The sequence below is a fragment of the Fictibacillus nanhaiensis genome (assembly GCF_023715445.1).
GTDB classification, from domain to species: domain Bacteria; phylum Bacillota; class Bacilli; order Bacillales; family Fictibacillaceae; genus Fictibacillus; species Fictibacillus nanhaiensis_D.
In genome coordinates this window covers 1,381,324-1,496,666 of the sequence record NZ_JAMBOD010000001.1, presented here as the reverse complement: position 1 = coordinate 1,496,666, position 115,343 = coordinate 1,381,324, and the positions used below count along the sequence as shown (strand labels likewise).

The 115,343-nt window shown below is 38.4% G+C and carries 120 protein-coding genes and 5 pseudogenes (2 of these 125 only partly in view); 100 read left to right on the top strand and 25 right to left on the bottom strand.

Annotated elements, in window-relative coordinates:
* From M3196_RS07735 to M3196_RS07705, 7 genes and pseudogenes are all read left to right on the top strand, one after another.
* Positions 1 to 459, top strand: the 3' portion of a protein-coding gene (locus M3196_RS07735) for a PDZ domain-containing protein (protein WP_251321638.1). 741 nt of this gene lie to the left of the window's left edge; the window shows 459 of its 1,200 coding nt (coding positions 742–1,200); its start codon lies beyond the left edge, outside the window; it ends in the stop codon at positions 457 to 459.
* A 250-nt stretch (positions 460 to 709) separates the two neighbouring features.
* Positions 710 to 1,375 (top strand): HAD family hydrolase, encoded by a 666-nt coding sequence (locus tag M3196_RS07730; protein WP_251321637.1) that lies wholly within the window; start codon positions 710 to 712, stop codon positions 1,373 to 1,375.
* Positions 1,376 to 1,818: 443 nt separating this feature from the next.
* Positions 1,819 to 2,169 (top strand): annotated as a pseudogene (locus tag M3196_RS07725) (aminoglycoside phosphotransferase); the annotation flags it as partial.
* Positions 2,170 to 2,696: 527 nt separating this feature from the next.
* A complete protein-coding gene (locus M3196_RS07720) occupies positions 2,697 to 3,158 on the top strand; it encodes a YciI family protein (protein WP_251321636.1) in 462 nt (153 codons plus the stop codon).
* Positions 3,127 to 4,392: an RNA polymerase sigma factor gene (locus M3196_RS07715; RefSeq protein WP_251321635.1), complete on the top strand. Its 1,266-nt coding sequence runs from the start codon at positions 3,127 to 3,129 to the stop codon at positions 4,390 to 4,392. Before M3196_RS07720 ends, M3196_RS07715 begins: the two co-directional genes overlap by 32 nt.
* A 29-nt stretch (positions 4,393 to 4,421) precedes the next feature.
* Positions 4,422 to 4,733, top strand: a pseudogene (locus M3196_RS07710) (histidine phosphatase family protein); the annotation flags it as partial.
* A gap of 372 nt (positions 4,734 to 5,105) precedes the next feature.
* A complete protein-coding gene (locus tag M3196_RS07705) occupies positions 5,106 to 6,308 on the top strand; it encodes an IS110 family transposase (protein WP_251321603.1) in 1,203 nt (400 codons plus the stop codon).
* A gap of 221 nt (positions 6,309 to 6,529) precedes the next feature.
* Here M3196_RS07705 and M3196_RS07700 read toward each other — a convergent pair whose 3' ends face one another.
* Complete coding sequence (locus M3196_RS07700) at positions 6,530 to 7,105, bottom strand: hypothetical protein (protein WP_251321634.1); 576 nt, start codon at positions 7,103 to 7,105, stop codon at positions 6,530 to 6,532.
* Positions 7,106 to 7,577: 472 nt separating this feature from the next.
* Here M3196_RS07700 and M3196_RS07695 point away from each other — a divergent pair, with 472 nt between their 5' ends.
* The 6 genes from M3196_RS07695 (at position 7,578) to map (ending at position 13,429) form a co-directional block, all read left to right on the top strand.
* Positions 7,578 to 7,988 carry a YciI family protein gene (locus M3196_RS07695; protein WP_251321633.1) on the top strand — a complete coding sequence of 137 codons (411 nt, stop codon included), beginning with the start codon at positions 7,578 to 7,580 and terminating at the stop codon, positions 7,986 to 7,988.
* 198 nt (positions 7,989 to 8,186) lie between these two features.
* Positions 8,187 to 10,364 (top strand): type IA DNA topoisomerase, encoded by a 2,178-nt coding sequence (topB, locus tag M3196_RS07690; RefSeq protein WP_251321632.1) that lies wholly within the window; start codon positions 8,187 to 8,189, stop codon positions 10,362 to 10,364.
* Between the two features lie 191 nt (positions 10,365 to 10,555).
* Complete coding sequence (locus tag M3196_RS07685) at positions 10,556 to 10,918, top strand: VOC family protein (RefSeq protein ID WP_425310980.1); 363 nt, start codon at positions 10,556 to 10,558, stop codon at positions 10,916 to 10,918.
* A gap of 217 nt (positions 10,919 to 11,135) precedes the next feature.
* Positions 11,136 to 11,702 carry a GNAT family N-acetyltransferase gene (locus M3196_RS07680; protein WP_251321631.1) on the top strand — a complete coding sequence of 189 codons (567 nt, stop codon included), beginning with the start codon at positions 11,136 to 11,138 and terminating at the stop codon, positions 11,700 to 11,702.
* A gap of 249 nt (positions 11,703 to 11,951) precedes the next feature.
* Positions 11,952 to 12,236 (top strand): hypothetical protein, encoded by a 285-nt coding sequence (locus M3196_RS07675; protein WP_251321630.1) that lies wholly within the window; start codon positions 11,952 to 11,954, stop codon positions 12,234 to 12,236.
* A 452-nt stretch (positions 12,237 to 12,688) separates the two neighbouring features.
* Entirely contained in the window at positions 12,689 to 13,429 is a 741-nt protein-coding gene (gene map, locus M3196_RS07670; protein WP_251321629.1) for a type I methionyl aminopeptidase, read from the top strand.
* 399 nt (positions 13,430 to 13,828) lie between these two features.
* On the opposite strand, the gene M3196_RS07665 is transcribed toward map, so the two are convergent.
* Positions 13,829 to 14,020: a hypothetical protein gene (locus M3196_RS07665; RefSeq protein WP_066287560.1), complete on the bottom strand. Its 192-nt coding sequence runs from the start codon at positions 14,018 to 14,020 to the stop codon at positions 13,829 to 13,831.
* 263 nt (positions 14,021 to 14,283) lie between these two features.
* Between M3196_RS07665 and M3196_RS07660 the strand changes: the two genes are divergently transcribed.
* From M3196_RS07660 to M3196_RS07640, 5 genes are all read left to right on the top strand, one after another.
* Positions 14,284 to 14,745 (top strand): CarD family transcriptional regulator, encoded by a 462-nt coding sequence (locus M3196_RS07660; protein ID WP_251321628.1) that lies wholly within the window; start codon positions 14,284 to 14,286, stop codon positions 14,743 to 14,745.
* A 672-nt stretch (positions 14,746 to 15,417) separates the two neighbouring features.
* The gene (locus M3196_RS07655) at positions 15,418 to 15,882 is read left to right on the top strand and encodes a hypothetical protein (protein ID WP_251321627.1); all 465 of its coding nucleotides are present in this window, start codon (positions 15,418 to 15,420) and stop codon (positions 15,880 to 15,882) included.
* Between the two features lie 521 nt (positions 15,883 to 16,403).
* A complete protein-coding gene (locus tag M3196_RS07650; RefSeq protein WP_251321626.1) occupies positions 16,404 to 17,579 on the top strand; it encodes a polysaccharide deacetylase family protein in 1,176 nt (391 codons plus the stop codon).
* Positions 17,580 to 17,693: 114 nt separating this feature from the next.
* Complete coding sequence (locus M3196_RS07645; protein WP_251321625.1) at positions 17,694 to 18,209, top strand: DinB family protein; 516 nt, start codon at positions 17,694 to 17,696, stop codon at positions 18,207 to 18,209.
* Between the two features lie 235 nt (positions 18,210 to 18,444).
* A complete protein-coding gene (locus M3196_RS07640) occupies positions 18,445 to 19,731 on the top strand; it encodes an IS110 family transposase (RefSeq protein WP_251321624.1) in 1,287 nt (428 codons plus the stop codon).
* Between the two features lie 807 nt (positions 19,732 to 20,538).
* Here M3196_RS07640 and bla read toward each other — a convergent pair.
* The 3 genes from bla to M3196_RS07625 all read right to left on the bottom strand — a co-directional run bounded on the left by bla (position 20,539) and on the right by M3196_RS07625 (position 23,336).
* Complete coding sequence (gene bla, locus M3196_RS07635) at positions 20,539 to 21,462, bottom strand: class A beta-lactamase (RefSeq protein ID WP_251321623.1); 924 nt, start codon at positions 21,460 to 21,462, stop codon at positions 20,539 to 20,541.
* A gap of 359 nt (positions 21,463 to 21,821) precedes the next feature.
* On the bottom strand, positions 21,822 to 22,262 hold the full coding sequence (locus tag M3196_RS07630; protein WP_251321622.1) for a hypothetical protein: 441 nt from the start codon (positions 22,260 to 22,262) through the stop codon (positions 21,822 to 21,824).
* A gap of 495 nt (positions 22,263 to 22,757) precedes the next feature.
* The gene (locus tag M3196_RS07625; RefSeq protein ID WP_251321621.1) at positions 22,758 to 23,336 is read right to left on the bottom strand and encodes a DUF421 domain-containing protein; all 579 of its coding nucleotides are present in this window, start codon (positions 23,334 to 23,336) and stop codon (positions 22,758 to 22,760) included.
* Positions 23,337 to 23,896: 560 nt separating this feature from the next.
* On the opposite strand from M3196_RS07625, the gene M3196_RS22100 reads away from it, so the two are divergent.
* The 3 genes from M3196_RS22100 (at position 23,897) to M3196_RS07615 (ending at position 25,328) form a co-directional block, all read left to right on the top strand.
* Complete coding sequence (locus tag M3196_RS22100) at positions 23,897 to 24,424, top strand: CBO0543 family protein (protein WP_338082931.1); 528 nt, start codon at positions 23,897 to 23,899, stop codon at positions 24,422 to 24,424.
* Between the two features lie 171 nt (positions 24,425 to 24,595).
* On the top strand, positions 24,596 to 24,892 hold the full coding sequence (locus M3196_RS07620) for an antibiotic biosynthesis monooxygenase family protein (protein ID WP_251321620.1): 297 nt from the start codon (positions 24,596 to 24,598) through the stop codon (positions 24,890 to 24,892).
* Between the two features lie 142 nt (positions 24,893 to 25,034).
* On the top strand, positions 25,035 to 25,328 hold the full coding sequence (locus M3196_RS07615; protein WP_251321619.1) for a hypothetical protein: 294 nt from the start codon (positions 25,035 to 25,037) through the stop codon (positions 25,326 to 25,328).
* A gap of 135 nt (positions 25,329 to 25,463) precedes the next feature.
* Here M3196_RS07615 and M3196_RS07610 read toward each other — a convergent pair whose 3' ends face one another.
* On the bottom strand, positions 25,464 to 25,970 hold the full coding sequence (locus M3196_RS07610) for a DUF3231 family protein (protein ID WP_251321618.1): 507 nt from the start codon (positions 25,968 to 25,970) through the stop codon (positions 25,464 to 25,466).
* Positions 25,971 to 26,355: 385 nt separating this feature from the next.
* Between M3196_RS07610 and M3196_RS07605 the strand changes: the two genes are divergently transcribed.
* The gene (locus M3196_RS07605; RefSeq protein ID WP_251321617.1) at positions 26,356 to 26,922 is read left to right on the top strand and encodes a DUF4256 domain-containing protein; all 567 of its coding nucleotides are present in this window, start codon (positions 26,356 to 26,358) and stop codon (positions 26,920 to 26,922) included.
* Between the two features lie 439 nt (positions 26,923 to 27,361).
* Here M3196_RS07605 and M3196_RS07600 read toward each other — a convergent pair whose 3' ends face one another.
* A complete protein-coding gene (locus M3196_RS07600) occupies positions 27,362 to 28,354 on the bottom strand; it encodes a DMT family transporter (RefSeq protein ID WP_251321616.1) in 993 nt (330 codons plus the stop codon).
* 106 nt (positions 28,355 to 28,460) lie between these two features.
* Here M3196_RS07600 and M3196_RS07595 point away from each other — a divergent pair, with 106 nt between their 5' ends.
* The 15 genes from M3196_RS07595 (at position 28,461) to M3196_RS07525 (ending at position 39,579) form a co-directional block, all read left to right on the top strand.
* Positions 28,461 to 29,042, top strand: a complete 582-nt coding sequence (locus M3196_RS07595; RefSeq protein ID WP_251321615.1) for a helix-turn-helix domain-containing protein — start codon at positions 28,461 to 28,463, stop codon at positions 29,040 to 29,042.
* 138 nt (positions 29,043 to 29,180) lie between these two features.
* Positions 29,181 to 29,675 (top strand): Lrp/AsnC family transcriptional regulator, encoded by a 495-nt coding sequence (locus M3196_RS07590; protein WP_251321614.1) that lies wholly within the window; start codon positions 29,181 to 29,183, stop codon positions 29,673 to 29,675.
* Positions 29,672 to 30,844: an aminotransferase gene (locus tag M3196_RS07585; protein ID WP_251321613.1), complete on the top strand. Its 1,173-nt coding sequence runs from the start codon at positions 29,672 to 29,674 to the stop codon at positions 30,842 to 30,844. Before M3196_RS07590 ends, M3196_RS07585 begins: the two co-directional genes overlap by 4 nt.
* A 249-nt stretch (positions 30,845 to 31,093) precedes the next feature.
* A complete protein-coding gene (locus M3196_RS07580) occupies positions 31,094 to 31,564 on the top strand; it encodes a DinB family protein (protein WP_251321612.1) in 471 nt (156 codons plus the stop codon).
* Between the two features lie 306 nt (positions 31,565 to 31,870).
* Positions 31,871 to 32,350 carry a DUF2975 domain-containing protein gene (locus M3196_RS07575; RefSeq protein ID WP_251321611.1) on the top strand — a complete coding sequence of 160 codons (480 nt, stop codon included), beginning with the start codon at positions 31,871 to 31,873 and terminating at the stop codon, positions 32,348 to 32,350.
* Positions 32,351 to 32,360: 10 nt separating this feature from the next.
* Positions 32,361 to 32,582 carry a helix-turn-helix domain-containing protein gene (locus M3196_RS07570; RefSeq protein WP_251321610.1) on the top strand — a complete coding sequence of 74 codons (222 nt, stop codon included), beginning with the start codon at positions 32,361 to 32,363 and terminating at the stop codon, positions 32,580 to 32,582.
* A 110-nt stretch (positions 32,583 to 32,692) separates the two neighbouring features.
* A complete protein-coding gene (locus tag M3196_RS07565; protein WP_251321609.1) occupies positions 32,693 to 33,484 on the top strand; it encodes a DUF817 domain-containing protein in 792 nt (263 codons plus the stop codon).
* A gap of 40 nt (positions 33,485 to 33,524) precedes the next feature.
* Positions 33,525 to 33,878 (top strand): dockerin type I domain-containing protein, encoded by a 354-nt coding sequence (locus tag M3196_RS07560; RefSeq protein ID WP_251321608.1) that lies wholly within the window; start codon positions 33,525 to 33,527, stop codon positions 33,876 to 33,878.
* Between the two features lie 196 nt (positions 33,879 to 34,074).
* The gene (gene sstT, locus M3196_RS07555; RefSeq protein ID WP_251321607.1) at positions 34,075 to 35,313 is read left to right on the top strand and encodes a serine/threonine transporter SstT; all 1,239 of its coding nucleotides are present in this window, start codon (positions 34,075 to 34,077) and stop codon (positions 35,311 to 35,313) included.
* A gap of 475 nt (positions 35,314 to 35,788) precedes the next feature.
* The gene (locus tag M3196_RS07550) at positions 35,789 to 36,154 is read left to right on the top strand and encodes a DUF2089 domain-containing protein (protein WP_251321606.1); all 366 of its coding nucleotides are present in this window, start codon (positions 35,789 to 35,791) and stop codon (positions 36,152 to 36,154) included.
* 12 nt (positions 36,155 to 36,166) lie between these two features.
* Positions 36,167 to 36,571: an SHOCT-like domain-containing protein gene (locus M3196_RS07545; RefSeq protein WP_251321605.1), complete on the top strand. Its 405-nt coding sequence runs from the start codon at positions 36,167 to 36,169 to the stop codon at positions 36,569 to 36,571.
* A 12-nt stretch (positions 36,572 to 36,583) separates the two neighbouring features.
* Entirely contained in the window at positions 36,584 to 36,865 is a 282-nt protein-coding gene (locus M3196_RS07540; protein WP_251321604.1) for a hypothetical protein, read from the top strand.
* Positions 36,866 to 37,220: 355 nt separating this feature from the next.
* Entirely contained in the window at positions 37,221 to 38,423 is a 1,203-nt protein-coding gene (locus M3196_RS07535) for an IS110 family transposase (RefSeq protein WP_251321603.1), read from the top strand.
* Between the two features lie 196 nt (positions 38,424 to 38,619).
* Positions 38,620 to 39,003, top strand: a complete 384-nt coding sequence (locus tag M3196_RS07530; RefSeq protein WP_251321602.1) for a hypothetical protein — start codon at positions 38,620 to 38,622, stop codon at positions 39,001 to 39,003.
* A 111-nt stretch (positions 39,004 to 39,114) separates the two neighbouring features.
* Entirely contained in the window at positions 39,115 to 39,579 is a 465-nt protein-coding gene (locus M3196_RS07525; protein WP_251321601.1) for an NUDIX hydrolase, read from the top strand.
* A 259-nt stretch (positions 39,580 to 39,838) separates the two neighbouring features.
* On the opposite strand, the gene M3196_RS07520 is transcribed toward M3196_RS07525, so the two are convergent.
* Positions 39,839 to 40,972 (bottom strand): ElyC/SanA/YdcF family protein, encoded by a 1,134-nt coding sequence (locus tag M3196_RS07520; protein ID WP_251321600.1) that lies wholly within the window; start codon positions 40,970 to 40,972, stop codon positions 39,839 to 39,841.
* Positions 40,973 to 41,254: 282 nt separating this feature from the next.
* On the opposite strand from M3196_RS07520, the gene M3196_RS07515 reads away from it, so the two are divergent.
* Both M3196_RS07515 and wrbA read left to right on the top strand, forming a co-directional pair.
* A complete protein-coding gene (locus tag M3196_RS07515) occupies positions 41,255 to 41,683 on the top strand; it encodes a hypothetical protein (RefSeq protein ID WP_251321599.1) in 429 nt (142 codons plus the stop codon).
* A 425-nt stretch (positions 41,684 to 42,108) separates the two neighbouring features.
* The gene (gene wrbA / locus M3196_RS07510; RefSeq protein WP_251321598.1) at positions 42,109 to 42,720 is read left to right on the top strand and encodes an NAD(P)H:quinone oxidoreductase; all 612 of its coding nucleotides are present in this window, start codon (positions 42,109 to 42,111) and stop codon (positions 42,718 to 42,720) included.
* Between the two features lie 407 nt (positions 42,721 to 43,127).
* On the opposite strand, the gene M3196_RS07505 is transcribed toward wrbA, so the two are convergent.
* Positions 43,128 to 43,814, bottom strand: coding sequence for a DUF1796 family putative cysteine peptidase (locus M3196_RS07505; RefSeq protein WP_251321597.1), 687 nt, complete (start codon positions 43,812 to 43,814; stop codon positions 43,128 to 43,130).
* A 212-nt stretch (positions 43,815 to 44,026) separates the two neighbouring features.
* On the opposite strand from M3196_RS07505, the pseudogene M3196_RS07500 reads away from it, so the two are divergent.
* Positions 44,027 to 44,223 (top strand): annotated as a pseudogene (locus tag M3196_RS07500) (zinc-binding dehydrogenase); the annotation flags it as partial.
* A 165-nt stretch (positions 44,224 to 44,388) separates the two neighbouring features.
* On the opposite strand, the gene M3196_RS21965 reads toward M3196_RS07500, so the two are convergent.
* Both M3196_RS21965 and M3196_RS07495 read right to left on the bottom strand, forming a co-directional pair.
* Positions 44,389 to 44,523: a hypothetical protein gene (locus M3196_RS21965; protein ID WP_276531258.1), complete on the bottom strand. Its 135-nt coding sequence runs from the start codon at positions 44,521 to 44,523 to the stop codon at positions 44,389 to 44,391.
* Positions 44,520 to 45,599: a tetratricopeptide repeat protein gene (locus tag M3196_RS07495; protein ID WP_251321596.1), complete on the bottom strand. Its 1,080-nt coding sequence runs from the start codon at positions 45,597 to 45,599 to the stop codon at positions 44,520 to 44,522. The genes M3196_RS21965 and M3196_RS07495 overlap by 4 nt, the downstream gene beginning before the upstream one ends.
* Positions 45,600 to 46,009: 410 nt before the next feature.
* Here M3196_RS07495 and M3196_RS07490 point away from each other — a divergent pair, with 410 nt between their 5' ends.
* From M3196_RS07490 to M3196_RS07450, 9 genes are all read left to right on the top strand, one after another.
* Positions 46,010 to 46,807 carry a nicotianamine synthase family protein gene (locus M3196_RS07490; RefSeq protein WP_251321595.1) on the top strand — a complete coding sequence of 266 codons (798 nt, stop codon included), beginning with the start codon at positions 46,010 to 46,012 and terminating at the stop codon, positions 46,805 to 46,807.
* Between the two features lie 34 nt (positions 46,808 to 46,841).
* Positions 46,842 to 48,146, top strand: a complete 1,305-nt coding sequence (locus M3196_RS07485; RefSeq protein ID WP_251321594.1) for an opine metallophore biosynthesis dehydrogenase — start codon at positions 46,842 to 46,844, stop codon at positions 48,144 to 48,146.
* Positions 48,143 to 49,015: a DMT family transporter gene (locus M3196_RS07480; RefSeq protein WP_251321593.1), complete on the top strand. Its 873-nt coding sequence runs from the start codon at positions 48,143 to 48,145 to the stop codon at positions 49,013 to 49,015. Before M3196_RS07485 ends, M3196_RS07480 begins: the two co-directional genes overlap by 4 nt.
* 63 nt (positions 49,016 to 49,078) lie before the next feature.
* A complete protein-coding gene (gene nikA, locus M3196_RS07475; RefSeq protein WP_251321592.1) occupies positions 49,079 to 50,620 on the top strand; it encodes a nickel ABC transporter substrate-binding protein in 1,542 nt (513 codons plus the stop codon).
* Positions 50,621 to 51,562, top strand: coding sequence for a nickel ABC transporter permease (gene nikB / locus M3196_RS07470; protein ID WP_251321591.1), 942 nt, complete (start codon positions 50,621 to 50,623; stop codon positions 51,560 to 51,562).
* 62 nt (positions 51,563 to 51,624) lie between these two features.
* Positions 51,625 to 52,416, top strand: coding sequence for a nickel transporter permease (nikC, locus tag M3196_RS07465; protein ID WP_425310988.1), 792 nt, complete (start codon positions 51,625 to 51,627; stop codon positions 52,414 to 52,416).
* 17 nt (positions 52,417 to 52,433) lie between these two features.
* Positions 52,434 to 53,438, top strand: a complete 1,005-nt coding sequence (locus tag M3196_RS07460) for an ABC transporter ATP-binding protein (RefSeq protein ID WP_251321589.1) — start codon at positions 52,434 to 52,436, stop codon at positions 53,436 to 53,438.
* Between the two features lie 17 nt (positions 53,439 to 53,455).
* Positions 53,456 to 54,223: an ABC transporter ATP-binding protein gene (locus M3196_RS07455; RefSeq protein WP_251321588.1), complete on the top strand. Its 768-nt coding sequence runs from the start codon at positions 53,456 to 53,458 to the stop codon at positions 54,221 to 54,223.
* Positions 54,224 to 54,497: 274 nt separating this feature from the next.
* Positions 54,498 to 55,403: an AEC family transporter gene (locus tag M3196_RS07450; protein ID WP_251321587.1), complete on the top strand. Its 906-nt coding sequence runs from the start codon at positions 54,498 to 54,500 to the stop codon at positions 55,401 to 55,403.
* Between the two features lie 278 nt (positions 55,404 to 55,681).
* Here the strand turns inward: M3196_RS07450 and M3196_RS07445 are convergent, their stop codons facing one another.
* Positions 55,682 to 56,029: a DUF4260 domain-containing protein gene (locus M3196_RS07445; RefSeq protein WP_251321586.1), complete on the bottom strand. Its 348-nt coding sequence runs from the start codon at positions 56,027 to 56,029 to the stop codon at positions 55,682 to 55,684.
* Between the two features lie 234 nt (positions 56,030 to 56,263).
* On the opposite strand from M3196_RS07445, the gene M3196_RS07440 reads away from it, so the two are divergent.
* Positions 56,264 to 56,446: an aspartyl-phosphate phosphatase Spo0E family protein gene (locus tag M3196_RS07440; RefSeq protein WP_251321585.1), complete on the top strand. Its 183-nt coding sequence runs from the start codon at positions 56,264 to 56,266 to the stop codon at positions 56,444 to 56,446.
* A 6-nt stretch (positions 56,447 to 56,452) separates the two neighbouring features.
* Here the strand turns inward: M3196_RS07440 and M3196_RS07435 are convergent, their stop codons facing one another.
* Positions 56,453 to 57,352: a LysR family transcriptional regulator gene (locus M3196_RS07435; RefSeq protein WP_251321584.1), complete on the bottom strand. Its 900-nt coding sequence runs from the start codon at positions 57,350 to 57,352 to the stop codon at positions 56,453 to 56,455.
* A 153-nt stretch (positions 57,353 to 57,505) separates the two neighbouring features.
* On the opposite strand from M3196_RS07435, the gene M3196_RS07430 reads away from it, so the two are divergent.
* On the top strand, positions 57,506 to 58,003 hold the full coding sequence (locus M3196_RS07430) for a DUF4362 domain-containing protein (protein ID WP_251321583.1): 498 nt from the start codon (positions 57,506 to 57,508) through the stop codon (positions 58,001 to 58,003).
* A gap of 68 nt (positions 58,004 to 58,071) precedes the next feature.
* Here the strand turns inward: M3196_RS07430 and M3196_RS07425 are convergent, their stop codons facing one another.
* Positions 58,072 to 59,460, bottom strand: a complete 1,389-nt coding sequence (locus M3196_RS07425) for a PLP-dependent aminotransferase family protein (protein WP_251321582.1) — start codon at positions 59,458 to 59,460, stop codon at positions 58,072 to 58,074.
* A 124-nt stretch (positions 59,461 to 59,584) separates the two neighbouring features.
* Here M3196_RS07425 and M3196_RS07420 point away from each other — a divergent pair.
* A pseudogene (locus tag M3196_RS07420) lies at positions 59,585 to 60,504 on the top strand (DMT family transporter).
* 55 nt (positions 60,505 to 60,559) lie between these two features.
* Here the strand turns inward: M3196_RS07420 and M3196_RS22095 are convergent.
* Positions 60,560 to 60,667: pseudogene (locus tag M3196_RS22095) on the bottom strand (Ger(x)C family spore germination C-terminal domain-containing protein); the annotation flags it as partial.
* Positions 60,668 to 61,077: 410 nt separating this feature from the next.
* On the opposite strand from M3196_RS22095, the gene M3196_RS07410 reads away from it, so the two are divergent.
* Both M3196_RS07410 and M3196_RS07405 read left to right on the top strand, forming a co-directional pair.
* Positions 61,078 to 62,475 (top strand): amino acid permease, encoded by a 1,398-nt coding sequence (locus M3196_RS07410; protein ID WP_276531257.1) that lies wholly within the window; start codon positions 61,078 to 61,080, stop codon positions 62,473 to 62,475.
* A gap of 302 nt (positions 62,476 to 62,777) precedes the next feature.
* A complete protein-coding gene (locus M3196_RS07405) occupies positions 62,778 to 63,404 on the top strand; it encodes a methanogen output domain 1-containing protein (protein WP_251321580.1) in 627 nt (208 codons plus the stop codon).
* Between the two features lie 38 nt (positions 63,405 to 63,442).
* Here the strand turns inward: M3196_RS07405 and M3196_RS07400 are convergent, their stop codons facing one another.
* Together M3196_RS07400 and M3196_RS07395 are read right to left on the bottom strand one after the other, a co-directional pair.
* Complete coding sequence (locus M3196_RS07400) at positions 63,443 to 64,297, bottom strand: STAS domain-containing protein (protein ID WP_251321579.1); 855 nt, start codon at positions 64,295 to 64,297, stop codon at positions 63,443 to 63,445.
* Between the two features lie 178 nt (positions 64,298 to 64,475).
* Complete coding sequence (locus M3196_RS07395) at positions 64,476 to 64,676, bottom strand: cold-shock protein (RefSeq protein ID WP_066292711.1); 201 nt, start codon at positions 64,674 to 64,676, stop codon at positions 64,476 to 64,478.
* Between the two features lie 382 nt (positions 64,677 to 65,058).
* On the opposite strand from M3196_RS07395, the gene moaA reads away from it, so the two are divergent.
* The 9 genes from moaA to M3196_RS07350 all read left to right on the top strand — a co-directional run bounded on the left by moaA (position 65,059) and on the right by M3196_RS07350 (position 73,636).
* Complete coding sequence (gene moaA / locus M3196_RS07390; protein WP_251321578.1) at positions 65,059 to 66,075, top strand: GTP 3',8-cyclase MoaA; 1,017 nt, start codon at positions 65,059 to 65,061, stop codon at positions 66,073 to 66,075.
* A 329-nt stretch (positions 66,076 to 66,404) separates the two neighbouring features.
* Positions 66,405 to 67,259 (top strand): VOC family protein, encoded by an 855-nt coding sequence (locus M3196_RS07385; protein WP_251321577.1) that lies wholly within the window; start codon positions 66,405 to 66,407, stop codon positions 67,257 to 67,259.
* Positions 67,260 to 67,338: 79 nt separating this feature from the next.
* A complete protein-coding gene (locus M3196_RS07380) occupies positions 67,339 to 68,013 on the top strand; it encodes a TVP38/TMEM64 family protein (protein WP_251321576.1) in 675 nt (224 codons plus the stop codon).
* 199 nt (positions 68,014 to 68,212) lie between these two features.
* Positions 68,213 to 68,755, top strand: a complete 543-nt coding sequence (locus M3196_RS07375; protein ID WP_251321575.1) for a peroxiredoxin — start codon at positions 68,213 to 68,215, stop codon at positions 68,753 to 68,755.
* 331 nt (positions 68,756 to 69,086) lie between these two features.
* The gene (locus M3196_RS07370) at positions 69,087 to 69,536 is read left to right on the top strand and encodes a TlpA family protein disulfide reductase (protein WP_251321574.1); all 450 of its coding nucleotides are present in this window, start codon (positions 69,087 to 69,089) and stop codon (positions 69,534 to 69,536) included.
* A 6-nt stretch (positions 69,537 to 69,542) separates the two neighbouring features.
* Positions 69,543 to 69,983, top strand: coding sequence for a Dps family protein (locus M3196_RS07365; RefSeq protein ID WP_425310979.1), 441 nt, complete (start codon positions 69,543 to 69,545; stop codon positions 69,981 to 69,983).
* Between the two features lie 131 nt (positions 69,984 to 70,114).
* Positions 70,115 to 71,101, top strand: coding sequence for a TAXI family TRAP transporter solute-binding subunit (locus M3196_RS07360; protein WP_251321572.1), 987 nt, complete (start codon positions 70,115 to 70,117; stop codon positions 71,099 to 71,101).
* A 50-nt stretch (positions 71,102 to 71,151) separates the two neighbouring features.
* Positions 71,152 to 71,658, top strand: coding sequence for a DUF1850 domain-containing protein (locus M3196_RS07355; RefSeq protein WP_251321571.1), 507 nt, complete (start codon positions 71,152 to 71,154; stop codon positions 71,656 to 71,658).
* 52 nt (positions 71,659 to 71,710) lie between these two features.
* Positions 71,711 to 73,636: a TRAP transporter permease gene (locus M3196_RS07350; protein ID WP_251321749.1), complete on the top strand. Its 1,926-nt coding sequence runs from the start codon at positions 71,711 to 71,713 to the stop codon at positions 73,634 to 73,636.
* 496 nt (positions 73,637 to 74,132) lie between these two features.
* Here M3196_RS07350 and M3196_RS07345 read toward each other — a convergent pair whose 3' ends face one another.
* Positions 74,133 to 75,245 carry an NADH:flavin oxidoreductase gene (locus M3196_RS07345; protein ID WP_251321570.1) on the bottom strand — a complete coding sequence of 371 codons (1,113 nt, stop codon included), beginning with the start codon at positions 75,243 to 75,245 and terminating at the stop codon, positions 74,133 to 74,135.
* A gap of 222 nt (positions 75,246 to 75,467) precedes the next feature.
* Between M3196_RS07345 and M3196_RS07340 the strand changes: the two genes are divergently transcribed.
* The 4 genes from M3196_RS07340 to M3196_RS07325 all read left to right on the top strand — a co-directional run bounded on the left by M3196_RS07340 (position 75,468) and on the right by M3196_RS07325 (position 80,027).
* Positions 75,468 to 77,087 (top strand): ABC-F family ATP-binding cassette domain-containing protein, encoded by a 1,620-nt coding sequence (locus tag M3196_RS07340; RefSeq protein WP_251321569.1) that lies wholly within the window; start codon positions 75,468 to 75,470, stop codon positions 77,085 to 77,087.
* A 194-nt stretch (positions 77,088 to 77,281) separates the two neighbouring features.
* On the top strand, positions 77,282 to 77,587 hold the full coding sequence (locus M3196_RS07335) for an MGMT family protein (protein WP_338082930.1): 306 nt from the start codon (positions 77,282 to 77,284) through the stop codon (positions 77,585 to 77,587).
* A gap of 400 nt (positions 77,588 to 77,987) precedes the next feature.
* Complete coding sequence (locus M3196_RS07330) at positions 77,988 to 78,479, top strand: GNAT family N-acetyltransferase (protein WP_251321568.1); 492 nt, start codon at positions 77,988 to 77,990, stop codon at positions 78,477 to 78,479.
* A gap of 171 nt (positions 78,480 to 78,650) precedes the next feature.
* Positions 78,651 to 80,027, top strand: coding sequence for a DUF2254 domain-containing protein (locus M3196_RS07325; protein WP_251321567.1), 1,377 nt, complete (start codon positions 78,651 to 78,653; stop codon positions 80,025 to 80,027).
* Between the two features lie 49 nt (positions 80,028 to 80,076).
* Here M3196_RS07325 and M3196_RS07320 read toward each other — a convergent pair whose 3' ends face one another.
* Together M3196_RS07320 and M3196_RS07315 are read right to left on the bottom strand one after the other, a co-directional pair.
* Positions 80,077 to 80,871 carry a serine/threonine protein kinase gene (locus tag M3196_RS07320; protein ID WP_251321566.1) on the bottom strand — a complete coding sequence of 265 codons (795 nt, stop codon included), beginning with the start codon at positions 80,869 to 80,871 and terminating at the stop codon, positions 80,077 to 80,079.
* A gap of 18 nt (positions 80,872 to 80,889) precedes the next feature.
* Positions 80,890 to 81,084 carry a hypothetical protein gene (locus tag M3196_RS07315; protein ID WP_276531256.1) on the bottom strand — a complete coding sequence of 65 codons (195 nt, stop codon included), beginning with the start codon at positions 81,082 to 81,084 and terminating at the stop codon, positions 80,890 to 80,892.
* A 233-nt stretch (positions 81,085 to 81,317) separates the two neighbouring features.
* Here M3196_RS07315 and M3196_RS07310 point away from each other — a divergent pair, with 233 nt between their 5' ends.
* Positions 81,318 to 81,548 carry a DUF2198 family protein gene (locus M3196_RS07310; RefSeq protein WP_251321564.1) on the top strand — a complete coding sequence of 77 codons (231 nt, stop codon included), beginning with the start codon at positions 81,318 to 81,320 and terminating at the stop codon, positions 81,546 to 81,548.
* Between the two features lie 15 nt (positions 81,549 to 81,563).
* On the opposite strand, the gene M3196_RS07305 is transcribed toward M3196_RS07310, so the two are convergent.
* The gene (locus M3196_RS07305; protein WP_251321563.1) at positions 81,564 to 82,439 is read right to left on the bottom strand and encodes a sulfite exporter TauE/SafE family protein; all 876 of its coding nucleotides are present in this window, start codon (positions 82,437 to 82,439) and stop codon (positions 81,564 to 81,566) included.
* Positions 82,440 to 82,681: 242 nt separating this feature from the next.
* Here M3196_RS07305 and uvrB point away from each other — a divergent pair, with 242 nt between their 5' ends.
* Positions 82,682 to 84,673: an excinuclease ABC subunit UvrB gene (gene uvrB, locus M3196_RS07300; protein ID WP_251321562.1), complete on the top strand. Its 1,992-nt coding sequence runs from the start codon at positions 82,682 to 82,684 to the stop codon at positions 84,671 to 84,673.
* Positions 84,674 to 84,679: 6 nt separating this feature from the next.
* A complete protein-coding gene (gene uvrA, locus M3196_RS07295; protein ID WP_276531255.1) occupies positions 84,680 to 87,553 on the top strand; it encodes an excinuclease ABC subunit UvrA in 2,874 nt (957 codons plus the stop codon).
* Between the two features lie 59 nt (positions 87,554 to 87,612).
* On the opposite strand, the gene M3196_RS07290 is transcribed toward uvrA, so the two are convergent.
* Positions 87,613 to 87,993 carry a hypothetical protein gene (locus M3196_RS07290; RefSeq protein ID WP_251321561.1) on the bottom strand — a complete coding sequence of 127 codons (381 nt, stop codon included), beginning with the start codon at positions 87,991 to 87,993 and terminating at the stop codon, positions 87,613 to 87,615.
* Between the two features lie 137 nt (positions 87,994 to 88,130).
* Positions 88,131 to 88,334, bottom strand: a complete 204-nt coding sequence (locus tag M3196_RS07285) for a hypothetical protein (protein ID WP_251321560.1) — start codon at positions 88,332 to 88,334, stop codon at positions 88,131 to 88,133.
* Positions 88,335 to 88,819: 485 nt separating this feature from the next.
* Here M3196_RS07285 and M3196_RS07280 point away from each other — a divergent pair, with 485 nt between their 5' ends.
* The 17 genes from M3196_RS07280 to M3196_RS07205 all read left to right on the top strand — a co-directional run bounded on the left by M3196_RS07280 (position 88,820) and on the right by M3196_RS07205 (position 100,632).
* Positions 88,820 to 89,122, top strand: a complete 303-nt coding sequence (locus tag M3196_RS07280) for a hypothetical protein (protein WP_251321559.1) — start codon at positions 88,820 to 88,822, stop codon at positions 89,120 to 89,122.
* An 87-nt stretch (positions 89,123 to 89,209) separates the two neighbouring features.
* Positions 89,210 to 90,280 (top strand): DUF4097 family beta strand repeat-containing protein, encoded by a 1,071-nt coding sequence (locus tag M3196_RS07275; RefSeq protein WP_251321558.1) that lies wholly within the window; start codon positions 89,210 to 89,212, stop codon positions 90,278 to 90,280.
* Between the two features lie 15 nt (positions 90,281 to 90,295).
* Positions 90,296 to 90,487 carry a PspC domain-containing protein gene (locus M3196_RS07270; RefSeq protein ID WP_251321557.1) on the top strand — a complete coding sequence of 64 codons (192 nt, stop codon included), beginning with the start codon at positions 90,296 to 90,298 and terminating at the stop codon, positions 90,485 to 90,487.
* Complete coding sequence (locus M3196_RS07265) at positions 90,488 to 90,862, top strand: phage holin family protein (RefSeq protein WP_251321556.1); 375 nt, start codon at positions 90,488 to 90,490, stop codon at positions 90,860 to 90,862.
* Positions 90,863 to 91,223: 361 nt separating this feature from the next.
* On the top strand, positions 91,224 to 91,727 hold the full coding sequence (locus M3196_RS07260; protein ID WP_251321555.1) for a cytoplasmic protein: 504 nt from the start codon (positions 91,224 to 91,226) through the stop codon (positions 91,725 to 91,727).
* 289 nt (positions 91,728 to 92,016) lie between these two features.
* A complete protein-coding gene (locus tag M3196_RS07255) occupies positions 92,017 to 92,520 on the top strand; it encodes a GNAT family N-acetyltransferase (protein ID WP_251321554.1) in 504 nt (167 codons plus the stop codon).
* A gap of 78 nt (positions 92,521 to 92,598) precedes the next feature.
* The gene (gene hprK, locus M3196_RS07250) at positions 92,599 to 93,534 is read left to right on the top strand and encodes an HPr(Ser) kinase/phosphatase (protein ID WP_251321553.1); all 936 of its coding nucleotides are present in this window, start codon (positions 92,599 to 92,601) and stop codon (positions 93,532 to 93,534) included.
* 22 nt (positions 93,535 to 93,556) lie between these two features.
* Positions 93,557 to 94,372, top strand: coding sequence for a prolipoprotein diacylglyceryl transferase (gene lgt, locus M3196_RS07245; RefSeq protein ID WP_251321552.1), 816 nt, complete (start codon positions 93,557 to 93,559; stop codon positions 94,370 to 94,372).
* A 16-nt stretch (positions 94,373 to 94,388) separates the two neighbouring features.
* Positions 94,389 to 95,357 (top strand): nucleoside recognition domain-containing protein, encoded by a 969-nt coding sequence (locus M3196_RS07240; RefSeq protein WP_251321551.1) that lies wholly within the window; start codon positions 94,389 to 94,391, stop codon positions 95,355 to 95,357.
* Positions 95,332 to 95,973, top strand: coding sequence for a pyrophosphatase PpaX (gene ppaX / locus M3196_RS07235; RefSeq protein WP_251321550.1), 642 nt, complete (start codon positions 95,332 to 95,334; stop codon positions 95,971 to 95,973). The genes M3196_RS07240 and ppaX overlap by 26 nt, the downstream gene beginning before the upstream one ends.
* Positions 95,974 to 96,489 carry an acyltransferase gene (locus tag M3196_RS07230; protein WP_251321549.1) on the top strand — a complete coding sequence of 172 codons (516 nt, stop codon included), beginning with the start codon at positions 95,974 to 95,976 and terminating at the stop codon, positions 96,487 to 96,489.
* 87 nt (positions 96,490 to 96,576) lie between these two features.
* The gene (locus M3196_RS07225; RefSeq protein ID WP_251321548.1) at positions 96,577 to 97,167 is read left to right on the top strand and encodes a hypothetical protein; all 591 of its coding nucleotides are present in this window, start codon (positions 96,577 to 96,579) and stop codon (positions 97,165 to 97,167) included.
* Positions 97,168 to 97,715: 548 nt separating this feature from the next.
* Complete coding sequence (gene putP / locus M3196_RS07220) at positions 97,716 to 99,188, top strand: sodium/proline symporter PutP (protein ID WP_251321547.1); 1,473 nt, start codon at positions 97,716 to 97,718, stop codon at positions 99,186 to 99,188.
* A 173-nt stretch (positions 99,189 to 99,361) separates the two neighbouring features.
* On the top strand, positions 99,362 to 99,670 hold the full coding sequence (locus M3196_RS07215; RefSeq protein WP_251321546.1) for a hypothetical protein: 309 nt from the start codon (positions 99,362 to 99,364) through the stop codon (positions 99,668 to 99,670).
* Between the two features lie 70 nt (positions 99,671 to 99,740).
* Entirely contained in the window at positions 99,741 to 99,899 is a 159-nt protein-coding gene (locus tag M3196_RS22210) for a hypothetical protein (protein WP_425310978.1), read from the top strand.
* Between the two features lie 22 nt (positions 99,900 to 99,921).
* Positions 99,922 to 100,065, top strand: a complete 144-nt coding sequence (locus tag M3196_RS22205) for a hypothetical protein (RefSeq protein ID WP_425310977.1) — start codon at positions 99,922 to 99,924, stop codon at positions 100,063 to 100,065.
* Between the two features lie 24 nt (positions 100,066 to 100,089).
* A complete protein-coding gene (locus M3196_RS07205) occupies positions 100,090 to 100,632 on the top strand; it encodes a histidine phosphatase family protein (protein WP_251321545.1) in 543 nt (180 codons plus the stop codon).
* Between the two features lie 257 nt (positions 100,633 to 100,889).
* Here the strand turns inward: M3196_RS07205 and M3196_RS07200 are convergent, their stop codons facing one another.
* Both M3196_RS07200 and cax read right to left on the bottom strand, forming a co-directional pair.
* Positions 100,890 to 101,912: a TlpA disulfide reductase family protein gene (locus tag M3196_RS07200; protein WP_251321544.1), complete on the bottom strand. Its 1,023-nt coding sequence runs from the start codon at positions 101,910 to 101,912 to the stop codon at positions 100,890 to 100,892.
* Positions 101,913 to 102,334: 422 nt separating this feature from the next.
* A complete protein-coding gene (gene cax, locus M3196_RS07195) occupies positions 102,335 to 103,390 on the bottom strand; it encodes a calcium/proton exchanger (RefSeq protein ID WP_251321543.1) in 1,056 nt (351 codons plus the stop codon).
* 209 nt (positions 103,391 to 103,599) lie between these two features.
* On the opposite strand from cax, the gene M3196_RS07190 reads away from it, so the two are divergent.
* The 13 genes from M3196_RS07190 to M3196_RS07130 form a co-directional block, all read left to right on the top strand.
* The gene (locus tag M3196_RS07190; protein ID WP_251321542.1) at positions 103,600 to 104,781 is read left to right on the top strand and encodes an ATP phosphoribosyltransferase regulatory subunit; all 1,182 of its coding nucleotides are present in this window, start codon (positions 103,600 to 103,602) and stop codon (positions 104,779 to 104,781) included.
* Positions 104,781 to 105,425 (top strand): ATP phosphoribosyltransferase, encoded by a 645-nt coding sequence (gene hisG, locus M3196_RS07185; protein WP_251321541.1) that lies wholly within the window; start codon positions 104,781 to 104,783, stop codon positions 105,423 to 105,425. Before M3196_RS07190 ends, hisG begins: the two co-directional genes overlap by 1 nt.
* Positions 105,422 to 106,693 (top strand): histidinol dehydrogenase, encoded by a 1,272-nt coding sequence (gene hisD, locus M3196_RS07180; RefSeq protein WP_251321540.1) that lies wholly within the window; start codon positions 105,422 to 105,424, stop codon positions 106,691 to 106,693. Before hisG ends, hisD begins: the two co-directional genes overlap by 4 nt.
* Positions 106,694 to 107,287 carry an imidazoleglycerol-phosphate dehydratase HisB gene (gene hisB, locus M3196_RS07175; RefSeq protein WP_251321539.1) on the top strand — a complete coding sequence of 198 codons (594 nt, stop codon included), beginning with the start codon at positions 106,694 to 106,696 and terminating at the stop codon, positions 107,285 to 107,287. It abuts the gene before it with no gap.
* On the top strand, positions 107,288 to 107,929 hold the full coding sequence (hisH, locus tag M3196_RS07170; RefSeq protein ID WP_251321538.1) for an imidazole glycerol phosphate synthase subunit HisH: 642 nt from the start codon (positions 107,288 to 107,290) through the stop codon (positions 107,927 to 107,929).
* Positions 107,926 to 108,657, top strand: a complete 732-nt coding sequence (gene hisA, locus M3196_RS07165; RefSeq protein ID WP_251321537.1) for a 1-(5-phosphoribosyl)-5-[(5-phosphoribosylamino)methylideneamino]imidazole-4-carboxamide isomerase — start codon at positions 107,926 to 107,928, stop codon at positions 108,655 to 108,657. Before hisH ends, hisA begins: the two co-directional genes overlap by 4 nt.
* Complete coding sequence (gene hisF, locus M3196_RS07160) at positions 108,658 to 109,416, top strand: imidazole glycerol phosphate synthase subunit HisF (RefSeq protein WP_251321536.1); 759 nt, start codon at positions 108,658 to 108,660, stop codon at positions 109,414 to 109,416. It begins immediately after the preceding gene.
* On the top strand, positions 109,413 to 110,057 hold the full coding sequence (gene hisIE, locus M3196_RS07155; protein WP_251321535.1) for a bifunctional phosphoribosyl-AMP cyclohydrolase/phosphoribosyl-ATP diphosphatase HisIE: 645 nt from the start codon (positions 109,413 to 109,415) through the stop codon (positions 110,055 to 110,057). Before hisF ends, hisIE begins: the two co-directional genes overlap by 4 nt.
* An 848-nt stretch (positions 110,058 to 110,905) precedes the next feature.
* Complete coding sequence (locus M3196_RS07150; RefSeq protein WP_425310987.1) at positions 110,906 to 112,099, top strand: tetratricopeptide repeat protein; 1,194 nt, start codon at positions 110,906 to 110,908, stop codon at positions 112,097 to 112,099.
* 84 nt (positions 112,100 to 112,183) lie between these two features.
* Positions 112,184 to 113,140 carry a thioredoxin-disulfide reductase gene (trxB, locus tag M3196_RS07145; RefSeq protein ID WP_251321533.1) on the top strand — a complete coding sequence of 319 codons (957 nt, stop codon included), beginning with the start codon at positions 112,184 to 112,186 and terminating at the stop codon, positions 113,138 to 113,140.
* Between the two features lie 262 nt (positions 113,141 to 113,402).
* Entirely contained in the window at positions 113,403 to 113,861 is a 459-nt protein-coding gene (locus M3196_RS07140; RefSeq protein ID WP_251321532.1) for an NUDIX hydrolase, read from the top strand.
* 51 nt (positions 113,862 to 113,912) lie between these two features.
* Entirely contained in the window at positions 113,913 to 114,788 is an 876-nt protein-coding gene (gene rapZ, locus M3196_RS07135) for an RNase adapter RapZ (protein ID WP_251321531.1), read from the top strand.
* Positions 114,789 to 115,343: the 5' portion of a gluconeogenesis factor YvcK family protein gene (locus tag M3196_RS07130; protein ID WP_251321530.1), read on the top strand. It continues 396 nt past the right edge of the window; 555 of the gene's 951 nt are visible here — the first part of the coding sequence; it begins with the start codon at positions 114,789 to 114,791; its stop codon lies beyond the right edge, outside the window.

Here is a 115,343-nt window from a genome sequence, read left to right as displayed (position 1 = left end):
AAACAGGTGACGCTTTTAGGCATTCTCGTTTTAGCGATTGCGGTCGGCGGGCATTTTTTCAACCTTCCGCTGCTTATAGCCATTGCGATCGCTGCGGGTCTTGCCGGCCGTGAGCTTATTACACTCGTTACAAGCCAGCGCGATGACACAAGACCTTCTCTCTTTGTTCAGCGTGATAAAGGTGTAATTATACTTGCAGTTGTTCCAGGAACTCCTGCTGCAAAAATGGGCTTAAAGGTCGGGGAAGTGATCGTGAAAGTAAACGGTGTGACGCTGACACATGAAACAAGCCTGTACAGAGCGCTTCAAATCAACGCTGCCTACTGTAAACTCGAGGTTCTAGATCTGAACGGAGAGATTCGCTTTGTTCAAGGATCCTTGTATCAGAATGAACATCATCAGCTTGGAGTATTGTTGGTTCATGATGTAGTTGACAGAAACGTTGCAGTAGGGAACTAGTTGTGGTTTTTCATAATTTACCGGAATCTGGTCAAAATTCTGTGGAATGATTTTCATAATTTAGTGGAATTGCTTTATAAAAAGGGCTCATCAAAAGTGAGTTCTTTTTTTATTACTTTATTTAACAAACGGGCCATTTAATGGAATAAGGATTATTGAACAAACTGGACAGTTTAATAAGAATTTTAAATTATTCTGAATTTTCCGTGTTAAAATGAGGAAGGCATTAGATGCAGAAAGGAAGCTTAATATGGACAAATATAAAATAATTTTATTTGATTTAGATGGAACACTTTCAGACCCCAAAATTGGTATAACTAAATCTGTTCAATATGCGTTACAGAAAATGGACATTGATGAGCCTAATTTCGATAAACTTGAATGTTTTATCGGTCCACCACTTCAAGCTTCATTTGCTGAATATTACGAATTTGATAAGGAAAATACACAAAAGGCGATTGATTATTACCGGGAAAGGTTCAAGGATAAGGGCATGTTTGAGAATGAGTTATATTTATATATTCCTTTACTGTTAAAATCATTAAAAGAACAACAATATACTTTAGTTGTTGCAACTTCTAAGCCTACTGTATTTTCTGAACAAATACTAAAATATTTTAATATTGACCAGTATTTTGAACTTGTTGTTGGAAGTTATCTTGATGGAACAAGAACATCAAAAACTGAAATTATTCAATACATACTTGATAAGTACAATGAGCATAGGCTAGATGATTTTATTATGATTGGTGACAGAAAACACGATATTATTGGTGCAAATAATACTGGTATTGACTCTATTGGAGTAACTTATGGGTATGGTTCATTTAAAGAATTAAGTAATTCTAACCCTACACATATTGTCAATAGTGTTGACGAGATAAAAGATATTTTAATAGCAAGTAAAGTTGAATAAAGGATGACATTTTATTATTCAGCTAAAGGGTGCTTTAATGGAATAAGTATTAATATATATAAATCACCATACGATTTATATACAAAAACGTTAAAAGCACTGCAAATTGAACTGCATCAATTAGTTGTTAAATATATTGGAGCAAGTTCATATTGAATTAGAAATTGCCAAAACCCTGATGAAATTGCAGTAACTAATAATACATAGATAAATATTAAACTCAATCTTAATTTGCTAACCAATGGAATGCCCTCCTGTATGGTGGTCTATTACAATAATCTTTAGATATATATGAGACAAGCAAATAAAATAAGACTTTAACTAAGTATTTTTATTTGGTAGTCATCTTCTTCAACAAACGGGTGCGATTGCTGCATAAGGCGATCGCACCTTTTAACTCAACAAAAGGGTAGTTTTATGGAACAAGACCAGGAGGTGTTTATATGCCTAATCGTTCAAATGAGGAATTGTTAGCTGGTGGTAACGTCTCAAAAGTTGAACGGTCAGGTAATACAGTTAGACGAGAATTAAAGTCAAATAGCAAAAGAATTCATGCACTGTTAAAACATCTTGATAACAAAGGGTACGATTATGCTGCTAAATACCTTGGTATCGATGAAAAAGGAAGAGAGATTTTATCATTTATTGAAGGAGAAGCTGGTAATTATCCTTTAAAACAATATATGTGGTCAGATGATGTCTTACAAGAAATAGCGAAAATGCTGCGTCAATATCATGATTCTGTAAGCGACTTTTCATTTGATGATAGTTGGAAATCCTTAGATAATACCCCACAACATGAGGTATAATTTCCTCCAGATCCGGGCCTCGGCTTTCCCACAGGTGCACCTCCTAATATGCCAACATCAATGAGTGGCCATGCGGTACTACATTCTATGGCTTCTTTATCGCCTATATCTGTCTGATTGTAGCAACGATTATTTTTGCACTACCGTTTGCTGCAGAAGGGGAGTGTGGCTGGAGAACCTATTGCATAGCGACCGGTATCATTTCACCATTACTTATTATTTTGGGAATAGGTATTAATAGTTGGACTGTTTGAACATGCGATGCGCTGGAATTGTTGCCTTCGGATGGGTATCCGGTCTTGCCACCCAATTACTTGCTTATGCTCCCACTCTTCTATTTAGCGAAAAGGATTTTACTTCCAGCCGACGAAAGTATTAAGGAAATCGAAAAAATTTTATAATTGCTGTCGAACCAGGCAAGGTTGGTTCGTCGTATAGATAGAAGCGGAAATACCCGGACTGTTTTTACATCGGTATACGAAGCTTCAAAGTAAAATAGGAGGTAAACACATATGAGATTTATGATGATTGTCAAGGCTACAACTGATTCAGAGGCAGGGGTTATGCCAAGCCAGGAACTTATTGATGCTATGCAAAAGTATAATGAGGAATTGGTAAAAGCCGGTGTGTTACTCGCAGCCGATGGCCTGCAGCCTAGCTCAAACGGGATTCGGATTTCTTATCCAGAACCCGGAGGAAAACCAAAGGTTATGGACGGTCCGTTTACGGAGGCAAAAGAATTGATAGCGGGATATACACTAATTGAAGTTAAATCGAGGGAAGAAGCGATCGAATGGGCTCTACGCATGCCGGATCCCCACCGATATGGACAGGGGGAAATTGAGATCAGACAGGTGTTCGAGGCGGAGGACTTAACTGAAAATCCCGAATCGCTGGCAAAAGACGCAACACTTCGCAAACAAATTGAGGAGCAAAAAAGCCGTGACTTTATCCCAAACACATCGAACCATTGATGCGATATGGAGAATGGAGTCAGCTAAGCTAATTGCAAGTTTAACCCGAATACTACGTGACGTGGGTTTAGCAGAGGATCTTGCACAGGATGCTTTGGTAATTTCACTAGAAAGATGGCCGGAGACCGGTATTCCTGACAACCCGGGTGCCTGGCTGATGACAACGGCCAAACGGCGCGCAATCGATCTTATACGTAGAATGAAGCTGCGTGATCAGAAGTATGTAGAGATCGCCCGTAGTATGGATTTATATACAGAGGATGACATTGATAATATTTTGGATGGGGAGATCGGTGACGATCTCCTTCGTCTGATCTTTATGACCAGTCATCCAGTGTTATCACAGGATGCTAGAGTTGCCCTAACACTTCGCCTGTTATGCGGTCTTACTACAGATGAAATCGCACGTTCTTTCCTCGTTGCCGAATCAACGATTTCCCAGCGGATTGTTCGGGCCAAAAGAACCCTTAGGGCCGAGAAGATTCCTTTTGAGTTACCTACAGGAGAAGAGCGTAAAGAACGTCTGTCTGGAGTACTCGAGGTGATTTACTTGATGTTCAATGAAGGGTATTCAGCAACCTCTGGAGATCACTGGATTCGTCCGCTGCTATGTCAGGAGGCACTAAGACTCGGACGCGTACTGGCCGAGGTCGTACAACATGATCCAGAAGTTCACGGGCTTGTTGCATTAATGGAGATTCAATCTTCGCGACTTAAAACCCGGGTTAGCCCTACAGGTGAACCCGTACTTCTGATGGAGCAAAACCGGGCGCAGTGGGATCGCCTGTTGATCGGTCGGGGCTTAGCAGCACTTGAGCGCAGTCAAAAACTTGGGCCCCCGTTCGGTCCATACTCATTGCAGGCTGCGATTACTGCTTGCCATGCCCAGGCGCCTACCGTAGCTGAAACCGATTGGATCCGAATTGCCGCTCTTTACGAAGCACTGTCCAGGGTAACTCCATCGCCGATCGTGGAATTAAACCGGGCAGTTGCCATATCCATGGCATTTGGACCCTCCTTAGGACTACAGATTGTCGACGAGCTGAGTACCGAAACTTCCCTAAAAGGATACCATTTATTGCCTAGCGTTCGAGGCGATCTTCTTGTCAAGCTGGGACTATTCGATGATGCCCGTAGAGAATTTGAACGTGCGGCGTCGATGACTCGGAATGACCATGAGAAAGAGCTCTTACTTAATCGTGCACTGAAGTTGCGAAAAGGCGATACGTTTTGAGCACATAAAAACCCACCCACCAAATAGGGTTGGTTCCACTGTTGGAGAAGTCATTTTTAGAATCAAATTTCTCTTTAGTGGGAGGGGAATCGAATGCTGATTGTCAAAAAAGAGCTATAAAAGTTTTAAAAGAAATATTAAATGTTTTTAGAGATAAAAAAGTAGTAATAGGTTCTCACGGGGCTGTTATGACCTTGATGATGGGATATTTCGATAGTAATTATGACTTGAATTTTTTACATAACACATCAAAACTTGATATTTATAGAATGGAATTCAATGAACAGGAATTAGTGAGTGTTAAAAGATTATGGAGTGTACAAATTGGTGTTAGACAATAAGAACTACTTTTGTTGTTTAGCAATGAAATTCTTGAAAAAGGTCCGCTTGTTAGCTCTGATATTATTGCTGAACTTTTGAATAAATAATTTCAAATTAATTGAATGTTATTCCACAATCGGGTGCGATCGTATTATAAGGTTAACCAGATTTTACTGGTTGACCTTTTTTATATAGGACCTATTATATCGGTAGCCAGGGTAGGACGTTCGGGTGCGTGGGACAGGATTCCGTGAAGAAAACAGTCCGCCCCCTACTTGTAGAAACATGTTTGAGGCTGGTTGGGACATTGATCTCGTATAACAAGCGAAGCTATGATACTTCAAGGTGGAAAAGGGTTACTGGTGAGTAATTAACTAAGGGAGAGATGAAGAATGAATCCAGTCGTTGGTCTGGATGTTTCAAAAGGGGAAAGTCAAGTTCAAGCATTTTTGGATAAGGGGAGTCCTTACGGGAAAAGTTTTACTATTTCTCATATAAATGAGGAATTAGTTGAATTAATGCATTTTTTAAAAGAGGTAGAGTGTGTGTCAGGAGTTAGGCCATCTGTCATATTAGAGTCCACAGGACATTATCATACTCCAGTGATACAGTTTTTAGAGGAACAAAATTTTATGTATATCTTGATTAATCCATTACTATCACATCAAGCTAAGAAATCTAGTTTAAGAAAGGTAAAAACAGACGAAATCGATGCATATCGGTTATGTGAACTGTATTACAAGGAAGAACTTGAGCCATATAAAAAGAGAGGGATTAACCTTTTAAACCTTCGTCATCTAACAAGACAACATGAAACACTTACAGGTCTCTATGTTCAAGCGAAACTACAGTTTCATGCGATATTAGATCAGGTGTTTCCTGAATATAGAGGAGTATTTGGAGACTTGTATTCGAAAGTGTCTCTAAATACATTGTTAGAGTTTAGTACTTCAGAATCTGTATTACAAACTGGGGAAGATAGCTTAACTGATAAGATTGCAAGTTTGTGTCTGAGTCGTTCAGAGCGTTGGGCAAAAGAGAGGGCTATAAAACTTATTGAAGCAGCACATCGAAATCCGTTTAAAAATACAATGTATCAGAGTCAACTGACTAGTCTTGAAATGTATATTCACATGCTTCTCCAATATCAAGAGCATCTAGCAAAATTAGATCATCAAATAGATGCCCTTGCAGGAGAAATAGAAGAATATAAGATTATCCAATCGATCCCTGGTATCGGAGCAAGAATCGCGGCCACGATTCTTTCAGAAATTGGAGAGATTGAAAGGTTTAATCATCCTAAGAAATTAGTTGCCTTCTCTGGAATTGATCCGAGTGTTCATTCGTCTGGTAAATTTACTGCGACGATTAATCGAATTACCAAAAGAGGCTCTAGTAGGTTACGACACACATTATATATGGCAGTTCTCTGTGGTATAAGAAGTTCCCGTAATAAGAAACTCAAAGTATTTTATGATCGAAAACGAGAGGAAGGAAAACCATTCAAAGTAGCAGTAATCGCTTGTGTTAACAAGCTCTTACATTGGATTTATACCATACTAAAGAGAAAAGAACTTTTCCAAGATATATACTAATTGATAGATTCATGTAAATTATGAAGAACCTTCCAAAAATAGATTGGAGGGTTATTTGGCATGTCTTAGAATTATAACATGGATGTTTTAAAAATTTTTATAGAAAGTATTGACATCCTATTAGCTGGTTTTCTTGAATAAGAAGGATCACCTTTTCTTATTGAGCTAAAGGGCAGTTTACTTAAATAAGAGATATGAAGACAGGTGGTATTCTGAACTTTTTAATGCAATAAAGCATTGATTTCATCAGGAGTGAGTTTTAACTTTTGTCCTGCTGCAATAATAGAAGATGTTATTATTGAAACATCGTTATCGACTGTTTTGTTATAACGTTGAAATTCAAATTGTAAAGACATATCCTTTGGGTTTTCTATGCTTTTTATCGTTGATTCCATTGCTAATCCTCTCACGAGATAAACATCTCTAGCACTAGCTAACGCATTTTCTAAATCCTTTTTCACATCTTTTGGTAAATTGGAAGGTATTTGTAGATCCCATATCAATGAATTTGCTTCACTTGCAGCAGCTCTAGCATAACTCTCTTGATCATATAGATCTTTACTGTTCCCAGCCCCATCTTTAACTAACTGAACTTGACGTTCAAATTCTTTTACTTCGTTCGTTACATCTTTCTCAAGCGAAGTAATACTTTTCACAAATGATTTAAATGATTCTTGACTCGCTAATTGTTCATCTATAACCTTTTCTTTTAACCATAACCCAAACACCACACTAATAATTAACAAAATAGCTGCTGTTATCATGTAGTTTTTAACTTTTTCATTTTTCATCAACATTTTCTATCACCTCGTTTTCAATATATTTTTTTAACTTTAATAATGTAGCAGATATATATACAATTATATTCGAAGTAAACCAATTAAAATTTTATTCAATTAAAGGGTGCATTTCTTTAGGAAGGAGAAGTGCTCTTTTTATTGAATTATTGAACAAACAGGCAGGATTGTGGAAGAAGAATAGTCCAAACTGTACTAAGCGCAACATTGTGTCGTCGATCCGAAATTCAGTATAAATCTTAGCAAAAAGTTTCACATTGAGGCCATCATGATCTTTATAAGCTTTTCTGTCAAATAAAAGCTAATCTATTATGTATCAAATACTACTCTCTTGTCCTATTTTTATATAGATAATTTTGAAAGGTTTTTTAAGATTTTTTATTTATTGTGTCGATTTTGATGTTTTCCGTTCGTTGTTTTTATAAAGAGGTCAATTAGGGGATTTGCCTCTAAAAAGAAGGAGGAAATTTTTATGCTATTTATGCTGATTGTCAAAGCCTCGAAGAATTCGGAGGGCGGAAATCGCCCGAGCTCAGAGCTCAATGAAGCCATGAGGAAGTACAATGAGGAATTAGTTAAGGCAGGCGTGCCGGTTGCGGCTAAAGGACTTCATCCAAGTTCAAATGGAATTCGCATTTCGTATCCTAAACCAGGGGAAAAGCCGGTGGTTACGGATGGCCCATTTACGGAAACGAAAGAATTGATTGCCGGGTTCATTCTGATTGATGTGAAATCGAGGGAAGAAGCCATCGAGTGGGCCATGCGGATGCCGGACCCGATGGGACATGGGGAAGGTCAGATTGAATTGCGTCAAGTATATGAGGCGCCGGAGCTGACCGAAATGTTGGCAAAAGAAGCTGAATTACACGAGAAATCAGAGTAAAAAAGACCATAGTGACAACCTATAGAACCCATCGTACCATTGAAGGAATCTGGACCGTCGAATCAGCCAGAATTATAGCCGGTGTTGCCCGAATTATTCAAGATGTCAGTATTGCAGAGGATTTAGCGCAAGATACGTTGGCCATTGCAATTGAAAAATTCTTTTTAGTAAAAAATTCAAGTACAAAGGTGAAGTCCTATGAGCAAAGTCGTCATTCTAGCAGAAAAACCATCACAAGCTAAGGCTTATTCAGACGCCTTTTCTATAAAAAAGAAAGATAAATCGTTTATTGAGTTAAATCCATGCAGCATATTTCCAAATGGCGCAGTGATAACATGGGGAATTGGTCATTTGGTAGAGCTGAAGCAACCTAAAGAATATAAGTCAGAGTGGGGAACTTGGCGATTATCTTCATTACCGATCTTGCCTGAACGTTATGAATTTAAAGTAGCTTCAGGAAAATATGAACAGTTTAACGCGGTAAAACGGTTATTTAAAGAAGCTGACATTATCATTAACGGTTGTGATGTTGATCGTGAGGGTTCGAACATCTTTTATTCGATTTACCATATGACAGGTGTGAGAGGCAAAATCATTAAACGGCTTTGGATTAACTCTCTAGAAGTGGAAGAGGTTCAAAAAGGGTTTTCTAACCTTCATGATAACGAGAAGGATTTATTGCTTTATTCTGAAGCAAAAACACGTCAAATCTCAGATTGGCTCGTTGGCATGAACGGAAGTCGTTTATATACGTTACTTTTACAGCAAAAGGGGCTTACGGATAGCTTGAGCATTGGCAGGGTGCAGTCGCCAACAACGTACTTGATCTACCAAAGACACCTCGAGATCGAGAATTTTGTTCCAAAACCTTTTTATGAAATTGAAGGAAACTTTACAGCAGCAAACGGAAAGTATAAAGGCAAAGCAAAAATTAAAAGTGAAAAACAAGAAGAAGTTCAACAGCTGTTAAATCAGCACAATATTACTGGAAAAGATACGGGCATCATTAAAGCCGTGTCAAAAAAGGAAATGCGAATCAAATCACCTAAGCTGCACGCTCTCTCCACTTTGCAAGCAACAGCAAATAAACGGTGGAAATACAGTCCGAAGAAGGTTCTTGATACGGTTCAGAAATTGTACGATAAGAAAATTCTATCCTACCCAAGAACAGACACGCAGTACATAACGGAAAATGAGTTTGCCTATCTATCTGCTAATCTTGAAAGCTATCAAGATCTCATTGAGAACCGTTTTACCACAGCTTCTAAATGGCCTAGTAAAAGGTATGTGGATGGATCAAAGGTACAAGAACACTATGCGATTGTTCCGACAAAAAAGGTTCCAACGCGTGCAAAAATTCAAGGGTTATCAACAGAAGAGAGAAACATTTACTTTGAAGTATTAAACACAACCTTAGCTATGTTTCATCATGATTATGTGTACGAAGAAACAAAAGTAACAACGGATGTGAACGGTTTAGACTTTGAGACGGTAGGAAAAAAAGAAATCAGCAAAGGTTGGAAGGAACTGTTTAATCATGGTTCAAAAGACAGCTCAGCTAAGAAAGATGAAGCTTCTCCACAAGCTCTTCCTAAACTTGAAAAAGGGGAAAAAGTGAAGAGTGTCGTCAAAATGAAAGAAGGAATGAAAACCCCTCCGAAACCCTACACGGAAGGTCAACTGATTTCCATGATGAAAACGTGTGGAAAATCGGTTGAAAATGAAGAAGAAATGGAAATATTAAAAGAAGTAGAAGGCTTAGGTACTGAAGCTACAAGAAGTGGAATCATCGAAACCATAAAAAAACACCAATACATCGAAGTTAGAAAGAACATAGTTCATATTACCGAAAAAGGGAAGATTTTATGTCAGTCGATAGAAGGTAACCTGCTTTCCAGCCCTTCTATGACGGCCAAATGGGAAACATATCTAAAGAAAATCGGAAACGGAAACGGTACACCTCATGCCTTTTTAGGAAGTATAACAAAATTCCTATATAAGTTAATTGAAGAAGTACCTGGACAACTGAATGCAGAATCAATCCAACAAAGTATTGATGTGGTTAAGAAAGTGAATCAGAACCCGATCGCTCTATGTCCTCGTTGTAAAAAAGGAAGCATCAGCGTGAATCGTTCATACTATAGCTGCTCAGAATATGCGAATGGTTGCAAACAAACCTTTCCAGGAAAATTACTTAGTAAAAATATTACTGAGAAACAGGTGAAGGATTTGTGCACGAAAGGCAAAACAAATGTCATTAAAGGATTCAAGCCAAAAGCGAAAGAGAAGAGAAAGTTCGATGCTATGCTCATATTAAAGAATGATTTAACGATAGGTTTTGAGTTTCCTAAAAGCAATTTGCTAAGAAATGAATAAAGATAATAATTTGGTCCTTTCGGCTAAGCATACAAATGCACTTAAGCCTTTGTTATTTCATTAAAGGATGCGTTAATCTCAAAAGGATTAACGCTTTTTTTATGGAACTTATTTAAACAAACGAGCAGATTTGTTGAATAAGGATATTTTTATGTTTTAAGCAAATTTGAATTAAAATAGGAGTATGAGATATGAAGATCAATAGAATAGATCATGTGAGTATTAACGTAAACGATCTTTCAAAGGCTAAAGAGTTTTTTCTTGATTTAGGACTTGAAGTGAAAGCCGAATGGGAAATAGAAGGAGAACAGTTGGACAGAATAGTTGGGCTTAAAAATGTTAAAACGACATGTGTAGGGTTGGGGATGCCAGATGGTTCAGCATGGATAGAACTAGTCAAATTTTATACGCCGTCTGATGAAATAGATATTCAGCAACCTTTTGCAAATACTCTGGGTATCCGACATATTTGCTTTGCTGTTGAAGATATTGAAGCTATTATTGCAAAGTTGAAAAAGAAGGGGACGGAAATCTTTAGTGAGATTCAGCAATAATAAGAAAGTTATAAGTTATGCTACGTTCGTGGTCCAGAGGGAATTATTTTAGAGTTGGCGGAGAAAATCAGATAAATATTGAATGGGACTTTAAACGATTTAGAACTCTAACTTTAAAGATTTCTCATAAACTATCGGGTGCATATCTTTAAGAAGGAGAAATACTCTTACTGCTTTTCATTATTAATCTAAAATAATCAAGGAGAGGGATAATCAGATGAACCCTTTGTTATTAGATATTCCTTTACAATTAGAAACTGAAAGGCTAATTCTTCGAGCACCACTTCAAACTGGAGACGGAGAAATTGTGTATGAAGCAATTAGAGATTCCTTTTATGAATTAAAAGCGTGGTTGTCACTTTTCCAAGAAATTCCTACTGTTGAAGAAACAGAGATCATGTTAAGGAATGCTCATATAAATTTTTTAAAAAGGGAAAGTTTTCGTTTTCTTATCTTTGATAAAGGTGGCGGCAAGGACTTAATTGGAACGGCGAGCCTTCATAGGATTGACTGGGACATTCCAAAATGTGAAATGGGATACTGGATTAATACAAAATATAGCGGTAATGGATATATGACGGAAGCAGTAAAGGAGTTAGCTAACTTCGGATTAAATCACCTCGCATTTAAGAGGATTGAAATAAGATGCGAATCAAGAAACTTTAAGAGTCGCTTTATACCGGAAAAACTTAGTTTTATATTGGAAGGTACTTTAAGGAATGAGGATCTATCCGCAGATGGCAGCAAGCTGACTGACACTTGTATTTATTCTAAAATAAATTAACATCGCTTAAATTAAAGGCAGCTAATCCATGCATTTCTTCAAGAAAAGGGTGCATTTCTTCAAGAAGGAGAAATGCACTTTATATTGATATTTAGAACGGAGCTTAAAATAAAGGTAATCTAGTGAGGATTATAAATGGTTAAATTGAATGAGATAGACTTTGCTTATTTTATTGGACAAGTCGTAAAAGATGTTAATACCAAAGAAACTCAACTTTCATTATCTTTTTTGAAAACGGAAGGTTAATGATTGAATGTCCCTGAAGAATTCGGCAAAAATAAAGAAATAGTGTTAGGTGAAACAGATCTTATATCTGATTCGAAAAAATTCTCATTAAATAATGCAAAAAAAATACTATTATCTAAGAGAATAATAAATAAATCATTATATGAAGATCTATTATTTATTATCGAGTTTGAAGATAACCTGAGCTTGGAATTATTTCACGCTAGTTGTTATTTTGAGGGATGGACATTGCAGGGGGAGAATGGATTGGACATCTGGACACTACCTGGAGGTACGGTTTGTTATTAAATTAAAGTCAGCATTCCTATAATGAGTTATTCAGCAATCGGGTGCGATTGCGGAATTACAATGGCTTATTTTTTCTAAGTAATTATGAAATATCGAACAAAATTTTTATCTTTTACTTCTGTATTCTAATGAATTTTGAACTATTGTATGGTTTTATTCCTTTTATAAAAGCGTTCAATTCTAAGAAATTATGAAAAGTCACACTAGTTGTGGTTTTTCATAATTTACCCGGAATCTGGTCAAAATTCTGCGGAATGATTTTCATAATTTAGCGGAGTTGCTTTATAAAAAGGGCTCATCAAAAGTGAGTTCTTTTTTTTATTCTTTATTTAACAAACGGGCCAAATTGTGGAGTAACATTTCTTAAGGACATTGGATATTTCGAGAAAGTAAAGATACAATTAATACTTATATAGTTTATTGATGATGAAAGATAATGAGGTAGGAAAAAAATGATTGTAAAAACAGAAGAAGATTTTAATGGTTTGAAAGAAATTGGCAAAATTATTGCAGCAATTAGAGATGAATTGGTACAAAGAACAATTCCTGGCATAACGACCAAAGAACTTGATGATATAGCCGGAGAACTTTTAGAAAAAGCAGGTGCAGTTTCAGCTCCAAAAGGTGAATATGATTTTCCTGGCTATACTTGCATTAGTCTTAATGAAGAAGTGGCACATGGTATTCCGGGTCATCGGGTTATTCATGAAGGGGACCTAGTAAATATAGATGTATCTGCTTCAAAGAACGGTTATTTCGCAGATACAGGAATCTCATTTGTAGTAGGAAAAGGAGAAGAAGTATTAACGAGAATATGCGACGTTGCTAAAAAGGCATTTGAAGCAGGTCTTAAGAAAGCAAAACCCGGTTCCAAAAAAAGTAGAATCGGAAAAGCAGTATTTGAAACAGCGAAACAGCATGGATTCACTGTTATCAAAAACCTTACAGGACATGGTGTTGGACGTAGAATACACGAAGCACCTGACCATATTTTAAATTATAATGATCCATGGGATAATGAAATATTAAAGGAAGGGATGGTTATCGCATTCGAACCATTTATCTCAACCTTTGAAGAAGAAGTATTCCAAAAAGAAGACGGTTGGACCTATGCTACAGAAAAAAGCTATGTAGCTCAATTAGAACATACGATTATCCTTACTAAAAATGGCCCGATTATTGTCACACTTTAATGATGAATAATTGTTATTCAACAAACTTGTGCGATTGTTGAATATCTAAAGAGCTGTTTACGCAGCTCTTTATTATTGAATTAAGAAGCAAAGCAGGATTGTGGAGATATGGTTATACCTTGCTCCTTTTATCATCTTTAAAATAATCATAATTAATGGTTTTAACTATAAATGTATGGTTTGTTTGAACTCCAACGTTATGGGCAAGAACGAGTATTGAAAGTTCGTTGGTTAAAAGGAAATGGAATAGAATTGTTTGCTCATTGCCAAGATTATATGCATAAAATGCAGAACATTTAGGAAAGGGTTGTATAAAATTAAACGCCTATCGCCCAACGGCTGCAAGTATAAACAAATTGCCGATAGCAACGCACAAACAAAAAAATAAGTGTACTACCCTTATCCTAATTCGGTTTCTTGAAATGAAATAGTTCCTATTTTTTTGCCCGTTTCATTATCAATAAGTAGATGCCCGTATAGTTTGCGAACTAACCAATACATTTCATCAGGATCATAAGCTACTATTACATCTTTTTGTAACTCTCCATTCCCTTCGACAGTTACATTGTATCTTTTTCTCTTAGGATGCATTAAATCAACTCCTAGAAGTGTAATCACAATAGAATACCCGAAATTATACCTTTTTCAAACATAATATGGTAATTATCAATTGACCTTCCCTTTATTGGTAATCCTACACGTTCCCTATTGTTTTGATGTTGTTTTTGATTGAACTGATTTTTAAAGAAAAAGTTATTGACACCAAAAATAAAGAAATGATATTATTAAATATTTGATAAAAAAACGCATATATGGTATCCTGTAGAAGGTTACCATATATGGAGGTGGATTATATGTTTCAAATTGGCGATAACATTGTTTATCCAATGCACGGAGCAGGTATAATTGAAGCCTTAGAAGAAAAAGATTTCCCAGGGGAAAAACAACAGTATTATGTCATAAAAATGTCAATCAGTAATATGCAAGTTATGATTCCAACGCGTAAAATATTGAGTTCAAGTATACGACCAGTTACTGATATACATGCATTAAAACACATCATACACATTTTTCAGCATGGAGAATCAGATAGATTACTACCGTGGAAACAAAGGTATAAAGTAAATACGGACAAACTAAAAACGGGTGAAATACAGGAAGGTGCTGAAGTTGTACGTGATTTAATGCGTATGAAGAAAGAAAAAGCACTTAATACAAGCGAAAAAAAAATGTTGGATAATGCATATGAATTTTTGATTAGTGAACTTGAAGTAATTGAAGGAATCACTGAAAATCAAATAAAAAGTTTCTGTTAAGGTTAATTATAGATAATATATTGCATTCCAAAAAATATCCTGAATTTTACGGGATATTATGATTAAAAGTAAAGCATTTCAAAGACATTCAACTTCTTCAACTTACTTTTAGAACATTAGCCTCTTTTGTTATTCTACAATTTAATCCATTTTTATTATTTAAACCTCTTCTACGAACATTTGAAATTTTACCAAAAAACTCGACAATATTAGTCACTTGATATTTGTAATACTGATTCACACTGGCACGGACAAGGAGCCGTAAGGATGGAAGAGAGGTAGGGCTTTCATTGTTTTAGGTATATCTAAGTGATTATTTTTCTAGAAGGAAAAAACAATCAATCTCACCTCTATCTTTAAGAATTTCTTACATCCACTGTGACAGTGAATAGGAATTGTTTATCTTCTTTTTATAAAAGATACACGAGTTGGTAACATATAAATATATGGTTAACGATAAAAAATGACGCAATTTCTAGAACGATTGTTAATATTGTTCTTCAACGAACGGGTGCTTTTCTTCAAGAAGGAGAAGTCCTCTTTTTTATTGAACTTATTGAACAAACGTAGCAGGATTGTTGAATTAGACAATGTAACTTAAGAAAGATTTTTAACGACTAACTTTACTGAGGAGGAATTTATATAAAAATTAAACATTTCCTTTCTTTTGTAATGTTAGTTGTTTTTATATGTACTTTAATATTTCCAACTAAATCACTTGCAACATCTTGGGCTTATTCATTTGTAGTTTGGGAGGATAATATTTATGTTGTTAGTGACGAATATGTTAGCGAAATAAAAAGTGAAATTGGTCAAGTAACTAAGTATTCAGATATGAAATCATATCCTGGTAACTTCTCAAATACCTTTGAAAAAGGGACTAAGTATTATTCAATAAAAGGCATTAGCCCTAATGAAGCAATAGCAATTGAAGAATCTAATGGTCGATATATAATGGTTTATCGTGATGGAGAATATGAAGTAAGAAGTGTTTTTGATGGATATTTCGACGGGCAACTGGGTGTAATTAAAATTTTTGTCCTCTTAATAATAGGAATAATAGCTGTTATTCTTATTTATAAATTTAAGAAGAACAATAGAAAAAATGGAGATTTATTCCACAAAAGGGTGCTTTAATGGAATAAGGATGTGAAAAAATGATCAGACTGAAATCTGATCATTTTTGATGTTAATTACATATTCAATATAGTGCTATTTCATCACTACCGATATTCTCCTTAAAAAGAGAACCAGTTTAATAAAAGATACTCCCTCATAAAAAAATATTCACATATATGGTATGGAAAAATACAGATTACTAGAATATACAAAAATTATAGGAAGTATTATCTTGAAACTTTAAGCGATTTTTGTTTGTTTATTTCCCATAAATAAAAATGAGAGTTTAATGTAAATATTCATTATAATGGAAAATACAATATGGATAACGCTGCTCATTAGACTGTAACTTGATAAAGGGGGCTACATTTTCATGAAAATTTTATTACGATATAAAGGCAGAAATTGTCCTTTAAAAAAAGCGAAAGGGCTTTAATATGCGTCCATATCACTTATTTCTATTTCTTTTTCTTACTGTTTTGATAACTGCTTGCTTTGGAGATTTAAATCATAAGGTCCACATTAACAAGGAGTCAAAAGTGCATGAACACGAAGAGAATGATAAAGTGATAAAACAAACCTTGAATTTTGCGACTAAAGGAAGGGTCCAAGAAAGTGATTTTAGATTATTGGATTCTATAGATGAGGTTCATAAAAGTTGGGGAAATCCTTCAAAAACAGATCTTTACAAAGAGTATTACTATGACGAGTATTCCAATAGAAATACTGTCTTTGGGTATTCGGCAGATGGAGAAATATTTGATATTCGATCGTACAACAAGGAGTTTAGAACACTAACCACTACTGAAATAATTTCTTCGATAGGAAAACCTTCATATACAAGGAATATAAATGACGAAACAATTTATGGATATAAACTAAAGGATGGCATCGAATTAAAGTTTATAGTTCCTGATTCTACTGGAAAAGTTGATCACATCTCTGTTTATAAGCCAGTGGAAAATGATAAAAAACAAGATCCGCCTATGTTAGAAGAAAAATATATACTAGATATTAAAGGTAATTCTGAAAAGTTGTCGGGAACTGCCTGGGCTAATATGAAAAGATCTCGCGAAGAGATGAAAGCTTTCGCAAAAGATTGTAAGGGAAATATTTTTTTAAATGGTTTGAATCAAAAAATGGTAGCATTAACGTTTGATGATGGACCAGACAAAGAAATAACACCAGGGGTTATTGATATCTTAACTAAGTATCAAGTGAAAGGCAGTTTCTTTTTTATCGGAGAAAAAGTGCAGAAAAACCAGGATGTTGTCAAAAAAGCATATCATGCCGGAAATTTGGTCCTTAGTCATAGCTTCTACCACAATGATCTTAGTAAAGAGGGAAAGACTAAAATAGCAGAGGATCTAAGAATGAGCAATGAGGCAATCGAGGATGTAATTGGTAAAAGCCCTGCATTATTTCGTCCCCCTTATGGAGCAATAAATGAACATGTAATATCTACTGCAAAAGATCAAAATCTAAAGATCGTTTTTTGGTCTATCGATACCCTGGATTGGTCTCAAAAAGAAAGCAATAATATCAGCCACAATGTATTAAAGAATGTTCGTAATGGGGATATCATTCTTTTTCATTCGAATGAAGATAAGATTGAAACTTTAAAAGCTCTGCCCTCTATAATCATGGGTCTACAGAAAAAAGGCTTTCAAATCGTAACACTCGATAAACTTTTAGAAGTGAAGGCGTATAAGTAATAATTAAAAAAGAAGCTAGGTTAGGTTCCATATCCTTATTCAACAATCGGGTGCTTTTATTTAAATTCAATCTGAATGGTATTAGCTATAGAACATAGAATTGGAGGAATTTAAATGGTATTTGACTTAAAGGGTGAATCAAATATGGCACCAATTGTCGGGCTTCTGTATTCAACTGTAAAGGAAAATTTTCAACGATTAAAGTCAATTACTGAAGGCATGTCACAAGAAGAAATAGACTACCATGGTCCAAATGGAGAGTTTAATAGTACAGGACAATTGATAAGACACTTAGCTTATGTTGACCTTAACTGGATTTATAGAATTAAAGGTGAACCTTTACCATATTCTTTGGAAGAGAAATATGGACCAATTTCAGATGAAAATAATCGACTCCCTAGGGTTAAAGGAGTCCCTTTGGGGAATCTATTATCAGAATATGAGGAAGTATATGATTTATTTAGATCCCAATGTTTTGAGTTAACTGATACTGATTTAGATAGAATTGTTGCATATGAGAAGGGAAAGGGAGCTACTGTTCGGTGGGGGATATGGCACATAGCAGACCATAATAGATACCATCAAGCTCATATAAATCAACTGCGGAAATGGTTTAAAGAAAAAAACTAATCCAATATTTATTCTATTAAGGGCACTTTTCCGGAACACGGAAAGTGTCTTTTTTAACGGAATAAAGGATTGAGTTAAATAACAAGTTTTGAAATAATTGTAATTAAGCAAACGGGCAGCATTCCTGTAATGAAGAAAAACGAGGTTTGAGAATTAAAACAACCTCCTGATAAGATAAAGATGTCCTAAAGCTGGCCAGCGAAAGGGACAAATTATCTACCAGGAGGCCTACAAAATGAATTATAACCAAAATAATAAGATTGCTCAAATTACTTCTCAAACACTGATAATTGGTGTAGATATAGCTAAATTCAAGCATGTCGCTCGTGCTCAAGACTTTAGAGGAATGGAGTTTGGTGCACCGTTATATTTTGAGAATACAAAAGATAGTTTCATTGGTTTTTTAGCTTGGATTGAGCAGTTAAAAAGCCAACACAACATGGATAAAGCGATTGTGGGTATGGAGCCGACAGGACACTATTGGCTAAATCTCGCTCATTTTCTTAAAGATGAGAAGATCAAATTTGTAGTTGTGAATCCTATGCATGTTAAGAAAACTAAAGAGTTAGATGATAATTCACCAACGAAGAATGACGTTAAAGATGCTAGAGTGATAGCACAGCTAGTCAAAGATGGGAGATACGCTGAACCCAACGTACCGCAAGGTGTTTACGCAGAACTTCGAGTGGCACGAAAAATTCGTGATCTCTTATCTGTTGATTTACAGGCGGTTCAAGGACAGGTTCATAATTGGTTAGATCGTTACTTCCCAGAGTTTCTTACGGTTTTCAAAGATTGGGAAGGTAAGGCAGCCATACAATTACTAAAGCTCAATTTATTACCACATGAGTTAGTAAATCACAATGAAGAGGAAATACTAGCTCACCTCAGAAAAGCTGTAAAACGTGCGGTTGGACTCAGTAAAATAAGAGAACTTAAGCGAGTCGCCAGTACCTCTATTGGAATTCGTAAAGGTTCTCAAATGGCTAAATTAGAGCTTCGCACTTTACTAGACAAGTATGAACTAATATGTGAAAAGTTCGAAGAACTAGAGGGGAACATAGAGGAACTACTTGAGCGAATCCCAGGCGTTAAACAAATGTTAGCCATCACAGGAATCGGCAAGGACACTGTGGCAGGATTCTTTTCTGAAGTAGGGGATCTAGCTTACTATTCTCATCCCAGACAAATTATCAAGCTAGCTGGATTGAGTTTAAAGGAAAATACATCTGGAAAGCACAAAGGACTAACCAAGATTACGAAGAGAGGCAGGAAAACGCTTAGAGCACTACTCTTCCGAGTAGCCATGCCGTTAGTAGCTAAGAACCCTGCGTTTAAGGCCTTACATGAGTATTTTATAACACGTCGAAATAATCCTTTGAAAAAGATGCAGTCTCTTATTGCTATTTGTAATAAACTCATACGTATTCTTTTCACAATTGGAAAGAAACAATGTGAATTTAGTGAAGAACGCATGTTACAGGATATACCCCATATGGCAGAATTACCGAAGGTAGCTTAGGTTTCTCATAATTTCTTAAGATAACTAACAGTAGGTTAAAGGTAAGTAATATTTGAAGCATGGATTAGTCGGTAAACCAACAATACTACGGGCAAAGACCCTGTCGGGCAGCATAAACTGACATCACCTCATGGAAAGGTTGGACGAAGGAATTTTGGAGCAAAGACTCTGTGAGATATGGGAGGGTTGACCTCCATGAGAGATGTGGAGATCCACTAGTGCGATCATAATATAACTAATATCCACTTTTTAGACGACAGTGGTTTGGTCGACAATGGATTGTTTTTTCTCTCCGGCTCCAAAATTATACTTTATTTAATTTTTATTCCATTGTTCATATATTTCAATCCTTAATCCTTTATGAAATCATGAGAATAACGAAGAAATCGAGAGATATCCCTTTCTACATAGAGGGAGGATTGTGGAATAAGCAAAAGGTAAGGGAGGATATAAACCGGTGGGTTTGTTGAGATATAAATTTAATCAAAATATCGTTTATTTAGTTATGTACTACCTTTTTTAACAATTTTAGGTGATTTAATGAACAACAAAAAGAAATTTTTTAACACCGCGTACTTTTAGTTCTTCTATTACAACGACACACCTTAAAAGAGCATAAAAAAATGCAAGATAAAAGTTATCCTGCAATTTAAATAAGATTAATTTATGTTTTTTACTGCTTCCTTCAGCTTTTATCTACTCCATCTTTTGGAGAACAACCACATATTGTTAGTAATTACAAACTAAGTTCGGCTCGTATATGCACATGGCTGCTTACCGTAACCTTTTTTAGTACAATAATTTTTTCTATTTATTTTTGACTTTGAGGGCCTTAATTACTTCTTTTGTTGCTTCAGCAATAAGCTTGTCGTTATAATCAGCATCTTTTTGATCACGACTCGAAAGTACAGCAAGAACAATAGGGTCTCCTTTTGGTGGCCAAATGATCGCAATGTCATTTCGCGTACCATATGATCCTGCTCCAGTCTTATCAGCCACTTCCCACCCTTTCGGCACTCCAGCACGAATTAACGCATCTCCAGTAGTATTTCTCTTCATCCAACCTATTAAAAGTTCACGTTTTTCAGTTGGGAGTTTATCTCCTAGTGTAAAAGCCTGAAGACTAGTAGCAAGTGCTCTTGGTGTACTTGTATCATGAGTTTCACCTGGATTAACTTCATTTAAATCTGGCTCAAATCGCTCAGGGGTGGTAACATTATCACCAATTTCCTCCAGTGCTTTTTTAAATCCAGTCGGTCCCCCCAGTTGTTTAAGAATAAGGTTTCCAGCAGTATTGTCACTGTATCGAAGAGAAGCATCCGAAAGCTCCTTAAGAGTCATCCCCGAATCAACATGCTTTTCTGTAATCGGACTATAATTGACAAGATCCTCACGTGTATAGGTAATTGTTTTATTAAGGTCTTCTATTGATTTCTGTTGTAAAAGTGCTCCTACAGCTAGAGCCTTATGAGTAGATGTATAAGCAAAACGCTCATCTGGGTGATAGTTTACTGTTTGGTTTGTACCAGTATCCAACGCAAAGACTCCGAGTTTAGCATCAAATTTTTCTTCAAGCTTGGCAAAAACATGATCAGTCCCTTGTTTTCGGGGTTTAGTGAATTTAGCATCAACGTTATTGTTTGATAAACATACAAGCGTTGCACATGAAAGAAATAGTACAGGCACAATTTTTCTAAATGTAGATGAACTAAAAATTTTAGTCAATTTCATTAAAATTCAACCTCTTTCTATTATGTATTCTCTTCCCAATAACAAAGCTATTTTATCAACTATACACAACAATGGACATAAAATGTTAATCATACTTTCATGATAAAAACCTGAATATTAAGAATATTCAGGTTCCGTCATATGATTTGAATTAGTATTGATGGAGAGTTGGAAAGCTCTCCAACATTTCTGAATTTAACATTTAAATTCCACCATAATGAATGGAAAATAGTTAGTGTGAGTTTTGATGTATAGTCGCTTACTTATTCGACAAATTGGTGCATATCTGTAATAAGATATGCATCCTTTTTGTGAATTGGGCCAAATTGTGAAAATCGTTTTATGCAACTGATTGCTTTCTAATAAAACTTGGTTATTAATTTTCGTAATAATAAACCTGATCCTACACCAGGAATGACAAAAAGCATAGGCAACCATACAGGACCAAATAACATACCAAAAAGCTTTAAATTTGATGAATATATTAAACCTACAGTAACAAAATAGGCTCCAAACACAAAAGGAAGAAACGAATATCCTTCTTCTCCTCCCCTGTCATCTTTAAACGCATCCCACATCGCAAAAAAATATAAACAAGGATAAAACATTAACCATTGATAATTCGTATTTATAATGGCTTTTTCAATTTCCCCCTTGAAACTAAATATTATCACTTGATTAAAGTTTGCCTGTACATTAACAAGAAACTCTAAAATTATTAGTACAATACCTTTGATATATTTACCATTTAGAAATTGACCAAAACCCGGAAGAGCTATGCTCCAAAGTAATTTTTCCATTTCATTCACATCAATTGGCTAAGAAGTGTTTAATACCACATAATGCCATTGAATCATTCAAATACGATGTCCAGAGGAGAGATAGCTCTGAAGCAGTTAATTTTGTCTGATGTTCTATTTCCATTAACAATAGCCTCCTGATTAATATCCTTATGTATAAATTTCCCGGAGATAAAAAAATTATAATAATTAAAGGGCGTTTAGTTGAACAAACCAGATAAATACTAAGTCTTTTTTATGTTTTAATAATTTTATTAAAAAGAGACTTGGTTTTCCCATGCCAGCCACTAATTTAACAGGAGAACAAATAAAAAAATTTATGGATACTATTAATCCAAGGTAAAATTGGAATATCGCTGATTATTAAATAGTATTGTTATTCCACTAAAGGGTGCGTTTCTTCAATAAGAGAAGTACGTTTTTTATTGAACTAGATTAGTTCCTGTATGAAAAAATTTGTTTTAACACTTTTTATTAGTTGCTGTAATCAAGACACTATTGTAGATGATCTGGATTTGGTTGCTTATGGCCTTGATTGATCTCATTAAAGATGTTAGATGTTGTTTTCTCTTGAAGTTGAGGCTGATACCCATATGTATTCATGAGTCTTTTGAATTCACCCAATGATAAAGGTTTAGCATCATCGTTTAGTTCGTAACCCAATTGACCGTTTGTTTCTAAAGTTGCTGTTCTTATATCACCAATAGAAGAGACACCTTTTTGTCTAAGGCGCTTTTCTAATTGATCAACAGATAACCTTAATTTATTTAAATTTTTTTCATTTATTTTTCCATTTTCTATAACGGTTAACGATTTACCAGATACAATGTTTTCAATAAAATTAAACTTTATCTGTAAAAACTCAAGTAGTATCAATAATACTATGAATATAGAAGCAGCTATAATCGTTCGAATAACACTGGTTTCAATAATCGGTTGAACAATTATTGTTCCAATTGAAATCATGACTATCGTCGTACCAAGTGTCATTTGTGAAATTGATTTTCTACCCGATATCCGTAACAAGAAAATACCAACAAAAAAAAGCAGGACTGTTTCCCATATAAAATCCATTCTTATAACCACCCTTATGAAAAGTAATATTAGACCTAGATATTAAGTATAGGATTAATTTCCGTTTATTTTTGTTATTTAATGCATAAATAAATGTTTGTTTTAATAATGAAACAAAGCTTTTTCTATCTAAATGAAGATTAGAGCTATATTAGAATGCGATTGCTGCATAAGACAGTACCGTCACTCAAAAATGGGCAGGATAGTGGAATAACAAGAAAAAATTAACTCAAGAAGGAGTTATGCACCTTTTTTGTTGAAACGATAGAATGAACCGACAATGTCTGAACCTTAATAAGCTATATGTTTAAAAAATGCATTTCTTTAATAGGGAGATGGGTTCTTTTTTATTGAATCAAAGGGATGATTGAATATCATATTTAGTGAAACTGACTCTTGTTGGGTACATTAAGGGTACTTATTTCAAGGTACTGGTTTTAAGGTAAGGGTGTTATTAATAAAATAAGTAAAGAGTCACCTATGTTGATAGCCCGCATTGCTACGCAGTCAGCACTTCATATCTTATTAAAATATCTTGTATAGAAGTTCGGAGTGACAACATGCATTTGTTATTTAATTTTTTATTTTTAATTGCTGGAATAATATGGGGTGACTGGAGAAATTGGAGAAAATACCATTCTACGATTTTGTTCTTATGGTTTGGTGATTTATTATATAATGTTCTTTGCTACGACTTCAAAATGTGGGAATATAAGGAAAGTATGTTCGGTCTAAATTTCTTACCGAATCATACTGTCATTTCCTTATTAATCATGTTTGTTGCGTATCCATCAAGTGTCTTAATATATCTTGGGAAATTCCCAAAGAAGAAAATAAAAATTGTGTTTTGGGTTTTATTTTGGGTAACTTTATTTTCACTAGTAGAATTCATTAATTTGCGATATTTAAATTTAATTTCCCATCACCATGGGTGGACAATATGGTGGTCTGTTTTATTCAATTTTATTATTTTTCTTATGTTAAGACTGCATTATAAATATCCAATCGTTGCTTTACTCACCTCTATTCCCATTGTTTGGTTTTTTGTTATTTATTTTAATGTTCCAATAGATAAAAAGGCTTGGTAACAGGTACCGATTATACGGAATGGAATTTACAGACCCTTGTTCCACAAAACGGGTGCATTTCTGTAGCAAGAAATGTGCATTTTTCATGTTAAGGACCAGTTAGTAGAATAAGACTTGCAATTGTGATCCTTCTAATTTATTGTTGTTATACTTTAATTGAGGAGTGGTTACATGATACTGGAAGCTGTTATGCTACAAGTTAAACAAGGGATGGAAGAAGAATATGAAGCAGCCTTTTATAAGGCTTCTAAGATTATTTCATCAATGAAAGGTTACATATCTCACGAACTACAACGATGTATGGAGGTAAAAGGGAAGTATTTACTTTTAGTTAAATGGGAGAGTTTAGAAGATCACACAGTAGGTTTTAGACAATCAATTGAATACCAGGCGTGGAAAGAACAGCTCCATCACTTTTATGATCCTTTCCCGATAGTAGAACATTTTGAATCAGTTAATCTTTCGTAAGGATATCATTATTAGTATCTTCAACGATTGAGTGCTTTAATGAAATAAGGAGAAACGGGCAGTTTAACGAAACAAGGCGAAGCGGAAGGGTGAATGAAAGATTAATAAAAAAACATTTGGTAAGTTAATTGTTTTTACAGTTTTGTTGATTGGCATTCCTTTAATATTTCTTTTTTCGTTTAGAGAATCTGAAGAATTCAAGGGATTTCCTGTTCCCAAATCTGCTGAACTAATAGAAAACAAGAGTAAATTAGAAAAATATAAATGGGAATCAGCTTCAGAGGAAAATGGTCTGCCTTTGAGATATCAGCTAATCATTAAATTATGGGGTTGGGAGAAAAAAGAGCAAGAAGGTGCTTTATCCATTTACGAGAAAGATGGAAAAGAAGTAGGTGTAATATCACTGACAGATTATTTATCTCTTAGCTCTTATTGAACTCAAAGACGGGCGAAGAAAGAATTGTACGATTTCAGTTTAGAAGACTTTGAAAAATTTCCTTATTCCACAATCGAGTGCGTTTCTTAAATAAGGTATATAAAAAAGAGCAAAGAAATCTTTGCTCTTTTTCCGTTACTCACTTGCTTTAACTTGTAAAGGAGGGGGTACTAACCAACCTTTTTCTTTGTTCAACTTCAGCATCTTGGCACCAAATTGTGCTTTCGCTAAATGAAATTGTCCGTACATAACCCCAATGTCCTCACGTATGCTTTGTCCAATCATGGAACTACATGCCACAAGTCCTGCTGCTACGTCTTTTGATACAGAAGCACTGATTTCAGGATCAAGGAATCTTGCACCGGGAGGGATATCTTCTAATTTAGCTACCGGACGCTCAGGTGGAGCAGGTGGTAAACCAATGCCATTTGCCTTTAGTAATTCTTCAATTTGCTTATTCTCATTTTTAAGTCCCTCAATCGCTTCTTCAACCAACTTTTTTAGATCGCTATCGCCTGTGTGATTAACATATACTTGGTATCCAACAATCATTCCGTGGTTTGTTAACAGATGTGTCCAAGCTCCATATATCTCTCCATAGTGCATTGGCTCATCTTTTGGATTCCCACTTAAGATTCCCATAACTACACTCCTTATAGTTTGTTTGAGATTCATTTACTTTCTCCTTTTATAGAAAAACGTAACAAAGATAGTATGGGAGTTATTTTCTTTTTTATACTGATAAATGGTAATATATCTGAACAAAAAAATAACTCTTTCCTCTTACACAAGGTAGACGTAAAAGAGGAAAGAATTATTCCACAAAGGTGCTTTTCTTCAAAGAAGGAGAAGTCTTTTTTTATTGAACTTACTGAACAAACGGAGCAGATTGTGGAGGAATGGATTTTCTGAATCATATAATTTATTGTAAACTGAATTCATACAGCTTTTTAAACGATTTATTATTAAAACAAATTTTATATACACTTAAATCATTATAAGTAAAAACAATAAGGGGGAAACGAATATGACAGAGGGAAATAAGGAGTTATCAGTAGAAAAACGTGAAGAAGTACTCAGAGCATTGAAAGCCCGTTTTGAGAAAAACATGCACCGTCATAAAGATCTTGAATGGGCTAACGTCCAAGCAAGGCTGGATGCTAATACTGAAAAACTGTGGTCGCTCAACGAAATGGAAATAACGGGCGGTGAACCAGATGTTGTTGGTTATGATGAAAAGAAGGACGAATACATTTTTTATGATTGTTCGGCGGAAAGTCCTAAAGGTCGCAGAAGTGTTTGTTACGACCTTGAAGCGCTAGAGTCAAGAAAAAAATATAAACCAGAAAATAACGCTATTGATATGGCTGCTTCCATGGGAATTGAGCTTTTAACGGAAGAACAATACCGGGAGTTGCAGAAACTTGAAAATTTCGATATGAAAACATCGAGCTGGGTGAAAACACCTGCTAATATTAGAAAACACGGCGGTGCCATCTTTTGTGATCGTCGCTACGACACTGTCTTTGTGTACCACAATGGAGCAGAATCCTACTATGCTGCCAGGGGTTTCCGTGGCTCGTTAAGGGTTTAAAGTTTGCACAGACAGCTAAATTTAAATTTGTGAACGGATCAACTAGGGAAAGGATTTAATTTCATTCTTCAACTTTCGGGTGCATTTCTTCAAGATGGAGAAATGCTCTTTTTATTGAAGTAGAAAAAATGTCTGGGTACAACAATAGTTAAAACATATGGAAGTTTTTCGTAGTATGGAGCAGATGAGATTGATTTGGTGATTGAGCGCTACGTCCGAAAAGCCGCATGCTTTAAGAAAAATACTTTAAATTTCTTGCCAACTCCCATGCTTATATTCAAACAATCTGTCCCGTTTATTGAAAATAAAATGAGCTCACCTTTTGGTAAGCTCATTTAATGGAAGGTTTTCAATTTGACTGAATTAAAGCTTACCAATAATTTAGCAATGGGGAAGGAGTTGTTTTTGTACCGAATGCCTTTATTGTTCCAATTAGAAATTATAAGTTATGTTCTTTACTTTTATATGATACTAGTTCCTTTTTTTGTTTTGTATTAAGATGCTTTGTATAGAAACTGTGAACGAGCATGCCTAGAATAATAATAAAAAGTCCAACTATTGCTAAACCATTTGGTAATGGGGTTGAAAGAAGTAATACCTCACCAATAATGGAGAACAATACTTGTGTAGATTGTGTAGCTTCGACTGCAGCTAATTTACCTTGATGCTCTCTAACCCTATCCGTTGCTATAAAAAATAAAGTGGTTGCAATAACCCCTGAACTGATAGCTACAATAAAAGATTGGAGAAGTTGGACCGAAGAAGGTGCACCAACTTTAAAGAAACCGAAAATACTAATGATTATCCAAAATGGAAGACTTGCCAATGTCATTCCAAAAACTCTTTGAAACGTATCTAATCTCCCGCCACAAACCTCCATCATTTTACGGTTTCCTAATGGATAAGCAAATGCAGCTATCGCAATAGGTAAAACACCAAAGACTATCATACTTAATGTTAGACCATTAGCTTGTTGCAGTTGAATAAGCACAACACCTAAAAAAATAATTAGTGAAATTATTAAAGCCTTCATTGGTATTCTCTGTCTAACTTTTATAGGGCCGTTTTTTGATTGAATAGTTTCGAAAAAAAGCGGTCCTAATAAAACACCTGCTACAATGGTAAGTTGCCAGGTCCCTGCAACTAGCCAACCTGGACCATATACAGCTGAATAAGTTAATGGTGCATAAAATAATACAAATCCAACAAAGCTCCAGCATAACCAATAAAATGGCTGTTTTAACATTTCGCTAATTACTTGTTTAAAATTATTCCTTAACCGTACAATTAAGAATAAAAAAGGGAGCATAAAGAGGAATCTCAAAGAAGAACTCCATATCCAACTTCCTCCCTCAAGTTCCATTGAACGATTCAAAATAAATGTGACAGCGAAGAACATAGAGGCTAAGATACCAATAAATATTTCTTTCATATACACACACCTTTCACTCACGTAATAATCGATATAATATAATTTACCTAAAGTTTATTATACTATATCGAACGAGTGGTAAGAAATATAAATAAGGAGTAATTTTATGGATAACACACATAAATGGAATGATGCAGAAAAATTAGCTAAAAAAGTGGGCGAAACTCTCAGAAGAATAAGGCAAGAAAGAGGATTGAGTCTACAAGAACTAGCTAGTATGACAGATGTAAGCAAACTCACATTAGGTAATATCGAAAGAGGAGAAGCGAACCCCTCCCTCAGTGTAATTTGGAAGATAGCGAACGGTTTAACAATTCCTATTTCAGCACTGCTTAATGAAAACCAAGAAGTATTAGTTTCTCGGAAAAACAAAGGAAATAAAGTATTAAGTGCCAATGAAGCTTGTACGTTGGAACCTATATTTGATGCTTCTAATTATGGTTCATTAGAAATACATAGAGCTTTTTTAAAACCTAACAGTGAATATTCACCAGGTGCTCATCAGGCGGGAGTTATTGAATATGTTACCGTAATGAAGGGGGAGTTAAAAATAAAGATACAGGATGACTATTATCATCTTTATGAGTATGACTCGATCAAGTTTAATGGTAGTAGAGAACATGCTTATATCAATCCAACTGGATCTGAAACAGTATTACATTTTGTAATGACCTATTCTAAATCTTAAACTTTTTAGAATTACACTGATAGTATTCAAACTAGCGGGTAGCTAAACATATACAAATTAATTCTAAGATTCTGGGTGGCTTATGTCAGAGGTTTTGTTATAATGGTCACCATATTCTACTAAAAGCGAGTGATTGATTTGGATTCTAAAGAACGCGAACTACTGCATCTAATTGAAAAAAACGGACGTCTTGAAACAGCAACTATCGCAAGGTTAATGGGTATTACAGTCGATGAAACAAAGCAAATCCTCGAAAAGCTCGAAAAAGAAAAAGTTGTTCTCGGCTATTCTGCCATCATCAACTGGACGAAAGGTACCGAAGATGGAGCTGTAACTGCTATGATTGATGTTAAAGTCACACCAAAGCGAGGCGTCGGCTTTGACAAAGTTGCCGAGCGGATCTACCGTTTCCCTGAGGTTAAAGCGGTATATCTTATGTCCGGTGTTTACGATTTATCTGTATCGATCGAAGGAAAAACGATGGCAGAGGTCGGACGTTTTGTATCTGAAAAACTCTCGACAATAGATTCTGTCATCTCGACAACTACTCATTTCATTTTGAAAAAATACAAGCATGATGGCCTTGTTTTTAGTGAAAATAACGAGGATAAACGAATTGTGGTGTCTCCATGAATACAAAGCTAACATCAAAATATTTATCAAATACCGTGCAATCTATTCATCCTTCTGGTATCCGTCGTTTTTTTGATCTGGCTTCCTCTATGGAAAACGTCATTTCCCTCGGAGTCGGTGAGCCGGATTTCGTTACGCCCTGGAACGTGATAGAAGCAAGTTATCACTCGCTGGAGCAGGGCTATACCGCTTATACAGCCAATGCCGGACTGTTCGAGTTGAGGAAAGAGATTTCTCGATATTTGAAGAGGCGATTTGGCGTTACGTACAGTGCGGAAGAAGAAATGGTGGTTACAGTCGGTGCTTCACAGGCTATTGATCTTGCTCTGCGTGCGGTCGTTAACCCCGGAGAGGAAGTCATTGTTGTTGAGCCAAGCTTTGTGTCCTACGCACCAACAGTAACGCTGGCAGGTGGAGTTCCTGTTCCGGTAAATACGTATAGCCGTGATGATTTCAAGCTTCAGCCTGAACAAATTGAAGCTGCAGTGACCGAAAAGACCAAAGTCATTATGTTATGCAGTCCGAATAATCCAACTGGCACAGTGTTGTCAAAGGGGGATTTGGAAAGGATTGCTGAAGTAGTGGAAAAGCATGACCTGCTCGTCATTTCTGATGAAATTTACGCGGAACTTACGTACGATGAACCCTATACAAGTTTTCCTGCTGTGAGAAATATGCGTAACCGAACGATTTTAATTTCTGGATTTTCAAAAGCATTTGCCATGACCGGTTGGAGATTAGGCTTTGCCTGCGGTCCTAAAGATATTTTGCAGGCCATGCTAAAAATTCATCAGTATACCATGATGTGTGCTCCTACTATGGCTCAGCACGCAGCTCTTGAAGCATTGGTTAACGGACAGAAGGATGTAGTGAAAATGAAGGAAAGCTATCGGCAGCGCCGCCGTTTGGTCGTTCATGCTTTAGAAGAGATGGGCTTATCGTGCCACGTCCCGGGCGGTGCTTTTTATGTGTTTCCCTCGATAGAAAAGACCGGACTGTCATCTGAAGAGTTTGCAGAACAGCTCCTTATGAATGAGCAGGTTGCTGTCGTTCCCGGCAGTGTTTTCGGCGAGAGCGGAGAAGGGCATGTCCGCTGTTCCTATGCGACCTCCATTCAAAAGCTCGAAGAAGCTATGCGCCGAATTGACCGGTTTTTGAAGACGTTATAAGGATGTGTTTGACGAAGGTCGCACTTGTTGCACAAGGGCGAAAAAAAGGAAGGAGTTATTCCACAAACAAAAGCATTTCTTAAAGAAGTTGTCTACAACAATTGTGGGGTACAAAAGGGTGCATTTCTCTAAGAAGGAGAAGTGCACTTTTTTGTTGATCTAAAGGGCAGTATATTTGAAATAAAAAATGGCAGGACACGAGGAAAATAGGGAGAATAATTATTTAACTTATTCAAGGAGGAGATGACTATGAAACGAATTGACTTCCTTTTAAACGTACTAGATTCAACATTTAATAAGGAAAGTTGGTATGCACCCTTTAAACATGCAATTGATGGAATCACGGCAGAACAAGCCAGCTGGAGACCAGCTGGAGAGGTAACTAAAACCATTTGGGAGAACGTTAATCATCTGATTTACTACAAAGAAAGACTAGCTGCAAACTTAGATGGACGTGAATGGGTACATAATCTCGATGGTGATGAAACCTTCTATCTCACTGATCAATCTAATGATGATAAGGAATGGAAGAAAGTCGCTGAACGTGCAGAAAACGCTCAACGCAATTTAAGACAGGTATTGAGTACAATTTCCGACGAAAAGCTTGACCAAAATTCACTTGAGGGGAAATTACTGGACATCATGCTACATGATGCTTATCATACCGGTCAAATTATTCAAATCAGAAAAATGCAAGGGTCTTGGCCGTCAAATCGTTGACTGATTAAAGAGATATTTTGTTTTTGGAGCTTCTTAGATATTCCATCAAAGGATGCACCTCCTTACGAAGGAGAACTGCACTTATTTTTTATTGAACAAAAGAAGCAGTTTAATTGAACAAGTTAAAAAGATGTTTAAAGTTATAGAGCATTTCTTTGTAATGAGGAATGCTTTTTTTCTTTGTCAAAAAATCAAAGGAATATTTATATATCGATAAAAATATAATTATAATCAGAAATAATTTATTGTAAAACGATAAAAAGGTGTGTTAAATTCAAATTACAATAAATAATTGAGGTGCTCTTTATGAAACGAGAAACATTCTTTTTAAAGTTCGTCGTTGTTCTTATGGGACTTCCTGTACTTGCTTTGTGTATATTTTTGTTACCTGAGATAGCTGAATTTTTTGCAGAATTAAATCCAAAGTTAGATTTTTTGCAATATCCCTTCTTAATCGGGTTGTATGCAGCGGCGATCCCTTTTTACTTTGCCCTGTATCAAACTTTTAAACTTTTAAGCTATATTGACATGAACGAAGCGTTTTCGGAATTATCTGTAAAGGCTTTAAAGAATATCAAATACTGTGCCATCACCATCAGTGCCTTATATGTGGTATTTATGCCGCTCTTATATCTCATGGCAGAGGTTGACGATGCTCCAGGTATTATACTAATCGGAATGATTATTATTTTTGGCTGCATGGTGGTTGCAGTCTTTGCCGCTGTTCTTCAAAAGCTATTAAAAAATGCGATCGATATAAAATCAGAAAATGATTTAACGGTCTGAGGTGAATAACATGGCAATTATAATAAATATTGATGTGATGATGGCTAAAAGGAAAATGAGCGTAACAGAACTTTCTGAGAGGGTTGGAATAACAATGGCTAACCTTTCTATATTGAAAAATGGAAAGGCAAAGGCCATTAGACTTTCAACTTTAGAGGCAATTTGCAAAGCATTAGAATGTCAACCCGGAGATATTTTAGAATACCGAAGTGATGAAGACACTCAAGATTAATAAAGTAGGAATATTAAATATTAAAAGGAAAAGAAAGATTTCTTTTTCTGTTATTTCATAAAAGGGGAGTTACTCATGAATTTAACCATTCAAAAATGGAGGCACAGATCATGAGAGCACTAGAACAACTTGTTCGTTTTGGTTGGGAGCAGGCCTTATCATGTTTGTTTCCTGTCGTTATTTTTGCCTCTTTGGCTTTTACACAAATCATCCCGCTTCCCTTCCTGCCACGGTATGACTGGCTGCTCATCATCTGCCTTCTGATGCAGTGGTGGATGATGCGTTCTGGGCTTGAAACACGGGATGAACTAAAGGTTATTACAATGTTCCACCTTATTGGACTTGCTCTAGAACTTTTTAAGGTACATATGGGCTCCTGGTCTTATCCAGAGGAAGGGTATTTCAAAATTTTTGGAGTGCCTTTGTATAGCGGATTCATGTACGCAAGTGTAGCGAGTTATCTTTGCCAGGCGTGGAGGAGGTTAAAGGTTGAACTGGTTAAGTGGCCCCCGTTTTTGGTAGTTGTACCTCTCGCAGCAGCCATTTATTTAAATTTTTTCACCCACCATTATTGGATCGATGTTCGTTGGTGGTTATCTGGACTTGTAATTATCGTCTTTTGGCATTCATGGGTCACATTCGTGGTTGATGGGACTCGTTACCGTATGCCACTCGCACTTTCTTTTGTACTCATCGGATTTTTTATATGGATAGCCGAAAATATCGCGACGTTCTTTGGAGCTTGGGAATATCCAAACCAAACCGATGCATGGAGTCTCGTTCATCTAGGAAAGGTGAGTTCATGGCTCTTATTAGTGATTGTTAGCTTTCTTATTGTGGCGACGTTAAAGCAGGTTAAGAGGAAAAATTCCACTTGGATAGATGCTAGTCAATCGTCATAACTAAAGAGTATAGACAAAAGTTCAAGGAAATCTCTATACTGTGTATACGGATACGGCTGTTGCTGGAGATGTCAACGGAGATCATGTAATCGACATTTATGACGCAAAGCTTATTGTAAATAATGCTGGAATTTCAGGAGATAGATTGAAAGAAGATCTTAACAAAGATGGAGTTGTTGACATTATTGACTTTAATTTTGTCGAAAAGAACTTCATATCTATCAATCCATACTTCCCAATATCCAATAAACCAGTTGAAAAAACTAAGAATCTAACATTAGAAGAATTGAAAAAAACTTTAATTGATTACTCCTGTACTAGTGAGTTATTTCAACATAGAAATAGTTTGCGAAACAATTTTCGATACGTTTATATGATTAGGTTGAATATTTAGATAATTATAACTTTTTTTAATATAAAAAATAAAATTGTAATATACTGAAAAACTCTCTATAATACTATTTAATAAAGACAGTTGTCTTTATACGGTGGAATGCAAGGGAATGTATTTGTAATCGACTTAATTCTATCGCAAGGTTATGAGAAATAAGTATTAGCTTTACAAATCTAACAAGCGAGTGGGGACATCTATGAAAAGCATACTGAAAAAGTGGAGTCAGTTGAGCCTAGTTAAACAAATCATTATAGGTCTGATTGTTGGTACTATATTAGCTTTAACGATCCCACAAGCAGCAAAACCTGTTGTCATTTTTGGCTCTTTATTTGTAGGTGCTTTGAAAGCAATTGCACCTGTGTTGGTATTATTCTTGGTTATGTCGGCTATCGCTCAACACAAGAGTGGTCACCAAACGAACATGAAATCCGTTATATTACTTTACCTTTTAGGAACTTTTTTAGCTGGATTAATCGCTGTTATTGCAAGTTTTATCTTTCCTGTAGGTCTAACACTTGTAAAAGGAGCGGAAGGTGTAACGCCTCCTGGTGGTGTTGTCGAGGTTCTAAAAACATTACTGCTTAACGTTGTTGATAACCCGGTTAATGCTATTGTAAATGCCAACTATATCGGTATTTTATCTTGGGCGATACTCCTTGGGTTGGCTTTACGAAATGCCGCTGATACGACAAAAACGATGATCTCTAATTTTTCAGATGCGGTTGCCAAACTGGTTACTTGGGTAATTAAGTTTGCACCATTAGGAATCATGGGTCTCGTATTTGAGTCTATTACTGCAAATGGAATTGATGCCTTACTAGGCTATGGGAAATTACTTGCCCTCCTGATTGGTTGTATGATCTTCGTTGCTTTGGTTGTCAACCCAATCATCGTGTTTGCAGCTATAAGGCAAAACCCTTACCCGCTTGTATTTAAGTGCTTAAAGGAAAGCGGTATGACAGCTTTCTTTACACGCAGCTCAGCTGCAAATATTCCAGTAAATATGAGATTATGTGAAAAGCTAGGTTTGGATAAGGACAGTTATTCAGTATCCATTCCATTAGGTGCAACCATCAATATGGCTGGTGCCGCTGTTACGATTTCTGTTTTGACTCTTGCAGCGGTTCATACACTTGGCATCCAAGTGGACCTCCCTACCGCAATTCTACTTAGCCTCCTTTCAGCTATATGCGCTTGTGGTGCTTCAGGAGTTGCTGGTGGATCCTTATTACTGATTCCTCTGGCATGCAGCTTATTTGGAATTCCAGCTGATGTTGCTATGCAGGTAGTTGGAGTAGGCTTTATCATAGGGGTTTTACAAGATTCTTTTGAAACGGCATTAAACTCATCTACAGACGTACTTTTCACAGCAACAGCTGAATATAAAGAGTGGCGTAAAGAAGGAAAAACAATAAATATCCAAAAAGCAGCATAAAGAAGAAATCCTCTTAATTTGCGATTGAACTGCACCCCAATGATTAGACTCGACTAATCATTGGAGGTGCGTTTTTTATGGAAAACAAGTCTTTACACAAAATGAGCTAATGTTGGGGAGTATTTTTAAACAGCTCATAGTAGATAAGAAAAGATCAAAGGAGATGAATTGGTTTTTCATAACAGAATGAATTAATAAATATGGGATTAAAAACGGGTGCATTTCTGTAATAAGAAATGCGCTCTTTTTTTTATGAAAAGAACCAGATTGTAGAATAGGGAGACTTCGTAAGAAAGCATAATATTCTTCTGAAGTTTATGTTTTTATTCAAATAAATAAAAAACATAAAAATATTAACGAATCTTAAGTGGAAGTTAAGATTATTAATATTGAAATTAAATATTTTTATAAATTTTATTCAATTTTTTAATTTTATTGTATATAATCTAATTAAATAGAAAGAAAGGAATCTAATATGGCCCATCCATTACTTACGAATTGTCCTGTTTGTACACAAACACTCAAGATTACGAAACTGCATTGTTCACATTGCCAAACGACAATCGAGAACGAATTTGAATTATCTAAATTTGCTGCACTTACAAAAGAGCAGCTTCATTTTGTCGAAGTCTTTCTCGTATGTAGAGGAAATATTAAAGAAGTTGAAAAAGAACTTGGGATCTCCTACCCGACTGTTCGAGGCAAGCTGAATGACATTGCATCTTCACTAGGGTATGAACAAAAAAAGAAGAATGAAGTAGACGAGAAAAAAATTGTTATGATGCTTGAACGTGGAGAGATTACGCCGGATGAAGCAATCAAAATGTTAAAAGACGAATAGGAGGAATGTGAAATGAAAAGTGAGATCGAAAAAGTTTTAACAATGGTTAAAGAAGGTAAGGTTGACGCTGAAAAGGGGTCTGAATTAATTCAAGTTTTAAAAGAAAAAGAAGAAGGTACATCTGTCAGACCATCAAATTTTACGTCGAATAGACCTCCTAGTTACATCGACAAAACATTAAAGATTCAGGTTGTATCTGCTGAAAGAGACAACGTAAATGTGAACCTTCCGATTAAACTAGTAAAGGTCGTTTTAGCTGCAGGACACAGTATAGCTTCAAAGATTCCACAATCTGAACAATATGTAAAAGATATTAATATTGATCTAATCTTTGATGCGATCGAAAATGAATTGGACGGTCAGATTGTTGATGTGAAATCAGCAAACGGTGATACCGTTTCAGTAATGATTGAGTAGAGGATACAGATCATGCTACATGTAAATGTAAAAACAAAAGGGGCAAAATTCATGATACCTGTTCCTTATGTCCTTTTAAACATAGGTGTTTCAATCTTAACCTCTAGACTGCTAATCCGACATGCAAACAAATGGTCGAAACCTCATTTAGACAATAAAAACATATCCTTTACTATTCCATCCATTGATAAAACAGAACTCAAACATATTATAAAAGAACTAAAAAAGCATAAAGGTCTAGAGTTAGTTAATGTGAAAGCCCAAGACGGCACAGAAGTAATTGTTAGATTATAAAAAACTTTGGGATTTCGGTGTTTCAGTTGGTCGATAACCCAATTCCAATTGAGAGTGTTAGAGCTTGAAATTAAAAATAATATTTTTCTTCTACATCTATCAGGTGCATTCGTATTATAAGGTTAACCAGATTTTACTGGTTGACCTTTTTTATATAGGACCTATTATATCGGTAGCCAGGGTAGGACGTTCGGGTGCGTGGGACAGGATTCCGTGAAGAAAACAGTCCGCCCCCTACTTGTAGAAACATGTTTGAGGCTGGTTGGGACATTGATCTCGTATAACAAGCGAAGCTATGATACTTCAAGGTGGAAAAGGGTTACTGGTGAGTAATTAACTAAGGGAGAGATGAAGAATGAATCCAGTCGTTGGTCTGGATGTTTCAAAAGGGGAAAGTCAAGTTCAAGCATTTTTGGATAAGGGGAGTCCTTACGGGAAAAGTTTTACTATTTCTCATATAAATGAGGAATTAGTTGAATTAATGCATTTTTTAAAAGAGGTAGAGTGTGTGTCAGGAGTTAGGCCATCTGTCATATTAGAGTCCACAGGACATTATCATACTCCAGTGATACAGTTTTTAGAGGAACAAAATTTTATGTATATCTTGATTAATCCATTACTATCACATCAAGCTAAGAAATCTAGTTTAAGAAAGGTAAAAACAGACGAAATCGATGCATATCGGTTATGTGAACTGTATTACAAGGAAGAACTTGAGCCATATAAAAAGAGAGGGATTAACCTTTTAAACCTTCGTCATCTAACAAGACAACATGAAACACTTACAGGTCTCTATGTTCAAGCGAAACTACAGTTTCATGCGATATTAGATCAGGTGTTTCCTGAATATAGAGGAGTATTTGGAGACTTGTATTCGAAAGTGTCTCTAAATACATTGTTAGAGTTTAGTACTTCAGAATCTGTATTACAAACTGGGGAAGATAGCTTAACTGATAAGATTGCAAGTTTGTGTCTGAGTCGTTCAGAGCGTTGGGCAAAAGAGAGGGCTATAAAACTTATTGAAGCAGCACATCGAAATCCGTTTAAAAATACAATGTATCAGAGTCAACTGACTAGTCTTGAAATGTATATTCACATGCTTCTCCAATATCAAGAGCATCTAGCAAAATTAGATCATCAAATAGATGCCCTTGCAGGAGAAATAGAAGAATATAAGATTATCCAATCGATCCCTGGTATCGGAGCAAGAATCGCGGCCACGATTCTTTCAGAAATTGGAGAGATTGAAAGGTTTAATCATCCTAAGAAATTAGTTGCCTTCTCTGGAATTGATCCGAGTGTTCATTCGTCTGGTAAATTTACTGCGACGATTAATCGAATTACCAAAAGAGGCTCTAGTAGGTTACGACACACATTATATATGGCAGTTCTCTGTGGTATAAGAAGTTCCCGTAATAAGAAACTCAAAGTATTTTATGATCGAAAACGAGAGGAAGGAAAACCATTCAAAGTAGCAGTAATCGCTTGTGTTAACAAGCTCTTACATTGGATTTATACCATACTAAAGAGAAAAGAACTTTTCCAAGATATATACTAATTGATAGATTCATGTAAATTATGAAGAACCTTCCAAAAATAGATTGGAGGGTTATTTGGCATGTCTTAGAATTATAACATGGATGTTTTAAAAATTTTTATAGAAAGTATTGACATCCTATTAGCTGGTTTTCTTCAGGAAGGAGAAGTGCACTTTTTTATGGAAGTAAAATGCAGGATAGGTTAGGGGGGATTTTTTGAACAAGAAATGGCTTGTTAAAATAGGTTTAATTGGTATTGTGTTATTTGGAGTCATAGCTATTTTTATTAACAAACCTAATGAGGATCACTTTGTTCAATGGTTAACTGAAAACTATGATGTGAACTGTAAAGATGTTGATTGTTATGAATTAGTATTAAACACTGATAGTTATGAAACATCAGAAGGTATTACATTTGTGTATGCAGATGGATATTATGACACTTCAACGGGTTTTTTAAATTTGAGTACGCAGACAAAGAGACTATACAGAAATATAGAAGACCCGAATCAGTTTTTTTCAATTGAAGTGAGAGGATTTTTTGGTGATTTCAAAGAGATTGGGTTTCAACAAAATAAAGTTTCTGTTTCAAAAAACTAAAAGAACTAATCAAACTCATACTCCAGAAAAGCGTGCATTTCTTCAAGAAGGAGAAATGCTTTTATTATTGAATGAAAGGGCAGTTTACTTTAAAAAGGAGAAATAACTATTATGGCAAAAACGTCGGGCTGTTTTACTATTGTTATCAATAAAGAAGGTCATATATTGTTAGCCAAGAGAAAAGATTATCCACTCTGGGATTTACCTGGCGGAACATTGGAAAAAGAAGAACCTTTAGAATATTGTGCTATAAGAGAAACGGAAGAGGAAACAGGATATATTATTTCAATCAAGCGAAAAATAGGAGAATATTATCAACCTCAATACGATGATATGCAACATTTATTTTTAGGGGAAATAATAGGCGGTTCGCCAATAAAGGATGGTCCTGAAACAGAAAAGATAGAGTGGTTTAGCCCTAATAAATTACCTTTGCTTATGATCCCAAATAGAAGAAAACAAATTAAAAATTATTTGAAACATAAAGATATTATAGTTAGAGATTCAATAACAGTTTCTCATTTTAGAATCTTTTTATATAAAGGGTTCTTAAGGGTATTAAGTAAAATGCTATGAAGTTTCGCTCTTCGTTTTCTTAAGAGACAAATAAAATTAGGGTATAAAAAAACGTCCAGAGAAAAGTCTGAACTTCACCCTTATTGTTAGAAGATGTCTAACATTGGCGTGAAGTTCAAATCTGGGCGTTTTTTAAGTCATTTACCACTTTTAGTTCTCTTTCCACTGCTAAAAGACACGAGAATTACAATTTTTTCTTCCTTCAACAGAGATACCTTTACTAATCGATAACTCCTTTAAAAGATGTCATTCAATAGAGTTATCTTTGCATATCTGGGTACTGCCAGATTCCTGATGTTCTGAGAAGATCACGGTAGATGACCATTCTTTCGTCTTTCGTGACTTTCTGTGCTTCCTCGATTGAGGAGTAATCCAGATAGACCATATTTGTAAAGTCTCTTTCGGTACGAGTTCCGTTCATTTTATCCAGGAGGTCGCTCGCTTCGTTAAATACGGTCAGCGCTCGTCTCATGTGGCTTGCACTTGTTACGAGGGTAACATCTTTTAATCCTTCTTTTTCAAGCTTATCCATCGAGAAAAGACCGTTCTCTACCGTGTCTGTTGATTTATTCTCAAGGATGATTCTTTCTTTTTCGATACCCTGTGAGATCAACCATTCACTCATCGCATCTGCTTCTGTTACTCCTTGTTTTGGGACTCCGCCTGATACGATAATTTTGGAGTTGGGGTATTCTTTTGCGATTTTAAGACCCGCTTTTAAACGCTCGATCAGTGTTTGCTGCATCTTTCCATCATCCGCTAGAGCATAACCCAAAATAACGATCGCATGATCTTTTTGGGGCAGACTTTCTGGAACTTCAGTGTTTAGTTCAGTGTCCATGATCTCTTCTGTTGATTCAAACCTCTGCATATATTCTTTGGTTCTTGCGGGATCGATTTGCATCAGCTTAGCTAACGATGTCTTGTAGGTTTTTTCGTCTCCGTTAACCTTTGAATAGGTCCCATAGAGCAGGTTTGCATTATAATGGTCCGGTTCTAAGTTCAGTACCTGTTTGTAGGTCTCTAGAGCCTCTGGGATTTTTTTCTGAATGATCTGAGTAGATGCTAGAGAAATCTTTAGATCATTATCGAGTGGATCGATCGTTGTCGCTTCTTTGAACGCGTTTTCGACAACATCGAATTTTCCTTTAAGCGTTATTCCTTTGAATATTTCTTCTTCAGCTTTTTTAACATCGCCTCCATGCCAGTAAAAATGCATGGCAATGTCTTTTAATTGATCGATACGGTTTGATGTAGGTTCATCATTCTTTATAATGCTGACATCTTCAGAAGGTGCAGCTGAAGACCCTGTCGTCACATATGCTGCAGATAATGAAGTGGCTGTCAGTACAGCAGCAAGTCCTAGTCCCATCTTCTTCTTCAATCTATTCATAAGTTATTTCCCCTCGCTTTATGATTTTTGAGCTGTGGTATAAGCACATGTACCAAATTAACAGTGATTTGTTAACCTCTCATTGTTTCTATGTAAAGTTATTATAAAGATATACATATATCATTTTCGGCAGGGACACTAGACTGTTCGGAAAAGGGGAGAGCTTTTCCGTCAGCTGTATGTTATCGTTTCGATACTAAAAATTCTGTATTAAACTTCCATGTTTGTACAAGCATTCTCCTTTTAAATTCATAGAATATAGATAGGAAGGGGGTGGAAAGATTGGCTCGATTTTTAGATTTAAGAACTAGTCAGAATGCTAGTTATTCAAACTCGATCTCTGTTCCTATACTGGCTGCTAATACTCCTCAATTAGTTGGTAGAATCGGATTAGCAACACAGAACGCCGGAACGAATATCCGTGTTTCTATGTCTGGTACGGTATCTCTGCAACTTCCTCTATTGCCTGCTGCCACATCAATTACCATTACAGTAGTAAGAGGTACCTTATCTACTGATCCATTAGTTTATTCTGCAACAGAAAATATGGACTTGAATATTTTAGGACCTCAAGTATTTGCTTTCAATGCATTAGATTTTAATCCACCAGCTGCAACTCAACTCACATACACAATGTTTGTTTCATCCAGTTTAGTAGGCGTAATTCGTGTTGGACCTGAGAGCTTTTCTGGTATTGCTGTAAGTGATTAAGAAGATTTTGAACACAACTATTTTATTATAGTTGTGTTTTTTAATTAGCAAGTAAAGGAAGTAGGAGTTAGATAATCATTCACTAATGAAGAATGACTGCAAAATAGAAAAACAAAATCATGCGAATCCTTTACTTGGAATAAAGCATGATTTTTTTGATTGAATCTTAAATACTTCCTGTCATGCATTTTTTATAAAGAAAAAAGGATAATAAGATAACAGAGACTTACCTAAAGGAGTGGTGTAAAAAAAATATGGGAGCAAATTGGGATGATGTTTATCCCGCTATTTATATCAATGTGAAGATCCAGGCAAAAGTTCTAGATATAGAAATCATAAAAAAATAAAAAAGTTTGAAGGAAATGATTAAAGGTAATAGAAATAAGTAAGTATCTAATAATTTTTATTAATAGGAGGAAACACACATGTCCAACGTAAAACTAGCTGTTATTTATTACAGTATGGGAGGAACCAACTATCAGCTTTCAAAATGGGCTGAAGAAGGCGGTAAAGAAGCTGGAGCTGAAGTTAAAGTACTGAAAGTCCCTGAACTTGCGCCACAATCTGCTATTGAAGGGAATCCTGCCTGGAAAAGTCATGTTGAAGCTACAAAGGATGTACCTGAAGTTAGTTTAGAAGACCTGGAGTGGGCGGATGCTATCATTTTTAGTGTACCAACGCGCTTTGGAAACATGCCTTCTCAAATGAAACAATTCCTAGATACGACGGGTGGTCTTTGGTTTAACGGTAAACTGGTTAACAAAGTAGTCAGCGCAATGACATCTGCTCAAAATTCTCACGGTGGCCAAGAAGCCACGATCTTGTCCCTTTATACGACGATGTATCATTGGGGAGCGATCGTTGCGACTCCAGGCTATACGGATCCGGTTACGTTTGCTGCAGGCGGGAACCCTTATGGCACAAGTGTTACCGTTGATCAAAACGGTCAAATGGTAGAAGATGTACAAGCTGCTGTGAAGCATCAGGCTAAACGTACAGTGACTGTTGCAGAGTGGGTAAAAAAGGGCAATCAATAAAAACATAACGTTTTTTATTGTAAGCGAGCAGTACGAATTATAATGCTTATTTATATAAAACGACTAAAACTAAAAAAAAGAGGCTGGCCCAAAAGGACAAGAAATATGCCCTTTTGCGGTCAGCTTTAATAATTTTGTTAATCTGTACGCTTCTAATGTGTTTTTTACAGATAGAATTTCCTTTTTGAGCGAAAATGAGAGGCCTGCGCATGAAACTCCATGCCGTTTGAGCGAAACGAGGCCTGGTTTGCGTGAAACGAGCAATCGTTTGAGCGAAAACTCGCCTTTATTGAGCGAACGTGTAATAAATAAAAGAACACGTACCGTAAAGACCAGAGGCATACTAAAATACTTTTTAGCCGGTCTCAATTATGTTGTTATTTTGAAAACACTCAAAAGAATTCGAATCAACCCTTTATTGAAATCCCTCTTAATAGATAATCCCAAGTTGTATTATCTGTTATGGGATTAGTGTTATAAGGCACTTGAACAACGCAAACGTTTTTCAATCCCCATTCCATACTGGTTATACCATTTATACCATGCGTTGAAATGATAATCAGTATCTTAAATTCACCCTTTACTACTTCTGACAGAATGATTTCTAATTGAGTAACTTCACTTCTTAACTGAACTGCATCAACATTTAAAGCTGACCATCTCATAAGCAAAATAGATTGACTATTGTTTAACAAGTAATAAAATCTTTCTATTCTTTTATTTAGTTTTTGTTTATAGAGAGGATACATGGTTTGCCATTCCTGATTTGGGATGATTGGGAAATCATGAACGGATATAACGTTAAATTGATTATCTTTTATAAAGTGAGAATGAGATCCAACATTATTTCCTGCTTCATCTAAAACAAATCCGGGTCTATCTTTTTCAATTTTACTCATATTCCCAATCTCCATATAACCTTGAAATTTTGTTTTTATAAGTCTATTAAGATCAGCTAGGGAAGGAGAGACGACCCAATCAAAGGGTAAAGAGGCTCTTCTTAAATTATGCCTTCTAAGATGTAAGGCTGGACCACATTCACTGCCGAGGCTGATAATCGTGTTATATGGTTTTTGAATATCTATTAATTTCATATTAACCCCCCCATATTTCAAAAAAACATTGTTAATATATTAAATTCTAAGTTTTATCAAATGGATTGGACGAATGACAAATTTAATAGATTATATTTTACCTGCTGATTTAGCTGCCATCATAGGCAGCTTTACTAATTTAATTAAGGGGAAATTAATGAAAGAGCAGTTATTAAAGAGTGAACCATTGTTCTATTCATTCGTATGGCAGTATGAATCTAATATTAGGCCAAAATTCACCTGAAACTTCCGAAGCACTAAACGTCCTTTAAGAATTGGTTGAGACGGGGAGGTTAAAAGTGGTCATCGACAGGTACTATGCGTTTGAAGAGATTGTTGAACTCATAGATATGTCGAAAAAGGACATAAGAAGGGAAATGTCGTCATAAAAGTTAACATAATTGAATAAATCCTTAAATAGAAATACTTAATGCACGCGTAAAAAAGAGAATTCCTGTAATGAAGAAAAAATGGGATTGAGAATGGGGGTTAAGAAAAAAGAACGTAAATGCAAATCTACCTCCTCACTTCAGGTGAGGAGGTTTTTTTTACACTACCGTTATATCTGTGGAAATTAGAGATTCTGTGAGATGGTCAGCGTACGGCCATGTTCAGCATGGTTAACAGATCCTCCTGAAAAAGAGCTAACTGCGATGACAGCTGTCAGAGCCAGGGAAGTGATAATGATTCCTGTAAAGATTCTTTTCATTTTAGCGCCTCCTTTTTTTGCAGGTTTTGTTTGGCAAGAATTGCTTTGTGGAAGTAATGATTCGCTTTTTGATGGTTTGCTTTCTGATGGAAATATTGTGCTAACTCTCCTGAGTAGTCTTCAACAAATCCAAAGAGCTCATGTTTCTCAAAAAAATGAATCCCATCTGTCACGATGACCTCTAACTCATTGTCTTCCACACCACTATTTAAAGCTTTCATAATACGAAAGTGATGTTTATATTCTTCATTCGTGCATCCGATTCCTTTTTTAACGAAAAATTCTGCTTGTTCGAGATTGTTTAGTTTATAATGCTCACGTGCAAGAAGGTAAATGGTCTTATAATACGGTTCCTCTTGTTCGTATACTTCTAACAGATAACGGATCGCGAGGTCTGAGATGTTCTGTTCTGCGTATAGGTAGCCCAGGTTGTACTTGATAAGGAGAGAGAGTTTCTGATGATCTACTTTTTTCGCCATATCGAATGCCGTTAAAAAATGTTCTTCGCCTTTTGCGTACTGTCTTAGTGACGTGCAGCAAAGTCCCAATAGGTTCTCACAGTCCGCTGTGATGACTTCATAACCGGGATATTCGTTCAATCCTTTTAGTGCATCGTTGGCATAGTTAAGTGCCGTTAAGGGCTGACGAATATGGTAATACAGGATGGATGCCTTATAGAAGAAATCGGCTCTCACCGTCCCTTCAGAAACATAGTTTAATAGACGATACGCTTGTATGAAGCTTGCTTCAGCTTGTTCATATTCTCCCAGATTGGTAGAGAGGATACCACTAAAAAAATGGAAGTAGAAGCCCCTCAATTCGTCCCCGATCCTATAGACATTTTTAATCTGCTGAAGCTCTACATGAGCTGCTGACATATCTCCCTTTAATATAAGATAGCGGCTTTTATACAACTGGTAATAGGACTCTGTGTCAGAATCCTTTTTTTGTATAATCGTTCTCTTTATTTCATTATGTAATCGATCCGCTTCTTCTATGTTGTTAGTGCGTATACTCTGATGCCAAAGCTCTAAAGATTGGACGATCGGATCTTCCCTAACTGTCTGAACATTCATTTAACTTCTCCTCCCAAATAATTTCTAATTTAAATCTAGCATATATTGGTAGGAATTAACTTGGGAAAATAAGGGTTAAACAATGTGTCTAATCATACATGTTTCACCAAGATTTTCCCAACAACGAAGATACAATCCCTTTATCTTGTAAAAAATATGCTTCTTTTTATTCAGTAATTGGGCGAGACTTTGGAGTAAGAAGTTAAGGTGGATTTCTCCATTAAGGAGAAGTGTCCTCAGTTAAAAGTATTGTAACCTCTTCAATTTTGTCTCAGGACTAAGTGGGAGTTTTTTTTTGCCTAAATGTGATTTTTAATATTTGATAAATTTAATTGACGCATATAGAGAGCAATGTTATTATACAAATCGTAATAATTACGATTTAATAAATTGTTCAAAGGAGGTACTTAGTGAAGGAAAGATTTCAATTGTTGCTGTCTTTGAAAGTGATCGAGTATGAAATCAATGAACTTTCAAAATTTGCCAAAGAATGCGATGAGTGTTTTGACTTGCTGAAAACAAAGCTTGATAGTCTTCATTACTTTATGACGGATGAAAACAACATTAGCCTTTGGCGAGAGTGGGGAGAAGATGAGGACATTGTATCCTTTTCTGAAAGAGTACGAGAAACTTCAGTTCGTGCACTTTGTCAGATGGAGAAGTACCAGAGCGTACGGTCTTGCAATCATCTAATGAACGCTAGTGAGTATATCACCACACTATCTCGTTCCGTCAAACGGGAATTAGAAGAACTGGAAATTAACAGCGATTCCAAAGTATTGTTTATTGGTTCGGGTGCATTTCCTGTCTCGGCTCTCACCATCGCTAGTGAAAAAAATGCCGAAGTGTATTGCGTTGACATTGATCAAGAAGCAGTTGTGATGGGGGAGAGAGTTGCTGAGATCACGGGGCTTGGAACTCTTGTTTCCTTTTCAGGAAAAGAGTTAAGAGATCTTCCTTTTGCGAGAAAAGCCACGCATGTTGTGATAGCTTCTCTTGTCAAAAATAAACTGGATGTGCTTAGGGATCTAAAAGACTTATTGCCAGAGCGAACAAAAGTGATAATTCGGTACGGCAACGGATTAAAATCGATATTTAACTATCCGTTAGAAAAAGATTTTTCAAAGGATTGGGAGTTAAAAAGGATGGATGGGATAGATAGTATTTACGACACCATGATACTACAAAAACAAAAAGTAAATACATAGACTACTAAGATTAATTCAAGAAAGGGGGGAAGCTGTGCAGAATCAAGATAACAGAAAAAATTTTGGAAACACCTTGATCGCAGGGGTTGGACCAGCCGCCATTCAAACTGCTGTTCAGCTTTCAAGAGGATTCAGCAAAAAGATAGGTTTTTATAACCGAACCGGTACCCATGCAGATCTTTTAAGAGAGGAATTAAAACGAAACCAATATAAAGTTTCAATTACTGTTCAGGGTGTCGATAAAGCTTACGATGCTAAGATCGACTGCTTTATTGACAGCAGCGCCCATCTACAAGATGAATGGGATACGCTTATTCTTTCAACGCCTTGTCATAGTTATTCTGATGTAATGGAGTCACTTAATGTTGAAAACTTAGAGCGTATAAAGACAATTATCCTCATTTCACCGAATATTGGTTCTAATGATTTGGTCAAAAGTTGCATAAATAGAAGTAACGTTGAAGTCATAAGTATGTCCACTTATTACGCTGCTACAAAATATTTAAGCTCAGTTACAGTAACAAGAGCGCATACAAAAACCTTTAAAAGACGCATCTATGTAGCTTCCTCAAAAAAAGAAAGCCATATGCTAACCGTTTTACAACGGTTTCTAAACGGTTTAGGAATAAAAGCAGAGAAGGTGGATGATCCTGTCGATGCAGAATGCAGAAATATTACGACATATGTTCATCCTGCGCTCTTTATGAATGCCTTTACTTTAGATGAGATATTCAAGCTTCATACTTCTGGAAAAAAATTTATGTATAAACTATATCCGGAAGGACCGATCACCAAAGAAACGATTAGGGCAATGGTGGCTCTTTGGAAAGAAACGTCAGGCTTAGTAGAGCGTCTGGGAGCAAAGCCCATTAACTTATTGCAGTTCTTGAACGATGATAATTATCCGGTTCCAGAAGTATGCCTTTCACGAGAAGATATTGAAAACTATCAGAATTACGAGGAAACCAAACAGGAGTATTTATTATATATTCGTTATTCAACTATTCTTATCGATCCCTTCTCACAACCAGATGAAAATGGAAGATACTTTGAGTTTTCAGCCGTTCCGTTTAAACATGCAAACAGAGATGAAGAGGGTCGATGGAAAGTTCCAAGGATTCCTTTTGAAGATTATCAAAAGCTAAGAGTTATCTATGGAATAAGCCAAAAGTTAGGAATTGAAATGCCGAAAACGAAGTTGATTATTAATAATTTTGAATTGCAGTGTAAAAAGATAGAGAGCAAGCTAGTGATGAAAGAGTCATTACTCCATCCATGGGAAGATTCTTCAATTTGTGATGTGAATGCCATAATAAAAGCAAGAGGAAATCGATCATGACAAATGGCGTCTGGCTAGCAGTCCTGTCTTCGTTTGTCTTTAGTATTATGAACGCACTTGTAAAAGCGGTGAGTTTAAACATTCCTTATTCAGAAACTGTATTTTTTAGAAGTTTAATAGGTACCATTATCATTTTCATTATCATGAAGCATAAGAAGGTGGATTTTTCAAAAACAGGGATACCTATGCTTGCAGTAAGAGGGATCTTCGGGGCTCTTTATCTGTTGGCCTACTTCTATACGATTTCAAAAATGCCGTTAGCAGATGCGAGTATTCTTGCTCATCTTTCACCATTTTTTGCGGTATTTCTAGCAGGTGTCTGTTTGAAAGAAAAAGTGCCTAGAACCCTTATTTACGTGCTGCCTGCTGTGTTGCTAGGTGCTCTCATGCTTATTAAACCACAGGAGTTTTCTTCTTATTCCATGTACGCTTTTGTAGGGGTCATCTCTGCATTTTTTGCGGCTTGTGCTGCAACATCCATTCGTTTTTTAAGCAAGAGGCACCATGCGTATGAGATCGTGTTCTATTTTTTAGCCACTGCAACGGTAGTGAGTATACCTTTGATGTGGAACGATTTTGTTATTCCGTCACCTTTAGAGATATTTTATCTGATCTGTATTGGAGTCGTTTCTCTTATCGGACAGTTGTTCTTAACAAGCGCCTTTACACATGAAAATGTGGTGGTTGTCGAGATAACGCGCTACATTGGCATTGTGTTTAACGCTTTTTGGGGCTTCTTGTTCTGGATAGAGATCCCTGACGGAAAAACAGTCATTGGCGGTATCCTGATCATCGCCTCATGTATCTTCTTATCTCGGAGAAAGGAATTGGAAGCAAGAGTTAAGGAGCTTAAATTAAAAAAGGCTTAATTTTTTTTCGTTTTTATAAATCGTAATGAATACGATTAATATGATGTAAAGGAAGGTTCAATAATGGATCGTTGTAAGAAATATATAACCGGATTATTGTGTTTTATCCTTATACTGTTGGCTGGCTGTTCGACAACGAAGAGCATAGAAAATAAGGAAGAAGAAAAGAAGGTAACTATGACTTTTAGTTTTAAAGCGGCTAACTTAGATCCCCATACAGGATTTATTCCTATTCGAGCCGGCATTACTGAAACTTTGCTGAAGCTGGATGAAAACTCAAACATTGAAGGATGGCTTGCTGAGAAGTGGGAGACGAAGGATAACACCGAGTGGACATTTAATATTAGAGATGACGTCAGTTTTCAAGATGGGAAAAAGCTTGATGCTGAGTCAGTTAAACAATCCCTTGAGAGAAGTATTGAAGTGAATGAATCTTTGGGCGGCTCATTAAAAATTAAATCTATGGAGGCAGACGATCAGACTCTCACTATTCGAACAACGGAACCTTATCCTGCACTACCCTCTGAACTCGTGAACCCATATACATCAATCGTTAACATCGGAGCAGAAAAGAAAGCGGGGAAAGAAGCATTCAGAAACAACCCGATCGGCACAGGCCCTTTTAAAGTAAAAGCTTTTAAACCGAATCAAGAGGTACAGGTTGTAAAGAACAAAGAGTATTGGGCAGGAAAACCAAAGTTAGATTCGGCTAATATCAAATTTAATGAAGATGCAAACGTTCGAGCTCTTGCCTTGCAATCAAAAGAGGCAGATGTTGTATACAACCTTCCCGCAGAAAGCTTAAAGTCCATCGAGAAAGATAAAGAACTAAAAATAGAATCAGTGCCTGGCCTTCGAGCCCACTTCATCCTATACAACAGTCAAAGTCTGAAAGTGTCAGATGTGAAAGTCAGAGAGGCGCTAGACCTTCTCCTAGACCGAAAAAGTGTAGCAAGCGATATCATGCTTGGACATGGGGTTCCAGCTAACGGTCCTTTCAATAGTAATCTGCCATTTGGAATAAATGATGAAGTTAAAAAAGTAGATGTCGAGAAAGCAAAAAGTCTTTTAAATGAAGCTGGATATAAAGAAAACGCTGACGGTAAGATGGAGAAAGACGGGAAACCGTTAAAACTTGAGCTCATCACGTACAAAGCACGTCCAGAACTACCCTTGATCGCTCAATTACTCCAATCAGATGCAAAAAAGTCTGGAATTGATATTCAGATCAAAACCGTTGAAAACGCAGATACTCATTTAGCTGAAAATAGAGACTGGGATCTCGCAACTTACAGCAACAACACCTCACCTCGAGGGGATGGAAGCTACTTCTTTAACACGGCTTTTACGGAAACGGGAGCATTAAATGTAGGAAAGATCAATATACCAGAACTTAATGAAATGATCGATGAGTTGAACGCGACAAGTAATATAAATGAACGTACAGAATTAACTCAGAAGGCGGCCAGAATTATTAATAAAGAGGTTGCCCACAGTTATGCCGTCTATCCGAACATTATCGTAGGTATGAATAACCGAGTTAAGAACTGGAACCCTACAGCCGAGGAGTACTATATCCTAACTCATACGTTGGATGTAAAATAAGTGCTCTTTATCATTAGAAAACGGTTGTTTCAATTATTTATCGTATTACTGGTTCTATCGATATTTACATTCACTTTAATGAAGTTAGCTCCAGGCGATCCTGTCTTAACCATTTTAAACGCAGATGAAATGTTGGTAACGGAAGAAGATCAAGCTAAGCTCCGGAGTGACCTTGGATTTGATCAACCACTCTATGTTCAGTATGGAAAATGGATGCTGAATCTCGCTCAGTTGGATCTTGGAAAGTCTTATATGACTGGAAAACCAGTATGGGATGAGTTGATGGAGCGCTTACAGATTACAATCGAACTTACGACATTCGCACTGTTTATTATGATATCCATAGCCATCCCGCTTGGAGTTCTAGCTGCCATCAATGCGGGGAGATGGCCCGACCAAGTTAGCAGAATCCTTGCTTTGATCGGGGCTTCCATCCCAAATTTTTGGCTGGGGTTAATCCTGATCTATCTGTTTACTTTTAAACTGCAGATCTTGCCATCTTCAGGAATAGGTTCCTATTCTCACATCATCTTGCCTGCATTTACCTTAGGATTCACGTTTGCCGTCGTTTACGCTAGACTCCTGCGAGCAGGACTTCTGCAGAGCATGTCGGAAGATTTCATCCTCGCCGGAAGAGCCAGAGGATTGAAAGAATGGAGAATACTCTGGATTCATGCGTTTAGAGCAGCCATCCTCCCAGTAATTACGGTTTTTGGTTTAAGCATAGGAAGCTTCTTAGGAGGAGCTGTTGTCGTTGAGATCCTGTTTTCTTGGCCAGGCTTGGGAAGTTTAGCAGTCGAAGCAATCTTTAACCGTGATTATCCGGTTATTCAAGGTTACGTCTTGTTAACCGGTATATTTGTTGTCATCGTGAATCTATTAGTTGATCTATCTTATTATGTCATTGATCCTCGGATTAACAGAAAAGAGGAGGCATTATGAAAATAAATGTTCAGATGCCTAAAGCCATCAAACTAGGAATCAAAATTAAAAATGAGAACCACATGATTATATGTGGTCTCTCATTTCTTACCGTTATTATCTTCATAACACTGTTAGGACCGTTTATCGTACCGAACGATCCGCTATCAGCCAACATGTCAGAAAGACTTGCCTCACCAAGTGTTACCTATCCACTTGGAACCGATCACATGGGAAGATGCATTTTTTCAAGGCTCGTTATTGGGGCACAAGCTACTTTAGGCATTACGGGTCTCGTTGTCGCATCAGTCGTGATGATCGGTATCCCTATAGGTCTTGTGACAGGGTATATCGGAGGACGCATCGATTCTGTCATCATGCGTTTAGTAGATGGACTATTAGCACTACCGGAATTCATATTGGCGATCACGATAGCTGGTTTTTTGGGTCCGAGCTTGATCAATCTAATGATATCTATCGTTTTCGTAAAATGGATCGGGTACACAAGAGTTGTGAGAGGCATCGTTATTTTGGAGCGGAACAAAGATTATGTATCCGCAGCAAAGGTCTCAGGGAGTTCCAACTGGAAGATTATTAGAAGACATTTGCTACCTCAAATCATTTCACCTGTTTTAGTGCTTGCGGCACTAGATATAGGAAAAGTCATTCTGATTATCTCTTCTTTATCTTATCTTGGTCTCGGTGCACAGCCTCCTGCACCCGAATGGGGAGCGATGTTGAATGATGGCCGTCCATATTTTCAGACAGTTCCTGAATTAATGATCTATCCAGGATTGGCAATCTTTTTTGTCGTCTTATCGTTCAATTTAATTGGTGAAGGGCTAAGAGACAAGCTTGATGTGAAACGGCATTAGGAAGAAGGAGGGGAGTTATGGAGGCTACAATTGAGAAACAAATAAAAAATGCAGGTGATCTTGTTCACACAGCAGAGGAGTCATTGCTTGAAATAGAGGACCTTACTATCACGATAGATTCTGTAAAAAAAGACCTAGTAAAACAGATTGATTTATCGATCAAGGCTGGCGAAATGCTGGGCCTTGTTGGAGAAAGCGGCAGTGGTAAAAGTTTAACTGCAACAGCTTTATTGGGTTTATTGCCTTCATCCTTACAGATTACAGGAGGTACGATCAGGCTAGGGAACCACCAGATCACATCGCTATCTGAAAAAGAAATGAGGCAGGTTCGGGGAAAAGAGATTGCCTACGTCTCACAAAACTATCAAAGTTTCTTTACACCTTTTATAAAGATTGGCAAACAGTTTGTCGAGGTTATACAGAGTCATAGCCCAACAAAAAAATCAGAGGCAAAGAAGATAGTACGTTACTGGTTAAACAAAGTGAACTTACCAGCTGACAGGGTTTTTAACAGCTATCCGTTTCAATTGAGCGGAGGTCAGCTACAAAGGGCAGCCATTGCATGTGCCATCTTGTTAAGGCCTAGACTGATAATTGCAGATGAACCAACGACTGCTTTGGATGTCTTGACCGGAGAAAAAATTTTGGATCTACTCAGGGGACTTCAAAAAGAGTTGAACTGTGCGATTCTCCTCATTACGCACGACTTAAAACATGTTATGAACAGATCAGATGAAATCGCTATTATGTACGGTGGACAAATACTTGAGAGGGGTAGAACATGTGATGTTTATCAGAATCCCGCTCACCCCTACACCAGACTGCTTTTTCAATCAAGACTTCAATTAAGCAAAGAAGTAACGAAGGAGCTTCGTACAATCTATGGGGAACCTGGATTGATTGCAGAAAAAGGTTGTCCTTTTGCACGAAGGTGTCCCTATGTATTTGAAGCGTGTAATGAGATCCCTCAAATTAAGACGGTAAGCGACGCTCATTGGGTAGCCTGTCACGCTGCGAATTAAAGGAAGGATTGATCAGCATGTTGGAAATTAACTCGATTACTAAAACATACGACACAAATCCTGTTTTAAAAGACATTACACTTTCCCTGAATCAAGGAGAAAGTCTTGGAATTATCGGGGAGAGCGGCAGCGGAAAAAGTACATTGGCCAGATTGATTTTGGGTCTTGATTCTATCGATGAAGGTGAAATTATCTTTCAGGGGATTAGAGTTCAACATAAAAGAAATTCGTTAAAGAAGGTGAGGAGACATGTTCAAATTGTCTTTCAAGACCCTGCCAGTTCTTTAAATCCCAAACTTCCTGTCTGGAAATCCGTTGTAGAACCTTTAGAAAACTATCCTGATACCATTCCACTGTTTTTAAAAGAAGTTAGGAACAATAAGGAATTAATGGCCGGTATGTTATTCAATAAAGTCGGATTATCACAAGAGTTGTTGGAGAGGTATCCACATCAACTGAGCGGCGGTCAGAAACAGCGGGTTGCAATTGCAAGAGGAATCAGTCTTCAACCCGCTTTACTCATATGCGACGAACCAACATCCAGTTTAGATGTATCTGTTCAAGCACAAGTACTGAACTTGTTAAAAGAACTTAAACGAGATTTAAATATGTCCTATATTTTTATATCCCATGATTTAGCAGCGGTGCAATTTATGTGTGATCAAATTGCTGTCTTGAAGAATGGAACATTGCTTGATATGTTTAGAACGGAAGAGTTATTCTCAGAAATACGTCATGATTACACAAAAAAACTTGTAGGATTAGCTTTGAAAGATATTCTATGAGAAAAAGAAAAAGAGTTTTAGATACCAACACACAGATGTATATCGGTTGCGTTTATGGAGAAAGAAAAAATCTTGTCCAAAATACTTTTCATTCCTGAAGTTTATGGGAAATTACATGAATAGTTTAAAAATAGTTTAAATTCAAGGCTTTCTGTTACAAGCAGAAAGTCTTTTTTGTTTTTTTAATTATACAGTCATAATCACTTTCTCTAGACCAGCACAGCGTTAAACGATATGCTACTATACATAAGTGAATTAGGAAGAAGGTTTATATATGTTAGAACTGCTAAGCATCGTTTTGCCGGTTTTCGCGATCTTTGCGATTGGATTTATAGGACAAAAGGTGATTGGTTTTGAAACACAAACGCTTTCCACAATGGCTCTATATCTCATGTCACCTTTTCTGGTGTTTCGCACGTTTTACGAGACTACTTTTACAAAAACGTATGGATATATGCTCGTTTACACCCTTATTCTTTGTTTTGTACTCATCGGTCTGGTTTATGTAATCAGTTATTTTAAGAAATACAACATGCGTGAAACATGCGGTGTAATCCTGGCGTCAGCATTTATGAATAACGGAAATTATGGAACACCTGTCGCTCTTTTTGCTTTTGGTGCTGCAGGACTCGATTATGCTGTTGTATTAATGGTCATTCAACAGCTAGTGATGTGCACGGTCGGCATTTATTATGCAGCAAAAGGAAGTCCTGAAAACGATGGGGTCTCATCTGCTTTAAGAGCGGTTCGCCGTATGCCGATTGTATACGGTGCGATAGCAGGTGTGGTGTTTCAACAATTAAACATACCAATTAAAGGATCCGTTTCTGAAGCCCTAGATTTAGTAGCGGACTCTGCCATTCCAACCATCATGATTATCCTTGGCATGCAGCTCGCAAAAATTTCTTTACGAAATATACAAGTAGAGAAATTAACGTATTCGTTAGTTTTAAAACTAGCAATCTCGCCTTTAATCGCTTTCGGTATTACGCTGTTTTTGCCGGTTGATGAGATGCTGGCTGCAATCATGATTTTAATGGCAGCCATGCCATCTGCGGCTAACACGACCATGTACGCACTTCAATTCGGTACAGAGCCAGATTTTGTTTCAAGTGCAACGTTAGTAAGTACATTATTTTCTTTAGTTACTTTGCCATTCCTGCTAGCCATTTTGTTATAAATAATGAAGTTTATTAGGAGATTGAAAAGAGCCGACCAATAGGTCAGCTCTTTTTAATATTCTGGGGTTAGCCAAATCATTTCTTGTTCTTTTTGTTCTTCTTGCTCTTTGCTCTTTTCTTAGAAGAGAAAAAACCATCTAAAATGCTAATTAGACTCAAAATAGACACCCCCTATTTTGAAACTGTAGAGGAGAATATACGAATACATCCTCCACATTATATCTTACTCAGGCTTGTCTGAAACGATTGGACTAATCGGCAAATTAACTTTTAAAAACTAAACTTTATGTAAATGAGTCTCTTTAAAGTTACCAGGATATTTGAGTCCATAACCAATTGTTCGATCAATTGCGATATGGGCAGACATTATCATTCCTAATATTAGGAGTAGATCTATTGTCCAAATAAATCCTAAAAATAATAATAAGATTGCTAGAATGTAGGTATGAAACAGGTTATAGCAAATGGAACCTATTTTATTATTAATAAGATAGCCTAACATGGATAAATCAGGAGCAAACAATAGTAAAAAGAACAATAACCAGCTAAATTCAAAATGCCAATAAAAATAAACACTCATTAACAATATGGACAACTCTTCCAAGTGCAGCAGTAATTTAGGCATGAACATTCCCCTTTATACTTGATCTTGAACCCGCTTGCACATGTTGCAGTACATACGCGGCGGTGTAAAAAGAATATCGATTAGTATCCAAGCTTTCCTTTACTAAATTAAGCCACTTAAGCAAAACTGAAAATCTATTAAAAATAATTAAATTTACATGAATTGGGGTTCATTCTATCCTTAAGTTATAAATAGAAATGGAATTTATTAGTGTACTAGAAAGGGATTGCTTTAATGGATTACGAGATGCAATTACTATTGCAAGAAATCAAAAGGTGCCGTCAAAAGATGTATGATCTCAGACCGAGCTCAAATGATTTTTCCGGTCCCGAACTTGTAAAACAAAGTCAGATGCTAGATAAGCTAATCTATTATTATCAAAAGAGTATGCTGGAGAAACAACAGAATGCTCTTTAGCTATTTCTATTGCTCTAATAAATATCTCATTAGTTGATCGAATTCTTTTGCTTCTGCTGTTAAGCCTCTTGTTAGGGGATAGAGTGTCCAAAAGTCCTGATAAACCAAATCTGGATTTTTAAAAGGAATGAGGGCTAAATTGCGATTTAGCACATCCACGTTCTTTTTAAATGTAAAGTTCAGCACGAAAGAAAAAGCATGACCGTCTAATATGGCAGATCTTAAAACTTCTATATTGTTCGATGAAAATAAAATTTGCTCGTTTTTTAAATACGTATCATTAAATGTTGTTCCGCCTTTTGAGTTGTATATGACCATTTTTTTATCGGTTAATTCCGCTGGGGTTAGAAATTCTTTATAGTACAGCGGAGACTTCTTTCCTGCACAAACACAGACATGGCCAGTATAGAGCGGTTCGTACCCAATTCCTTTTTCATGCTTCATAGAAGATAAATCATACTCAGTAAAAGAACTTAACCCGATATCAATGCTTCCATTCTTTATTTCTTCTAATATATGATCCTGATCGATTTCTTTGATCATGACGTTAACCCCAGGAAATTGTTCATGAAATAGGAGAAAGGCATCATACACCATATAGGTGAGTGCTGGTGCACAGCCTACTTTTAGTGTTAGTTTTTTTGCTTTTTGTTTAATAGAAAGCTCTTCCTGCAATTCATCCATTTTATGCAGGATTTCATAGGCTTTAGACACAATAGATTTTCCTTCAGCGGTCGGAATTGTGCCCTGCCTGGAACGCGTAAATATGGAGATGCCAAACTCTTTTTCTAGCTGTGTGATCGATTGACTGATCGCAGATGGGGAGAGATGTAGTTTGTCAGCAGCTTTTGTAATCGAACTTTCTTTTGCAACTTCAACAATGTATTTGATTTGTTCTAAATTCATACAAATTCTCCTTTGAGTTAAGCAGACATTAATGAAAAAGACGTTATATTCATTTTAGCTTAAAATACATAATTTGTGTGAAATGGAAATCTGAAACTAAATCATTTTGCAAATCGTCTAATAAATAAATAGGCAAAATATTCAGGAGGCAAAATGAAGCTTTTAAGTATATTAGTTGTGATTTCGTCGAGCTTTTTGTTTAACATAGGGGATAAGGATCATATGGACGTGAAGGAGTTTTCACCTCTCCCGATTGATCTGGCAACATCAGAACCTTATAGCAGAAAAGAAGCGATAGAGAAGAGCGATATTATCTGGGGTATTAAAAATCATAACATTGAACGTTTTCATGAGTTTATAAGAAATACTAGTAATAAAAAAGAAGATAAAATTCGAATTACAAGTTATTCAAAAGAAGGAGATCCGATATTCAAGGATCTTGTTTTTGACGGAGAAAAATATTACTATACGTACGATAATTCACATGATTGGTATGGCGGACGGGACAAAGGTATTTACAAAGATACATGTTCAGAAATTCTAGTCGAAGAAATGGCAGATCCTATTTTTGTATTAAATGGCTGTTCAAAGCAATTAGATACCATTGAATATTCTTTAATACAGTTAAAACAAGAAGAAATGCCCAAATAAGATTAACTTCTCGCGAGACACCATCCCGCGAGTTTTTCGAGTTTTGGAAAAATAACAGCCAAGTTTATTTATTGAAACCAAGCATTCGCCAACAGCTCAACAGCACCTTTAATTTCTTCCACAGAAAGCACCGCAAACCCCATTAATACCGTCTGATGATCACATCTGCCGTATGCAGAAACAGGATAGACCTTCATGCTGAATGCAGCCGCTTTTTCAACCAGTTCTTTTTCTGTCATCCCATTATTAGGCCGTACTAACAGATGAAGTCCTGAGTCCTGACCGATTATTTCAACAGAATTGGGAAAACACCTCGAAATTTCATAAACAAGTGCATCTCTTTTCTTTTGATAGACTACTTTCATGCGGTTTATATGCTTTTCCCAGTGTCTCTCTTTAATAAAACGCATTAAAATCTCCTGATCGATGCGTGAGACAGTTTGTGTATAAAAGAAATACTCAGTTTGATAGATTTTTAAAAGCCGCTTTGGAAGAATCATATAACTGATTCGTAAAGAGGGTATAAGAGCTTTTGAAAAAGTACTCATATAAATGACATTCTCATAAGAATCAAGGCCTTGAAGACCAGGAATCGGCTTTCCTTCGTATCGAAACTCACTGTCATAGTCATCTTCAATAATAAAGCGATCCTTTTTATTCTCAGCCCATTTCAACAACTGCAGGCGTCGTGCTATAGGCATGACCATACCACAAGGAAACTGATGGGACGGTGTTGCAAAAACAGCATTCGCACCGCTTTTTTCTAGTTCAGAGACGATTAATCCCCCTTCATCCAGCGGGATCATCTTTACTTTCTCATGCCTATTTTCAAATAAAACTAACTTTCTGTGGTAGCCAGGGTCCTCAACAGCAAACGTACTGCCATTCAATAGTTGAAAAAGGATTTTTATAAGATAAGGTGTTCCTCCTCCAATAACGATTTGGCTAGGTGAACAGCGTACCCCGCGGGATTCGTATACATATTTCGAGATCTCTTCACGAAGACCATACTCTCCTTGAGGATGGCCTAACAATAAAACCTCTTTATTCTCATGCCTGATCACTTCGCCAGCTATTTTTCGATATACCGAAAATGGAAAGGCATTTACTTCAATACCTGTATTGGTAAAATCATAGCGGTAAGGAGTATCCCTGTACTTTTTCTCTTTGACAGAAGGAATGTTTCTATTTATATCTAATTGTTTTTGATCGACTTCACATACAAAATAGCCTTTGCGGGAAATGGGTTCGATATAGCCCTCAGCAACCAGCTGGCTGGACGCAGATTCGATGGTGTTTTGGCTGATGTTCAGATGCTTGGCCAGTTTTCGTTTAGAAGGCAGTTTCGTTTGCTGGGGCAGGTTGCCATTCTGCACCTCTTGTTTTATAAAAAGATAGAGTTGAATATAAAGAGGCTTGTTGCTTTGCGTATCAAGCTTCGGTGTAATTTCAACCACAAAACTGACCCCCTTGTATTTTAAGAATCTGACACTTTTTATAGAGTCAGAACTTCATTATAATACCTCTATGCTTATCATTTTTTATTTGTAAAAGCAAGTTGCAGCTCAGGAGGTATGCTTCATGAAACGGTCTCGTCAAGTAGGTTTAATAATGATTATTAGCGGTGCTGCGCTGTGGGGAATCTCTGGTCCTATGATTCAATGGCTTTTTCAAAACACAGAACTGACATCAGCTGACTATTTAGTTGTCCGTCTAATAGCAGCGGGGATTATTCTATTAAGTTTTTTAATTTTCACTAAACAAGCGATCTTTGCTATATGGAAACATCCTAGTCAATGGATTCAGCTTATTATCTTTTCGGTTCTTGGCATGCTGGGAGCTCAATATGCGTTTATCGAAACGGTTTACATAAGTAATGCTGTAACGGCTACTTTGTTTCAGTTTCTTGGTCCTGTTTTTATTATGGTATGGATGGCGATCCTTAACAAAAGGTTACCTTCTGCTATGCAGTTCATCGCGTTGTTTGCAGCATTGGCAGGCGTTTTCTATTTGATCACAAACGGATCTGTGCAGGATATTGTATTATCAAAGAAAGCAATAATTTTTGGGGGATTAACAGCGCTCGGTTTTACGTTTTACACGCTGCATCCTGCCTCACTAATAAAGCGATGGGGGACATCCATTATTGTAGGGTGGGGGATGCTGATCGGAGGCGTCGTCTTATTTTTGGGGAATCCACAATTTAGCTCTTGGGGGAAGGCTGGTTCATTAACGGTTAGCACATTCTCCATGCTTCTCTTGATCATAATAAGCGGAACCGTTTCTTCGTTCTTTATATTGGAAGCTTAAAGTACTTGTCTGCGGTTGAAACTAGCCTGTTATCCAGTATTGAACCACTAGTGGCCGCTATCTTATCAATAACTTGGCTAAACGAAAGATTCGGTGGTTATCAGCTACTCGGTGGGGCATTTATTGTGATTGCTGTCGTCTTTTTAACAATTCCTGAAAAAGAATCATCCATCAATATTGAATTACAATAAAAATGTAAAAAAGAGTGACACCCAAAGTAAATATTGGGGTCACCTTTTTATCATTTTATTTCTTTTTTGTACCTACCATTCCGTAGTCTTGAATTTTAACGTTTACATTATATTCGATTGGAACCTTACTAAATTTTTGATCCCAATCTTTTTTTTCTTTTTCCCTAATGAATGAATCCATTTAAATAACTTTGAAATCCCATAGGGGACAATGAAAACTATGAATCCTTCTACAAAAACCATCACGTCTGGTATAAAGGAATAAATTTTGCTCAGCAATTTCATCCCCCCAGCTATTATTTTCTATCCTGACCATTCATCTATATTTTTTCCAGTTAACCAAAATATTATTTACTGCATACTAGTTCATTATTTACACAGGTTATCTAATATAGTTTTAAATGCACAATCTATCCCCAGTAGGTTAACAGGTTCAAAGCCAGGGTATATTTGTTAAAACAAGCTAGTTAGTTAGTAAATTTTTCTATAGCACCAAAAAGTATCGAAAAATTGCGAATTATAGAATATAAAGAAATGCCTGCAATAAAAATTGTTCATTTAGTGGAGGTTTATATGAGTATTTTTAGAAAAAAGAGTATTCCTGAATTAGTAGCTGCTTCTAAAACAGGAACAACGCTTAATAAAGAACTGGGTGTATGGGATTTGACGATGCTTGGTATCGGCGCCATCATCGGAACAGGGATTTTTGTTCTTACTGGCGCGGGTGCTCTTACAGCCGGTCCAGCACTTATTATTTCGTTTGTGATTGCCGGTTTAGCTTGTTTATTTGCGGCCCTATCCTACGCAGAATTCGCTTCAACCGTACCCGTTTCAGGGTCAGTATATACCTATACTTATGCAACATTGGGAGAATTTCTGGCTTGGATTATCGGCTGGGACTTAATCCTGGAATATCTCTTAGCAGTAAGTGCCGTTTCAGTCGGCTGGTCTGGTTATTTTCAATCGCTTTTAAAAGGATTTGGCATTAACATTCCAACTGCTTTCACTGCTGCTCCAGGAGCAGTACCAGGTGTGAATACTTATTTTAATCTTCCTGCATTTTTAATTGTTATGCTCATTACGATCTTGCTTTCAGTAGGGGTTAAGCAGTCTAAGCGAGTAAATAACATTATGGTTATCATTAAAGTAGCCGTTGTCATTCTGTTTATCGTTGTGGCTGTTGGTTACGTAAAACCCGCGAACTGGGCGCCGTTTACACCGTTTGGCATGGAAGGAATCTTTGCGGCTGCCGCTTTAGTGTTCTTCGCATTTATCGGTTTTGATGCGATTGCCTCTGCTGCAGAAGAAACAAGGAATCCGAACAAAGATCTGCCAAGAGGAATCATTTATTCCTTGCTAATCTGTACGTTCCTTTATGTGATCGTAACAGGAATTATGACAGGAGTCGTTCCTTATCCAGACTTCAAAGGAAATGAGGATCATCCGATTTCACTTGTGCTTCAAGTTGCGGGACAAAACTGGGTAGCCGGAATCGTAGACGTTGGGGCTATTCTAGGGATGACAACGGTAATGCTCGTCATGCTTTATGGACAAACTCGTGTATCCTATGCAATGTCACGTGACGGTCTTTTGCCAAAATTCTTTAGAACAGTTCATAAAAAGTACCGCACTCCTTATGGGTCAACATGGTTCTTTGGAATCGTGGCTGCACTTATGGGAGCGTTAATACCGCTGGATGAACTTGCGAAGCTCGTAAATATCGGAACATTGTCTGCCTTTGTGCTGGTTTCTATTGCCGTACTTGTTCTGAGAAAAACTCAGCCTGATCTTCCGCGTGCATTCCGCTGTCCGGGAGTACCTTGGATTCCGCTGCTTGCAATCCTATTTTGCGGATTCTTAATGCTTCAGCTCGATGCAGATACATGGGTACGTTTCATCATCTGGCTTGGAATAGGAAGTGCCATTTACTTCTTATATTCAAAGAGACATTCAAAACTAGAAAAAGAATAAATAACAAAAAGGAGACTTCCCGTAAGTCTCTTTTTTTATGGGAATTTTAGCTGAAATAAAGATTACTAATAAGAAATGGAGATATCATGATGATAGAAAAGAAGCGTCTAGAAAAGGCAGGATTTAAATTCGTTAATCATAAAGAATGTATGTACTTTTGGGAATATCATTAAAATAGTTGGATTTACCCTCTATTTTAAGGTTTCAAACAATTTTAAACGGGTATCCAAAGAGTGTTGTCCATATCTTGCCAAAAACAACTACGAACAGCACGTATTTCATAAGGAAAGGGAAGATGTATTATGAACCTTTCAAAAGGTGATTTGAATGGACACACTTTTTTAGCAAAACTTATTACTCAATATGCCTTAATTCATAGAAAAACGATTGGTCCTGCTGCGGATCATTACATCCAGCAGCTTGGATTGAGAACAGGTGAATGGATCGAGAGTTTTTATGATGATCCACTGCACTGGACGGTTGATCATTATGTTCATGTAATAGTGGATTTGAAGAACTCAATCGGCGGGCATTTTGAAATTGTCAGTGTGAATCCTGATCATGTAGTAGTTCGTGCAAAAGAGTGTCCTTTCGGGGAATTTGTTTCGGATGCCCCTCACTTATGCAAAATGACCTCTAGTGTATTCGGCGGTATTGCTGCACGAAAATTCGGTTATGGAAAAGTCTCGATGCGTAAAAGAATTGCCATAGGAGATCCAATCTGTGAAGTAGCGATATACTTTGAACCAGACGATGCTAGAGAAGAAGGGGATGTTTATGAAAATATCCCAAAAACTCCTAAACACGGAAATCCTTTCGCGTGGGAAGAAGAGACCATAACAATGCTTAATTATGAGCTGAAGAAAAGCGATGAAATGGTGATCAGTCTCTTAAAAGAATTAGAACAATTAAAACGAGAAAAATCTTAAACATGTAAAAACAGACTCCTAATAAGAGTCTGTTCTTTTTAGTTTATTTTTCCATAGCCAAAATCAGCTAGAGCTTGAAGCAAGTTGCCTTTTATCGTAATTTCACTAAAGTCCAGATTTAAGCTTATGGATGTTTGAGCGATTTCCGGACTTAATCCCGTTAACGTCGTTTTGACACCAAGGAGTTTTAACGTTGATACGAGCTGGAATATGCGGTGGGCTACCATCGTGTCGATATAACTGACTCCTGAGAGATCAATCACGAGTGATGTTATTTCGCTTTCTACACATTGCTGTAATGTAGATTCTAGTAACACTTTAGCTCGGTTCGTATCAACTTCACCAACAACAGGAAGAACAGCAACACCAGGGAACAAAGGTACGACAGGGACGGATAATTCTTGTAAAGAATGATGGAATTGTTCAGCCATTTCCCGATAGTTGTTCACATAAGATTTGCTGAAAGCCTGAACGGCATAATCAATCATTGGATTGATTGTAGTTGAAATGTTCAAAACTGATTCTGATGTCATTGCTTGCAAAGAACCTTCTTCTTTAATAAAATCCCATATTCCGGTGCGGTAGTAAGAAGTGCTTTCAATTGATTTATCTAGCGGTTCTCCTGAATGAACAGCAAGCATGCCGACCTTTTCGCCCCATTCAGTAATAGTATGTTTCGAGTCACCGATCGTGCCTGCAATCCCTTCGCCAAGTAAACGGATGAACTCTATAGATGTTACTAATTCCTGGTCATTCCCTCTATGATGAATCGGAACGTATGTCTCGCTATTGTGAATGCTCGATATGATCTTCTGTGCAATATGTTCTGCATTTTCCGTAATCTTTTTGCCAATTTCAATTTGGTCAAGTTTTTGCTTCATTTGAAGATCCATTTTTACTCCTACTATTTTTAGACGTTAATTTTATTGTAGCAAATACAATTCATACAGGTTTGAAAATACTGAAAAATTTTTAAAAGTATGTAATAAATGCAGAAAGTGACGATATACAGGATAGAAGCACAAAAAAAAACAGGCCTCTAAGAAAGAGACCTGTTATCTATTTAGGCAATTACGCCTTGCGTACGTTAGTAGCTTGAGGTCCGCGTTGACCTTGTTCAACTTCAAAAGTTACGTCTTGACCTTCATCTAATGACTTGAAACCTTCTGATTGGATAGCTGAGAAATGTACGAATACGTCGTCTCCACCTTCGCGCTCGATGAATCCGAAACCTTTTTCTGCGTTAAACCATTTAACTTTACCTTGTTCCATTTTTGTTGCCTCCTGTCGTGCCAATCCGCACAATAATACTATCCTTGCTCAAAAATATCAAGATAATCGGTTACCTGTTACAATCGAACAAAAATAATTCTTCCTAATCGTAACACTTTCATCATCAATACACAAGCGTAAGTGGCAACTGAATATTTTTAATTAACACATCAGCTTCTAAAAACGCCGGCAGAACAAGAAAGCGCATCATTAATTATATGATAAATTGGTAGTAACGATTCATAAAAATTGTAAAATCATTAATAAATAGTGATTTAGAACTAAAAATATTAAAGCATATATTCAGAGAAAGTGCCTTTCTGGTTTTAACTTCCTTTTATTCGTGGTACATTTAAAAAAACAAAAAAAATGGCGTGATGTTATGAATAAAAAGAAAGTTGTTGATCAATGGCAGCGTCCTCTTCGCGATTTGCGGATATCGGTAACCGATCAGTGCAATTTCCGATGTACGTACTGTATGCCTAAAGAAATATTTGGGCCAGATTATCCTTTTCTAACTTCGGAGGAGCTCTTGTCCTTTGATGAGATCGAACGGATGGCCACTCAGTTTGCAGTTGTCGGAGTAGAAAAAATTCGAATTACGGGTGGGGAACCCTTGTTGCGTAAAGGTCTTCCTGAACTCTTAAAAAGGCTGCGTACTATAGAAGGAATAAAGGATATCGCTTTAACAACCAATGGGGTTCTGCTTCCTAGGCTGGCGACTGAACTAAAAGAAGCGGGCATGGACAGGGTAACAGTTAGTCTTGATACACTTGATGATAAACTTTTTGGAAGTATTAACGGACGAGGAGTAGGAGTTCAGCCTATTCTAAAAGGAATTGAAGCTGCACACCAGGCTGGTCTTCAAGTGAAAATCAACATGATGATCAAAAAAGGAATCAATGATCAGGAGATTCTCCCAATGGCACGTTTTTTTAAAAATACACCTTATGTGCTTCGTTTTATTGAATATATGGATGTTGGGACATCAAACGGATGGAATTGGGATGAAGTCGTTTCAAAGGATCATATTCTCTCAGTAATTGATGAGGAGTTTCCTTTAGAGGCAGTAACTGGCCATTATTATGGTGAAGTAGCAAAAAGGTTTCGCTATAAAGATGGTCAGGGAGAGATCGGCATTATTTCATCTATTAGTGACACGTTTTGTTCGACATGTACTAGAGCGAGGCTTTCAGCTGACGGAAAAGTATACACGTGCTTGTTTGCTTCTTCTGGAACGGACTATAAAATGTTTATCCGTGACGGTGCTTCTGATCAGGAAATTTTTGAACGGATTATTCATACATGGAATAACAGAAAAGACCGCTATTCAGATGAAAGAAGAGAGCAAAGCGCAGCAGAGCGTAAAAAAATAGAGATGTCATATATCGGGGGCTGATTTATTCAGCTCCTTTTTATTTGGCTGTTTTCGCAAACGTTGTTATTGGTTGGTTGATTTCCGTTACAGGATGCTCGCTTTCCGCGGGGCGTGCGGTGAGCCTCCTCAGCGCTTTGCACCCTTAGAAGTCTCACCTATCCCGCTGCTCCCGCAGGAGTCTCGCACCTTGCACTCCAATCAACTTGTCAATGAAGAGATTGAACAAAATGAACCAAAAGCAACAGTCTTTTAGAAAAGAGCCTTTTATTTTGTTATTGAAGTTTGTTAATAACTATTTTATAATTACTTACATAAAGTAATTAAATGAAAATGGAAAGAAGGTTATTATTATGAAGCCTATTCATAAAGATACACATATCGGAAGTGTTACCTTGAAAGTAAGGAATCTGGAGAATCTTATTCAGTTTTATACGGAAACGATTGGTCTTAAAGTACTGTCCAATATAGAATCTCAAGCAATATTGACTGCTGACGGGACTGAGCCCTTGTTAATCTTAGAAGGAAACCCTGATCTAGAACAGCGGCCGGTTCGAAGTGCGGGATTGTATCACTTAGCGCTGCTTGTTCCAACGCGTAAAGATCTCGCAAATGTCCTTCAGCATTTTATTCAATCAAACACTCGCCTGGCAGGTGCATCCAACCATAAATTCAGTGAAGCCATTTATCTGCAGGATCCCGAAAACAACGGGATTGAAATTTATAGAGATGTGAAAAGGGAAGATTGGATTCGGGATGAAAGAGGGAAATTGCCTGCAGTCAGCGAACCATTAGATGTACATGGATTATTAGAAGAAGCTGGTTCAGAAGTTTGGAATGGACTGCCTGAACAGACGGTTATGGGTCATGTGCATCTAAACGTGATCAGTATTCCTGAAGCGGAAGAGTTTTATGTGAATGTGCTCGGTTTCGAAGAACAGACAAGAATGGCACATCATGCACTGTTCATCTCTGCAGGGGGGTATCATCACCATATTGCACTTAATATTTGGAACGGACCGAATGCAATTCCTGCACCTGCAGATGCAACTGGTCTCCTTCAATACGAAATCATTGTACCCTCTGCAGAGGTTCTTGATACTTTAAAACAAACACTTGAGCGTCATGACATAACATTTTCTGCTGAAAAAGAACGTTTATTCGTTCCAGATCCAGCAGGAAACGGAATTGTTATTAAATCTAAATAAAGTGAGTTTATGACAAGTTTATTTAAGGGAATATTTTAAGAACTGCACTTTAAAATTTGTCAGTAAAGAAGGGGTCATTATGAAGAAAACCACTTGGGTGAAGTTAACGGTCCTATTAGCTGCTGTTACCGGTTTGTTTGCACTCAATCACTTTGTTTTCAAAATTACCCCTATCTCTTTGCGTGACTGGGTGCTTTCGTTTGGATTGATTGCACCCATTATATATATTATTTTAAATGTGATTCGTCCGTTTACTCTATTTCCGATTTCAGTATTATCTCTCGCGGGTGGCCTAGCTTTTGGGGCGATTTGGGGCACCGTTTACACAGTTTTCAGTGGAACGCTGGGGGCGGTAATATCTTTTTATATCGCAAAACATCTTGGATCGCGATGGCTAAAAAAGAAAACGAATGCTGTTTCGAGGATTGAGAGATGGCAGAAACAATTGAAAGACAAAGGGTTCTTTTATATTTTGCTCCTCAGGATTATTCCGGTCTTGAATTTTGATCTGGTAAGCTATGTTGCAGGAATATCGAGATTGAAGCTCGGTTCGTATGTTTTCGCCACAATGTTAGGAGTTCTGCCTGGAACACTGGCATATAACCTGTTAGGGGACAGTTTTATAAAAGGAAATGGAACAACAATTGCTATCGCGGTATGTTTAGTTATATTAGTAGCATGCATTCCAATCCTGCTGAAAAATAAAAGCTCGATGCCTGGGCATACCCAAACCCAAAAAGAAGATAACGCATAAACCTTGCTATGAAAGCAAGGTTTTTTTATTTTTTTGTTCCTTGAAAAGCGGTCAATCTGAGCGTAATACTTGTTACTTATTAATAATTATTATAAATTAGTATTGACTTTAAATAAGTAATCAGTATAATAAAGATTGTTGAAAGAAATATGATAATGAAATTCATTATCATTTACAGATAAAAGGAGTGGAAGAAATTATGGCAGAACGAATGGTAGGCAAACCAGCACCTCGCTTTGAGATGGATGCTGTAATGCCGAACAAAGAAACGAAAAAAGTAAGTTTAGAAGAGAACATGAAAAACGAAAAATGGACAGTTCTTTTCTTTTATCCGATGGACTTTACGTTTGTATGTCCGACAGAAATCACAGCTTTATCTGAACGTTACGGTGAATTCGATGACTTAGATGCAGAAGTGATCGGTGTTTCAACAGACACGGTTCACACCCACCTAGCTTGGATCAATACAAACCGTGAAGATAACGGTCTCGGCGAACTGAACTATCCACTCGCGGCAGATACGAACCACCGTGTATCCCGTGACTATGGAGTTTTGATTGAAGAGGAAGGTGTCGCTTTACGTGGGTTGTTCATTATTAATCCTGAAGGCGAATTGATGTACCAGGTTGTATTCCATAACAACATTGGACGAGATGCTGACGAAACATTGCGTGTTTTACAAGCTTTACAAACAGGCGGACTTTGCCCGGCGAACTGGAAGCCTGGTCAAAAAACACTATAAGTTTAAAAAAGTTTGGCACACTCTTTGTTGTTAGTGGAAGTGGTTGATTTCCGCTCCAGGATGCTCGCTTTCCACGGGGCGTGCGGTGAGCCTCCTCGACGCTATGCGCCCTTAGGAGTCTCACCTGTCACACTGATCCCGTAGGACAAGGAAGGCTTCAACAGCGTTACATCGCACGAAGAAAATGTGATTTTCATTTTCGAGGAGTCTCGCACCTTGCGCTCCAATCAACTGACAACGAAGCATCTTTACAAAAACATCCAAAAAATATTTGAGAAAAAAGCAAAAAAATAAACAACTGTTTCTTTTTAACAAGTGGAGGGAATAAGAGATGAAATTACGTGAACAAATGCCAGAATTAGATGGTGCTTCAGCATGGCTGAACGAGGAAGTGAAGAAAGTAGATCTAGTAGGAGAAAAAGCGACATTGATTCATTTTTGGTCGGTAAGCTGTGGTCTTTGTAAAGAAGCAATGCCAGATGTGAACGAACTACGTGATGAGTATGAAGATGATCTAAACGTGGTTGCAGTCCACATGCCTCGTTCTGAAAACGATCTGGACATAAGTGTGATTGAACAGATGGCTATTGGACATGATATTACTCAACCGGTCTATGTAGACAGTGAGCACATACTGACAGATGCATTTGAAAATAAATATGTACCTGCATATTATGTGTTCGATAGAGAAGGAAAACTTCGTCACTTTCAAGCGGGGGGAAGCGGAATGGACATGCTTCGCAAACGCTTGAACCGTGTTTTAAATGAAGAAACAAAATAGGAGGTTATGTTTATGAATTCCATTCAAGATGTACTAAACAAACAAGTTGCCAACTGGAACGTGCTATTTGTGAAACTGCATAACTATCATTGGTATGTAAAAGGACCTCACTTTTTTACGCTTCATGAAAAATTTGAGGAACTTTACAATGAAGCAGCAACGAACATTGATGAACTCGCTGAACGTCTGCTCATTCTAAAGGGAACACCCGTAGCAACAATGAAAGAATATTTGGAGATGGCTACAATAGAAGAAGCGAAAGGCGGCGAAAAAGCAGAAGAGATGGTTCATAACGTAATAAATGATTTTGAGCTATTGATTTCCGAGATTAAAGAAGGTATGGAAGTAACCGAGCGCGAAGGCGATGAAGTTACACATGATATGCTGCTTTCAGTTCGTGAAAGCCTGGCAAAGCATAACTGGATGCTTCGTGCTTTCGTGAGTTAAAACCAAAAGGGTGACTTCGGTCGCCCTTTTTTTTGTCTAAATCTATCAAAAAATTATAATTATTCTGCAATTTTATTTAACGTTATGCTAAACTATAAAATAGTAATTAAATTCCATTAAGGAGGAAAACCATGAAAAAGGGGATCGCGTTATTTTTCGTATTACTTCTTGCTTTCTCATTGGCCGCATGCGGACAAAAGATTGACACTCCATCTGAAAAAGAGAAATCAGGAGAAAGTCCTGCTCTAAATCTTGATCGAATCAGTATTGTTACAGGTGGAACGGGCGGTACATACTATCCACTCGGTGGAGAAATGGGAAAAATTATCGGTGATGAGTTAGACGTAGAAGCGAACTCACAAGCATCGGGTGCTTCGGTTGAAAACATGCAGCTTATACAAGATGGAGATGCTGATATAGCATTTACGCAGACAGATATTGCAAGTTACGCTGCTGAAGGCAAGGAAATGTTTAAAGAGAAAGTAGATCAAATCGCAGGAATCGGTACACTATATCCTGAGACCATTCAAATTGTTACGCTTAAAGACAGCGGTATTAAAAGTGTTGAAGATCTAAAAGGGAAAAAAGTTTCAGTAGGGGCGCCAGGAAGTGGAACATTCGCTAACGCAGAACAAATCTTGAAGATTCATGGTATGACGATGGAAGATATTACAGCTCAGCATCTTTCATTTGATGAGTCTACTGAAGGGATTCAGGATGGAAACATTCAAGCTGCATTTATTACAGCAGGTACACCAACAGGGGCTGTTGATGCATTATCGGCTACAAAACCAGTAACTATTGTACCGATCGCTGATGATAAGATTAAAGAGCTTATTGAAGCTTATCCGTACTACATTGAGGATACGGTGAAAAGCGGAACATATAAATTAGAAGCAGACGTGAAAACGGTAGCGGTTCTATCCATGCTGACTGTTCGTAAAGATATGGAAGAAGAAGCAGTATACCAGATCACAAAAGCAATCTTTGAGAACACAGATAAGATCAGTCACGCAAAAGGAGAGCTCATCTCTGCTGAAAAGGCTGTAGAGGGAATGGGGATTGACTTCCACCCAGGAGCTAAAAAGTACTTTGAAGAAAAAGGAATCTTAAAATAAGAGGGTGTAATCATGGACTAAAGGAATTAATCTTTAGTCCATGTATTCTTATGAAGCGCGTATTTGGAATCATTTTGATCGTAAGTGTCCTCGCTGCCGCAAGCATGTATCCTGCTTTTTGGGGGGTTGTTATAGAAGATGGTGAGACAGGGCAACGGTTAGCTTTTCTGAACGTAAGGCCTGATGAAGAATTTAAGATCAAATACATACACTCGATTCATCGAACGCCAGTACTAGAAACCTATCATACGAATGGGGAAGGAACTATTATTCAGACTGAAATGCGTTTTGAGGAATTTGGAGTAGGGATGCCTTCTGGGGTAACAGGAACTGAGATCTTCACACAAAAAGACGGCACTTATATCTTGTCTAACATGAACCGGACTTTTCCTTCACTAGATATTCGAACCGGACAAATCATCGCCGATCACACGCTTCTGTATGATGGACATGAGTATCCCTTCTCTAGCTTTAGTGAAAAAGGGTCTTGGGTTCGAATAAAGACAGAGAAGTTAAATGTATGGCAATGGTTGAATGGAGGGGAAAAACTTGGATAACAATAACCAAATACAACGTGAACAACTATCAGATCAAGCCGTACAGGAACTGATGGAAAAATATGATCCTGAAGCAGGTTTCAGGAAATTAAATGGTACTCTTTATTGGATTACATTGATTGGTCTAGTTGCTTTTTCTTTATTCCAGCTATATACAGCTATTTTCGGTGTTTTGCCTGCACAGCTGCAACGGACAATTCACTTAGGTTTTGCACTTACTTTGATCTTTTTATTATTTCCAGCATCTAAAAAGAAAAAAGAAAAGAAGCCGCTTTTTCAGGTCGCTTGGTATGACATGATTCTCGCTGCTTTATCCATAGCAGTCGGATCGTATTGGTACATATTTATGGACGATCTTGTTATGAGGATTGGAAGACTCACCACTCAAGATTTTATCATTGGCCTAATAGCTATCCTTCTTGTTTTAGAAGCAACAAGACGTGTAGTAGGGCTCCCGATTACAATTATTGCAAGCCTGTTCTTGCTATACGCATATCTAGGGCCATTTATGCCAGGATTTTTAGAGCATAAAGGATTAAGCATCGAACGTATTGTAAGAACAATGTTTTTTACAACAGAAGGTATTCTTGGTACTCCTTTAGCTGTTTCGTCAACTTATATCTTCTTGTTCCTCTTATTTGGAGCGTTTCTTGTTAAAACAGGAGTTGGAGAGTATTTCAATGACTTATCAATCGTGATTGCAGGAAGACGTGTTGGTGGACCTGCTAAGGTAGCCATTTTCTCAAGTGCTCTTCAAGGTACAATAAGTGGAAGCTCAGTTGCTAACGTTGTAACATCAGGTGCTTTTACGATCCCAATGATGAAACGTTTAGGTTATGATAAAAACTTTGCAGGCGCTGTTGAAGCTGCTTCTTCTACAGGGGGTCAGATCATGCCGCCGGTTATGGGTGCAGCAGCGTTCCTCATGGTTGAATTCATTGGGGGCGGCATCACATATTGGGATATCGCAAAAGCTGCTACTATCCCTGCGATTCTTTATTTCGCGGGAATCTGGATCATGACCCACTTTGAAGCAAAACGAATTGGTCTTAGAGGGCTTTCACGGGAAGAGATGCCTGAAACAAAAAGAGTCATCAAACAAATTTACTTATTGATTCCGATTTTCGTGGTTATTTTTCTCTTAATGAGCGGGATGAGTGTAACGAAAGCGGCGCTGTGGTCGATCGTAAGTGCGATCGCGGTTGGCATGCTCAATAAGCAAACTCGAATGGGACCGAAGCTTTTTGTTGAAGCATTAGCCGATGGTGCCAGGACTGCTCTTGGCGTCGCTGCAGCTACAGCAGCTGCAGGTATGATCGTTGGTGTTGTAACAGTTACAGGTGTCGGCCTTAAGATGGCGAATGGCTTGCTTGAACTTTCAGGCGGATACTTAATTCCAACATTGATTTTAACGATGATCGCGTCGCTCGTACTTGGTATGGGATCACCAACAACAGCTAACTATGTTATTACCTCTACCATTGCGGCACCTGCTATTCTATTATTCGGGGTTCCTGATCTTTCGGCGCACATGTTCGTGTTCTATTTTGGCATTATTGCTGATATTACGCCTCCGGTTGCACTTGCAGCATTCGCAGCAGCTGGTGTTTCAGGTGGGGAACCCATACGAACCGGTATCATATCGTCGAAGCTTGCCATTGCTGCGTTTATTATTCCGTACATTTTCGTTATCTCACCTCAGCTTATGCTGATCGATACGACGTGGTCTGAGGCCATTTGGGTTATTTCAACTGCTTTTGTAGGAATGATCGCAATCGGTGCGGGAATGATCGGTTATTGGATGCGTCCCCTTAATTTGCTGGAAAGAGCAGCAGCTGTAATTATTGGTTTCTTGCTGATCTATCCAGAGGGTATATACAGTGCGATTGGCCTAGCGGCATTTGCTCTTATGCTAGCCAGCCAATACTGGTTGTTGAAAAAAGACAACTCGCAAGCACCATCTTCGCCAGCGGTATAGCGGTTTACAAGCTCAAAGGCAAAGGCCTTTGAGCTTTTTTGTGCAGAGAAATTTTTTTATTATTCTGTGGGTTCTATTGATTGTGGAAATAAAAATGGCAAGAAGTAACTGACCGCGAAGGCGATGAAGTTACACATGATATGCTGCTTTCAGTTCGTGAAAGCCTTGCAAAACATAACTGGATGCTTCGAGCCTTCGTAAGCTAGTCAATCTATATAAAAGGCTGTTTTCGCAATTTTTTTTGCTCTTGTAAGTGGTTGATTTCCGCTACAGGATGCTCGCTTTCCGCGGGGCGTGCGGTGAGCCACCTTAGCGCTTTGCACCTGCTGTGTCTCACCTGTCCCGCAGCTCCCGCAGGAGTCTCGCACCTTCCACTCCAATCAACTTGTCAATGAAGAGAGGTAACAAAGTACTTAAAAAAACAATAATCTTTTAAAAGAGCCAAATAGAATGAAGCCCCGATTTGCAATTTACAATTTCGGGGCTTTGTTTTTGTTTATTTATTTACAAGTTCATATTCAAGTTCTGCTTCTTTAATATAAGCAATCGGCATTAAAATTTCTTGAGGCTGAAACGGTTTTAATGGTTCACCTTTTTCCAATAAAAGAGGAAGGTCAGGATTGGCGAGAGCTCCTGTTCCAATGCTAATTAAATCTGCTTGCCCATTTTTTATAATAGTTTCGGCTTTTTCGAAGTCATGCAGCATTCCGTTCGCTATTACAGTCTTTCCCTTTCCAAAAGCTTTTGCTGCTTCAGCTAATGATTTTGTTCCTTCCCCAAAGCCTGGTGCAGATCCGTCTTTGTCCGTTACGTGAATATAATCAATGTCTGTTTTGCCAAGTGTTGAGAAAATCAAAGCGGCATCATTTTCCCCATTTGCCCATTTGTATATCTGATCGGATACCTTCCCTTGCGAGATACGGACTCCAACTGTGAAGTCTGGCCCTGTTGTTTTTCTTACCGCCTCAATTACTCTTACAAAAAGATTCAATCCTTTTTCAATTGAAGGACCATAATCGTCATTGCGGTTATTCAAGTAATCCGTCAAAAATTCATCGAGTAAATATCCGTTTGCTCCGTGAATCTCAACACCATCGAAACCAGCTTTCTTAGCATTAACTGCTGCTGCTTCAAATGCATGGATGACTTGCTCGATATCCTTCGCGTCCATCGCTTTTGGTGTTTTATAAGGTCCAGAACTATGGTAAAAGCCTAATTGTTCTCCTTTAGGTGCAGTGCTGGAAGGGCCGACCGTTGTTTCGGTATAGGCATTTGCTTGACTTTGACCACCGGCATGCATCAACTGGGCAATCATTTTTGCTCCGTTGTTTTTCACGGCACTTACGACGTCTTTCCACGCCTCAACGTGCTCCTCTGAAGCAAGCCCTGGCTGGTTTCTGTATCCTTGACTGTATAATCTATCAATGTAAATTCCCTCAGAGATAATAGCGGCAAAACCGCCTTTAGCGAAACGCTCATAATAGCGGGTCATCGTATCGTTTGCAGAGCCATTTTCCTCCGCGCTGATTCGTGTCATTGGAGCGACCAAATATCTGTTTTTTAATGAAAGAGGACCAAGTGTGTAAGAAGAAAATACATGTTTAGTCATGTTGCTTAATACCTCCTAAAAGTAAGTTGATAATTTTTGTTTTGTAAAGGGTAACATACGGTCTATCTAAATCTCAAATAATTTGCATTTTGCCACGGCTGTCTTTTATTTTCCTCTTATTTGTATGAAATATTTACAGAGTGTACAAGATTGTAAAGTTGAAGAGGATTCATTTATGATACAATCATTGGGAATGTGTTTTTATAAAGGAGAGAAATCTACATGATTACTGTTACTAACGTTGGTCTTCGCTACGGCGACCGCAAGCTGTTTGAAGACGTTAATATAAAGTTCACACCAGGAAACTGCTATGGTTTGATCGGTGCGAACGGTGCGGGGAAATCTACGTTTTTGAAAATTTTATCTGGTGAGATTGAGGCGCAAACGGGTGACGTTCACATGACTCCGGGCGAGCGTTTAGCGGTTCTAAAGCAGAACCACTTTGAGTACGAAGATCAAGAGGTTATGCAGACTGTTATTATGGGTCACGCCCGTCTTTATGAAGTGATGCAGGAGAAGGACGCAATCTACATGAAAGCTGACTTTTCTGATGAAGACGGGATGCGTGCTGCTGAACTTGAAGGTGAGTTTGCGGAGCTTAATGGTTGGGAAGCTGAATCTGAAGCGGCTATCCTTTTAAAAGGTCTTGGTATTAAAGAGGATCTTCACACGAAGAAACTAGCTGAACTAACAGGTTCTGAAAAAGTTAAAGTCTTACTAGCACAAGCTCTTTTCGGCAAGCCGGATGTTCTATTGCTGGATGAGCCTACGAACAACTTGGATCTTCAAGCGATTCAATGGCTGGAAGAGTTCCTTATCAACTTCGAGAACACTGTTATCGTTGTATCCCATGACCGTCACTTCTTAAACAAAGTATGTACGCACATGGCTGACCTTGATTTTGGAAAAATTACGATCTATGTCGGAAACTACGATTTCTGGTACGAGTCTTCGCAGTTAGCTCTTAGAATGGCACAGGATCAAAATAAGAAAAAAGAAGAGAAGATTAAAGAATTACAGGCGTTCGTTGCCCGATTTAGTGCAAATGCATCTAAATCTAAGCAAGCAACATCACGTAAGAAGCTTCTTGATAAGATCTCACTTGATGATATCAAGCCTTCTTCTCGAAAGTATCCGTACGTTCATTTTGGCATAAACCGTGAGATCGGAAACGATCTTCTTCGTGTTGAAGGATTAACAAAAACAATTGACGGCGTAAAAGTTCTTGATAATGTAAGTTTTGTTATGAATAAAGACGACAAGATTGCTTTTGTCGGTAAAGAAGAAATAGCGATCTCAACATTGTTTAAAATTTTAATGGGTGAGATGGAAGCGGACAGCGGCACATACAAGTGGGGTGTAACGACTTCGCAAGCATTCTTCCCGCGCGATAACTCCAAGTATTTCGAAGGCAATGAGCCGACACTTGTTGAGTGGCTGCGTCAATATTCTCCAGAAGATCAAACGGAAAGCTTCCTTCGCGGATTCCTAGGCCGTATGCTCTTCTCTGGTGAGGAAGTAATGAAGAAACCATCTGTATTGTCTGGTGGAGAGAAAGTACGCTGCATGCTTTCTAAGATGATGTTAAGCGGATCAAACGTATTGATTCTTGATGACCCGACGAACCACTTGGATCTTGAGTCCATCACAGCATTAAACAACGGTTTAATCAGCTACAAAGGTTCATTGATGTTCACGTCACATGACCATCAGTTCGTACAAACAATCGCGAACCGTATCATCGAAATCACACCTAAAGGGATTATCGATAAGGAAATGCCATATGATGAGTACTTGGCAAACGAAGATTTGAAAAAACAGCGTCAATTGATGTATCAATAATTTTATGTGGAAGGAGTGTTAAGTCTGAAATAGATTTGGCACTTCTTTTTTTCACTGTCAGAAAGTATAACTTGTTAGCACGATGATTTTCGACGTGGCAACAAGTTTAGGTCGATAGTATAAGCGCAACTAAAGCTAACGCGAAAGGCTTAGCGTCAGCCAAGTTTTCTGTATGTTTTAGGGGGAAGAGAAGTGTGGAGCGTTTTACCGAAGAGGTGATAAATATAATTAGAGGCATACCGCCTGGAAAGGTGATGTCATATGGTCAGATCGCAAAGGTCGCTGGAAGTCCGCGAGGTGCAAGACAGGTGGTCCGTATCCTGCATTCTATGAGTGGGAAATACAACCTGCCATGGCATCGGGTAATCAATGCAAAAGGTGAGATTGGCATTCAAGATGAGGAACTGTTTTTTACACAAAAATCATTATTGGAATACGAAGGAGTGCAATTTAAAGGAAAAAGCACAATTGATATGGAAAAATACAGATATCAACCATAGAATCTTACTTAAAGGCTGTTCTCGTAAGCTTTGTTGCACTTTAAGAAAAGATTGGAGCGGTTGATTTCCGCTTCAGGTTGCTCGCTTTCCGCGAGGGGTAAGGTGAGCCTCGGTGAAAGACATAAAGTGCTGCTCCTACGTCTACAAGAAAATCTGCCGAAACATCCTCGTCGCATGCCTCCGAGAAGAACACACAGGTAGCTGGTACGCTGCTCCCGCAGGACAAGGAAAGCTTCGACAGCGTTACATCGCACGAAGAAAATGTGATTTTTCATTTTCGAGGAGTCTCGCACCTTACGCTCCAATCACCTTTATTAACGGTTTGCTTTCACAAAACCTATTCAAGAACAACAATCTTTTAGAAAAGAGTCTTCTTAAAAAAACAGGGAGCTATTGACCTATGAAAACCTTGCAGAATTCGGTAGTTAAAAAAGCAGAGTTAAAAGATAAAGAAGCTATTAAGAATCTAATGCAATTTTATTTTTACGATTTCTCAGAGTTTGTTGAAGCGTACGTTGGAAACGATGGATTGTTTGGTGAGTATCCATATTTGAATAACTATTGGGAAGAAAAAGAGAGATTTCCTTATCTCGTCGAAAAAGATGGAAAACTAGCTGGTTTTATCTTAGTGAGAGAAGTTCAAGAGGATAATAATAACCTTTACTGGTCAATAGCTGAATTTTTTATAATGAAAAAGTTTCGGCTTAGCGGGTTAGGTATGTATGCAGCACATCATGTTTTTGAAAGTCATAAAGGAAATTGGGAAGTATTTCAGATAGAAACGAACAAACCTGCTCAAGCTTTTTGGAGAAAAGTAATTAATGATTACACTAAAGGACAGTTTGTGGAGAGGAAGGAAGAGGGGAAAATCATCCAAGCATTCTGCAGTTAAAAGAGAAATTTTTTGGAGCGGTCCTTTACGAGAATCGCTTTTTATTTTTGTAAGAAAGCTTTGGGGAGAAGTTTTACTTTTTGTAATTAGGGCAAAATAGGATAGGGATCATTTGATAAGATGGATTGTCTTTTTAAGAAATGTTGTCTTTATTCATGAGAGGATGTACACATGTTTAAGATGAATCTGCTTGATAACTATTTAAAGAAATATACGAGAATGTCAGAAAGGGAGTTATCTCACACTGTTCAATCAAACATGTGGTTTACTCCCGTTCTTTACGTAATTTTTTCTTCTCTATTAGTAACGGCAACTTTAACATCTGATCTTAAGTATGATTTAGGAAATCAGATGCGGCCATTTTTTGCCGTAGATTATGATCTTACTCGAGCGCTGGTAGGCACTCTGACAGCTGCTATTTTAACCCTCACTACTTTTACGTTCAACTTGATTCTGGTTGTTTTTACAACATTTTCAGGACAGTTTTCTCCGCGCATGCTAAAAAACTTTATTGCAAGTAAATCAACACAGCGAGTACTCGGTATATTTACATCCAGTTTTGTCTATATGTTATTATCTTTTCTTTTTCTAAATAAAAGAATGGCGGAATTTTATTTTGCTGTTCCTATACTAGCGGCCCTAATTGCTGCCGTATCGATGGGGACGTTTATCTTTTTTATTAATCACGCTGTCGCTTGGCTGCAAGTAAATCAAATGACATATGACATGAAAAAGGAAGCGTTATCTATTGTTAAAAGTACATTAGAGGATGAAGTTGATCCTTATAAAGTAAACGATCTAACCACAGTTAACAGTGAGATATGCGAGAAAAAGGGTAATACGATAACGGCTGGAAAATCAGGGTTCATTCAACTGGTCGATTTTATTTCTATTATTAAAGAAGCTGAACGAGATGATATTGTTATCCAGTTGGAGTATACGATTGGAAGTTATGTGTTTGCTTCAACCCCATTCATCACCTATTGGAAGAATGGTGAAAATGAACTAGATGAACATAAATATCTGTCACTTATAAGCATTGGAAGAAGGCAAACGGAAGTTCAAGATATTGAATTCAGTATCAATAAACTGGTCGAAGTCGCGATAAGATCTCTCGGGAACTATGATCCAAAAACCGCGACAAACGCTATCTATCAGCTTGGAGAAGTACTTGCATCCATTTCACGCGGGTCAATATTTTCAAAGTATTTAGTGGATAAAAACAATAATCTACGCGTGGTTTTACAAGAAAGAGACTTTAATCATTACTTATATAATGCGTTTGGTTATATTAGGCATTATGCTAAAGATAACGTCATTGTGTGCACGGAAATACTGAAAGTGCTGGATTTGATGGCGAAATCCTTGAATAAGCGTGATTATAATGCAGTATGGGAATTCGGAGTGTTTACAGCAAGCGGTTTTGAAAATCTTTTCTTATTTACACTGGATTATCAGCAATTTCACCGTGCGCTGCATAATCTGGCGGTTACGACAAAGCATGAAAAAGAGTTTGAAGAGTTCATGGAAAAAAGAAAAACGAAATAAATTTTAGTCCACATAAAAAAGCCCGGAAATGTATCTGGGCTTTTTGGTTTTATATACTTGTTAAAGCGGTTCGAGCTTCCGCAACGGAATGGTAGGGCTCGTCAAGTTGAAGCATTTTGCGAAGAACAGCTTTCAATGAATGTGAGATATTTAATTCTTCTTCCCAGCTTTTTTCCTCCTTCGATTGGGGTTCATAAGCAGAATAGAGAAGAAAAAGGGCAAAATGGCCAAGGGCGAATAGATCACTTTTTACGGTTACTGCACGCATCCGGAGTTTCTCTGGATGATCATCTGGGTCTTGAAGTTCTTTATCGGATAAATAACAGGCAAGACCAAAATCGATAATATAAAGTTTCCCATTACGTTTTATAATATTTGGAATACGAAGATCGCGGTGAATAATGCCTTTTTGGTGGAAGCTTTCTATAATAGTGAAAAGCTCCAGCAATACGCTCACCGTTTCCTTTTCGCTATAAGTGTGATGGTCGCGAAAAATCAGATCTTCGAAGGTGTCGCCCTGAATCCATTCCATAGCGAGAAAATATCCTAGTTCATTTTGAAACTCGTCTAATCGCTTAGGAACACGCTGATGCTGCAATACTTTTAAAATCTCAGATTCTCTTTGAAAAGACTGGAGACCGCTTTTTGTTCGTGCTTTAGTCTTCCGTAGCTGTTTTAAAACGATAGTTTTATTTGTTTGTATATCAAGTGCTAAATAAGTAATCCCGTAACTCCCCATACCTAATACTTCTCTAATGCGGTAACGGTTATGAATGAGGAGATCGGGTTTAAGAGGTCTGTCAAACAACGTCCTTTGAAGATCTTTCCAAAGTTCAGTAAACATTCTTAATTCGTGTTTTGATCAGCTGCTGAAAAAGCTGCTTCTTTTTTTCTTCTTGTAATGCTTATGGCCGTAGCCGCCATAATGCTTTTTCCCAAAATCACTGCTGCTGAATTTCTTGTAACTCTTTTTGTACTTGTATCCAGAGCTGCTGTATTTTTTATAGCTTTTGTGACCTAATAAAGATTTTAGTAATTTCTTTAACACATCAATCATCTCCTTAAAGATACATTGTTAATGATATTCGAACTTTTTATTCATTATCTTACTGTACGTCCTGCTCACAAGAAAGTTTCGCTGGGAAATGGGGTCTGACCCCAAACAATTTATTTCCCGCAACAATATCCTTGTTTTTGTATAGGTGGTTTTGTTAAATTTAGATAGGTATAGAGGGACGTTTACAAAAGATGATTTTTTTGGACGTTCAGATGAGAGGGGTCAATTGTTTCATGTTGGAGTATGTTTTCGCAGCTCTGTTTCCGATTTTCTTGCTGCTTCTATTTAACAGAGTTCTATTTTCTAAGTTCTTGCCTTTGATAATCACGATATTAATATTAGTAGTTGGTTTTGATGGTTTACATCAGCCATTTCCTCTCCAAATCATCGCAGTTATTTCTACAATAATCGGCTATTTTCTAGGATTGAAAATCTACAAAAAACAAAAGAGAAAAGTTAAATAGAAAAAGACGTCACCTTTACGAGGTAGACGTCTTTCTTTTTGTATGTGAGATCGTTTCTTTTAAGAATAGAATGAGCAGTGTTAAGACATAAATGGTAATGACTATGAGTCCTACTTTATCAAAATGTAAAAGTTTCAATACGACTGAGCTTAAAATCGTGATGTATAAAGCTCCTAAATATTTTTGAATCTGTTCGTTTGAATAGATTGTTGTCAGTTTTGCTCCAAGCTGTGTACCTAATATAGCTCCAAGGATTAGCAGAATGCCAAGTTTATAGTCGAGCTCTATGGATACCGCATATGTTAAGAAACCGGCAGTTACGATTAAGAAGACGCTGACTAAACTTGTTCCAACTGCTTTTCTTGAAGGAAATTTCATCATCGAAATTAACAATGGCACCATTACAAAGCCACCGCCGACACCAAGAGTCGTTGAAATGAACCCACCAGTAAATCCTATGAAAATGGCTTTAGGCAAAGAAAATGAAATCGGTGTTTCAGCTGATTCAGTACTTTTGTTGTGTTTTGCTTGTTTATAAAGCAGGGAAAGTGCAAAGTATGCAAGAAGCAGAATATAGAAAATAGGGATGATCGTATCGTCATGACCCATTTTTTCAAGCCATACAACAAGCGGATGAGCAATTTGAGTCGCCAAGATACCGACAAAACCTAAAACAGCCGCTGGTTTCCAGAAAATATTTTTATATCTTAAGTGCGCAGCTACCCCAGAAACGCTCGTTCCGATTGAGTACATTAAACTTGTGGCAATCGCAGAAAGTGGAGGTATTCCAAATAATATTAGGACCGGCGTTAAAATAAAGCCACCGCCAATGCCAAAAAAGCCAGAAAAAATCCCGATGCACAAACCAAGCAATATATAGAAAAAATCCAATTAAAAGCATCTCCTTCTGGGGACACACCTGCTACAATTTCCCCGCAACCGTTGATACTGCTTGCGGGAAATGGGGTCAGACCCCAAACAATTTATTTCCCAACAAGCGCCTGTCCTTAAGTATACCACTTTTACGTCTTTCCAGAAACTTCTGCGAATATTTGTTCGTAATTATTAGGATTTTGAATCGGTGCTGTGCTATAATTTGAGTAACCAGAAATTAGGAACGGAGGTTCGGTTTTGTGAATCAAAGTCAAACGTTTGAAATCAAATCTGACTACCAGCCACAAGGGGATCAGCCCGCAGCGATCAAACATCTTGTGGAAAATATTAATGCAGGAAAAAAAAGCATGACCCTGCTCGGTGCGACCGGGACAGGGAAGACATTTACCGTATCCAATGTCATTCAGGAAGTGAACAAACCGACTCTAGTAATTGCACATAACAAAACACTAGCCGGCCAGCTTTACAGTGAGCTGAAGGAATTCTTCCCGAACAATTCTGTAGAATACTTTGTTTCTTATTATGACTATTATCAGCCTGAAGCCTACATCGCACATTCGGACACATACATTGAAAAAGATGCAAGCATCAACGACGAGATTGATAAACTGCGGCACTCCGCTACCTCAGCACTTTTTGAACGAAAAGACGTTATTATTGTCGCGAGTGTATCTTGTATTTACGGTCTAGGTTCACCAGACGAATACCGTGACATGGTTATTTCACTTCGAGAAGGAATGGAAAAAGACCGTGACCAGCTTTTACGTGATTTAGTAGACGTTCAATACAACCGAAACGATATCAATTTCACACGTGGTACGTTCCGTGTTCGCGGTGATGTTGTGGAAATCTTCCCGGCTTCACGTGACGAACATTGCTTGCGTGTGGAGTTTTTTGGAGATGAGATCGACCGGATTACAGAAGTTGATGCACTGACAGGTGAAATTTTAGGCGAACGTAAACACGTTGCTATTTTCCCGGCATCCCACTTCGTTACCCGTGAAGAAAAAATGAAGCTCGCAATTAAACGGATCGAAGCTGAACTCGAAGACCGCCTTAAAGAACTTAATGAGGCAGGAAAACTTTTAGAAGCACAACGGCTCGAACAGCGGACACGCTACGACCTGGAGATGATGGCTGAAATGGGGTTTTGTTCAGGAATCGAGAACTATTCTGTTCATCTGACTCTTCGTCCGTTAGGGTCTACGCCTTATACATTGCTGGACTATTTTCCGGATGATTCTTTAATTGTCATTGATGAGTCGCATGTTACACTTCCGCAGATTCGTGGAATGTTTAATGGAGACCAGGCTAGAAAAAGTGTTCTTGTCGATCACGGATTCCGTCTGCCTTCAGCTAAAGACAATCGACCTTTAACGTTCGAGGAATTTGAAAGATATACAAAGTTTCAGCACATTTATGTATCAGCAACTCCAGGACCTTATGAGCTCGAACATGCACCAGATCCTGTTGAGCAGATCATCCGGCCGACTGGACTGTTGGACCCTACATTAGAAGTTCGACCGATTAAAGGGCAGATCGATGATTTATTAGGTGAAATTAATGAAAGAATTGCACGGAATGAAAGAGTGCTCGTCACAACGTTAACGAAAAAGATGTCTGAGGATTTAACTGATTATTTCGTAGAGCTAGGCATTAAAGTCCGCTACCTACATTCTGAGATCAAGACACTGGAACGGATTCAGATCATTCGTGACTTGCGTTTAGGTGTGTTTGACGTTTTAGTGGGGATCAACCTTTTAAGAGAAGGGCTCGATATTCCAGAAGTATCACTCGTTGCAATTCTTGACGCAGATAAAGAGGGATTCTTGCGTTCTGAACGTTCACTTATTCAGACGATCGGACGTGCAGCGCGTAACTCAAACGGACACGTCATCATGTATGGAGATAAAATTACAAAATCTATGCAGATTGCTATTGATGAAACGCAGCGCAGACGACAGAAACAGATGGAGCATAATGAAAAGCACGGCATCACACCGACAACCATCAAAAAAGAAGTCCGTGATGTCATTCGTGCTACACAAGCTGCTGAAGAAACTGAAACATATACAGGCGTACAAGCTCCTAAGCAAAAGATGAGCAAGAAAGATCGCGAAGCCTTTATCGAGCGTATGGAAAAAGAGATGAAAGACGCTGCCAAGAACCTTCAGTTCGAACGAGCAGCAGAGCTTCGTGACCTCATACTTGAGTTAAAAGCGGAAGGATGATTGCAGTTGGCAACCAATCAAAACATTATAGTTAAGGGTGCAAGAGCCCATAATTTAAAAAATATAGATATTACGATCCCGCGTGATAAGCTGGTTGTCTTAACCGGCTTATCTGGTTCGGGTAAATCTTCACTTGCGTTTGACACGATCTATGCAGAAGGTCAGCGCCGTTACGTAGAGTCTCTTTCGGCTTATGCCCGTCAGTTCCTTGGACAGATGGACAAACCAGATGTAGATTCAATTGAAGGACTATCACCGGCTATCTCAATTGACCAGAAGACGACAAGCCGAAATCCTCGTTCAACCGTTGGTACGGTAACGGAAATCTATGATTATCTGCGTCTTTTATTCGCACGTATCGGGCGTCCGGTTTGTCCTGTTCATCATGTAGAAATCACATCTCAAACAATTGAACAAATGGTGGACCGCATATTAGAACACCCGGAACGAACAAAGCTGCAAATTTTAGCTCCTGTTGTTTCCGGACGAAAAGGCGAACATGTTAAAGCTCTTGAAGATATTAAAAAGCAAGGCTATGTACGAGTTCGTGTTGATGGTGAAATGCGGGAAATCTCTGAGGACATTAAACTCGAAAAAAATAAAAAACATTCCATCGAAATTGTAATTGACCGAATCGTAGTTAAAGAGGGAATTGCAACTCGTTTAGCAGACTCTCTTGAAGCTGCTCTTAATCTTGGAGACGGCAGTGTTGTCGTTGATGTAATGGGAGAAGAGGAACTTTTATTCTCTCAAAATCATGCCTGTCCACATTGCGGATTTTCTATCGGCGAACTGGAGCCCCGTCTGTTTTCTTTTAACAGTCCGTTTGGGGCTTGTTCATCATGTGATGGACTTGGCGTTAAGCTTGAAGTAGATCCAGACCTTGTCGTCCCTGACTGGAGCCGTACTTTGCGTGAAAACGCAATTGCCCCTTGGGAACCGATCAGTTCACAATATTATCCGCAGCTTCTGGAGAGCATCTGCAACCATTTCGGCATTGATATGGATGTACCAGTAGAAAATCTCTCTAAAGACCAGATGGATAAAATCTTAAATGGAAGCAAAGAGTATCTTACATTCCGTTATAAAAATGACTTCGGTCAAATCCGTAAAAATGAGATTCAGTTTGAAGGTGTTTTAGGGAATATTCAGCGCCGTTATAGAGAGACAAGTTCAGATTACATCCGTGAGCAGATGGAAGGGTACATGGCACAAAAACCGTGTCCGACTTGTAAAGGACATCGTCTAAAGAAAGAAGCACTATCTGTTTTAATAAACGGAAGACATATCGGAGAAACAACTTCTCTTTCTATTACTGAAGCGAAAGAGTTCTTCGATAACCTTGTACTTACAAATAAAGAACGAGCTATTGCGAAATTAATTTTACGTGAAATCGTGGATCGTTCTGGTTTCCTAATTAACGTAGGACTAGACTATCTTACTCTCAGCCGTTCAGCAGGTACATTGTCAGGCGGAGAAGCTCAGCGTATTCGTCTTGCCACACAAGTTGGTTCACGTTTGATGGGCGTACTCTATATTCTGGATGAGCCTTCAATCGGACTTCACCAGCGGGACAACGACAGGCTGATCCGTACTCTTGAAGAGATGCGCTCTCTTGGAAACACGCTGATCGTTGTTGAGCATGATGAAGATACAATGCTGGCAGCTGACTATATTATTGATATTGGTCCAGGTGCGGGTGCCCATGGTGGTTCGATCACATCACAAGGGACACCGCAGGAAATTATGGAAGACCCTGAGTCACTTACTGGTCAATATTTATCGGGCAAGAAGTTCATTCCTCTTCCGAAGAAAAGACGTAAACCTGATGGCCGTTATATCGAGGTAAAAGGTGCTACCGAAAATAACTTGAAAAATGTTTCTGCTAAGATTCCGCTTGGATTATTTACCGGCGTTACAGGCGTTTCGGGGTCTGGAAAAAGTACGCTAGTAAACGAGATCTTGCATAAGGCACTAGCTCAAAAACTTCACCGTGCAAAGGACAAGCCAGGTGCACACAAGTCGATAAAAGGACTGGAGCATATCGATAAAGTAATAGATATTGACCAGTCACCGATCGGTCGTACACCACGCTCGAACCCGGCAACTTACACTGGTGTGTTTGATGACATTCGTGATGTTTTTGCTTCAACGAACGAAGCGAAAGTTCGCGGCTATAAAAAAGGCCGTTTCTCCTTTAACGTAAAAGGCGGCCGATGTGAAGCCTGCCGTGGAGATGGAATTATCAAAATCGAAATGCACTTTTTACCGGATGTTTATGTACCGTGTGAAGTGTGTCATGGTAAGCGGTATAACCGTGAAACGCTAGAAGTAAAGTACAAAGGGAAAAACATCGCAGACATATTAGATATGACTGTCGAAGACTCTGTAGAGTTCTTTGCGAATATCCCGAAAATCAAGCGTAAGCTTCAAACCATTCTGGATGTAGGACTCGGCTATATCAAGCTTGGTCAGTCTGCTACAACCTTATCTGGCGGGGAAGCACAGCGTGTAAAATTAGCTTCGCAGCTGCATAAGCGTTCTACAGGAAAAACGATCTACATTCTAGATGAACCGACGACAGGACTGCATGTGGACGATATATCACGTTTGCTCGTTGTTCTGCAGCGTTTGGTTGACAACGGTGATTCAGTGCTTGTCATTGAACATAACCTTGATGTTATCAAGCAGTGTGATCACTTGATCGATCTTGGACCTGAAGGCGGGGACAAGGGCGGTATGATCGTTGGAGCAGGAACGCCAGAAGAACTTGCTGAAATAGAGGAATCCCACACTGGACGTTATCTTGCACCGATTCTAAAACGGGACAAGAAGCGCATGACTGGTAAAATAAAAGAAAAAGAAAAACTAGCTAAATAAACAACGAAGAGATCGAATCATGAACATATGGTTTGGTCTCTTTTTATATTTAGACTTTGTTAGGAAGGTTTTGAGTTCATTTTATTGATAAGTATCAATATATGAAAAAATGTTAGAACAGGGAATAAACCCAGTCCAATCATATTTTCTAGGTTAATTTCTGCAAATGTAAAGAAAGGGAACAAAAGTGCGATAACCGTGTATAGGAGCAAGCCTATAAAATAAGTATTGATCCTGTTTCTTTCAGAAATGAAATCAATTACTTTATACATAACCAGACCTAATATAAAAAAGATAACGGTTAGATAGAGGATAAATGAGATATAAGATTTTAATATCTCCTCTATACCTGAATAATGTGTAATTTCTAAATTTAAAAATGCAAAAAAGAACGATGTTGAAATTGCAGCAATAAGTATTTTTAGAATATGTATCAACATACTTCAGCCTCCGTGATTAATTGTAAAGGAATTTATCATTATAGGGATTAAAAAATGAATGTAAAAGTACAATTAGTATCTTGTCATTTAAACAAAAAAAGTGCCCCTGATTATGATAGGAGCACTGGCTTAAACTATTATTTATATTTCTTTTCACTTGAAGATGAATCTTTCGTACCCTTCTTATCTTTTTCTTCTCTTTTTTCTTGTTTCAGGTCTTCCATTGGAATAGGATCAACATTTCGTTCACTTTCAAATTTATCAAACAAGCTCTCTTTATCTGTATCGTATTGTTCAGGGTTGTCCATTTTTCCTTTTTGCTTCTTATTTTCTTTAGACATTAGATATCACTCCTCTATCTATTTGTCTTTATCATTTCCTTTTTCTATCGAAATTCAAACAATTTCTCCTCAACTCGACAATTTTCGTTTAAAATAGATAGTGTTTTCATTTCCATATCTTAGTAAGAAGTTTATAGATTACATAATTTATTGCAACAGCTACAAACGAGCCAAACGTACCCGCAAGAATTCGATCAGCTGCACTTAGCTCCCTATCATTTTCAGTCATGACACCGAATATAATGCTAGTGATCATTAGCAAGGTTAATACTATAAAAAGTACCTTTAAGGTTTGAATATTTTTCAAATGGAAGACGCTCCCTTTGGGCTTTTTGTCATTATCATACGGAATTTCAGAAGTTATGTCGAATGGGTATAGGGAAAAAGGAAGTTTGTTTCATGAGGTCGAAGTAAAAAAGGCACATGCCTTTTGCTTGTATTCATGTTCGGTTTTCGTTTTCATTCAGAGCAGGAGGTCATGTTTGATGAAAGAGGGCACGAAAAAAATTATTTCAGCGGTATGTTATTTTAGCTTATTTTTTGCACCATTTCTTTTTCCAATCGTCGTTTATTTCGTTGTAGACGATTCTGAAGTAATGGAACATGCAAAAAAATCATTTTTATCGCACTTATTCCCAATTGTAGCAGTACCGCTTGGAATTATTATCATTTTCGAAACACAATATCATTTAGCAGCAATCATAATCAGCGGACTCATATTTGGTACTTTGACATTAATTGTGACCATCTGGAATATTGTTAAAGGAATAAAGGTTATTCTCTCATAAAGTTTTGTACAAGTAATACCGGAAAGTATCAGACATCTTAGAATCAGCCGGCGCCGGTGACGGAATCCAAAAGGAGGCGTCAAATGCATGGAAGAACGCAAAATGATTTTGAATATGCTAAACGATGGGAAGATTTCAGCGGAAGAAGCTGAAAAGTTGCTATACGCGTTAAACGACAAGAAGAAAATGCAAATTGGCTCGCTTAGTTTGAAAAAGAAAGCTCTAAATGGAGCTACTGCTGTAAAGCTGCCGTCATCTGGGTACAAAGTGGCTAAGTTTTTTGACCGTGTCGTAAAACGGATTAAGACAGTTGATTTCGATTTAAACTTCGGACCGTCAGAACCCGTCCACTATGTTTTTCAAGACAGCCATGTCATGTTTCAAGAGATGGACATTGAAGTTTACAACGGTTCGGTTACTATTGTGCCTTGGGACCGAAAAGATGTCCAAGTCGAATGTGATGCGCATGTCTATAAGGTGCCTGAAGGGTCTTCTGCAAAAACAAAGTTCAGAAATGAAACGTTTTATGATTGTGATGCTACAAAAATGCGTTTTTACTCAAGAAATAAGCATCAAAAAGTAAATGCCGTGATTTCCGTTCCACGAGACTCATATGAAGACATTAGGATAACAACATTTAATGGTCCAGTAAAAATCAGTGATTGTGAGGCGAAAACATTAACGATTAAAACTACAGTAGGCGCAATCGCGGTAAATCATTGTTCCGGTGAAGCCATTAAGGCTACTGCTGCAAATGGTTCTTTAACGCTTAAAGATTGTAAGTATAAAGACGTTGAAGCTGAAACCATGAATGGACCGGTACGTCTAACCGTTGATTCATCACAAGTGCGTTCCGAAACCATTAATGGTTCGATCTATTGCCGTTTTGCCTCACCTGTTGAAGGTTATGCATCTTTTAAGACAGTGACGGGAAAAATAGAAACTGAATTCCCGGAAACACTGGAACTTGATGCGGTGCTGAAAACGATCGTTGGAGGTTTTATTTGTGATTTCGACTCTGTTGAAGTTAGAGAAGAGAAAAAGGAAGTAACACGAAAGTTTCTTTCTTTCATCGCAAATAAAGGTACTACCTGGCCTTCGTTTAAGCTTGAAGCTGAAGCTAAAACAGGTTCTGTTGCGGTGTTAAAAGCCAAATAGAGGTGATGTTATTTTATGAAAAAGCTGAAACGGTCAAATGATGCGAAAATCTCAGGTGTTTGCGGAGGAATCGCTGAATATATGAATATTGATCCAACCGTTGTCCGTCTAGGAACCGTGGCACTTGCCATTTTTACAGCGGTTATCCCAGTAGGATTATCCTACCTTATTGCGATGGCAGTTATGCCTGAAGAAAGCGAAGTTTAAATGAAAAGCTGGCTGGCTTCCTTATTGATAAATACCATTGCCTTAATGGTGGTCGCTGGATATTTCGAAGAATTCCATATCGAAAACATAGGTGCAGCACTATTAGCCAGCGTATTGTTGTCGTTGTTTAATGTATTTCTAAAACCGGTACTCGTCATTTTGACACTACCTGTTACAATCATTTCTTTGGGATTGTTCCTCATCGTAATCAACGCAGCGCTTTTATCACTTACTGCCGAACTGATGGGGGATTCCTTTAATATTGATGGATTTGGCATGGCCTTATTAGCAGCTGTCATCATATCCCTGCTCAATATGTTCCTGACGAACTTCGTACTGGATCCTTTGAAGCAAAAAAAGAAAAAGAGAAAATAATATAAAGATGTCCATCCATATAAATGGTGGGCATTTTTTGTTGTAGGATTTATATTCTAAATATGGTAATATAAATCTAATCTGTTTGAAAGAAAGGAGCTTCAGTGACCTGTATGCCAACATCTAATCTGTAATGGACAACAATTGGATCGCTTCTCAGCCGTTAAAAAACAATTTGTTTTTGACCACGGGAGAAGTCTGTCTACATCCCATTACAGAGGAAATACAGCGAACTGCAGTCCGTTAATTTTTTTAACGATGCGTTCCGAGCTCTCCTTGTTATAGGGGGGCTTTTTTTCGTTCTGCAAGACTTTCAAATAGAAACTGTATTCCCTCGCTACTATTACGAGGTGAAATCATTATGCAAACGAAACAATACTCTTTAATACTCATGAAAAAACAAGAAGCAGATACAGTGAAAAAACAATGCAAAATGTGCGGAAAGGTCACTCTTTTTACTGATACGACAATTCGAAGGCATAACGCGAACGGTAAAAACATTTATCAGTTTGCCATTTATAAATGTCCAAAGAATCATTCCTGGAATAAGAAGCTCGATATTTATAAATCGTTTACCAATCACGTGGATCCTATGACACTTGTTCCTTCTGAGTTTATGCCTATAGAGGGAGGTGAAAAAATATCACTTTCTGTATCAGCTAACGATTCCTATGAAATTAACATCACTGGAGTTGAAGGAAACTTCCGGTTAGACCGTACGCTTGCCGACCATATCGAAGGATGGAGCCGTACAGAAATCGCTCAAAAGATCAAAAGCGGCCATATTCTTTTAAACAATTGTTTAACGAAACCAAGCCAGAAGCTGTCTGTTCATGATAAAATTTTAATAACTGTAAACAAATAAACAAAGATCAATGGCCGTTTGTAATTTTAAACGGTCATTATTTCTCATTTCTAAATGATTGTTGCTTTTGAGTAATTTTTTGTATTTGTCTTCATTGATAAGTTGATTGGAGTGCAAGGTGCGAGACTCCTGCGGGATCAGCGGGACAGGTGAGACCCCGGCAGGCTTGAATAGCCTAGGGGGCTCACCGCACGCCCCGCGGAAAGCGAGCAGCCTGTAACGGAAATCAACGACTTTCAAGAGCCACAAAGTTTGCAAAAACAGACTTCTATTTAAAGGGGCTATCAAAATGGAAACAGTACGTCTTCAATTCAGACAATACACAAATGATGATTTTCCGTTTTTCGCCTCATTATGGGCTGATCCAGATGTCGTGCAATTCATAGGAAAAGGCGTAACGCGATCAGCGGAGGAAGCACGGAAAAGTTTTGATGGATGGCTTCTTCCAGGCTATCGGGATGGCAGAGGGCTCTACCTTATTCTTCATAAAGAAACTCAGCAGCCGATTGGTCATGCGGGGGTTGTTCAGCAAGCAGTAGACGGCAAGAAAGAATACGAAATCGGTTATTGGATCGCTAAGGAATTTTGGGGCAACGGATATGCGACAGAAGCAGCCTCTTTTTATAAACAATATGCAACCAAAGAGCTCCAATTAAAACGGCTCATTTGCCTGATTCAGCAACAAAATAAAAAATCCCTCAATGTTGCTTTAAAACTTGGTATGACTTATGAGAAAGATACAACGTTTAATACGATTCCGGTAAATGTTTATGCTTGGAAAGCTGACAATTAATTTCTCAGCGCTACCTTTTGGTTAATGCGGTGTTGAAGTGATACAATAGAGTCATTGGAAAATGTCAAGGAGGACCCTATGCCTAAAGTACATATTCATGAACTAATCAATAAGTTTCAACTAGAGCTTGTAAGCGGTGAGGAAGGGATCCACCGCACGATTCGAACGAGCGATATTTCCCGCCCAGGTCTTGAAATGGCGGGGTATTTTACGTTTTACCCTGGAGAGCGTCTTCAGTTATTAGGAAAAACAGAGCTATCGTTCATTTCGGAACTCGACCCTGAAACACGCATGGAAAGATTGAGCAAGCTTTGTACAGATGAAACACCAGGAATCATCGTTTCTCGCGATATCGAAGTGCCAAAAGAGCTGCTGAAAGCATCTCACAAAACAGGTGTGCCGATTATGCGTTCACCTGTAACGACAACACGTTTATCGAGCCGGATCACAAACTTTCTTGAAAGCCGTCTGGCACCAACTACTGCTAAGCATGGTGTGCTTGTCGATATTTATGGTATCGGTGTGCTTATTACGGGGAACTCAGGAGTCGGTAAGAGTGAAACGGCGCTTGAACTCGTAAAGCGGGGTCACAGACTTGTGGCCGATGATTCTGTTGAAATCCGTCAGGAAGATGAGGATACGCTGATCGGCAGTGCGCCAGAATTGATTCAGCATCTCTTAGAGATCAGAGGTCTTGGAATCATCAATGTTATGACTCTGTTTGGGGCTGGAGCGATCCGCAATTACAAAAAGATCTCGATCGTTATGAATCTTGAAGCTTGGGATTCTAAAAAGGTGTATGACCGATTAGGATTGGAAGAGGAGACAACTAAGATCATTGATACAGAGATTCCGATTCTGACGATTCCTGTTCGTCCTGGACGAAACTTAGCTGTAATCATTGAAGTAGCAGCCATGAACTTCCGCTTGAAAAGAATGGGTATGAACGCTGCACAGCAATTTTCAGATCGGCTGACAGATGTAATTGAAGCTGGAGACGATGACGACATATAAGAACTAAAAGGAAGTGAAGACTGTGGAACAAACGATTCAGCCGTTGGACCGTGTTGCGTTGGAGCTTGGACCGATCACGATCTATTGGTATGGACTAATAATCGGTTTAGGTGCGATGCTCGGGCTTTGGCTCGCGGTTAGGGAATCAGAGCGGCGCGGACTTGCGAAGGACACATTCGTAGATGTGGTTATGATTGCTGTTCCTGTTGCGATTCTTTGTGCGAGACTTTATTATGTTGCGTTTGAATGGGATTTTTACAAAGACAACCCAGGTAAGATCTTAGCCGTTTGGGAAGGCGGAATCGCCATTCATGGTGCATTGATCGGTTCATTCTTAACAGCACTTATTTTTTCTAGAAAAAAGGGCATCTCGTTCTGGAAGCTTGTTGATATCGCTGCTCCTAGTATCTTGCTAGGGCAGGCAATTGGGCGCTGGGGCAACTTCATGAACCAAGAAGCTCACGGCGGACCAGTTACAAGAGATTTCTTAGAGTCACTGATGCTGCCTGACTTTATCATCAATCAGATGTATATTGACGGAACGTATTATCATCCGACTTTTTTATATGAATCACTGTGGAGTCTCGTGGGTGTAATCATCCTTTTATATTTACGCAGAGTTAACCTTCATAGAGGCGAACTGTTCTTAACCTATATCATCTGGTACTCAATCGGCCGTTTCTTTGTGGAAGGATTGCGTACAGACAGCTTGATTCTCTGGGAAACATCTCTTCGAATCGCTCAAGTAATGAGCTTAGTATGGATCGCTGCTGCGGTGATTCTTTGGATTTACAGAAGAAAAACGGGATTGGCTGAAAAAAGATATTTGGAGAGCTAAGGGAGGCGAATGAAAAGTGGAAACATTAAAAAAAGGCACACTTGCAGGCTTGAAAACCACTTGGACGCTAGGGAAAATCATCTTTCCCGTAACACTTATTATTACATTATTAAGCCATACACCAGTATTAGATTGGCTTATTTCAGCTATATCACCTGCGATGAAGTGGATTGGACTTCCGGGCGAAGCAGCGATTCCGCTCGTGCTCGGTAACTTTCTTAATCTTTACGCAGGAATCGGAGGTATACTAACGCTTGATACACTAACCGTTCAGGATGTATTTATTTTGGCAGTAATGCTGTCATTCTCGCACAACCTTTTTATTGAATCAGGGGTTGCAGCAAGTGTCGGCATTAAATTATGGGTTATCTTGCTTGTCCGGGTAGGATTGGCTCTCTTTTCTGCTTTTATGATCAACCTTTTATGGGATGGCGGAACTGAAAAGGCACAGTATGGTTTTATCTCAAAGTCTGAAGCTGCACCTAATGGATGGGGAGAAATCACCTTAACCGCACTTGAAAAAGCGTCACTCGGGATTCTTCAGTTAGCACTAATTGTGATCCCGCTCATGATCGTGATGCAGTACTTAAAAGACAAAGGATGGCTGCAAAAGTTTTCGAACTGGATGGCACCGGCTATGAAACTGTTAGGTATGAAAGAAAACACGTCAATGACAATGGCTGCAGGGCTTACGATCGGGCTGGCTTACGGTGCGGGTGTAATGATGCAAGCCGCGAAAGAAGACGGAGTATCGAAAAAAGATCTTTATCTCGCTTTTATCTTCCTCGTAAGCTGTCATGCTGTTGTCGAAGATACATTGGTTTTTGTTCCGCTCGGAATTCCTGTGCTGCCGCTACTGATTATTAGAGTTGTGACAGCTGTTGTTCTTACAATATTCGTTGCTTATATCTGGAACAGGCTGGAGAGGAAAAAAAGTTTAAGAAATGAGGAACTGCAACATGAAACGAGACACCATACTATTTGATTTGGACGGAACGCTGATCAACACGAATGAGCTGATTATCGCTTCATTCTTGTTTACACTTGATAAATATTTTCCTGAACAATACAACCGTGAACATATCCTGCCGCTGATGGGGATGCCTCTCGTTGAAACGATGGAACAGTTCGATAAGGAACGTGTTCAAGATCTCGTTCAAACTTATAGAGAGCATAACATCGCATATCATGATGAACTAGTAACAGAGTTTAAAGGAGTTTTTGAAACGGTAGAAGAATTGTATAAAAAGGGCTATAAATTGGGCATTGTAACAACTAAAATGAGAAACACAGTCGAGATGGGCTTAAGGCTTGTTGGACTCGATAAATTCTTTCAAACCGTCGTTACGCTTGATGATGTGGAAAAAGCCAAGCCTGATCCAGAGCCGATTCAAAAAGCTTTAGCATTGCTTCAATCCACTCCAGAACGTGCAATCATGGTGGGCGACAGTAAGTATGACATTCTTGCTGGCCAGAATGCCGGAACACAGACTGCCGGGGTAGCCTGGACGATTCGGGGCAATGATTATTTGCAGCAGTTTAATCCGGATTATATGCTGAATGAAATGACGGATTTGCTGGATGTTTTAGGGGAGAGATAAGTGCGTGATACAGAGCGTTACCCTGTAAAAGGCAAGAACTCGTTATATCAAGTTTATGACACGGTTCCTTTTTGGAAAGTCGTGAAAAATTTTATTACGATACAAGTCGCTCGATACACACCTTTTTTGCCGATGAAAAACTGGCTGTACCGAACTTTCTTAAACATGAAAGTCGGAGAGGGGACGGCTTTTGCATTAATGGTGATGCCGGATATTATGTATCCTGAGCGTATTTCTGTCGGTAAAAACTGCGTGATCGGCTACAACACAACGATTCTAGCTCATGAATATTTAATAAAAGAATACCGTTTAGGGCGTGTGATCATCGGTGATGAAGTGATGATCGGAGCTAACTCTACGATTCTTCCAGGCGTCACGATTGGCGACGGAGCGATTGTTTCAGCTGGTACACTTGTTCACAAAAGTGTGCCTGAAGGGTCTTTTGTCGGCGGCAACCCCATGCAGGTAATTTATACAAAAGAAGAACGATCAAAGAGGGAAGCGGAAAACAGCTAAATTTGTCGGATGTTCCCCTCTTGGGTTTTCTGATATTTCGTCGTATACTTAAATCAGGCAAAAAAGCGAAAGCTGGAGGCGCATACTATGAGAAGGAAATCATTCTCGATTGTTTACATGAAGAATTCATTTAAGATTGGACACCTAGTAGAAGACAACTGCCAGTCTCAGCATGCACCGAAAGCAGCACATCCACAAAACAAGGCCGAACAGTTAGCAGCCCGTGATACGTACCGTTTCCGTACGGCTGTTTCCAAAATGAAAGGCAGCGGTCTCGTTAAGCATTATGAACTTCAAAGCACACGTGCAAAGCTGGTATTTTACGGCGATTATTCTACCTACAAGCGTTACGTACCCCACACTTCGTTTACACGCGAACATTTTCAACACTACTTTGGTTCAGAAGATTTAATCTGTGAATTTCTCCTTGATACTTCTATTTATTTATTTAAAGAACTCCATTTTTTAAACGAGATCCAACTTGATATTCCGAGTCACGGCAAGCTGTATACAGTTGAGCTGTCCCGAAAAGAGATGGATGATTACATGAAGTGTGAACTTACTGAGATGAAGGATGGCCATCATCATCGTTTCTTCTATATCTACCGTGATCAGGAGCTGGATCAGTTCACCAACCAATTTGTAAAAGTGAAACGGTTAAGACGTAAAAAACTATAAGGTTTTACCGCAAAACTGGCGCCCAAACGCCTATTAACTGGGTGTCAGTTTTTTTGTTGTTCTGTAAGGGGTGGGAGCAGTGATATCATGAGTAAGGATGGCGAAATTTGTCGAGGATTGTAGACTCGTGGATAAACAGCCAAAACTTTTGGATTCAGCACCAAAATTTTTGGATTCGCAGCCTGTATTTTTGGATTCATAGCCGAATCTTGTGGATTCATAGTTTTATTTGTATGATTATGGTTAACTAGACCTCTATTTGTATTCTCTCACACCCTCTATGACCGGTGATTTGAAAGCTTGGCGTCCGCCAAGCCTCCTAATAGCGATCGATTTCTTTGTTAATCTACTCTGAATGGATGTTTTTCTGCCCATAAAGTATCAAAGCAGAGCGATTATTGACTACATAAATCTGCAAATGATTTTATTTCCAAAAAAATTTTGTTCCTTTTGTCGAAAAATGTATTTATAATAAAAATGTTCCTTTTTAGAAAGTTTCAATAATTGAAAGCGTTTTAACAATAGGAAAGATCAGGAGGAAAGCTGAAATGGATTATGGTGTTATTTTTTCAATCAGTGTTTATATGATCGGGATGCTGCTGATCGGTTTATATGCATATCGTAAGACAGACAACCTTACCGATTACATGCTTGGCGGGAGAAATCTCGGACCAGCCGTAACAGCACTTAGTGCAGGTGCTTCTGACATGAGCGGATGGCTGTTAATGGGACTGCCTGGTGCGATGTATATGTCTGGATTAAGCGCGGGCTGGATCGTAGTAGGTCTAAGCGTTGGTGCTTATTTAAACTGGCTTTATGTTGCACCTCGTTTAAGAACGTATACGGAGGTTGCAAACAACTCTATTACGATCCCTGACTATTTTGAGAACCGCTTTAAAGATACTTCCCGGATTTTAAGAATTTCATCGGCTTTAGTTATCGTTATCTTTTTTACGTTTTACTCATCATCCGGAATGGTAGCTGGCGGCCAGCTTTTTGAAACAGCTTTTAAACTGGATTATATGTGGGGAATTTTGCTTACAGCAGGTGTAGTTATCATTTATACGTTATTCGGAGGATTTTTAGCTGTAAGCTACACAGACTTTGTTCAAGGTGCAATCATGTTCCTTGCTCTTATTCTCGTTCCGTTTGTAGCCATTATGAAAGTTGGAGGCTGGGATACCACTTTTAACGAGATTGAAAGTGTAAGCCCTGCTTTATTGGATGCTTTTACGGGGACAAGCTTAATCGGAATCATCTCTTTGCTGGCATGGGGTCTTGGTTACTTTGGACAGCCTCACATTATCGTTCGTTTTATGGCAATTACTTCTGTAAAAGAAATGAAGAGTGCTAGACGTATCGGAATGGGCTGGATGATTTTCTCCATCGTTGGAGCAATGTTTACAGGTTTGGTTGGTATCGCTTATTTCAACCAGATGGGTGCGCCATTAGATCAGTCCAATGCTGAAACGGTATTTATTTTACTATCTGATGTATTGTTCCACCCGATTATTACAGGGTTCTTATTGGCGGCTATTCTTGCTGCGGTTATGAGTACGATCTCATCTCAGTTGCTTGTAACTTCAAGTGCGCTGACAGAGGATTTTTACAAAGCGTTCGTTAAACGTTCAGCGACGGATAAAGAACTTGTTTTTATCGGACGGTTGGCTGTTTTGGTAGTTTCGGTTATCGCTTTTGTTTTAGCGCTGAACCCGAGTGAAACAATCTTGAACCTTGTTGGATATGCATGGGCAGGATTTGGAGCTGCATTCGGACCGGTTGTATTATTGAGTCTGTACTGGAAGCGCATGACGAAGTGGGCTGCTTTTGCAGGTATTGTAGTTGGAGCTGTCACTGTGATTGTGTGGGAGGTGATCCCGGCATTTGCGGATGTTTATGAGATCATTCCAGGTTTCATTGCTTGTACACTTACAATCGTTATTGTCAGTCTTTTAACGAAGGAACCTAATGAAGCAATCCAGAATGAGTTTGAGGAATCTAAAAGATTAGTGAATGAATAAGAAAGGAAGCTGCCTCGTACATGTGTACTTTTAAAGGCAGCTTTTCTTCTTTTTAACACATTTTTTTGTAAAAAAGGACTACATAAAATTATTCTAGAGAAAAATTTACTGGACTAAACAGAATGTAACATTCATCAACACCCGCATATGATGAAATAAGTGGGGTGAATGACATGGGTATAAAAGATAAAGTGAAGCAGTGGTTTTTAGGACCGATTTATACGCAGGAGTCATTAATACCAATTGAAACTCGGGAGCAGTTCACGTATAGCTTAAAGCTTGGCTGTCCGGTCATTTTTACAATGAAAGACGGTTATGGGCTAATCTTATTTGAAGAAAAGGATCAACTTGGAATCGTATATGTAAAAGATGTTTTCGGAGTAAATGAGGATTATCGAAATTACTTTACACTTCCTGACCTCATCGCATTTTTCAAAGATCATATGAGTGAAGGAATTTCTTTTTACGCGTGGAATAGTTAAAAGTATAAAATGAGCAGCACCTCACCTAGTGGGGTGTTGTTTTTGAATCGTTTGAAAGTGAGAGATTACAATGCCGGTCATTAAGCATCAGGAATATATAAAAGCGCCTCTTGAGGTTTGTTTTGATCTTGCTAGAAATGTAGATGTACATACAGATACCACTTCCCATACGAATGAAAGAGCGGTAGGCGGCGTTACGTTCATTCTTTTAGACATACCATACGTTTGAGATAATGGGTGAGGGGACTGTGATGACAGACCAATTCGATTACAAATCACCATTTGGTATGATTGGAAGATTAGCTGACCGTCTCTTTTTAGAAAAATATATGACTGATTTTATTGTAAGACGAGCTAAAGCACTAAAAGAAATAGCTGAGAACAACGAAAATTAGAAAAAGAAAGCAGTGGGTGGGAAAATGAAAATAGGTTTGGTCAGGCACTTTAAAGTAACCCGGGGTTATCCTACCGCAAAATGGATTACCCCTACAGAATTTGATCAATGGATGAAAGAATATGAAGAATCTGATGTGGAAGAAACAGAAGTTGATCTTGGCGGAGAGGACTGGCAGAAGTGTTATGTAAGTACAGTTAGAAGAGCGGCTTATACGGCAGAAAAAATTTATCAAGGCGAACTCATCAAAACAGAAGATCTTCGGGAGATTCCTGTGTACCCGTTCTTTAAACGAAATATCAAGATCCCAATGATTCTTTATCCGCTCTGTATCCGGACTGCATGGTTCTTTAATCATAAATCTCAGTTAGAGCGAAGAACAGATGTGGAGATGCGCGTTTCTAAAATCATTGACCGTATTTTGGAGGAGAATGAGGAGAACGCTTTAGTTGTAAGCCATGGTGCACTCATGATGTTTATGCGAAAAGAACTCATTCGGCGCGGTTTTACAGGGCCGAAACTCGGACGCCCGGAGAATGCGAAGCTATATTTGTTTGAGAAGGTTTAAGTCGACGGTTTGATGCCAAGGGCAAGTCGGATTTGTCTTGAATTGTCGACTCGTGGTTATTTTCCGATTAACGTGGGATTAATGGCATTAACCGTGGAATTAATCTCGTTTACCGTGGGATTATATAGAAATAAGTTCTTCCTTATAACAAAAAGCTGGTTCTAACACCTTCAAAAGGGTTGAAAACCAGCTTTTTTATTTTTTCTTACAAATATCAAATCGTTTTTTTAAAAAAACGCACCATATTGGATCTATTTTTAATGTGCAGCCTTCACGAATTCGTCCATCATCTCATAACTCATCGGTCCGATATGTTTTTCGCGAATGACTCCTTTTTTATCTACTATAAAAGTTGTAGGGATAGAAACGGTCTTGTACATATCCCCGACTTTTCCTTCTGGATCCAGCAGAACAGGAAAATTGAGTTTATAATCGTCAGCAAACTGCCTCACTTCTTTTTCAGAATCACTATCCGTTAAGTTCACGGCAAGGATTTCAATCTTTTCGGATGAATGTTCATTATAATACCTTACCATCTCAGGCATTTCTGCACGGCATGGAGGGCACCATGTTGCCCAGAGGTTTACAAACACGACCTTGCCTTTTAAATCAGAAAGGCGTATTGTTTCACCATCGATCGTTTTAAGTTCAAAATCAGGAGCTTTGTTTCCCGGCTTTATACCGGTAGCAACGGTTTCAACGGCGGTTGCATCTTCTTTTTTGCCACTAAGAGGAGTATTGTTAATTACCGAAAAGAAAAGGGCAGTCACGAGCATAGAAAGAACGGTTTTTTTGAGCTGAAAAGACCCATACGTATAAAGATAAAATGCTAGAATCGTAAAAAATAAAGCAATTAAGCCATCTGCTGCCACAGTATCGGATGCAAAATGAGCTCCATAATAGACAGCGAAAAAGATAGTAAGACCTAATATGCCGCTATAAAAAATACGGCTTCTGTCAATTTCCCTTTTTCCCGCTGACCATAATAAATATAGAACGGCAGTGATGATTCCGAGAACAACACCTGTTTCACCGCCGTTAAAATATATAAGATTAAACGGCTGTTTATAAGTGAGGACCGGATGTAAGAAAAGATAGCTGATTTTCCAGACAAACCAGCAAAGTATAGCCGAGTTACTTAAACCATCGAGCAGTTGTTTTTTGTCTGGTTCTTTTCTTAATTTAAACGTAAGTAATCCATAAGCGATCAAAGCAGCACCCAAAATAGCAAGCCACACCATCTTTATTGAAAAAGACCCGATCGATAAATAATTCTTCATTATCACACCCGCCCTAAACTTGTCCTTTATACTAACTTTATCAGAATTTCATCTTATTTATTCCAATAAAGTAAATGTGAGAGGCTGAAATTCGATTAAATGGATTGCTAGATGTTATTGTTTTTGAGATTTTTATGCAAAGCAGAGTGGATTATAGATCGAGACGTCCTCCTTATCTATACGTATTCCTTTTTTGTCCTCTTTAAATGAACAATCCTTGTTAAGAAATAATTCATCCCACATTCATTTCAAAATACCCACGTTATTTCAAATAATCCCACGTTAAGTGACCAAAATCCCACGTTATTTTAAATATAAACGATTTTCGACAAAACCACTCATTCTCAGGACCACCGCATACCTTTTTTAGAATACAAAAAAAAGGCGAAGGACTAAATCCTTCACCATCTTTCCCTTTATCTTTATAGGAGATAAAACCCAACACCCATGATGAGATAGGCTGCTAATAGTGTTAGACCCTCGAACCAGTTCGTGTCACCGTCATTGGTTAAGGAGATGGTCAAGAATACTGCGAGGACCATTGCAACAAGTTCTGGAAGTGTGAACACGAGCGCCATCGATTTCTCAAAGAAAAGAGAGATCAAAACGAGCACTGGAGCAACGAACATGGCAATCTGCAAGGTAGATCCGATCGCGATCTCAACAGCTACGTTCATCTTGTTCTTATAAGCCATAATAATCGCAGATGCGTGTTCTGCGGCATTACCGACGATCGCAACAATGATTACACCGATGAAAACTTCACTCCAGCCCAGTGTTTCTCCAACCTCTTCAAATGTATGAACCAATTTTTCAGAAACATAAGCTACGGCCACTGTAGATAGGGCAAGAATAATAAGTGCTTTCATCTTGCTCCATTCAGCTGTTTCATGTTCATGTACCTCTTCGTGTTCTGATTGATATACGCCTCTATGTGTTACGAGCTTAAACAACAATGCGGCGATATATAAAATAATCATGATGACAGAAACCCAAACACTTAGTGTGAGTGAATCGGCATCGTCCAGTTTATAGGAAAATACCTCAGGGAAAACAAAAGCAACAACAACGCCGAAAATGAGCAATCCAGCGTTATGCCGGGCATCGTAAACATTGAACTTTTGCTGTTTAAACTTTAATCCCCCTACAAAAAAAGAAAGACCGCCTACGAGTAAGAGGTTTCCGAGTACTGAACCGGTCAATGAGGCTAATACTACACTTATGAGACCAGCTTTTAAGGCAAAAATAGAAATGATGAGTTCAACAGCATTTCCGAATGTAGCATTTAACAGTCCGCCGATCCTTGGTCCTGCAACGATTGCCAAGCTTTCAGTCGCGCGTCCCATATAACCTGCGAGTGCAACTATGGTGGCGCAGTATATGACAAAAAGAATAACGGCCGGCCAGTGCTGCATGCTGCCGAAAACAGAAAGCGGGACACCGATTATGATAGCGAGAAAAAAGATGCGATTAAACAAGATGCATCCATCCTTTCATATCTATGTATTTATTTTTACATACTATTCCCTGAAATCTATTTTCTTAACTACAAGATTTTTCATTGTATCGGTTGACATGTGTGGTGGGTACGTGTACACTTACAACTAAATCTTTATCATGGTAGTACATTAGCGAACTAAAGCGTTTTGATTATAAAAATTCACTTCACATATAAAGGATGAAGGAAATGTCTAAACCGTTTGTATTTGAAAAGCCTGCAGGCATGAGGGATACACTTCCTGCTTTTTATCAAAAAAATGAAGATATCAAAAATACAATAAAAAAAGAGATGGAGTCTTGGGGCTATCAATTCATTCAGACACCTACACTGGAGTACCATGATACAGTTGGCGAAGCCTCGGCCATTCTGGATCAGCAATTGTTTAAACTTCTTGATATGGAAGGGAATACGCTAGTACTCAGACCGGATATGACGGCACCGATTGCACGAGTTGTTTCATCAAGCATGAAAAATGTCGCTTATCCGCTTCGCCTTGCATACAGCTCTCCGGTTTTTCGTGCGCAGCAGCGTGAAGGAGGAAGACCGGCAGAATTCGAACAAGTTGGTATCGAATTAATCGGTGAAGGAACATCAAGTGCAGAAGCTGAGGCACTTGCTTTAATGACCGATGTGATAAAAAAGAGCGGAATCAATGCTTTTACAATAGCTGTTGGTCATATCGGTTTTGTTCAGGAACTGTTAGCTGATATTTTAGGAAACGATAACCGTGCTAGTGAGCTTCTCCGTTATCTGAACGAAAAAAATTATGTGGGCTACACGTCTCATGTAAAGGAGCTTCCCTTATCTTCAATTGATACACAGCGCTTATTAAAACTGTTGGACCTAAGAGGTGGAATCGACGTTCTGAACAAAGCATCAGCATTGGCTCCAAACGCGAAGGGGCAGCAAGTTTTAGAGGAATTAATAAATGTATACGAGCTGCTGAAAGAGTATGATGCAGCACAAAATATTGTTTTTGATTTTACTTTGTTCAGCCATATGAGCTATTACACAGGAATAGTATTTGAGGGCTATGCAGCAGGTATCGGTGCACCGATTGCAAGCGGTGGCAGATACGATGATCTTTTGAGTAGATTTGACCGAAAAGCGCCAGCAATCGGTTTTGCGATTCGAATGGATTATTTTATAGAAGCACTGGGCAGTAAGAATGACTCTATTAAAAAACAATGCATTTTATTTACACCGGAGCGAAGAAAAGAAGCGCTGCAATGGGCAAGAGCTAAACGGTCAGAAGGCGGTCATGTCGTCATGCAAGACCTTTCCGGTGTAAAAAATGTCGATGAGTTCAGCAAACGTTTCGATGAAATTCATTATTTGATCGGAAGTCAGCAAGGAGAGGACTTGTAATGAATACGGTTTTAACGATGGCAATGCCTAAAGGAAGAATCTTTGAAGAAGCGGTCGACCTGTTAAGACAAGCTGGTTACCCGCTGCCTCCTGAATTTGAAGATTCTCGAAAATTGATCATCGACGCACCCGAAGCCGGGCTGCGATTTATTCTGGCAAAACCGATGGATGTTCCAACATATGTGGAGCACGGTGTAGCGGATATCGGAATTGCAGGTAAAGACGTCATGCTTGAAGAAGAACGTGATGTTTACGAGGTGCTAGATCTGAAGATTTCAGCCTGCTATTTAGCAGTTGCAGGGCTTCCGGGCGGCAACTATCAAAAAGTTGCACCAAAAATTGCTTCAAAATATCCGAACGTTGCTTCTCATTATTTTCGTGAACAAGGTCAGCAAGTGGAAGTGATTAAGCTTAACGGATCCATTGAGCTTGCCCCGTTAATCGGCTTAGCAGACCGCATCGTAGATATTGTTTCAACAGGACGAACGTTAAAAGAAAACGGACTTATCGAGCTTGAAAAAATTGCAGACATTACATCAAGACTTATCGTAAACCCTGCCAGCTACAGACTTCATGCAGCTAGAATCAACGAACTGGTTGAACGCATGCGAACACTCGTTGAAAGTAAGGAGGGGAACCAGTGAAAATCCAGCCTGTTTCTGAATTAAAAACGCTAGAGAGAAGTGTTGAACAAAATACGGAGCAGCAGCGGAGGGCTGTATTAGAAATCTTACAAACCGTAAAACTTGAGGGTGACAAAGCACTTTTAAACTACACGGAAAAATTTGATGGTGTTTCGCTGAATTCCCTTGAAGTAACGAAAGAAGAAATAGATGAGGCCGTTGCATCTCTTGATCAAGAGATGATCGATATCATTTCTGAAGCGGCTGCAAACATCCGAGAATATCACGAAAAGCAGAAACGCCAGTCATGGTTCTTCACGAGAGAAGACGGAACGATGCTGGGCCAAAAGGTAAATCCTCTCGATTCAGTAGGAGTTTATGTCCCGGGAGGAACTGCCGCATATCCTTCATCTGTATTGATGGGTGTCATTCCGGCAGCTGTTGCTGGTGTTGAAGAAATCGTTCTCGTATCGCCTCCAGGAAAAGACGGAAAGCTTCCAGCTGCTGTTTTAGCTGCAGCTTCTATCGCAGGCGTTAAACGAATGTTTAAAATCGGAGGCGCTCAAGCGATCGGTGCACTTGCCTATGGAACAGAAACCGTACCGAAAATAGATAAGGTTGTTGGCCCTGGTAACATTTACGTAGCACTAGCAAAACGTGAAGTGTTCGGAGTTTGTGATATTGATATGATCGCAGGTCCTAGTGAAATTGCAGTTCTTGCAGATGAAAACGCAAATGCCCGATATATCGCAGCTGACCTATTGTCACAAGCGGAACATGATCCTCGTTCTGCAGCTTTCTTGGTTACGACTTCTAAAGATCTTGCAGAAAATGTTGCAGCTGAAGTAGAAAGCCAGCTTAAAGACTTGCCGAGGAAAGACATTGCCTCACAAGCTATCAAAGATTATAGTGCCATTTATGTAGTGGATTCACTAACTGAAGGTGCCGAGGTGATCAACCGAATAGCTCCAGAGCATTTAGAAATTATGACGAAAGATCCGATGAGTCTCCTCGGAAAGATCAAACATGCAGGGGCAATTTTCCTTGGAGAATACAGCTCTGAACCTGTTGGTGATTATTTTGCAGGTAGCAATCACGTACTTCCGACCAGCGGGACAGCACGTTTTTCAAGCCCTTTGAACGTGGATGATTTTACGAAAAAATCCAGCGTGATCCGCTATAGCGAGCAAGCCATAAAAGAAAACGGACATAAGATCTCTGCGTTTGCACGGTTAGAAGGACTTGAAGCACATGCAAGGGCGATCGATTACCGACTGGAGGACGAATAAATGGAAAAAAGACGTCAGCATACGATCGAACGAAATACGAAAGAAACACAGATCTCTTTATCACTTGATATCGATGGAGAAGGACAAGCAGATATCCAGACGCCTGTACCGTTTTTAAACCACATGCTTGATGCGATCGCACGTCATGGACATTTTGATCTTAAGGTGAACGCTGCTGGGGATGTGGAAATAGATGACCATCATACGACTGAAGACGTTGGTATCTGTCTCGGACAAGCGATACAAGGTGCTTTAGGCGATAAACGAGGAATTAAGCGTTATGGAAATGCATTTGTTCCGATGGATGAAACATTGGCTCAAGTCGTTATCGATCTTTCAAACCGTCCGCATTTAGAGTTTCGTGCACAGTTTCCTAGCCAAAAAGTCGGTGCGTTTGATACAGAACTTGTTCATGAATTCTTCTGGAAACTGGCGTTAGAGGCACGAATGAACCTTCATGTGATTGTTCATTATGGGTCAAATACGCATCATATGATCGAAGCTGTTTTTAAAGCTTTTACTAAAGCTTTAGATGAAGCCACACAGATTGATCCGCGCGTTAAAGGAGTGCCTTCAACGAAAGGAATGTTATAGATGATCGGAATTATTGATTATGGAATGGGCAACCTTCACTCTGTCTGTTCAGCATTAAAAAGAATCGAACAGCCGTACATCCTTTCTGGTAAACCAGAAGAACTGCATGAAACGGATGGCTTATTGCTGCCAGGGGTTGGATCTTTTAAAGATGCGATGACTGAGCTTGAGGGAACAGGGCTTGCCGATTTTATAAAAAAAGAGACAGAGAACGGTAAACCGCTTATGGGGATATGCCTTGGCATGCAGCTTCTGTTTGAAAGAAGTACAGAAAATGGATTGACTGAAGGACTTGGTCTTCTCCCAGGCAAGGTCGATCGTTTTCGCGGTGTAACAGGTGAAGGCAAATCGTATAAAGTGCCTCATATGGGATGGAACAACCTTCATTTTTTACAAAAAGAACAACCACTATTAATAGGATTGGATGAAGGCTACGTATATTTTGTGCATTCATTTGTGGTTCAAACAGACAACAGAGAAGTTTTAGCTGCCGCCGCACATTATGAAGATGTTGAAGTTCCGGCCGTTGTCGGACGGAATCATATTATGGGTACACAGTTTCATCCTGAAAAAAGTTCAGAGACAGGCATGGGTATACTGAAAAACTTTTGCCAGCTCGTTGAGGAGGGAAAACAACGATGAGTTTATTCACACTATATCCTGCGATTGATATGCGTGGCGGAAAATGTGTAAGACTTTTGCAAGGTGACTACAATCAGGAGACGGTTTACGGCGACTCACCGTTCGATATGGCTATGCAGTTTGCGGATCAAGGTGCTGAATGGATTCATATGGTGGATCTCGATGGTGCTAAAGACGGGGAAAAAGTGAATCATGATCATGTATTACGGGTGGCGAAAGATCTTCCTGCTAAAGTTCAGATCGGCGGCGGTATTCGTTCAATGGGTGACGTTTCTTTTTATTTGGATGCAGGAGTTGACCGTGTGATTTTAGGAAGTGCTGCCGTATCTAATCCTGAGTTTGTCCGAGATGCTTTAAAACGTTACGGCGGATCTAAAATCGCTATTGGACTTGATGCACGTGATGGCTATGTGGCAACTGAAGGCTGGCTTGAAACCTCTCACATCAGGGCGGTTGATCTTGCAAAAAGACTTGTAGAAGAAGGTGCTGAAACATTTATTTTTACAGATATCTCTAAAGACGGCATGCTGCAGGGACCGAACGTGGAGGCGATCGGTGAACTGGCATTCATCACAGGAAAAGAAGTGATTGCCTCAGGCGGTGTCAGCTCACTTGATGACTTGGTGAGATTAAAGAAGGATGAGCGCAACATTGCGGGTGCTATTATCGGAAAAGCCCTCTATACTGGCCGATTTACGCTTTCAGATGCGTTAGGAAGTGTGAAGTAAATGCTTACTAAAAGAATTATTCCTTGCTTAGATGTTAAAGAAGGCCGAGTCGTAAAAGGCATTCAGTTTTTAAACTTAGTAGATGCAGGTGATCCTGTTGAGCTTGCCCGTTTTTATGATAAAGAAGGAGCAGATGAGCTTGTTTTCCTTGATATTTCTGCCAGCCACGAAGGCCGGGATACGATAGTTGAAGTTGTAGAACGTGTTGCCGCAGAACTCGCTATTCCTTTTACGGTCGGAGGCGGAATTAATAAGCTCGAAGATATGAAAAGAGTCTTAAGAGCTGGAGCTGACAAAGTTTCCGTAAATACAGCAGCATTACTAAGACCCGAATTGATTACTGAAGGATCAGATTACTTCGGTGCGCAATGTATCGTGGTAGCGATCGATGCTAAATATGATGATGAGCTTGAATCGTGGCGTGTATATACGCATGGGGGACGCAAACCCACTCAATGGGAAGTCACTGAGTGGGCGCGAGAGGCAGTGAAACGAGGTGCTGGAGAAATTCTTTTAACCAGCATGGACAAGGACGGAGAAAAGTCTGGATTTAACCTTGCTCTTACAAAAGCAGTCAGTGAAGCAGTGACTGTTCCTGTAATTGCATCAGGCGGCGCTGGAAACGCTGATCATTTTTATGATGCGTTCACAGAAGGTAAAGCAGATGCGGGTTTAGCCGCTAGCATTTTTCATTATAAAGAAACTTCAATCGGAGAGCTAAAGTCAGAATTGCAAAAGTTGGGGGTGGCTGTACGTTGAAATGGGAAAAGTTGAAATTTGATGAAAATGGTCTGATTCCTGCTGTAGTACAGGATTATCAGTCAAAAGAGGTTTTGACGGTCGCATATATGAGTGAAAAGTCGCTCGAAAAAACGGTCGAAATCGGCGAAACTGTATTTTTTTCAAGATCCCGAAAAAAATTATGGCACAAAGGTGAGACATCCGGAAATACACAGAAAGTAAAGAGCATTAGATTCGACTGTGATCAGGATTCATTAGTGGTTTTGGTAGAGCCTAAAGGACCAGCGTGCCATACAGGGACATATAGTTGTTTTTCAGAAACCCTTTATCGTGCAGACGAAAATCATGATGAACCAAACCGTGACAGATATGCAATTCTAAATGAGCTGCAGGAAATTATCGCGCGACGAGAGCACGAAATGCCTGAAGGTGCTTACACCACTTATCTTTTTGAGCATGGAGTAGATAAGATCCTTAAAAAAGTAGGGGAAGAAGCAGGTGAAGTCATCATCGCAGCGAAAAATCGTGACCCTGAAGAATTGAAATGGGAAGTTTCCGACCTTCTTTATCACGTATTGGTGCTTTTGCAGGAGCAAAAGGTACCGTTGGACGACATTTTAGCTACATTAAAAGAAAGACATACGAAAAAGGACAGCTGAGGAGTGATTTCTCGGTTGTTTTTTTGTTTTGACGGCGATTTATACTCGCTCGTGGGGTTTTATGCTCGCTCGTTGGTTTTATGCTCGCTCGTGGAGATTTATGCTCGCTCGTGGGGTTTTATGCTCGCTCGTGAGGTTTTATGCTCGCTCGTTGGATTTATGCTCGCCTTGGGGGATTTATACTCGCCCTCGGGGTTTTATGTACGCTCGCGAATTTCCGCACGCCCGCTATCACCCAATCCTTCAGATTTAGATCCTCCCTCAATCATTTATTGTCGAAAGTTTCCTGCACATTATTTACAGTCAAAGGGGTGTTTGTATTTTTAGCCTGTGTTATAATTTTTGGGTTGAAAACTTTGTGAACTGAACGATATAGAAGTTAATAAGTTTACATAGTAGATGGAGGAACGAATTATATGTATAAACGAAAAAGGGCCAGTGAAGCAGGCGGCCGTGTTCTTCCCTTTATTCAGGATGGGGATTATTTTTTTGAAAAAGGATTAAAAGCCTATAACAGGCGTGATTTATATACAGCAAAAAAAATGTTTGAGCGGGCCGTTACCTTCCAGCCGGATGAGCCCTCTTTTTTATGTCAGCTGGCTTCAACGCTTGCTGAGATCGGTGAATATGAAGAATCAAACCGATATTTATTGAACGTAATCGAGGGGACAGGCTCTGATATGTCAGAATGTCATTTTTTCCTTGCGAACAATTTTGCACATTTAGGTATGTATTCCGATGCGGAAGAACATGCTTTGCTTTATATGCAGTATGATCCAGACGGGGAGTTTGTAGACGATACGCAAGAGCTGCTGGATCTGATCAGCCTGGAAACAGGAAACAAGTCGATGAACTTGCCGCTTTCTACTGAAGAGGAACTGATCAAATTACATGATGAAGCGAGACAGTCTATTGAGCGCGGAGATCTGCCTCTTGCACAAGAGCAGCTTCGCGAGATTATCAATAATCACCCGAAGTTTTGGGCAGCATACAATAATTTAGCTCTGACTCATTTCTATAAGAGTGAATTCGATGAGGCGATGGATGTTCTTCAGGACGTTCTGGATAAGAATCCTGGAAACTTAAACGCCCTGTGTAATTTAGCGATCTTTTTATTTCATTTAGGAATGGACGAACCGGGCGGTAAGCTTGTTGAGCGGCTTAAAATGGTGCACCCGATGCATCCTGAGCACCGGTACAAGCTTGGTAATACGTTTGGGCTTTTAGAAGAGCATGTGTATGCGAATAAGTGGCTTCAAACCCTTAGAAAATCATCATTTGTTTATGATCCTGTAACGACTCATATGCTTGCGGTATCTTATTATGCGCTCGGACAAAAAGAGCTTTCTTTAAGAACATGGAAAAAGGTCCTCGAACTTGATCCGGAAGGCACTGTTGCACCATTTTATATCGAAAAAGCAAAGAACGATGAATTGATTGTTTCAGGCGGCGATTATCAGTATCGCATACCGACTAATAAGCAGAACAAGCCAAAAAAAGACCGGCAGATCAAGGCCATGGAACATATCCAGCAAGTTCGTAAAGGGCTGGAAAAAAACAAAATCACGCATTTATTTTTACTAAGAGGGAATAAAAATGAAGAGGCCTATGTAACTCTGCGTGATTTTTGCCTTCGTAAAGATGAGTCTTTGTTCGTAAAAGAAATCGCTGCAAATATCATGCTTGAACAACACCCAGAGATGCCGGTAAAACTCGCGCATGAAGAAGCGCTGGTAGACGTTGGGAGTCCTTCTGTTTTATTAACTAAGGCACTTGATGTTCTTCATATATTGAAAGAAAAGGGCGCAGCGCTTGATGAACAAGTTCTTTTTTACTGGTCAGAAGCCATAAAGCTTGCTGAGCTGAAAGGCGAAAAAATCTTTGAAAACGAAAAGGCTGTAGCAGGTGCAATTGATCACTTAGCACGTAAACAAAAAGGAAGATCAACTCAAAAAGCCATTGCTGATTTATACGGAGTCTCGATTGCTGTTCTTTCTTTAAGGATCAAAAAACTGATCGGCTGGGTAAATCGTAACGTATGAGCAGAATCGTGGACTTTGTTCCTAGGAGCCGATAGGATAGACATATAGTAAATAAGAATTTCCTTATATAAGGAGTGTGCTTTAATGAGTGAAGAAAAAATTTATGATGTTGCAATATTAGGTGCAGGACCAGCGGGTATGACTGCCGCGGTTTACACATCCCGTGCAAACCTGGATACGGTTATGATCGAACGAGGGATTCCAGGCGGACAGATGGCAAATACAGAAGACGTTGAGAACTATCCTGGATTTGACCATATTTTAGGACCAGAACTTTCAAACAAAATGTTCGAGCACGCGAAAAAGTTTGGTGCTGAATATGCATATGGAGATGTAAAAGAGATCATCGACGGTGAAGAGTACAAAACAATCAAAGCCGGAAGCAAAACGTATAAAGCCCGTTCAATCATTATTTCAACAGGTGCTGAATATAAAAAGCTTGGCGCACCTGGTGAAAAAGAACTTTCAGGCCGCGGAGTTTCTTATTGTGCGGTTTGTGACGGAGCTTTCTTTAAAGGCCGTGAACTGGTTGTTGTCGGCGGCGGAGACTCTGCTGTTGAAGAAGGCGTGTACTTAACACGTTTTGCGACAAAGGTTACGATCGTTCACAGACGTGATACGTTGCGTGCTCAAAAAATCCTTCAGCAGCGTGCATTTGATAACGACAAGATCGATTTCATATGGAATCATTCCGTTAAAGAAATCCATGGTGAAAATAACAAAGTCAGCAACGTAACGCTCGTGAACACTGAAACTGGTGAAGAGCAAGATTTTAAAACAGACGGTGTATTCATATACATCGGAATGCTGCCGCTTAATGCAGCCTTCAAAGACCTTGGAATCACAAACGAGAACGGTTATGTAGAAACGAACGAACAGATGGAAACCAAGATCCCTGGAATCTTTGCTGCTGGTGATATCCGTGAAAAAACACTTCGTCAGATTGTTACGGCTACCGGTGATGGAAGTATCGCCGCACAGGCTGCTCAGCATTATGTGGAAAATTTGGCTGAAAAGTTAAAAAACGTAACTTCTAATTAATCAACTTGTAACAGTGGTGAAACAATTGTGGGGTATTATAAAAATAAGAAATTGACCCCCTTTTTATAAAAGCAAGACTTTGACACGGAGCTATGCGCCGTGTCCTTTTTTTATTTATCGGGATTTTTTCACATAATAAGTGAAAAACAATACTTTAAAAGTAAGAATGCTAAATACGATAAACCCTTCAGGCGTCTGTATTGTGAGGGGTTACATAATTTAGTATACTAAACGATATAGACAAAGCCCTGAGGTGAATTAAGTGCAAAGAGTAACAAACTGTGTGTTAATCAAAGATAATCAAGTGCTTTTGCTTCAAAAGCCTAGACGGGGCTGGTGGGTTGCTCCCGGCGGTAAAATGGAGTCAGAGGAGTCAATACGTGATTCCGTAATTCGGGAATACCGAGAAGAGACCGGGATATATTTAATGAATCCGCAACTGAAAGGTGTTTTTAATTTTATTATTAAACAAGGTGACAAAATCATTTCTGAATGGATGATGTTCACTTTTTTAGCAACCGATTCGGAAGGTGTAGCACTTGAAGAGTGTGAAGAAGGAATTCTCGCTTGGAAGCCGGTTGATGAAGTGAGAGAACTGCCGATGGCACCAGGGGATCATCACATTTTGGATTATGTTACAAATGGAAGCAATATGATTTTTGGCACATTTACGTATACACCTGATTTTGAGTTGCTTTCCTATCGATTAGATCCGGCATAAGATAGAGCCGTCTGCATAAGAATTGAACATAGTTTACAGGGGGGAAATGGCATGGAAAGACAAGACGTACAAATGGTGATTATTACAGGAATGTCAGGAGCCGGTAAAACGGTGGCCATGCAGAGCTTCGAGGATTTAGGCTACTTCTGTGTAGATAATCTGCCGCCAGCACTACTCCCTAAATTTGTAGAATTGATGCAAGAATCTGCTGGCAAGCTGAATAAAGTTGCCCTTGTGATGGACCTTCGCGGACGCGAGTTCTTTGATCAACTGTTCTCAACACTTGACCAGCTCGCGATTTCTTCAGACATTCAGCCGCAGATTTTATATTTAGACTGCAAGGATGCTACACTTGTCCGCCGCTATAAGGAAACACGACGCTCACATCCACTGGCGAAAAGCGGAAATCCTCTTCAAGGCATTACGCAAGAACGTGAAATGCTGGAAGAATTAAAGGGAAGAGCACAGCAAGTGTTAGATACTTCAGACCTTAAGCCGCTTCAGCTTCGTGAGCGCATTATTCAGCGATACTCAGCGAATGCTGCACATCCGTTTACGATCAACGTGATGTCGTTCGGATTTAAATATGGTATGCCGATCGATGCTGACTTAGTGTTTGACGTCCGTTTCTTGCCTAACCCGCATTATATTGAGCATATGAGACCGCGAACTGGGCTTGAGCCTGACATTTCGGAGTATGTGCTGAAATGGCCAGAGACAAACAAGTTTTTAGAGAAGCTGCTTGATCTTCTGCATTTTATGGTTCCGCAATACAAGCGTGAAGGAAAGAGCCAGCTGATCATCGGGATCGGCTGTACAGGCGGGAAACATCGTTCTGTAGCCCTAGCTGAATATATCGGAAACTCGCTTTCAAAAGAGTACGTCACATTCAGCAGTCACAGAGATATGGGAAAGGATAAAGTATAGATGAAAAAGCAGCCGAAAGTGGTAGTGCTTGGCGGAGGAACGGGTCTATCCGTTTTACTCCGCGGTTTAAAGCACTATCCTGTTGATATTACTGCTATCGTTACGGTTGCAGATGACGGCGGCAGCTCAGGAAGACTGAGGAGAGATTATGATATGCCTCCTCCTGGTGACGTTAGAAACGTGATCGCTGCGCTTTCTGAGGTGGAACCGCTTGTAGAAAAAATGTTTCAGCACCGGTTCAAAGTGGGTGACGGAATTGTAGGTCACTCGCTTGGGAACCTTCTTTTAGCTGCCATGCATGATATTACGGGTGATTTTTTAACCGGAATCCGGGAACTTTCACGAGTTTTAAACGTAAGAGGTCAAGTACTGCCTGCAGCGAAAAACAGTATTATTTTAAGTGCGGAATTAGAAGATGGGACGATTGTACAGGGGGAATCCAAGATCCCGTTGTCGAATAAAAAAATTAGACGTGTTTTTTTATCTGATGAGGAGATTGAACCTTTACGTGAGAGTGTGAAAGCGATTCAAGAAGCTGATCTCATTGTAATCGGA

What these genes read in the sequence shown, in the direction of transcription:
- M3196_RS07730 (WP_251321637.1), top strand. Translation starts at nt 710, where the DNA reads ATGGACAAATATAAAATAATTTTATTTGATTTAGATGGAACACTTTCA.
- M3196_RS07720 (WP_251321636.1), top strand. Translation starts at nt 2,697, where the DNA reads ATGAGATTTATGATGATTGTCAAGGCTACAACTGATTCAGAGGCAGGG.
- M3196_RS07705 (WP_251321603.1), top strand. Translation starts at nt 5,106, where the DNA reads ATGAATCCAGTCGTTGGTCTGGATGTTTCAAAAGGGGAAAGTCAAGTT.
- M3196_RS07700 (WP_251321634.1), bottom strand. Translation starts at nt 7,105, where the DNA reads ATGTTGATGAAAAATGAAAAAGTTAAAAACTACATGATAACAGCAGCT.
- M3196_RS07695 (WP_251321633.1), top strand. Translation starts at nt 7,578, where the DNA reads ATGCTATTTATGCTGATTGTCAAAGCCTCGAAGAATTCGGAGGGCGGA.
- topB (WP_251321632.1), top strand. Translation starts at nt 8,187, where the DNA reads ATGAGCAAAGTCGTCATTCTAGCAGAAAAACCATCACAAGCTAAGGCT.
- M3196_RS07685 (WP_425310980.1), top strand. Translation starts at nt 10,556, where the DNA reads ATGAAGATCAATAGAATAGATCATGTGAGTATTAACGTAAACGATCTT.
- M3196_RS07680 (WP_251321631.1), top strand. Translation starts at nt 11,136, where the DNA reads ATGAACCCTTTGTTATTAGATATTCCTTTACAATTAGAAACTGAAAGG.
- map (WP_251321629.1), top strand. Translation starts at nt 12,689, where the DNA reads ATGATTGTAAAAACAGAAGAAGATTTTAATGGTTTGAAAGAAATTGGC.
- M3196_RS07665 (WP_066287560.1), bottom strand. Translation starts at nt 14,020, where the DNA reads ATGCATCCTAAGAGAAAAAGATACAATGTAACTGTCGAAGGGAATGGA.
- M3196_RS07660 (WP_251321628.1), top strand. Translation starts at nt 14,284, where the DNA reads ATGTTTCAAATTGGCGATAACATTGTTTATCCAATGCACGGAGCAGGT.
- M3196_RS07655 (WP_251321627.1), top strand. Translation starts at nt 15,418, where the DNA reads ATGTTAGTTGTTTTTATATGTACTTTAATATTTCCAACTAAATCACTT.
- M3196_RS07645 (WP_251321625.1), top strand. Translation starts at nt 17,694, where the DNA reads ATGGTATTTGACTTAAAGGGTGAATCAAATATGGCACCAATTGTCGGG.
- M3196_RS07640 (WP_251321624.1), top strand. Translation starts at nt 18,445, where the DNA reads ATGAATTATAACCAAAATAATAAGATTGCTCAAATTACTTCTCAAACA.
- bla (WP_251321623.1), bottom strand. Translation starts at nt 21,462, where the DNA reads ATGAAATTGACTAAAATTTTTAGTTCATCTACATTTAGAAAAATTGTG.
- M3196_RS07630 (WP_251321622.1), bottom strand. Translation starts at nt 22,262, where the DNA reads ATGGAAAAATTACTTTGGAGCATAGCTCTTCCGGGTTTTGGTCAATTT.
- M3196_RS07625 (WP_251321621.1), bottom strand. Translation starts at nt 23,336, where the DNA reads ATGGATTTTATATGGGAAACAGTCCTGCTTTTTTTTGTTGGTATTTTC.
- M3196_RS22100 (WP_338082931.1), top strand. Translation starts at nt 23,897, where the DNA reads ATGCATTTGTTATTTAATTTTTTATTTTTAATTGCTGGAATAATATGG.
- M3196_RS07620 (WP_251321620.1), top strand. Translation starts at nt 24,596, where the DNA reads ATGATACTGGAAGCTGTTATGCTACAAGTTAAACAAGGGATGGAAGAA.
- M3196_RS07610 (WP_251321618.1), bottom strand. Translation starts at nt 25,970, where the DNA reads ATGGGAATCTTAAGTGGGAATCCAAAAGATGAGCCAATGCACTATGGA.
- M3196_RS07605 (WP_251321617.1), top strand. Translation starts at nt 26,356, where the DNA reads ATGACAGAGGGAAATAAGGAGTTATCAGTAGAAAAACGTGAAGAAGTA.
- M3196_RS07600 (WP_251321616.1), bottom strand. Translation starts at nt 28,354, where the DNA reads ATGAAAGAAATATTTATTGGTATCTTAGCCTCTATGTTCTTCGCTGTC.
- M3196_RS07595 (WP_251321615.1), top strand. Translation starts at nt 28,461, where the DNA reads ATGGATAACACACATAAATGGAATGATGCAGAAAAATTAGCTAAAAAA.
- M3196_RS07585 (WP_251321613.1), top strand. Translation starts at nt 29,672, where the DNA reads ATGAATACAAAGCTAACATCAAAATATTTATCAAATACCGTGCAATCT.
- M3196_RS07580 (WP_251321612.1), top strand. Translation starts at nt 31,094, where the DNA reads ATGAAACGAATTGACTTCCTTTTAAACGTACTAGATTCAACATTTAAT.
- M3196_RS07575 (WP_251321611.1), top strand. Translation starts at nt 31,871, where the DNA reads ATGAAACGAGAAACATTCTTTTTAAAGTTCGTCGTTGTTCTTATGGGA.
- M3196_RS07570 (WP_251321610.1), top strand. Translation starts at nt 32,361, where the DNA reads ATGGCAATTATAATAAATATTGATGTGATGATGGCTAAAAGGAAAATG.
- M3196_RS07565 (WP_251321609.1), top strand. Translation starts at nt 32,693, where the DNA reads ATGAGAGCACTAGAACAACTTGTTCGTTTTGGTTGGGAGCAGGCCTTA.
- sstT (WP_251321607.1), top strand. Translation starts at nt 34,075, where the DNA reads ATGAAAAGCATACTGAAAAAGTGGAGTCAGTTGAGCCTAGTTAAACAA.
- M3196_RS07550 (WP_251321606.1), top strand. Translation starts at nt 35,789, where the DNA reads ATGGCCCATCCATTACTTACGAATTGTCCTGTTTGTACACAAACACTC.
- M3196_RS07545 (WP_251321605.1), top strand. Translation starts at nt 36,167, where the DNA reads ATGAAAAGTGAGATCGAAAAAGTTTTAACAATGGTTAAAGAAGGTAAG.
- M3196_RS07540 (WP_251321604.1), top strand. Translation starts at nt 36,584, where the DNA reads ATGCTACATGTAAATGTAAAAACAAAAGGGGCAAAATTCATGATACCT.
- M3196_RS07535 (WP_251321603.1), top strand. Translation starts at nt 37,221, where the DNA reads ATGAATCCAGTCGTTGGTCTGGATGTTTCAAAAGGGGAAAGTCAAGTT.
- M3196_RS07525 (WP_251321601.1), top strand. Translation starts at nt 39,115, where the DNA reads ATGGCAAAAACGTCGGGCTGTTTTACTATTGTTATCAATAAAGAAGGT.
- M3196_RS07520 (WP_251321600.1), bottom strand. Translation starts at nt 40,972, where the DNA reads ATGAATAGATTGAAGAAGAAGATGGGACTAGGACTTGCTGCTGTACTG.
- wrbA (WP_251321598.1), top strand. Translation starts at nt 42,109, where the DNA reads ATGTCCAACGTAAAACTAGCTGTTATTTATTACAGTATGGGAGGAACC.
- M3196_RS07505 (WP_251321597.1), bottom strand. Translation starts at nt 43,814, where the DNA reads ATGAAATTAATAGATATTCAAAAACCATATAACACGATTATCAGCCTC.
- M3196_RS21965 (WP_276531258.1), bottom strand. Translation starts at nt 44,523, where the DNA reads ATGAAAAGAATCTTTACAGGAATCATTATCACTTCCCTGGCTCTGACA.
- M3196_RS07495 (WP_251321596.1), bottom strand. Translation starts at nt 45,599, where the DNA reads ATGAATGTTCAGACAGTTAGGGAAGATCCGATCGTCCAATCTTTAGAG.
- M3196_RS07480 (WP_251321593.1), top strand. Translation starts at nt 48,143, where the DNA reads ATGACAAATGGCGTCTGGCTAGCAGTCCTGTCTTCGTTTGTCTTTAGT.
- nikA (WP_251321592.1), top strand. Translation starts at nt 49,079, where the DNA reads ATGGATCGTTGTAAGAAATATATAACCGGATTATTGTGTTTTATCCTT.
- nikC (WP_425310988.1), top strand. Translation starts at nt 51,625, where the DNA reads ATGATTATATGTGGTCTCTCATTTCTTACCGTTATTATCTTCATAACA.
- M3196_RS07460 (WP_251321589.1), top strand. Translation starts at nt 52,434, where the DNA reads ATGGAGGCTACAATTGAGAAACAAATAAAAAATGCAGGTGATCTTGTT.
- M3196_RS07455 (WP_251321588.1), top strand. Translation starts at nt 53,456, where the DNA reads ATGTTGGAAATTAACTCGATTACTAAAACATACGACACAAATCCTGTT.
- M3196_RS07450 (WP_251321587.1), top strand. Translation starts at nt 54,498, where the DNA reads ATGTTAGAACTGCTAAGCATCGTTTTGCCGGTTTTCGCGATCTTTGCG.
- M3196_RS07445 (WP_251321586.1), bottom strand. Translation starts at nt 56,029, where the DNA reads ATGCCTAAATTACTGCTGCACTTGGAAGAGTTGTCCATATTGTTAATG.
- M3196_RS07440 (WP_251321585.1), top strand. Translation starts at nt 56,264, where the DNA reads ATGGATTACGAGATGCAATTACTATTGCAAGAAATCAAAAGGTGCCGT.
- M3196_RS07435 (WP_251321584.1), bottom strand. Translation starts at nt 57,352, where the DNA reads ATGAATTTAGAACAAATCAAATACATTGTTGAAGTTGCAAAAGAAAGT.
- M3196_RS07430 (WP_251321583.1), top strand. Translation starts at nt 57,506, where the DNA reads ATGAAGCTTTTAAGTATATTAGTTGTGATTTCGTCGAGCTTTTTGTTT.
- M3196_RS07410 (WP_276531257.1), top strand. Translation starts at nt 61,078, where the DNA reads ATGAGTATTTTTAGAAAAAAGAGTATTCCTGAATTAGTAGCTGCTTCT.
- M3196_RS07405 (WP_251321580.1), top strand. Translation starts at nt 62,778, where the DNA reads ATGAACCTTTCAAAAGGTGATTTGAATGGACACACTTTTTTAGCAAAA.
- M3196_RS07400 (WP_251321579.1), bottom strand. Translation starts at nt 64,297, where the DNA reads ATGGATCTTCAAATGAAGCAAAAACTTGACCAAATTGAAATTGGCAAA.
- M3196_RS07395 (WP_066292711.1), bottom strand. Translation starts at nt 64,676, where the DNA reads ATGGAACAAGGTAAAGTTAAATGGTTTAACGCAGAAAAAGGTTTCGGA.
- moaA (WP_251321578.1), top strand. Translation starts at nt 65,059, where the DNA reads ATGAATAAAAAGAAAGTTGTTGATCAATGGCAGCGTCCTCTTCGCGAT.
- M3196_RS07385 (WP_251321577.1), top strand. Translation starts at nt 66,405, where the DNA reads ATGAAGCCTATTCATAAAGATACACATATCGGAAGTGTTACCTTGAAA.
- M3196_RS07380 (WP_251321576.1), top strand. Translation starts at nt 67,339, where the DNA reads ATGAAGAAAACCACTTGGGTGAAGTTAACGGTCCTATTAGCTGCTGTT.
- M3196_RS07375 (WP_251321575.1), top strand. Translation starts at nt 68,213, where the DNA reads ATGGCAGAACGAATGGTAGGCAAACCAGCACCTCGCTTTGAGATGGAT.
- M3196_RS07370 (WP_251321574.1), top strand. Translation starts at nt 69,087, where the DNA reads ATGAAATTACGTGAACAAATGCCAGAATTAGATGGTGCTTCAGCATGG.
- M3196_RS07365 (WP_425310979.1), top strand. Translation starts at nt 69,543, where the DNA reads ATGTTTATGAATTCCATTCAAGATGTACTAAACAAACAAGTTGCCAAC.
- M3196_RS07360 (WP_251321572.1), top strand. Translation starts at nt 70,115, where the DNA reads ATGAAAAAGGGGATCGCGTTATTTTTCGTATTACTTCTTGCTTTCTCA.
- M3196_RS07355 (WP_251321571.1), top strand. Translation starts at nt 71,152, where the DNA reads ATGAAGCGCGTATTTGGAATCATTTTGATCGTAAGTGTCCTCGCTGCC.
- M3196_RS07350 (WP_251321749.1), top strand. Translation starts at nt 71,711, where the DNA reads ATGGAAAAATATGATCCTGAAGCAGGTTTCAGGAAATTAAATGGTACT.
- M3196_RS07345 (WP_251321570.1), bottom strand. Translation starts at nt 75,245, where the DNA reads ATGACTAAACATGTATTTTCTTCTTACACACTTGGTCCTCTTTCATTA.
- M3196_RS07340 (WP_251321569.1), top strand. Translation starts at nt 75,468, where the DNA reads ATGATTACTGTTACTAACGTTGGTCTTCGCTACGGCGACCGCAAGCTG.
- M3196_RS07330 (WP_251321568.1), top strand. Translation starts at nt 77,988, where the DNA reads ATGAAAACCTTGCAGAATTCGGTAGTTAAAAAAGCAGAGTTAAAAGAT.
- M3196_RS07325 (WP_251321567.1), top strand. Translation starts at nt 78,651, where the DNA reads ATGTTTAAGATGAATCTGCTTGATAACTATTTAAAGAAATATACGAGA.
- M3196_RS07320 (WP_251321566.1), bottom strand. Translation starts at nt 80,871, where the DNA reads ATGTTTACTGAACTTTGGAAAGATCTTCAAAGGACGTTGTTTGACAGA.
- M3196_RS07315 (WP_276531256.1), bottom strand. Translation starts at nt 81,084, where the DNA reads ATGATTGATGTGTTAAAGAAATTACTAAAATCTTTATTAGGTCACAAA.
- M3196_RS07310 (WP_251321564.1), top strand. Translation starts at nt 81,318, where the DNA reads ATGTTGGAGTATGTTTTCGCAGCTCTGTTTCCGATTTTCTTGCTGCTT.
- M3196_RS07290 (WP_251321561.1), bottom strand. Translation starts at nt 87,993, where the DNA reads ATGTTGATACATATTCTAAAAATACTTATTGCTGCAATTTCAACATCG.
- M3196_RS07285 (WP_251321560.1), bottom strand. Translation starts at nt 88,334, where the DNA reads ATGTCTAAAGAAAATAAGAAGCAAAAAGGAAAAATGGACAACCCTGAA.
- M3196_RS07280 (WP_251321559.1), top strand. Translation starts at nt 88,820, where the DNA reads ATGAAAGAGGGCACGAAAAAAATTATTTCAGCGGTATGTTATTTTAGC.
- M3196_RS07275 (WP_251321558.1), top strand. Translation starts at nt 89,210, where the DNA reads ATGGAAGAACGCAAAATGATTTTGAATATGCTAAACGATGGGAAGATT.
- M3196_RS07270 (WP_251321557.1), top strand. Translation starts at nt 90,296, where the DNA reads ATGAAAAAGCTGAAACGGTCAAATGATGCGAAAATCTCAGGTGTTTGC.
- M3196_RS07265 (WP_251321556.1), top strand. Translation starts at nt 90,488, where the DNA reads ATGAAAAGCTGGCTGGCTTCCTTATTGATAAATACCATTGCCTTAATG.
- M3196_RS07260 (WP_251321555.1), top strand. Translation starts at nt 91,224, where the DNA reads ATGCAAACGAAACAATACTCTTTAATACTCATGAAAAAACAAGAAGCA.
- M3196_RS07255 (WP_251321554.1), top strand. Translation starts at nt 92,017, where the DNA reads ATGGAAACAGTACGTCTTCAATTCAGACAATACACAAATGATGATTTT.
- hprK (WP_251321553.1), top strand. Translation starts at nt 92,599, where the DNA reads ATGCCTAAAGTACATATTCATGAACTAATCAATAAGTTTCAACTAGAG.
- ppaX (WP_251321550.1), top strand. Translation starts at nt 95,332, where the DNA reads ATGAAACGAGACACCATACTATTTGATTTGGACGGAACGCTGATCAAC.
- M3196_RS07225 (WP_251321548.1), top strand. Translation starts at nt 96,577, where the DNA reads ATGAGAAGGAAATCATTCTCGATTGTTTACATGAAGAATTCATTTAAG.
- putP (WP_251321547.1), top strand. Translation starts at nt 97,716, where the DNA reads ATGGATTATGGTGTTATTTTTTCAATCAGTGTTTATATGATCGGGATG.
- M3196_RS07215 (WP_251321546.1), top strand. Translation starts at nt 99,362, where the DNA reads ATGGGTATAAAAGATAAAGTGAAGCAGTGGTTTTTAGGACCGATTTAT.
- M3196_RS22210 (WP_425310978.1), top strand. Translation starts at nt 99,741, where the DNA reads ATGCCGGTCATTAAGCATCAGGAATATATAAAAGCGCCTCTTGAGGTT.
- M3196_RS22205 (WP_425310977.1), top strand. Translation starts at nt 99,922, where the DNA reads ATGACAGACCAATTCGATTACAAATCACCATTTGGTATGATTGGAAGA.
- M3196_RS07205 (WP_251321545.1), top strand. Translation starts at nt 100,090, where the DNA reads ATGAAAATAGGTTTGGTCAGGCACTTTAAAGTAACCCGGGGTTATCCT.
- M3196_RS07200 (WP_251321544.1), bottom strand. Translation starts at nt 101,912, where the DNA reads ATGAAGAATTATTTATCGATCGGGTCTTTTTCAATAAAGATGGTGTGG.
- M3196_RS07190 (WP_251321542.1), top strand. Translation starts at nt 103,600, where the DNA reads ATGTCTAAACCGTTTGTATTTGAAAAGCCTGCAGGCATGAGGGATACA.
- hisG (WP_251321541.1), top strand. Translation starts at nt 104,781, where the DNA reads ATGAATACGGTTTTAACGATGGCAATGCCTAAAGGAAGAATCTTTGAA.
- hisB (WP_251321539.1), top strand. Translation starts at nt 106,694, where the DNA reads ATGGAAAAAAGACGTCAGCATACGATCGAACGAAATACGAAAGAAACA.
- hisH (WP_251321538.1), top strand. Translation starts at nt 107,288, where the DNA reads ATGATCGGAATTATTGATTATGGAATGGGCAACCTTCACTCTGTCTGT.
- hisA (WP_251321537.1), top strand. Translation starts at nt 107,926, where the DNA reads ATGAGTTTATTCACACTATATCCTGCGATTGATATGCGTGGCGGAAAA.
- hisF (WP_251321536.1), top strand. Translation starts at nt 108,658, where the DNA reads ATGCTTACTAAAAGAATTATTCCTTGCTTAGATGTTAAAGAAGGCCGA.
- M3196_RS07150 (WP_425310987.1), top strand. Translation starts at nt 110,906, where the DNA reads ATGAACTTGCCGCTTTCTACTGAAGAGGAACTGATCAAATTACATGAT.
- trxB (WP_251321533.1), top strand. Translation starts at nt 112,184, where the DNA reads ATGAGTGAAGAAAAAATTTATGATGTTGCAATATTAGGTGCAGGACCA.
- rapZ (WP_251321531.1), top strand. Translation starts at nt 113,913, where the DNA reads ATGGAAAGACAAGACGTACAAATGGTGATTATTACAGGAATGTCAGGA.